The sequence below is a fragment of the Dactylosporangium sp. NPDC049140 genome (assembly GCF_040648435.1).
Map to the genome: position 1 here is coordinate 1 of NZ_JBEZDS010000004.1, position 110,511 is coordinate 110,511.

Here is a 110,511-nt window from a genome sequence, read left to right on the forward strand (position 1 = left end):
CGCCCTTGCACGCCGCGGGCCCAGCACGGCACCCTCGCCGCCGCGCGCCCTTGCACGCCGCGGGCCCAGCACGGCACCCTCGCCGCCGCATGCCCTTGCACACCGCCAGCCTTGCCGCGGGCCCGCCACGGCACCCTCGCCGCCGCGCATCCCTGCACGCCGTCGGCCTTGCCGCGGGCCCATCACCGCACCGTCGCCACGCCCCCGGCGGTGCGGTGATGCTCGACGTCCGCCGGCTTCGCCTCCTGCGTGACCTGGCCCAGCACGGCACCATCGCAGCGGTCGCCGCCGCGCACACGTACACACCCTCAGCCGTGTCCCAGCAGCTCGCGGCCCTGGAGCGGGAGGCCGGCGTGGCCCTGCTGGAGCGCACCGGCCGCCGGGTCGCGCTCACGTCGGCCGGCCGCACGCTGGTAGCGCACGCGGAGGAGGTCCTGGCGGCCCTGGAGCGAGCGACCGCCGCCCTGGCCGCCGGCCGCAGCGGCCTGTCGGGCCCCCTGCGCATCGGCGCGTTCCCGACCGCAATGCGCACCCTGCTGCCGCCGGCCCTGGTAGCGCTGGGCGAGGCCCATCCGGCGCTGGAGCTCAGCGTCCAGGAGCTGGACCCGGCCGCGGTACCGCACCATCTCCGCGACGGCACCCTGGACGTGGCCCTGGTCCACGACTACGACCTGGTGCCGATCGAGCCCGACCCGGCGCTGCGGACCCTGCCGCTGCTGGACGAGACGATCTTCGTAGCGGCCCGCGACGAGCGAACCCTGGCCGGGTGCCGCGACGAGCCGTGGATCCTCGCCAGTCGGGGCACCCTCTGCCACACGATGACCGTCCGGGCGTGCGAGGCGGCGGGCTTCACCCCGCGCGTTCGCCACCACGCCGACGACTTCGTCACCGTCCTCACGTTCGTGGCCGCGGGCCAGGGCGTGGCGTTGGTGCCGGAGCTGGCGGCAACGGGCGTCCCGGCGGAGGTGGTCCTGACGCCCTTGAGCACCCGCCGCCGCACGCGTGTGGCCTTCCGCGCCGGCGCGGCCCGTCACCCGGCGGTAACCGCGTTCGCGACCGCCCTGGGAATCCGCACCGCCCCGGCAACGTCCGCCGGCTGACCGCGGGACGGACCAAGCGCGCGGAGGCGGCTGACCCGGGACCTACTTGACGGTGCGGCACGAAAATCTCGAAGGCGACGCGTCAGGCGATGTAGTCACACAGGTCCAACCGGGGTGGCCCGTTCCGTCTATCTAACCCTACACCACGCCACCTAACCGATCACGCCCGTCAATCCGCAGCGTAGTCGGCCGATGACGTCAGTCGTTCTCCTTCGTCTCGCGCCGGCGCAGCTCCTCCTCGCGGCGGCGCAGGTCGGCCTCCCACTTGGAGAACATCTCCTCGTCCGCGCGGCGGTTCTTCGCCAGGTCGCGCAGGAACGCGGGGTCGTCGTCCGGGGCCATCTGGCGCGCCCGCGGGCGGTCGTTCTCCGGGAAGCCGCTGCCTGGCCGCCACTGGGAGCCCGCGCCCGCGCGTGCCGCCGGCTGCGGGCGTCCCGCCACGAGCCAGGCGATCCAGCCCACCGGCGAGAACAGCAGGATGATGAACACCCAGGCGATCTTCGGCAGGTTGCGCACGAGGTACTCGTCCGTCGACAGGCAGTCGATCACCGCCCACACGAGCATGACGAGGTCGATCAGGAAGAGAAGTCCATAGAGGCGAACCACGCCGGACATCGTGCCGGACCGCGATCCCGGTGTCCGCCCCGTGACCGAATCGCAATGGTCCTGGGTCAGTCCAAAAGGACGACGCGGAAGTAGCCGAGGTCGAGCTCGCCCCCGCGCATGCGCGCCACGGCGGAAACCGGCAGCAGCAGGGCGTGGCGCGCCGTGTCCGCCGCGCGCTTCGGGCGTGAAGACGGCGGCGGTACCGCGGCCCGCGCGGCGTGCCGTTCGAGGCGGCCCGGGCCCAGGCGGGCGCGCACGTCGGACCAGCGGGAGGCCGGGAAGCGCAGCGCCTCCTCGGCGAGGACGAGGTCGAACGGGATGCCGCGCTCGTCGCGCAGCGGGAACGCGACGAGCGTCCGGTCGCTTACGAGCTCGGCCAGGGCCAGCATGCGCAGCGCGTCGCGGCGGGTGGTGCGCAGGGTGGGCGGCGAGCCGGCGTGCAGCACCGCGGTGCGCAGCGGGCGGGCGGGGCGCAGCACGCGGTACGCGTACGACCCCACCTGCACATCGTCGCGCCTCGTCAGGCGAAAATGGGGACCATGGTGCGCATCGAACGGCTGGTCACGTCGGGCACGTTCTCGCTCGATGGTGAGACCTTTGACGTCGACAACAACGTCTGGATCGTCGGCGACGACGAGGAGGCGCTGGTCATCGACGCCGCGCACGACGCCGGGGCGATCTTCGACGCGCTCGGCGGTCGTCGCGCCGTTGCGATCGTGTGCACCCATGGTCATGACGACCACATCGATGCCGCGCCCGAGGTCGCGCTGCGCACCGGCGCGCCGATCCTGCTGCATCCGGACGATCTGCCCCTGTGGCACATGAAGCACCCCGCTCTCGAGCCGAACACGCACCTTACCGACGGCCAGCCGATCGTGGTGGCCGGAGCTTCGCTGACGGTACTGCACACGCCCGGTCACACCCCCGGCGCCGTCTGCCTGCACCTGCCCGAGCAGGGCGTGCTCTTCTCCGGCGACACGCTGTTCGAGGGCGGCCCGGGCGCGACCGGCCGGTCGTTCTCCGACAAGCCGACGATCCTGCGCTCGATCACCGAGCGCCTGCTCACGCTGCCGCCGGAGACGGTCGTGCACACCGGTCACGGGCCCGACACCACCATCGGGGCCGAGCGGGACAACGTGCACTAGTCGGCGAGCCGCTCCAGGATCGCGGCCGCGTACAGGAGGGCGTCGCGCTCGGCGGCGCTCAGCGTCGCCATGGCCGAGGCCAGCCACTCGTCGCGCGTGCGCATGTCCTCGCGCAGGGCGGCCCGCCCGGCGTCGGTGATCGAGAAGACCCGCTGCCGCTTGTCGGCGAGGTTCTGCAGCCGTTCGATGTGCCCGTCGGCCTCGAGCTCCGCGAGTACCCGCGTCACCGACTGCGGCTGCAGCCGGTCGGCCGTGGCCAGGGCGCCGGCGGTCATCGGGCCCTTGCGCGCCAGGTGCCCCAGCATGCTGATCTTCGTCAGGCTCAGCCCGTCGGCGGCCCGCTGCAGCTGCAGCCGGCGCGAGAGCCGCTGGGTCGCCCGCCGCACGGCGCGCGCGGTACTGAGATCGGGGTCCGGGTCGTTCATGGTTGCGCTCACGCTACCGTGCTGCGATATTCAGCAGGTGCGTAATATCCGGCAGGCCCTCGCCGGCTTCGCCCCCGTGCCGGCCACCGTCCTCACCCTCGTCGCGATCCACCAGAGCCTGGGCATCGTCGTGCTCGGCGCCGCCGTCGCCCTGATGGCGGGCCGATCCGCCCAGCCCCACAGTCCCTGGCGCCTTCTGCTGGTACCGGTGGGAGCCCTCGTCATCGCCACGTTCGCGGTCCTGTTCCACGCCGCCCACGCCTACGGCGACGCGTTCTTCGTCGTCACCGTGGCCGCCGCGACCGCCGCCCGCGCGTTCGGCCCGGCCGCCGGGCACCTCGGCCGGGCCCTGGTACTGCCGCTCATCGGCATGCTGATCGCCCCGGTGAACCCCGGCGGCCACCCGCTGCGCACGCTGGCGTGGGCCACGCTCGCGGTGTTCATCGCCGAGGCGTTCGTGCTGCTCGCCCGGCTTGCGTGGGGTACCGCCGCCGAAGCGGAACTGCCGAGCACGGCCGCCGCGCGGGTGCACGTCTGGCGGGGCGTGCAGTCCGCGCTCGCCCTGACGCTGGCGTTCACGATCGGACAGGTCGTGTTCGGCGAGCACTGGCCGTGGACGGTGATCAGCGCGTACACCGTGGGCGCGGCCGCCCGTTCCCGCGGCGACGCCCTGCTCAAGGGCGTGCACCGCACCCTCGGCGCGCTCGGCGGCACGCTGGTCGCGACCGTCCTGGCCTTCGCCGTCGGCGGCCACAAGCCCGTCGCCGTCGCGTTGCTTCTGGTGGTACTCGCCGCAGGCTCCTACCTGCGCCAGTTCGGCTACGCCTGGTGGGCCGCGAGCGTGACGGCCGCCCTGGCGCTGCTCTACTCGCTGGTCGGCGTCGCCGGTACCGCCGCGCTGCCCCTGCTCGGCACCCGCCTGATCGCCGTCGTCGCCGGCGCCCTGTGCGCCGTCCTGCCCGCCGTACTCGTGGCGCCCATACGCACCGGCGCGGTGCTGCGCAAACGGACCGCGGAGTGCCTGCGCAGCATCAGCGCGGGCGAGTACGCGACCGCCCTGCGCCGGCTCGCCGCCCTGCGCGAGTCGGCCGCGCCGCTACTGGCCGTCCGCCGCTTCCACGACCGCCGCGAACTGCGCTGGGTCGACGCGCTGGGCGCCCTGGAGCCGGACCTGCGCACGCTCGCGGCGGCCGAGGACCCGGCCGCCCTGAGGCGGGTACGCAAGGCCCTGGGCCCGGTGGTAGACGACCTCCGGGCCGCGGTAGCCGCGCATAAGTCGCCGGTCAGGGTATAAATCCGACATGTCGCGGCGCGGAGCGCCCGACATGTCGGCCCGTGCGGCTGTGCGGGCCGCAGCGGACGGCATGTCGGCGCGGCGCCGGGTTACGCCTCGGCCTCCGCGCGCTCCAGCAAGGCGTCCCGCTCCGCCGGGCTGTGGGCGATCGCCGCCGCCTCGCGGAACAGGGCCGCCGCGCGGTCGTGGTCGCCCGCGCGGGAGCGCATGTCCGCCTCCGCCGCCACCGCGTGCGGGTAGCCGTCCAGGGCGCCGCCCGCCCGGGCCTCGGCCAGCAGGGTCAGGCCCGCCGCGGGGCCGTGGGCGAAGCCGTGCGCTACCGCGCGGTTGAGGGCGATCACCGCGGTCGGCTGCCCGGCCCACAAGCGGTCGTAGCAGCGGGCGATCTCGGGCCAGTCCGTCGGGCCGTCGGTGGCGTGGGCCGCGGCGATGCGGGCCTGCAGCGCGTACGGGCCGTCGCCCAGGGCGTCGAGCAGCGTGCGGGCCTCGGCGATCGCGTTGTGGTCCCACAGCGTGCGGTCCTGCTGGTCCAGGGTGAGCAGGCGGCCGTCGGGGGAGCGGCGGGCGGCCCGGCGGGAGTGCTGGAACAGGAACAACGCGAGGAGGGCGGCGACCTCCGAGGACAGCTCCGGGGCCGGGTTCACCGCGGGCAGCAGCGCGCGCAGGAGCCGGGCCAGGCGGATCGCCTCGTCGGCGAAGGCGGGGGCGCCGTCGGGGTTGTAGCCGTTGGTGAACAGCACGTACAGCACGCCGAGGACGCCCGGGAGGCGTTCGGCCAGGGCGGGGCCCTGCGGCACGCGGTACGGGATGCCGGCCTGCGCGATCTTCGTCTTGGCGCGGGTCAGCCGGCGGGTCATCGTCGCCTCGGTGACGAGGAAGGCGCGGGCGATGTCCGCGGTCGGCACGCCGCAGATCGTGCGCAGGGTCAGGGCGACGCGGGCCTCCAGCGGCAGCGCCGGGTGGCAGCAGGTGAAGACGAGCCGGAGGCGGTCGTCGGGGAAGCCGTCCGGGGCGTCGGCGGTGTCGTTGCCCGACAGCACCGCCAGGTCCTGCAGCTTCGTGCGTTCGACGGCGGTGCGGCGCAGCACGTCGATGGCCCGGTTGCGGGCCGTGGTCATCAGCCAGGCGCCCGGGTTGTCGGGCACGCCCGACGACGGCCACCGCTGCAGCGCGGCGGCGAGCGCTTCCTGTGCGCAGTCCTCGGCCAAGTCCCAGTCTCCCGTCATGCGGATCAGCGCCCCGACGATGCGCGGGTACGCCTCGGCCGCCCCCGTTACGACGGCCGAGGCTGCATCCACGTAGGGACGTGTCACTGCTCGAAATCGGCGAACGGGCGGATCTCGATGCGGCCGCCGCGGGCCATCGGGTGCGCGCGGGCCACCGCGATCGCCTCGTCGAGGTCGGCGCACTCCAGCAGGTCGAAGCCGAAGATGACCTCCTTCGTCTCCGTGAACGGGCCGTCGGTCACGAGCAGCTCCTTGTTGCGCACGCGGACCGTCGTCGCCGCCGTCGGCGGGGCCAGGACCGCCCCCTGCCGCCGCCGGCCGGCCTCGTCGTTCTCGCGGACCCACTCGTTGATGTCGGGCTCGGCGGACGGGTCGGTGTCGGGCTCGGCGTCGCTGCAGACGAACATCATGTACTTCATCAGGGATTTTCCTCCAAATGACGATCGAGACACCCGAGTGACGAACGGGAACCGGCCAACCGGACACCTACTGGAGGGGAAATTTTCCATTGCGGAAGAGATCCACGAAAATCTGGTGGTCGCGGCGCGCCACGTCGCCGTACTCGTGCGCGAACTCGACAAGCGCGGCGGTGAACCCGGCCTCGTCGCGGTCGACGGCGGCGACGATCGCGTCCTCGGTGGAGAAGTCGACGAGGTCGTGCGCGGACTCGTCGTCGGCGACCGAGTGCATGCGGGCGGTCGCGCGGCCCAGGTACGCGATGACGCTGCGCAGCTGGGCGAGCTCGTTCACGTCGCTCCAGTCGAGGTCGGTCGCGTAGGGCGACACCTCGGCGACCATCTGCCCGACGCCGCGCAGCACCGTGTGCCCGGCCCACGCGTCGGCGTGCGCCTGCAGGGCCCGCTGCGACTCGCTGGTGCGGTGGCCCTGGTGGCGGAAGTACTCCCGCACCCGCGGGTCGGGGATGAAGCGCGACACGGCCGGCGTCTGGCCCTGCTTCATGTACAGGATCACGTCGTTCTCCAGCGCCTGCGTGTGCCCCTCGAGCAGCAGGTTGTAGCTGGGCAGGCCGGCCGAGCCGATGCCGACGCCCTTGCGCAGCACCACATCCTTGATGGTGTACTGCTCCGGCCGCGACGCGTCCCACGACGGCATCGTCGGCAGGTACTCGGCGAACGCGGCCAGCACCTCCTCGCGCAGGGCGTCCTCGACGGCGTACACCCCGTCGGCCATCATGAAGCGCCGGTCGTACTCCTCGACGACCGTCTGCGTGTCCAGCAGCGCCACGCGGGTACGCAGCCGGGCCCGCTGCAGGACGTCGTGGAGCACCCCGTCGGTCGTGTCGAGAGTCAGGGAGCCGATCGCGCCGCCGCCGGCGATCCCGCGCAGCTCCGTCACGTAGGCCGCCGCGTAGCCGGCCACGAGCTCGCCGATGACCGTGTCGGAGAGCGCCTTCTCGTACCCGATGAGCGCCACGCTCGCCGCGAAGCGCTTGAGGTCCCAGGTGAAGGGTCCCACGTACGCCTCGTCGAAGTCGTTGACGTTGAACACGAGCACGCCCGCGGCGTTCATGTACGTGCCGAAGTTCTCCGCGTGCAGGTCCCCGTGGATCCAGACCCGCGAGGTGCGCGCGTCGAGGAAGTCGTCGCGGATGCCGTGCACGTCGGCGTAGAACACGCACGCGCTGCCGCGGTAGAAGGCGAACGGCGAGGCGGCCATCTTGCGGAACTTGCGGCGGAAGGCGGCCGGGTCCAGGGACATGAGCTCCCCGAACTCGGCGACGAACACGTCGGTGAGGGCTTCGGCGCGATCCATCGTCCGACGATATAGAGCCCGCGCACGGTCCTACACGCAGTTCAGCGCCGCGCCGAGCCTTCGTGCGGCCTCGGCCAGGTCCGCGGGGGGCAGCATCGAGTACGACAGCCGGACGTGCCCGGCCCCGCCGGCGCCGTCGCAGTGGAACTGCGGGCCGGGCACGAACGAGACGCCGTGGCGCTCGGCCACCGGCAGCAGCGCGTCCGCGGTCAGCCCGGCCGGCAGCCCGGCCCACAGGAACCAGCCGCCGTGCGGGACAGCCACGTCGAGGGCGGGGGCCGCGGCCCGCAGCGCCCCGGCGAGGGCGTCGCGCTGGCGGCGGTACTCGCGGCGCAGGTGCCCGGTGTGCCGCGCGTACGCCCCGGAGCGCCCGAACGCGGCCATGGCCAGGGCGTTGGTGTGGTTCACGCCGCCGCCGCTGTTGACCCAGCCCCGCGCCGCGACCGCCGCCACCGTGGCGCGGTCGGCGGTGAGCCAGCCGAGGCGTACCCCGGGCGCGACCGTCTTGGCGAACGAGCCGAGCCGCACGACGCCCTTGCCGCCGCCGCGGCTCCACAGCGACGCGGGCGCGGCGCCGTCGTAGGCGAGCTCCCGGTAGGTGTCGTCCTCGATGACGGTGACGGCGGCGCGCCGGGCCGCGGCGAGCAGGTCGTCGCGGCGCCGGGCGGGCAGGCTGCGGCCGGTCGGGTTGCCGAAGGTCGGCACGAGGTACAGCGCGGACACCCGCCGCCCGGCGCGCCGCAGCCGCCCGGCCAGCGCCGCGGTCGCCTCCGGGTCGGGGCCCTCGGCGTCGGCGGGCACGCTCACCAGGGTCGCGCCGAGGTCGCGCAGGACGGCGAAGGCGAGGTGGTACGTGGGCGCGTCGACGAGCACGACGTCGCCCGGCCGGATCAGGACCGCGCCGGCCAGCGCCAGGGCCTGGGACGCGCCGCCGGTGACGAAGAGCTCGTCCTCCCGGCACGGCCCGTCGACGGTGGCGAGGTGCCCGGCGAGCCATTCGAGCAGCGGCCCGGGGCCGGGGGAGGCGCCGTAGGTCAGCGCCCGCCAGCCGTGCTCGGCCAGGGCGGCGCGGGTCGCGTCCAGCCACGCCTCGACCGGGAGCAGGTCCGGGCGCGGGTGGCCCCAGCCGAGGTCGAGCACGCCCGGGCGGGGGACGTACTGGGTGACGGGGTACACCGGGCTCACGCCCCGGCGCGGAGGCCGTCGACGAGCACCTGCAGGCCGCGGCCCTTGGACGCCTCCGGCAGGCGCTGCTCCATGACCACCGCGCCGGCGATGATCGCGTGCAGCTCGGCCGTGGTCACGTCCGCGCGCACGGCCCCGGACTCCTGGGCCCGGCGCAGCAGGACCGCGATCGCCGCCTCCAGGTCGCGGCCCGCGTCCATGATCACCTCGCCCGGGTCGGTCAGGGCGGCCGACAGGGCCAGGTTCTGCGCGGCCTCGGCGGCCAGGCGGCGGAAGAACCCGGCGAAGGCCAGGCCCGGGTCGGGCGCGCCGGCCAGGCCCGCGCCGACCTCGGCGAGCTCCGCGAGCCGGTCCGCGATCACCGCCGCGAACAGGGCGTCCTTCGTCGGGAAGTGGCGGTGCACGGTGCCCGCGCCGACCCCGGCGCGGCGGGCGACGTCGTCGAGGCTCACGCCCGGCCCCTCCTCGGCGAACGCGGCCCGCGCGGCGGACAGGACGCGCTGGCGGTTGCGTACGGCGTCGGCACGAGGCATCGCGGTACCACCCCTTGAAACGGGGCGATCGCCCCGCTATCGTCTCCGGCATAAGCGGGGCGGCTGCCCCGGTTCTCGTCTTCCCCTCCGGGAGGGAACCCCATGATTATCGTGACCGGTGCCAACGGGCCCTTCGGCCGCCTCGTCGCCGAGCGGCTGCTCGACCTCGTGCCGGCCGGCGAGGTCGCCGTGAGCGTGCGCGCGCCCGACGCGGCCGGCGCGCTGCGCGAGCGCGGGGTCGCGGTGCGCCACGGCGACTTCGGCCGGCCCGGGACCCTGCCCGGCGCCTTCCGGGACGCGGCCACCGTGCTCGTCAACGGCACCTACTACGGCGCCGCCCCCGAGGTGCGGGGCCCGCAGCTGCAGGGGGCGGTCGCGGCCGCCGTCGCCGCGGGGGCCCGGCGGGTCGTGGTCACCAGCTGGCCCGACGCCGGGCGCAGCACCCTGGCCGCCACCGCCGACTTCGCCGGGACCGAGCGGGCGGTGCGCGCGCTGCCGGTCGCGTGGACCATCGTGCGGGCCGGCCACGGCCTGCCCGCCGCGCTCGCCCGCGACGTGCTCGCCGCCCGCCGCGACGGGGTGCTCACCGCGCCGGCCGGCCGGGCGCGCCTGGCCGTGGCCCGGACCGCCGACCTGGCCGAGGCGACCGCGCGCGTCCTGGCCGGCGGCGACGGGCACGGCGGGCGCACGTACGAGCTGACCGGCCCCGACGCGATCGGCTGGGACGAACTCGCCGAGCTGGCCGGGCCGGGGATCGCCTACCGGCCCGAGGCCGAGGACGAGTTCCGCGCGCGGTGGGTGGCCGCCGGATGGCCGCCGCCGGTCGCTGAGCAGCTGCTCGCCCTCTACGCCTGCATCCGCACCGGCTGGGCGGGCACGCCGACGCACGACCTGGAGACGCTGCTGGGCCGCCGCCCGGCCGGGGCGCGGGCCGCCGTGGCCGAGGCCGCCGGAGGCTGAACGCGGCAAGGCCCTGGAGGCGAACCCGGCAGGTCGCCGGCGGGTGAGCGCTGGGTGAGCGCCGCACTGCGGCGAGTGGATCCGGGGGTGAAATGCGGAGGTCAGCGCGGTGAATCCGAGCCGAACAGCCGGGTGGTTCGGCCGATCCGGGGCACCCACCCGGCGACCGCGGCGACTAGGCTGCGGACCTTGTGCCGATGGTTTGCGTGACGTGTGGTGCCCCCGGGCACGACACCAACGGTCGATACCTCTGCATCCGGCACGGCGGCGTGCCGTCCGCGGAGTTCGTGGCCGCCCTCGTCGGCGAGGGCGACGGCGCCGCCCGCTGGCCCGACCGGCTGTCCGGGCGGGTCGAGCCCACGGCCCGGATCCCCGAGCAGTCGCGGGACGAGCCGGACCTCTCCGACCTGCCCGGCCTGCCCGACCCGTTCCCGCCCCTGGAAGAGCGCTTCGAGCCCGACGACCGCGACGAGGACGACGAGGTCATCGACGACCACCCGCCGGTGGCCCTGCGGGCGTTCACCTGGATCTTCCTCGCCGTCACCGCCGTGCACATCGTGCTGCTCGTCGTCGACGTGCTCGTCCTGCGCCGCGAGGACGCGGTCCTGCGGCGGTACGCCTTCGACGAGCACTCCCTGCGCGACCCCGGCGCCCAGGCCGTGTTCGCGCTCGTCGACCGGGTCGGGTCGGCGGTCGGCATCGCGCTGTGGGTGACGCTGCTGCTGTTCGCGGTGTGGTTCGGCGTCGTCGGGCGGGTCGCCGACCGGCTCGGGCGGGACCGGCGCAGCGTGCTGCGGCACTGGACCTACCTGGGCTGGCGCCTGGCCCTCGTCCCGCTGGTCGTGTACCTCTTCGCCGAGGCCGCCCGCACCGAGGCGCGCCCGGCCGAGCGGCTCGCGTTCGTGGAGGACGCCCTGGCCGTCAACCACACCGCGATCATGTTCGTGTCGCTGCGCGTGGTGATGCTCGCGCTGCTGGCCGGGTTCGTGCTCGTGGTGTGGCGCCGGCTGAACCCGCCCGCCCGCGACGAGCTGCTGCCGTTCTGAGCGGTTACGTCTGCTCCATCCACCACTCGGTGAACTCGCGGCACCGGCCCACGGTGTCCAGGCGGATGAGCCAGAGGTTGCTGTACGTCACCGTCGCGTACGCCGTCACGCCCTGCACGACGCTCAGGTCCGGCCCCACCGTCACCGGGAACCAGGTGAACGACCAGTCGCCGGGCGCGTCCTGGTGCGCCAGCCACTCGGCCACGATCGCGTCCCGGCCCCGCCACGGCTCGGCGAACGGCGCCGTGTAGTACGCCGCGTCCTCGGCGAAGAGCTCGCCGATCCCGGCCGGGTCGTTGCCGGTCCACGCCCGCACGTAGCCCTCGACCCAGCCGGTCACGGCCTCCAGATCCGTCATGCGCTATTCCTACACGTAGGCTGGAGCCGTGGCGAGGTACTTCGACGTGCACCCGGACAACCCGCAGCCGCGGCTGCTCCAGCAGATCGTGGCGCTGCTGCGCGGCGACGGGCTGCTCGCCTACCCGACCGACTCCTGCTACGCGCTGGGCTGCCAGCTCGGCAGCCGCCCCGGCCTGACCCGTATCCGGGAGGTCCGCCGGCTCGACGACCGGCACCACTTCACGCTCATGTGCCGCGACTTCGCCCAGCTGGGCCAGTTCGTGCAGATCCCCAACTCGGTGTTCCGGCTGGTCAAGGCGGTCACCCCGGGCAGCTACACGTTCATCCTGCCGGCCAGCCCCGAGGTGCCCCGCCGGCTGCTGCACCCCAAGAAGCGCACCGTCGGCGTGCGCATCCCGCAGCACACGGTCACCCAGGCGCTGCTGGCCGAGCTCGGCGAGCCGCTGGTCTCCAGCACGCTGCTGCTGCCCGGCGAGACCGAGCCGATGACCCAGGGCTGGGAGATCAAGGAGGCCCTCGACCACCAGGTCGACGCGGTCGTCGACGGCGAGTGCGGCACCGAGCCGACCACGGTCGTGGACCTCTCCGAGGACGAGCCGCAGATCCTGCGCGTGGGCGCCGGCGACCCCGCGCGTTTCGAGTGAAGAACGCGGTGTCTTCCGGCATGCTCAGGGCATGACTGACGAACCGCCGGTGATCTCGGTGATGCTGATCGTCCCGGACGCGGACGGTGCGGTCTCCTGGTACAGGACCGCACTGGGCGCGACCGAGCTCTGGAACCTCGGCGGCGTCGCCGGCCTCGACATCGGCGGCGCCGCCTTCTTCCTCCACCAGGCCGATCCTGGGAACCCGGTCGGCGTCTCGAGTACCCGGGTCGAGGTGTTCACCGACGATCCCGACCAGTTCGTCGAGCGCGCCGTGGCCGCGGGCGCCGTCGCCGGACCGCCGATCGAGGACCGCCGCGTGCCCTGGGGGACCCACCGCCAGGGCGGCTTCACGGACCCGTACGGCCACAAATGGTCCGTGGGCGACCGCTCGCCGCTGCGCCGGTGGTCTTGAGCTCAACCTAGGTTGAGGTTTTACGGTCCACGGGTGTCCCCGGAGCCGCAAGACCTGCTCACCGTCCGCGAGGTCACCGCCCGCACCGGCGTGGCCCCGTCCGCCCTGCGCTTCTACGAGGCGGAGGGGCTCATCACGGCCGAGCGCAACGGCGGCAACCAGCGGCTGTACCGGCGGCACATGCTGCGCCGCATCTCCCTCATCCTCGCGGCCCGGCGGCTCGGCATCCCCCTGGCCGGCGTGGCGGAGATCTTCACCACCTTGCCGGCCGACGAACCACCGAGCCACCGCGACTGGGTGCGGGTGTCGAGAATCTGGAAGCAGGAACTGGAAAACCGGCGGCGGTACATCATGAACCTCGAACGCCAGCTCATAGCGTGCATCGGCTGCGGCTGCCTGTCGATGCGCTCCTGCGACCTGCTCAACCCCGACGATCGCCTTCGAACGCGGGGGCAGGGCCCGGTACGCCTGCAGGATTCGGCTCTTTGAAGAACGCGGCGTTGACGGCGATGTATTCGCGGAACTCCGCGGGAAGGTCATCCTCGTAGAAGATGGCTTCGACGGGACAGACCGGCTCACAGGCGCCGCAGTCGGTGCACTCGTCGGGGTGGATGTAGAGCATCCGGTCGCCCTCGTAGATGCAGTCGATCGGGCACTCGTCGAGACAGGCCTTGTCCAACACGTCCACACAGGGCGCCGCGATCACAAAGGTCATGCCGCGAAGCTAGAAGCTCAACCACACTTGAGCGCAAGCCCGCCCGTGCCGCCGGTTCGCTACACGGCGATCAGGGTCTCGGGTTCCATGTCGTAGGAGGCCTGGAGCTGCCTGGGGCGGGTACCCAGGCCGTCCTTGGTGTTCCGATCCCACGGCACCTGCTGCAGGCTCCTGGTCTCGTCGATCATCGACGCCGGCTCCAGGTTGCGGTAGGTGTCCACCTCGCCGGCCGCGACGGCGGTCATCGTGGCGTACACCGGCTCGGGGTCGAACTGTGCGCGGGGGAAGGCCAGTTTCGAGTAGTCGAAGAGCCGCTCGGAGGGGTCGTCCTCCCAGCTCTGCCAGGTCTGGAACATCCGGTCGTTGAAGCCGGTCAGGAACGGCCCGGGGTTGACCGTGGCGACCTCGACGCCGAACTCCTGCAACTCCATCGCCATGGTCTCGGCGATGGCCTCCACCGCGTGCTTGGACGCCGCATAGATGCCGGTGAAGGGATTGACGTTGAGCCCTTCCCGGGAGGAGACCCACACGATACGTCCCTTTCTGCGCTTGACCATCTGCTTGGCGATGCCCTGGGTCAGCAGCAGCGGCCCGGTGACGTTCACCTCGAACTCCCGGCGGATGTTCGCGGCCGGGATGTCGAGCGTCGAGCCGCCCTCACCGACGCCGGCGTTGTTGACCAGTACCTCGACGCCCCACGCCAAGGCCTTCCGGCGATCCGCGTCATCGGTGACGTCGAGCTTCTCCACCTGCAGGTTCACTCCGCGCTGCGCGGCCTGCCGCTTCAAGGTCTGCACCTGGGCCCAGATCTCCACGGAGGCGATGACGTCGAAGCCTTTCTCCGCCAGCCGCATCGCCACCTCATGGCCGAAACCGGTGCCGCATCCCGTGATCAGTACCTTTGTCATCTCAGTCCCCCAGTCTGCTGTTCAGCGCCGCTGCCATCACGTTCGACCGCCGCGTTACCCTGCCCCGATCCCGTTATCCGGCCGGACCCCGAACCACCCCCGGCGACCTCATTCGCACCGGGTCGCCCGGCGCTTCGCGGCGGGCCGCCTCGCCGACGGCTTCCGGGGTCGCGAGGAGCGCGAACCGCCGGTGTCGCGCCGCCCTCCGGGGAATGACCAACGACCGCACACGCGGACCCGATCGGCTCCCGTGCTGACCGGCTCGAGTCGGGTTGCACGATTTGTCGTGCATGATTTATCGTGTACACATGCCAGACGCGGCCGGATCGGAACTCGCCACGCTTGCCACCGCCAAGGCCCTGGCCAACCCGGTGCGTCAGAGGATCCTGCGCGAGCTGGAGATCCTCGGTGAGGCCACGTCGACGCTGCTTGCCCCGCGGTTGGGTGTCACCACCGGCGGCGCCAGCTACAACCTGCGAGTGCTGGCCGAGCATGGGTTCGTCGAGGAGATTCCCGAACGGGCCCGCGGCAAGGAGCGCTGGTGGCGGCTGACCCGCAAGCACGTGCACTTTCCCCGGCAGAGCGAGCAGAGCCCGCAGTTGCAGGCGGCGATCGAAGAACTGAACCAGCTCTGGCTGGCGGAGGATCTAGCGACCTTCGCCCGCTTTCAGGGCAAGCGGCCACAGATGGGTCCGTGGTCGGATGCGCTGCCGTACTCGCGCGGCTCGATCCGGGTCAGTCTGGCGGAACTGTCCAGCTTCTTCGAGGAGTACCTGGAGCTGCTCAAACGGTACCAGCGACCGGCGGATGACACTCCGGCCGGCGCGCGTACCGTGCTGACCCGTTTCGTCGCCTTTCCCGACCCGGAGGAGGACCACGACACCGACTGAGCCCGGACACGAATCCTGGGTCGCCGAGCTGCAACTCAGCGACCCAGGCAACGGAAGACGCTCCATCTTCGCCCGCGGGCGATGCCGTGACGTACACGCACTTCCGACCCCAGGAAAGCACTCCATGCTGCCAAAACGCAAGCACGCCAAGTCGGCCCGACTCGCCGCCGCGTTGCTCATCGCCCTTTCCCCGCTGGTCTGGCTGGCCGGGCCGGCCCAGCCGGCCGCGGCGGAGACCGCCGACCTCACCAACACCGACGTGCAGTTCCAGAGCGGCGCCCTGACCTTGTACGGCACCGTCGTCGCACCCACCGCCGCGGGAACCGGCCGCGCCGGCCTGGTGCTCGTGCCCGGCGCCGGCGCCCGGACCCGCGACGCCTACCGGCCCGAGGCCGAGGCGTTCGCCCGGGCCGGCGTCGTCGTGCTCATCTACGACAAGCGATCCGACTACTCGCGGGCCACCAGTTCCTTCACCAGACTGGCCGACGACGCCATCGCCGGAGTACACCTGCTGCGATCCCGCGCCGACGTCGAACCATCACGCGTCGGCATCTGGGGACACAGCGAGGGCGGCTGGGTCGCACCACTCGCGGCATCCAGGTCCACCGACATCGGTTTCGTCATCCCGGTCGGCGCGAGCGCGCTGCACACCGACCGCACCCAGCTGTGGAGCAACCGCACCTACCTGTCACACGCCGGCGTGTCAGCCTCACTGTGGGACCCGATCGGCGTAAACCTCAGCCGCATGCTGGTAGCGGCCAACCTGTTCGGCGACGTCGGCTACGACCCGATCGCCACACTCCAGAAGGTCCACCAACCGCTCCTGGCGGTCTTCGGCCAGTACGACCGCTCAACCGTCCCGGCCGAAAGCCTCCGCCTGTACCGCGACGCGCTCGACCGTGCCGGCAACACCCACTACACGCTCCGCGTCATCCCCGACGCCAACCACAACATGCGCCGCAGCACCACCGGCTTCGACAACGCCCACGCAAGCCGGTTCGCGCCCGGCTACACCGACCTGATCACCTCCTGGATCAACGACCTCGGCCACACCCTGCCCGAGGCCAGCGCCGACCCACCACCCGGCCAGAACCTGCCGAGCACGCCCGTGAAACCGCTCGCCTGGTTCGAGAACGTCGCGCTCCAACTCGGCCTGCTCGCCGTCATGCTGATCGGCTTCCTGGCCTACCCGGTCGGTGCGGTGCTCCGCCGGCTACGCCGACACCGTCCGCCGGCCCGGGTGCGGTGGGCGGCCCGGCTCCTCGCCGCCAGCGGGATGATCACCGTGCTCGGCACATCAACGTATCTGTTCACCATCGTGGCGACCGGAGCGACAAACACCACCACGACCCTCCTCGGCCGCCCGCCCGAATGGCTCACCCTGCAACTCGGTGCGCTCGGCGTCCTCGCCACGACGGCCTTCACCATCATCGGCTGCCGCCGCCACGGCGGCAGCCCACGAGTCGGCCTGCTACTCACCGGTGGCGTCGTGTTCATCCCCTGGGCGGCCTACTGGGGCCTGCTCACCCCCTGACGAACGCGGCACAACCCAACGGGTGGGGCGTCCGTACGCACACGCGAGCGCCCCACGGGCGGGACCGTCCCGAGAACGGTGGCACGCCGTGAGCCGCTGGTTTGAGGTGCCTCCGGTTACCGGCTGAGCGGGACGAAGACCGGCTCGTCCACGCCCTGGCGCAAGGTGATGAGCTCCTCGCCGTCCGGCCGGATGTTCACCGAGTCGAAGCGGCCGCTCGCCAACCGGATCGGCGTGTCGCAGGTCGTGACGCGGCATTGGTACAGCCCGGCCGCGTCGCCCTGCCCGGCGCTGATCACGAGTACCCCCTCGTCGGTCAGCGCCGTGTCCAGGGGCCATCGGAACTGTGCGTCGGACACGGTGACCGTTCCGTTGACCCGGTCCTGCACCACGACCCGCCAGATGTCGTCGACGGCGACCGGTTTCGACCACGCATCGGGCATCGGGGCATTGCACGGCGTTGCACAGACATGCACGAAGAACCCGAGGTACCGTCCGTGCGGCGACAGGGACGGCGCCCGGGCCAGCGCGCGGGCCGTGCAACCCGCTCCGCCGACCTCCGGCAGGGCGTCCGCGAGGTGTATGGGGCCGCCGGGCAGCGCGATTTCGACGTCCAGCGGGTGTACCGTCGCGCCGGTCAATGTCCCCACGCCTGCGCAGCCCAGCGTGGTGTACCCGAGGAAGGCGGAATGATCAGGCTCGGACCAGATACCTCCACCGTAAGCCGACAGCAGCGGCAGGTCGACGCTCGGCACCGCCGCGAGGGGCTGGGCCTGCCCGGTGGCCGGGTCGAAGGACACGAATGCGAGGCGCGGGTCGTTCCCGCCGCAGGACGCGGCGAGCCCTATCTTCGGCGCGGCCAGCGCGAAGACGGACATCACCGTCAAGCCGTAGCACACGCCGCCGAGCGACGCCGAGCGCAGACGGCCGCCGCGATGCCCGGTCCACAACACGGCCGCCTCCTCGCGCACCAGCACCACATCGCCGTCCGACGTCCAACCGGCCGCCGTCACCGGGCCCTGGTCGCTGTGTCCGCACCCGGCGAGCAACATCAGCGTCGACGCGATGACGGCGGCCCCAGCGGCACAGCGTGCACCCATTGCGGGCACGCTACGCGACGGCTGCGACGCGGATGTGGAAGCGCCGGGTCGGACCTGTGCAGATTCGGTGAGCGAGCGTCCGCTGCAGGTCGGACCGCAGCGCGCGGTGGCCTTCGTTGCCCGGCTGCGGGAATCACATCTCGGGCCGGGGCCTTGGAGTCGCCCGGAGTACGGTCGGGGCTACCCGCGGTGCCTCGAACCGCGTGACCGGAGGAGTCGGTGCTGGGATGACACGGGACGACGTGCTCGGGTACTTCGACACGCTGTCGAACTGGGGCCGGTGGGGCGACGACGACGAGCGCGGGACGCTGAACCACATCACCGACGGCGTCCGGCTGGCGGCGGCGCGGGCCGTGCGCCACGGCCGGAGCGTGTCGTGCGCGTGGGAGGTCGCCGTGCCGGACGAGCTGGAGCGGTCGACGACGACGTGCCCGTGCGCCGCCGACATGCCGGGGGCCGAGAACATGCCGGCGGCCGGGTTCCGCAACGACCGCAGCTGGGGCTTTTCGACGGAACGGCTCGGCATCACGTTCCACGGCAACACGATCACCCACGTCGACTCGCCGTGCCACATCTTCTGGAACGGCCTGATGTACAACGGGCGGTCACACTCGCTTGTCGACGCGGCGACGGGATCGGCGTGGGGGGCCGTCACGGCGGCGGCGAACGGGATCGTCACGCGCGGTGTCCTGCTGGACGTCGCGAGGGTCCGTGATGTGCCGTGGCTGGAGCCGGGTGAGGGTGTGTTTCCCGACGATCTCGAGGCGGCCGAGCGTCGTCAGGGGGTGCGGGTGGGGCCCGGTGATGCGGTACTGCTGCGGACCGGCAACGGCCGCGCCCGGCACGAGTCCGGTCCGGCCGGCGGCTTCACGCAGGCCGGCTGGCACGCGTCCTGCCTGCCGTGGCTGCATGAGCGGCAGGTCGCGCTGATCGGCGCCGACACGCCCCAGGACGTGCAGCCGTCCGGGTACGAGGACGTGCTGATGCCGGTTCATGCCGTGGGCCTCGTCGCGATGGGCCTGTGGCTGCTCGACAACTGCGACCTGGAGGCGTGCGCGACGACGGCGGCCGAGCTCGGGCAATGGGACTTCCAGCTCGCGGTCGCCCCGGTTCGTTTCGCCGGTACCTCGGGCAGCCCGGTCAATCCGATCGCCACATTCTGACCGCGCCTCGCGAGCTATACACCGTCGTCGCCGTCGCGCAGGGACTGGATCATGCTGCGCAGGATCCGGAACGCGTCCGACCGCTCGGTCTCGCTCATCCCGGCCAGCATCCTGACCTCGACGGACCGGACCGCCACGGTCGCCTTCTCGAGGCTCCGCCGGCCGCGGGGCGTGAGCCGCGTGGGAAGCACCTTCCCGACGGGCGCCTCCGCCGGCCTGGTCACGTAGCCGTCTCGTTCCAGGGCCTGGAGCAGCACGTTCATCGACTGCCGGGTCACGAACGCACCCCGCGCGAGCTCGGAGTTCGACAAGCCCGGCCGCTGGGCCAGCAGCTCGAGGCAGGCGTAGTGCGTCACGCTCATCCCGAGCGGCCGCAGCACCTCCTCCATGGCCGCGCGCAGGACGCTCGACGCCTCCTTCAGCAGGTAGCCCAGCGATTTCTCCAGGTCGACGCCAGCACCCTCTAGACTCATGTCAGCATTCTGACATACAGTGGTTCGTGTCAGGAAGCTGACACGAACCGAAGGAGCATCACCATGCCCGCCACCGGCCCCGACTTCATCTCGCTCCAGGCGCGCGACCTCGACGCCTCGCAGGCGTTCTACGAGCGGTACCTCGGCCTCGTCCGCTCGCCGGCCGGACCTCCGCACGCCGTCGTCTTCGAGACGAAGCCGATCGCGTTCGCACTCCGCGACGTCGTTCCCGGCACCGACCTCGCATCCGTTGCCCAACCCGGCATCGGCGCCGCGATCTGGCTCCACGCCACCGACGTCCAGGCCATCCACGACGCGCTCGCCGCCGACGGTCACACCATCGTCTCCGCGCCGATCGACGGCCCCTTCGGCCGGACGTTCACCTTCGCCGACCCCGACGGCTACCGGATCACGCTCCACGACCGCGCCTGACAGGCCGGCGCCACCGGACGATCGTCCGCATCGATGATCGCCGCGGTGGCGGGGCGCGCGTAGGTTGGTGGTGTGTCGTGCCCGGTCTCCGGCAGGAGCAGGATGGGCAGGACCGGGCGGCAGCTCATGCGGTGCCGGCCGACCCGCGACCGGCGGACGTCACCGCCGAGGCGACGGCGACGGCGACGGCCTCGGACGGCGAGCGTCTCACCGGCGAATGGCTCGAGCAACTCGCCCGCCTCAAGCTCGGCGGCAAGCGGCGGATCTCGCTGCCGCGGTCCTGGACCGATCGCGGTCCGCAGGCCCTGCCGCACCGGCTGGCCGTGGATGGGCTCACCCCAGCCCGAGAGCTTGTCGACGCCCTCGTATTCCGGTTGCACGCGGCTACGGGTGGTGCGGAATGATCATGTCCGTTGTGGACAGTGCGGGAGTATTAGGCCGGACGGCGCGGACGGAGATGAGGCGCGGGCGCCGGCTGGGACCAGGTCGAGGCCGTGCTGAAAGCCGCCGACCTGCGCACCGGCCGCGGCCACCACTGGTGTCGCCCGAGTCCGCGCCTCCTACACCATCCGCGGACCTCGCACCCTCGCCGTCCAAGTCGGCGAGGTCAGCGTCAAGCAAGCTGCCGCTGAACTCGGTATCCCCGCCGACGCGGTCTATAACTGGCTCGCTCACGGCCAGGTCCCCGCCCGGCGAGGTCCGAGCGAACGCTGGTGCATCCCGTGGGATCCCGACGCCCAGGCGATCTACCGACGCAAGGTCGCCGCCTCGTTTCGGCTGAAACCGGCCCAGACGGCTGGGCAACAGTGAAGTGGAAGGATGCCGCGATGACGCTCCGGATCGCCACCACTCAGCCAGCGGGAAGCGCCGATGCCAGGGACAACGGCAGGAAGGCTCGCGCATTGATGCAGCAAGCCGCCGCTGAGCATGCCAGGCTGATCCAGTTCCCGGAGGGTTTCCTGTCCGGCTATGCCAAGGAACAGATCGCCGACTGGGGCGACGTCGACTGGGCCGCCGTCGGCGACGAACTCGGCAAGGTCGCCGCCCTCGCAGCGGAGCTGCAGATGTGGGTCGTGCTCGGATCGGCACACCCATTGACGGCACCACACCGGCCGCATAACAGCCTCTACGTGATCTCCGACCAGGGTCAGATCATCACCCGCTACGACAAGCGCTTCTGCTCGAACACCGAGATCACCCGCTTCTACAGCCCGGGCTTCGAGCCGGCGGTGTTCGACGTTGACGGCTACCGGTTCGGCTGCGCGATCTGCATCGAGGTCAACTTTCCCCAGCTGTTCGCCGAGTACGACCGTCTCGGGGTGGACTGCCTGTTGCTGTCGGCCTGGCCCGTCGATTCGATCTTCTTCCTCAAGGCGCAGGCGCATGCCGCGATCAATAACTACTGGCTCAGCCTGTCGGTCCCCGCGCAGAGCGCCAACCTGATGCCCTCGGCGATCATCGGACCGGACGGCAGCCGTTTGACCGCCGTCGACGGGGATGCCGAGCTGGCCGTCGTCGCCTTGGACCGCAACGCTCCCGAGTTCCACATCGCGCTCGATCTCGCCCGACCGTGGCGCGCCGAGGCGAACCGAGGAGACATCTACCGGACTCGTCGCGTCGACGATCCCCGAAGCCTGGATCGAACCTGCACCTAGCCAAGACCCAGCTCGACCTGTCGGAGAACCGGCTCGCCGAGCTGCCGGAACAGGTCGGCCGGCTCACCGCCCTGGTCAGCCTGAACCTGCGCGACGACCAGCTTACCGAGCTGGCGGCGTCGCTGCGCGACCTCACCGCCCTGACCTGGCTCGATGTGTCGGGCAACCCGCTGGCCGGGCCGCCGCCGGACTTTCCGAGGTGGACACCGGCGGTGCGCTGAGCCCGCCGGGCCCGGCTACTGAAGCGGCTAACCACAGCATAGGTCTTCTTGACTGCCATCTGCTCTGATCGTATCGTCGGCTCTGGTTAACCGCTTAATCGCGCGGCCCCTCGTTGAAAGTTTCGGGGTGATCCCCCGGCTGAACAGCGGGGCGGTCGCGGGCTCGTTGACGCATGCACGGTGCTGACTACGTTGCACGGCGTGGGCGCCCGCCCTCCCCCACGGAAAGGTTGGCCACCGATGTACACCAGAGTGCTCGCGAGGGCCCTGACCGCCCTCACCGCGGTCGCGCTCGTCGCCGCCGCGGGAACCGCATCCGCGGCGGAGCAAGCCACGGGAACCGCATCCGCGGCGGAGCAGACGGACAAGAGCGGCAGCGGGTTCGTCACGCGGCAAGGGGACGACCTGCGGCTCGACGGCAAGACGTTCCGCTTCGCCGGGTCGAACAACTACTACCTGCACTACAACTCGCACGCGATGGTCGACGACGTGCTCGGCGACGCCGCCGGCGCCGGGTTCAACGTCCTGCGCACCTGGGGCTTCATGGAGTCGGGGCAGAACGGCGTGTCGTTCCTGTCCTTCGACGGCACCAAGCCGGTCGCCAACGACGGGCCCGACGGGCTCGGCCGGCTCGACTACGTGCTCAAGGCCGCCCACGACAAGGGCATCCGCCTGGTCATCCCGCTCACGAACAACTGGAGCGACTTCGGCGGCATGGACCAGTACGTCAAGTGGCACGGCGGGCAGTACCACGACGACTTCTACACCGACCCGGTGATCCGCGGCTGGTACGCCGACTGGGTCACGCACGTGCTCAACCGCACGAACGCGCTCACCGGCGTCAAGTACAAGGACGACCCCACCGTCATGGCGTGGGAGCTGGCCAACGAGCCCCGCTGCGGTGGCTCCGGGCAGCTGCCCCGCTCGGCGAACTGCACCGACCGGACGCTCGTGACCTGGGCCGACGAGATGACGCGGCTCATCCACGGCGTCGACTCGCACCACCTGGTCGGCGTCGGCGACGAGGGCTTCCTGTGCACCGACCGCACCAGCAGCGACTGGACCGTCAACTGCGCCGACGGCGTCGACTCGGCCGCGCTCGCTGCGCTGCCCGGCGTCGACCTGGCCTCCTTCCACCTGTACCCGGACGGCTGGGGCAAGGACGCCGCCTGGGGCACCCAGTGGATCCGCACCCACGTGCAGGTCGCCCAGCGGGTGCACAAGCCGGTGATGCTCGGCGAGTTCGGCTTCAAGGACAAGGCCACGCGCAACACCGTCTACAAGGCGTGGACCGACGAGGCCGTGCGCGACGGCATCGACGGGTTCCTCTACTGGATCCTTTCGGGCGTGCAGGACGACGGCACGAACTACCCCGATTACGACGGTTTCACGGTGTACTGCCCGAGCCCCGTCTGCACCACGATCGCCAACGCCGGCGACGAGCTGCGCCATGGCTACCGCTCCCGCCCGCCCGTCGCCGACGACGATGCCGTCCAGACGCTGCGGGACGAGACGGTGACCCTGCAGCCGGCGGCGAACGACATCGCCTACCGCACGCGCGTCAAGCCGAACACCATCCAGCTCGCGGCGACCACCACCGCCGGAGGAACCTTCAGCGTGAACGCCGGCGTGGTCACCTTCGTGCCCGCACCGGGGTTCCAGGGCAAGGCGTCGACCACCTACACGATCCGCGACGAGGCCGGCCGCACCTCCAACGCGGCCCGCATCGAGGTCACCGTCCGGCCCCGCCCGGGCGACCCGCTGCTCATCGCCGGCTTCGAGGACGGTACCGACGGCTTCGCGCCCGGCAGCTGGCAGACCAACGCGGGCACCGTCGCCCAGACCGGCGACTTCCACCCCCAGGGCGCGTCCGGACTGCGGGTGACCGTGGCCGACGGTGGCTGGTTCGGCATCGCCCCGCTGCCGGCGCCGCTCGACCTGTCCGGCAAGGCGGCGCTGAAGTACGACATCCGCACTTCGAGCGCCGGCACCTCGACCAGCATCGCGGTGCAGACGGGCGACGCGTGGACCTGGTGCCAGTCCAGCTTCGGCTGGGTGAACCCGGACACGACCACCACGGTCGCGATCGACCTCACGACCGCCATGTCGTGCGACGCGACGGCGCTGGCCGACGTGCGCGTGATCTACGTGTGGATCAGCGGCGGCGGGACCTACGACATCGACAATCTCCGCGCCGAATAGGAGTCGCGATGAACCGATCACTCACTGCATTCGTGGCGTTGGGTCTCGCGCTGGGCGGCCTCGCGGCCTGCGGCGACGACAAGGCCGCCGACTCGGGCAAGATCGCCGGCGAGATCACGGTGCTGACCCAGCGCACCGACATCGTCAACACGGTGTTCCAGGACTACAAGAAGAAGTTCGAGGCGAAGTACCCGGGCACGACGGTCAAGTTCGAGGCCATCACGGACTACGAGGGCGAAGTCCGGGTCCGGATGAACACCAAGAACTACGGCGACGTGCTGCTCATCCCCAACTCCGTCAACGCCGACCAGCTCAAGTCGTTCTTCGAGCCGCTCGGCACGGTCGACGAGCTGCAGAACAAGTACCGCTTCGTGCGCACCAAGAACAACTTCGACGGCAAGTCGTACGGGCTGGCGATCACCGGCAACGCCCAGGGGTACGTGCTCAACAAGAAGATCTGGGCCCAGGCCGGCATCACCGAGCCGCCGAAGACGTCCGAGGAGTTCCTGGCCGCGCTCAAGGCCATCAAGGAGAAGACCCAGGCGATCCCGCTGTACACCAACTACAAGGACGGCTGGCCGCTCGGGCAGTGGGAGGGCGCGCGCGGCGCCATCAGCGGCGACGCGGACGCGGCGACCAAGCTCGGCGACGACGACGCGCCGTGGGCCGCCGGCAAGGAGCACTACATCCTCGACTCGCTGCTCTACGACGCGGTCAAGGGCGGGTACACCGAGCCCGACCCGACCACCACGAACTGGGAGCAGTCCAAGGGCCTGCTCGGCACCGGCAAGATCGCCACGATGATGCTCGGCTCCTGGGCGATCGTGCAGATGCAGCAGGCCGCGACGAGCAAGGACGACATCGGGTACTGGCCGTTCCCGCACCAGACGAACGGCAAGTTCTACTCGGTGATCGGCCCCGACTACATGAACGCCATCAACGTCAACTCGAAGAACAAGGCGACCGCGCGGGCGTGGGTCGACTGGTTCGCCGACGAGTCGAACTACGCCACCGACCAGGGCGGCGTCGCCCCGCTGAAGAGCGCGGAGATGCCCTCGACGCTGGCCGACCTGACCGCGGCCAGGACCGAGATGATCGAGCTCAACCCGGCGCCGGCGGGCAAGGAGGGCCTCGCCGACAAGATCGGCAACTCGGCCGAGGTCGCGCTGTACGACGGCAAGTACCGCCAGGTCATCGTCGACGCCGCCCGCGGGGCGAAGAACGAGTCGAAGGACCAGATCTTCGCCGACCTGAACAAGAAGTGGTCCCAGGCCCGGGCCAAGCTCAAATGAGACGTGCCACCCCGTACGCGTTCCTGGCGGTGCCGCTGCTCTTCCTGATCGTGTTCACCTACATCCCGGTGGTGAACATGTTCTGGTACAGCGTCACCGACTGGGACGGGCTCAGCCCCACGAAGGAGTTCGTGGGGCTGGGCAACTACGTCGAGATCTTCACCCGCCCGGAGCTGTTCGGCGTGCTGAAGGTGAGCCTGTACTACATCGGCGCGTCAGTGGTGCAGATCGTGCTGGCGTTGTACTTCGCGGTCGTGCTCAGCTTCAGCACCCTGTTCCGCAACGTCTACAAGGGATTCATCTTCTTCCCGTACCTCATCAACGGCGTCGCCATCGGCATGATCTTCCTGTTCTTCTTCCAGCCGGGCGGCACGCTGGACTCGGCGCTGGGCTCGGTCGGCCTCGGCGATCTGCGCCAGCAGTGGCTGGGCGACCCCGGCGTGGTGAACTACTCCCTCGCCGGCACGTCGGTCTGGCGGTACCTCGGGCTGAACTTCGTGCTGTTCCTGGGCGCCATCCAGTCGATACCGCCGCAGCTGTACGAGGCCGCGGAGCTCGACGGGGCCGGGCGGTGGGCGCAGTTCCGGTACATCATCCTGCCCGGCATCCGCCCCGTCGTCGGGCTGTCGTTCATCCTGGCGATCTCGGGCTCGCTGTCCGTCTTCGAGATTCCCTTCATCATGACCGGCGGCGCGAACGAGAGCGAGACATTCGTCATCCAGACCGTCAACATGGCGTTCAAGTACTACAAGTTCGGGCTGGCCTCGGCGATGGCGGTCGTGCTGCTGGTCATCATTCTGCTCGTGACGTGGTTGCAGCGACGTGTCGCCCCGGAGGAGAAGGTCACGCTGTCATGAGGCTGCTCAAACACCTCTCGCTGGTGGGGGCCTCGCTGGTGGTACTGCTGCCGCCTCTCGTGCTGGTGCTGGCCTCCCTGAAGACCCATCAGGAGTTCGCCACCACCGGCCCGTTCGACCCGCCGCACAACTGGTTCAACCTGCACAACTACGCGGTCGCGTTCAACGACGGCCACATGCTGCGCGGCTTCGTCAACACCTCGATCATCCTCGTGGTGTCGCTGGCCGGCACGGTGCTCATCGGGTCGATGGCCGCCTACGCCATCGACCGGTTCGAGTTCCGGCTGCGCCCGCTGGTCATCGCGCTGTTCCTGCTGGCGACCCTGGTGCCGGGCGTGACGACGCAGGTGGCGACGTTCAAGGTGGTCGACACCCTGCAGCTGTACGACACCCGCTGGTCGGCGATCGCGCTGTTCCTGGGCACCGACATCATCTCCATCTACATCTTCCAGCAGTTCCTGCGGGGCGTGCCGACCGAGCTGGACGAGGCCGCGGCGCTGGAGGGCGCGGGCCCGTTCACCATCTACCGGCGCATCATCCTGCCGCTGCTCAAGCCCGCGATCGCCACCGTGGTCATCATCAAGGGCATCGCCATCTACAACGAGTTCTACATCCCGTTCCTGTACATGCCCTCGCAGGACCTCGGCGTCATCTCCACGTCGCTGTTCCGCTTCAAGGGCCCGTTCGGCGCCCAGTGGGAGGTCATCTCGGCCGGTGTCATCCTCGTCATCATCCCCACGCTCGTCGTCTTCCTCGCGCTGCAGCGGTTCATCTACAACGGCTTCACCGCCGGAGCGACGAAGTGAACGTGTAGGGTGCCGAAACGATGACAGCATCCGGTGAGCAGCAGGGACGGGTCACGATCCGGCAGGTCGCGGTGCACGCCGGCGTGTCCGAGGCGGCCGTGTCCTACGCGCTCAACGGCCGCCCCGGGGTCTCCGAGCAGACCCGCGCCCGCGTGCTGGCCGCCGCCCGCGAGCTCGGCTGGGCGCCGAACATCGCGGCCCGCTCGCTGGGCACCGCCCGGGCCAACGCCGTCGGCATGGTGCTGGTCCGCCCGCCCCGGGTGATGGTGGTCGACTCGTTCTTCACCCAGATGCTCAGCGGCGTCGAGGCCGAGCTCAACCGCAACGACGTGGCGCTGGTACTGCACCTGGTCGACGACTTCGCCGAGACGATCGACGTGTACCGCCGCTGGTACGCGGGCCGCCACGTCGACGGCGTCATCATGACCGACCTGCGCCACGGCGACCCGCGCCCGGCCGCCCTGCGCGACATCGGGCTGCCGGCCGCGGTCATCGGCGGCGGCGACTCCGACCTCGACGGCTTCGACCTGGCCGGGCTGAGCTCCGTCGACGCCGACACCGCCGGCACCGCCCTGGGTATCGTCAACTACCTGCGGGCGCTGCGGCACCGCACGATCTTCCGCGTCGCCGGCCCCCGCGAGCTGCTGCACACCGTCCAGCGCGACGCCGCCTACTCGGCCGCCGCGGCGACGGCCGGCGACATCGAGTACCGGGCCGTGTACACCAACTACGGCGCCGCCGACGGCATGCGCGCGACCCGCGAGCTGCTGAGCCTCGCCGAGCCGCCGACCGCGCTGGTCTTCGACAACGACGTCATGGCCGCGGCCTCGCTGAAGGTCGCACACGAGATGGGCCTGTCCGTGCCGGGCGACTTCTCGGTCGTCGCCTGGGACGACTCCGACCTGTGCCAGATCACCGTGCCCGAGATCACCGCGGTGGTGCAGGTGCCCGCGCTGCAGGCCGAGCTGACCGCGCGCGCCCTGCTGACCGCGATCGGCGGCGGCGGCGAGACCCGGCTCACGTTACCCCCCGGCACACTCACCGCCCGGCAGTCCACCCGGCCGCCCCGCGCACGCTAACCGCTTCAGTTGACACTGCTCAGAAAGCCCACTTAGGGTTCAGAAACCAGAACTTATACGGTTCAGTCGGGAGTCTGTCATGTCCGTCCTGCGTCCGCTGCACACCGGCTGGACGGTCCGTGCCGCCACCGGGGCGCCCGCCGGGGGCCCGTTCCCCGCGACGGTGCCCGGCTGCGTGCACACCGACCTGCTCGCGGCGGGCGCGATCCCCGACCCGTTCCTCGACGACAACGAGGAGCGGTTGCACTGGATCGGGCGTACCGCGTGGGAGTACTCCACCGTGTTCGCCGGCATCGCGGGCGACCGGGTCGACCTGGTCGCCGAGGGGCTCGACACCGTCGCCACCGTGACCCTCAACGGGGTCGAGCTCGGGCGGACCGCGAACCAGCACCGGGGCTACCGCTTCGACGTCACCGGCGTGCTCCGGCCCGACGGCAACGAGCTCACCGTGCGGTTCGACTCCGCCTACGACTACGCCGAGCGCGTCCGCGACACGCTCGGGGCCCGGCCGAACGCCTACCCGGAACCGTTTCAGTACATCCGCAAGATGGCCTGCAACTTCGGCTGGGACTGGGGCCCGACAGTCGTCACCGCCGGCATCTGGCAGCCGATCGGCCTGTACGCCTGGTCCACCGCCCGCCTCGCCCGGGTCCGGCCCGTCGTCACCGTCGAGGGCACCACGGGCCGCGTCGAGGTCCTCGTCGACCTCGAGCGCACCGCCGGCGCACCCGTCCTGCTGCGGGCCGCGGTCGGCGGGGTCGAGGCGGCCGTCGAGGTGCCCGCGGGCGCGACCGAGGCCTCCGTCGTGCTCGAGGTGCCGGACGCCGAGCTGTGGTGGCCGCGCGGGTACGGCCCGGCCCGGCTGTACGACCTGCGCGTCGAGCTGGGCGACGAGGTCTGGTCCCGGCGGATCGGCTTCCGTACGGTCGAGCTCGACACCGCCGCCGACGCCGACGGCTCCCAGTTCGTGCTGCGCGTCAACGGCGAGCCGGTGTTCGTGCGCGGCGTCAACTGGATCCCCGACGACGCGTTCGTCACCCGGATCGGCCGCGAGCGCTACGCCGAGCGCATCGACCAGGCCGTCGCCGCGGGCGTGAACTACCTGCGGGTGTGGGGCGGCGGGCGGTACGAGAGCGAGGACTTCTACGAGGTGGCCGACGAGCGCGGGCTGCTGGTCGGGCAGGACTTCCCGTTCGCGTGCTCCGCGTACCCGGAGGAGGAGCCGCTCGCGAGCGAGGTCGCGGCCGAGGCGCGCGAGCAGGTCGTCCGGCTCATGCCGCACCCGAGCCTGGTCATGTGGGTCGGCAACAACGAGAACATCTGGGGCTTCCACGACTGGGGCTGGCCGGCCGAGCTCGAGGGCCGCACCTGGGGCGAGGGCTACTACCTGCGCGTGCTGCCGGCCATCGTGCACGAGCTCGACCCGACCCGGCCGTACTGGCCCGGCAGCCCCTACTCCGGCGACGCCTCCATCCACCCGAACGACCCCGCGCACGGCACCATGCACATCTGGGACGTCTGGAACACGCACGACTACCGCCACTACGCCGACTACCGGCCGCGGTTCGTCGCCGAGTTCGGCTTCCAGGCCCCGCCCGCCTTCGCGACCCTGCGCCGCGCGGTCTCCGACGAGCCGCTCACCCCGCAGTCGCCCGGCGTCGCCCACCACCAGAAGGCCATCGGCGGCAACGAGAAGCTGGCCCGCGGCCTCGAAGGCCACTTCCCGGCGCCCGCGACGTTCGACGGCTGGCACTGGGCGACCCAGCTCAACCAGGCCCGCGCGATCGCGTTCGGCATCGAGCACTTCCGCTCGCTCAAGCCGCTGTGCACCGGCGCGATCGTGTGGCAGCTCAACGACAACTGGCCGGTCACGTCGTGGTCGGCGATCGACGGCGACGGCCGCCGCAAGCCGCTCTGGTTCGCCCTTCGGCGGGTGTACTCCGAGCGCCTGGTCACCATCCAGCCCCGCGACGGCGCCCCGGCGATCGTCGCCGTGAACGACACCCCGCACCCGTGGCGCACGACGGTGGAGGTGCGCCGGCTCGCCTTCGACGGATCCCCGCGCGCGAAGCTCACGCTGGCCGTGGACGTGCCGGGCGGAGGCGCGGCGACGGTACCGCTGCCGCCGGAGCTCACCACGCCGGAGTCCCCGGCCTCGGAGCTGCTGGTCGCCGACGCCGACGGCGAGCGCGCCCTGTGGTTCTTCGCGGAGGACGTGGACCTGGCCTACCCGCGCGCGGCGCTGGACGTGCAGGTGGCCGCTTCCCCGGACGGCGTCGACGTCCGCGTGACGGCGCACGCGCTGGCCCGCGACGTGACCCTGTTCCCGGACCGCGTCGATCCGGCCGCCACGGTCGACCGGGCGCTGCTGACCCTGCTCCCGGGCGAGTCCGCGACCTTCCACGTGCGCGGCACCGCGGTCGCGGACCCCGCGGTGTGGTCGGCCGCGCCGGTCCTGCGCACCGCGAACGACCTCGTGGCGTAGCGCGCCGGGCTCAGGGGACCGGCGGGAGCCTCAGGTGCGCGCGGGTGCGGCCCATCGCGGCGAGGATCCGCGCGCGCCGCGCCGCCGGGTCCAGGCGCAGCAGCGCGGCGGCCTCCACGGCCAGGTCGTGCGACCGTCCGGCGCCGGGATCCAGGGCCACCACCCGGTTCAGGAGACGCTCCGCGGTGGCCGTCCGGCCGGTCAGGGCGGCGGCCGCGCCCGCGTGGAACTCCGGCGCCGCCACCGGCCGGGCCGGGCGGGACACCGGGTCCGGGCTGCCATTGTCGTCAGTCGTCCGGCGCGGCCCGGCCCCGCGCCGGGCGCACGCGCCGCACCAGCCCGGCGATGCGCCCGAGGGCGGGCACGACGATCCAGCACACGTACGCGTAGTGGGTGACGAACGCGAGCGGAATCGACACCAGGAACCCGGCGGAGATCGACAGCCCGTTGAGGTACGCGTGCCCGAAGATCGACCGGGGCATGCCCGGCCGGTGCAGCCCGTGCCGCCGGACCTCGCGCACCATCACCGCGAACAGCACGCCGGTGAGCGCCTGCACCGAGGCGTAGAACACGAACCGCGTCTCGAACGCCCCCTCGCCGTTGAGGACCCGGGTCGCGTACGGCGTCACGACGAGCAGCAGCAGCCAGCGCAGCGTGAGCGAGACCAGCCGCCCGCCGAGCGTCTCGACCCAGCGGAACACCCGGTGGTGGCCGCTCCAGTGCGCCCCGATGACGGCGAAGCTGATGAGGAAGGCCACGTACTCGTCCCGGTGCTCGGCCGCGGCGTGCAGCAGCGCCCGGTTCGTGGTGCCCTCGGGCAGCGGCAACTCGAGCGCGAGCAGCGTGATGGCGATCGCGATCACGGCATCGGCGAAGAACGTCAGCCGCTCCGCCGCGACCGCCCGCGCCACGACCCCGGCCGCCTCGCCGGCCACGTCCTCGCCGGCCGGCGCCGCGGTATCTGTTGACGTCATGCGCAGAGCGTCCCACACGATGATCGCGACCGTGCCGCGGCGGGCGCATCGATGATCGGGCACACTCGACCGCATGAGTGAGGCGGGGGCGTCACAGGTCGACGACGAGAAGCGGGTCAGCTGGGCCGAGTTGTTCTTCGATCTCGTCTTCGTCGTGGCCGTGACGAAGGTGGCGGCACTTGTCGCGTCGGACCACGACTGGCCCGGGCTGCTGCGCGCGGCCGTGGCGTTCGTGCCGATCTACTGGACCTGGGTCGGCGCCGCCATCGTCACGAACCTCGACGACGTGTCGAGACCGGCGATGCGGCTGCGCGTCTTCGGCGTCGCGCTGGCCGGGATCTTCATGGCGCTCGCGCTGAACAGCGCGTACGGCGACCGCGGCCTGCTCTTCGCGGCGGCGTACTGGGCCGGGCGCATCGTGCTGGGCTGGCGAGGCGTGAGCCGCCTGCGCGACGGGGTGCCGCTCAACCCGTACACGGTGAGCATCCTCGCGACCGGTCCGCTGCTGGTGCTCGGGGCCCTGCTGCCGGGTGACTGGCGCACCCTCGTGTGGGCGGTCGCGGCGCTGCTCGACCTCGCGAGCCCCAGCCTGCTGCGCCGGCGGCTGCTGGGCCTGCACCTCGACGCCGGGCACCTCGCGGAGCGGTTCGGACTCTTCGTGCTGATCGCCCTGGGCGAGTCGGTCGTGGCGATCGTCGCGTCGGTGCCCGACGACGTCACCGTCCTCGACGGCGTGACGGTCGCCCTGGCGTTCGCGGTCTCGGCCGGACTGTGGTGGGTGTACTTCCACTTCGCCGCCGACGCCGTACGGCACGCGCTCGCGACCGCCGCCGTACAGCTGGACATCGCCCGGATCGTGCTGTCCTACGGGCATCTGCTGTTCATCGGGGCCGTCATCACCGTCTCCGTGGGCCTGCACGAGGCCGTCGCCGACCCGCGCCACCACCTGTCCTGGCCCGCGACCGGCCTGCTGTACGGCGGCGCGGCGCTGTACCTGGCGACCTTCGGCCTGACGCGCTGGGCGATGTTCCGCCTGGTCTCGATCACGCGCCTGACCGCGGCCGCGGCGGTCCTCGCCGCGCTGCCACTCGTGCCGCACCTGCCGTCCATCGCGTCGGTGGCGCTGCTGGCCCTGATCATCGCGGCCCTGAACGCCGTCGAACTGTCGCGCAACGACCGCATCGGCTGGCGGACCCTGCTGGCCCACCGAGCGCTATGAAACCGGTCAGATGTGGCGCCGGTAGTGGATGACGACGTCGGAGATCACCACCTCGCTGCCCTTGTTCCGGTCGGCGTCGTCGTCGGCACGGGCGCTGACGACGAGCACGTTGTCCTGCTCGTGCAGGATGCCGGCGTCGACGATCTCCTGCCAGGACCGGTGGATGTCGGTGTTGAACAGCTGCTCGGCGACGGTCTCGCCGTTGAGGACGAAGGTCACGGTGATCGCCTTGACGAACGGCCGGGCCGCCCGCGGCGTTCACCACCGTCGCGCCGCTGTCGGTGAGACGACATCGGCCCGCAGGCTCAGCCTTCGGTCTCCTGCTGGCCCAGCACGCCGTCGCGCAGGTACGCCGTCCAGTGGTGCGACTTGTCGAGCCAGGTCGGGTTCGCCTGCTCGGCGCCGGCCAGCCATGCGCAGGCGCGGTGAAGGCCGCTGCCGGTCGTGAGCGCGGCCCGGGCCTCGGCGCGGACCTCGCTGGGAACGGCGTAGAGCGTCAGGACGCGGCGTGGACGGCTGGGTGTTCCCCGGGGCAGGTGGTAGGTGCTGCCGAGTTCCGAGTATCTGGCCGCCCGCAGTAACACCGTGACGGCCCGATCACCCCCGCCTCGGGAGAAGTCCAGCGTGAGGAGGACTACACCGGCGGCCCGGAGCGACGCCTCGACGATCGACCGCTCGACCGGGTACGACCAGCCGCGCGGGAGCCGGTCGCGCCGGTAGCTCTGCCACGGTTCGCCGGACATCTACGCGACTGTACGGGCGACGCCGGAGATCCCGTCGCGACGGCCGCCGGTCGGTGCCGGTCACGTCGTCCCGGGATTCGCGGAGGGGATCGAGAACGAGAACGGCTCGCCGGCGTTCAGTACAGCTCGTCGGCCGCCATCAGGGCGCGCGCGGCCAGGCGCGTGCGCGTCTCCGGGCGGTCCGCGAGGTCGTCGACCACGCACGCCAGGCCCAGCCACGTCGCGCCGATCTCGTGCACCATCTCCTGGATCGCCAGGGCCTGCGCGCCGCTCTCCACCCAGTCGTCCACGCACAGCACGCGGTCGGACGGGCGGACCAGGGCGCGCCGGAAGCTCAGCACCGCGCCGCCGCCGTGGTACGTGTCCGGCAGCCGCCGGTGGGTGTAGAACTCGGAGTGCAGGGCGACCCGGTCGTTCTTGCGTACCTCGACGAGCCCGACGCCCAGGGATGCCGCGACGAGCGCGCCCAGCAGCGTGCCGCGCGACGCCGGGCCGAGGACCACGGTGGGGGAGCCGGGCACGAGGGCGGCCACGGCCGGTGGGAGGTCGCGCAGCACCACCGGGTCGCGCCACCACTCGGTGATGTCCGCGAACGCCACGTCCGGGCCGCCGCGCCAGTGGAAGCCGATGCGGAGGCGCTCGCGGAGCTCAGGCACCCAGGGCCGGGGCCGGCTGCCAGCGCCAGCGCGGGTCGCAGTCGGGGTCGTTCGCGGCCAGGACGGCGCGCAGGACGCCGTCGGGGTCGCAGCTGTACAGGCCGGAGCTCCAGACGTTGTTGACCTCGAGCACCGCGAACTGGCCGGACTCGGTGCGGCCGACGTCGATGACCGCGGTCGGGGGCACGTTCTGGGCCGGCAGGTCGGCGAGCATGAGGGCGACGAACGCGGCCGCCTCGTCGTGCCACGACGCGCGGTGCATGCGCAGCGCCGGGCTCCACTCCTCGCCCTCGACCACGTACGGCGACCAGGCCACCGGCAGGCGTCCGATGGTGAAGACGCGGTACTCCGAGGCCAGGTCGAGCCAGTGGTCCATGATGATCAGTGTGCTGTCGGCCGGGAGGCGGGCCGTGCGCAGGCGGTTGCGCAGGTCGTCGGCGTTGCGGACCCAGGCCGCGGAGAACGCCGGGTGCTTCTCGTCGGCCAGCTTGGCCACGGCCGGGCGCGGGCCCACGAAGTCGGGGGCCTCGCCGACGCTGACCAGGCGGATGTCGCGGCCCGTGACGTCCTTGGGCAGGGCGGCGAACCAGGACGGGGACGCGCCCGAGAGGCACACGTCGGCGCCGCCGGCGATGAGGGTGGTCAGGTAGCCGCCCGCGGCCCGCCAGGCCACGCCGTCGGCGGAGTGCAGCCCGTCGACCTCGGCCGGGTCGCCCGGCAGCTGCGCCACCGGCAGCCCGATGCGCTCGGCGGCATGCGTCAGGGCCGCGCTCGCCTCGGGCGAGCGCACCCGCATTGCCAGGGTCCGGAACTGACGCACCCCCATATCCTGCCAGCGAGGCTCGTCAGTGTCGTTGCCGGATTCCACAGACGGCACAACCTCGGCCCACGCGCGCTCACCCAGGGCATCCGATGTGACACTTTCGGGGACATCGAGCTCGACTTTTGGTAAAGAAACCGACAAATCGGGCACGGTATTCATATGGCTACCGAGCTCCGGACGCGGCCCGTGGTACCGCCGCTGGTCCGTCGTCGCCGCGCCGTGCGGCGCCGGCGCCTGGTGATCGCCGTCACGCTCCTCGTCGCCGCACCCGGTCTCACGGCGCTGCGCACCTACGCCCATGACGTCGACCGCGGGGTCCGCGTGCTCGGCATCGACCTCGGCGGCCGCTCCCGCGAGGGCGCCCGCCGGGCCCTCGAGGCCGGGGTCGCGGCCCGCCTGCGCCGGCCGGTCGCGGTCAAGGTCGGCACCGAGCCCGCCGTCCTCGACCCGGCGGTCGTCGGCCTGACCCTCGACGTCGCGGCGACGGTCGACCGCGCGGCCGCCGTGACGACCGTGCCCTTCGGCGGCACCGACGTCGAGCCGGTCGTGCACGTCGACGCGGGCCGCCTCTTCGCCTCGCTGATGGACCACCTCGGCGCCCAGGGCGACGCGCCGGTCCTGCCCGCCGTGCGCTTCGACGGCCTGCGCCCGCTGCCGGTGTACCCCGAGCAGGGCCGCGGCCTCGACCGCCTCGGCGCCGCCCGGCTGGCCGAGGCCGGCCGGCTGCGCCGGGACGCGCTCGAGTTCCCGGTCGTGGACCTGGTGCCGCACGACACCCGCGCCGACGTGGACCGGCTGGTGCGCGACCTCGCCACCCCGGCCGTCGCCGCGCCGCTGGTGCTGGCCACGCCGCGCGGCGACGTGACGGTGACGACGTCCGGCATCGCGGCCGCCCTGCGCCTCGAGTCCGACCCGGACGGGCGGATCGCGCCGGCCGCCTCCGAGGGGTGGACGACGGCGGTGAGCCCGGCGTTGAACCTGGACGCCGGCGCCTGCTCCCGGTGTCGTCGTTCTTCCCCGCGCACCCGCCGAGGAGCTGGACGAGAACATCCAGACCGACACGCAACGTACGGATGATGTCACCCAACGTAGTCGCGAGCGGCCCGCTCCGCCCACCGGTCCGGATCGCCCGGGCGGCGCAGCAGCAGCGCCTCGAAGTACACGGGCGCGGTCGCGGCCACGAGCAGCTCCCGGTGGTCGACGGGTTCGCGCAGCTCGCCCCGCTCGACCGCCCGCCGCACGAGCACCGCGCACCGCTCGAACCGGCCGTCCCAGAACGACCGCAGCGCCTCGGCCGCCGCCGGCGACCGGAACGAGGCGGCGATGAGCGCGGTGGTGATCGGCGACTCCCCCGTGAGGGCCGCCTGCACCTCCAGGTTGACCGCTCGCAGGTCCCCGCGCAGCGACCCGGTGTCGGGCGGGTGCCAGTCGTCGCCGGCCGCCGCGGCCAGCACGTCGGCGAGCAGCCCCCCGACGTCGGCCCAGCGCCGGTACACCGTCGCGCGGTGCACGGACGACCGCTCGGCCACGGCGTCGACGGTCACCGAGTCGTACCCGCCCTCGACGAGCAGCTCCGACACGGCCGCGAGCACGCGCCGCCGCACGTCGGCGCTGCGCCCGCCGGGCCGGCTTGCCGTCCGGGGGCTGATCCATGCCAGGATCGTATCGCGACATTTGTCGCATTAACAGACCGGGAGGCGGGCATGCGGGAGTTCGAGCTCGGCGCGGCGGGCGGCGGCCCCTACGGCATCACGACCGGCCCCGACGGCGCCCTCTGGTGCACCCTGGTCCACGCGGGCGGGATCGCCCGGCTGGCCACGGACGGCGAGGCGACCGTGTTCCCCCTGGCCAACCCGGCGGCGGCCCCGTCGATCATCGTCCGCGGCGCGGACGACGCCCTGTGGTTCACCTGCTTCCAGGACGGCACGATCGGGCGCATCACGACCGGCGGCGAGCTGTCCTCCCGGCCGGTGCCGTCCCCATTCGGCCTGGCGGCGGCGCCGGACGGCACGCTGTGGAGCACGGAGCTGAACGCGGACCGCGTCTGGCGCCTCGACCCCGACGGCACGACGGCCCCGATCGACCTGCCCACCGCCGGTGCCATGCCGTCCATGCTGGCCATCGGGCCCGGCGGCGCCGTGTGGTGCACGCTCAACCAGGGCAACGCGATCGCCCGGATCGACACCGGCGCGATCCACGAGCTGCCGACCGCGGGCGCGGCCCCGGTCGGCATCACCACCACGCCCGACGGCGCCGCCTGGTTCGCCGAGATCGGCGCCGGGCAGATCGGGCGGATCACGCCGGACGGCCGGATCGACGAGTACCCGCTGCCGGACCGCGCCACCCGCCCGCACGCCATCGTGGCCGACCCGGCCGGCGGCTGCTGGTACACCGAGTGGGCCGGCAACCGCCTCGGCCACATCAGCGCCGACGGCGCCCGGATCACCACCTACCCGCTGCCGACGCCGGGCTCCGAGCCGCACGGGCTCGCCGTGGGGCCGGACGGCGCCGTCTGGGTGGCGCTGGAGATCGGCCGGGTCGCGCGCTTCGCCGCCTGATCCGCGAGCGCCGCGACGCCGCCGAGCAGGATCAGCGACGCGGCGCTGACCAGCAGCGTCCGCTCGGGGCCGACCGCCGTGACCAGGGGGCCGCCGACCGCGGTGCCCACCGGCACCGCGATCACCGTGATCGAGCCGAACGCGGCCAGGACCGCCGACAGCCGGTCCGGCGGGGTGGTGCGCTGGAAGACGGCCATCACGATCGGCATGTACGGCGCCCAGCACAGCCCGGCCAGCGCGAACGCGGGCAGCGACAGCGCCGGCGGGGCGCCCAGGCCGAGCGGGAGGACCGCCACGCCGAACGCGAGGACCACAGGCCAGACCGGCAGGCGGCGCAGGTACGCGGTGGCCAGGCCGCCCGCGGCCGCGCCGATGCCGAAGACGGTGTAGTACAGGCCGAGCAGGGTCGCGCTCGCGTGCAGGTCGTCGGCGACGTGCAGCGGCAGCGCGACGTAGAACGGTCCGAAGAGCAGGAAGAACACGAACGACAGCGCGAGCAGGGCGAGCTGGGCGCGGCCGAAGCGCACCGGCGTCCGCCCGGCCGGGGCGGCGGCCGGGGTCGTGGGCACGAGCCGGTACGTCAGGGCCAGCACGGCGAAGCTCGCCGCGTCGATCGCCAGGACCACGGCGGCGTTGGTCCAGCCGATGAGCAGCCCGGCCAGGGGCGGGCCGGCGATCGCGGCGGCCTCCGCGAGTGTGCCCAGGGCGCCGTTGGCGGCCAGATGGTGCTCCGGCGGGAGAATCTCCGCGATCAGGGTGTACCGCCCCGCCGAGCCCCAGGCCGCGAGCAGCGACGACACCGCCAGCAGCCCGATGTACAGCGCCGGGGGCAGCGCGCCGGCCGCGAACAGCAGCACGATCGCGGCCAGGGCACTCGCGCGCAGGATCGCGTTCCAGCCCGCGAGCTGGGCGCCGGAGCGGTGGCGCAGGTACCGCCCCAGCACCGCGCCGCCGAGGGCGCTCGGCAGCGAGTACGCCGCGACCGCGGCCGCCACCCAGGGCCCGCGCTGGCCCGCCGGGGCGAGCTGCAGGGCCAGCCAGCTGACGGCGACCAGCGACATGCCGTCGCCGAGCGCGGAGATCGCGATGCCCGGCAGGACGCGGCGCAGCACGGGATGGGTGAGGACCGGCCGGTACGGGCTGGAGCGGGGGCGCATGCGGCCCAGCCGATCTCATGCGGTACGGCCGGGCAAGGGATATCGCGATGGGCGCAATTGGCGCCATTGGGTTATCTTGCTGGCCATGCGTGGGTGGCCTTTCGGTCTCGCCTTGTGGCTGCTGGTCTTGGCGGCCGCGCAGGCGGCCGGTTTCGTTGCGGTCTGGCGGTTCTTCGTGCACAGCGAACACGGCCAGCTGCTGGACTTCGTGGCGCTCACGGGCAACAGCATCGGCCAGGCCCGCGTCGCCGGCCTGGTGCACGACACGCTCAGCACCATCTCCGTCGTGTCCGTCGCCGCGGCCACGATCGCTATCGGCTTCATCGCCGTGGCCCGCCGGCGGGTGGCCCTGGGCGTCGGCGCGGTGCTGCTCATCGCCGGGTCCAACGCCACCACGCAGTACTTCAAGGAGCTGATCTACCGCCCGCACCTCGGCATCGACGTGGACCGGGTCGCGGCCGGCAACAGCCTGCCGAGCGGGCACACGACGGTCGCCGCGTCGGTGGTGGTGGCGTTGGTACTCGTCGTGCCGCCCCGCACCCGCGGGCTCGTCGCGCTCGGCGGCGCGGTGATCGCCTCCCTCGTCGGCGTGGCGACGCTCTCGGCGGGCTGGCACCGGCCCAGCGACGCGGTCGCCGCCCTGCTCGTGGTCGGCGCGTGGGCCGCGGCGGCGAGCCTGTTCATCCTGATCGCCCAGCGCCGCCACGGCGGGGTGCGGTACGGGGCGGCGAACACGTACACGACGGTCTTCCTGGCCCTGGTCTCGATCGGGCTGCTGCTCGGGGCGGTGGTCGCGCTGCGGCTGACCGACGGGGTGATCGAGCAGGCGGTGGACGACCTGAGCCGCCGGCGGCTGTTCGTCGCCTACGCGGGCGGGGCGCTCGGCATCGCCGGCACCGCGGGCCTGGTCGTCTCGGCCGTCCTGGCCACCGCGCACCGGGTCGTGCCGCTCTGGGTGCCGGACTATGCGGACGAAGATCCGGAGCCGGAGCCGGACCCGTCCGACGAGACGACCCTGCGGCTGCCGGCGTCGGCCGACGACACGACGGTGCCGCTACAAGGCGGCGGGCTCGGGCTCGGCCAGTGACGCGTTCGTCCAGCTGAGCGCGGCCAGCAGCTCCGCGTGCAGCTCGCCGTCGGCCTCCAGCCGGGGCGCGCCGCGCTGGTAGGAGCGCACGTCGCGGAGCACCTCGCCGAGCGCCTCGAGGGCGTGCGGACCGTCGCGGAACAGCAGCTCGTAGGCGGCGACGTGGCCCCGTGCACGTCGCCGGACCGCGAGAAGATCGGCTGCGGCCCACGTGCACGGCGCCGGAACGGGGGAACGTACCGCGCTCATCGACTCGCCCGGCGCGGATCTGCGGATTTCCAGTCCAGCCGTTACGCGGCGCCGGCCAGGGCGAGGATGCGCCAGCCCTCGTCGGGGAAGCCGGACGCGTCGGCGACGTGGGCGCTGGCCGTGTTCTCAGGGTCGTGCAGGTAGATCGCGACCGCGCCGGTGGCGACGATCCGGCGCGCGGCCCGGGACACGAGCCGGCGGGCCAGCCCCCGGCCGCGGGCCCGCTCGTCCGTGCCGACCGAGATCTCGACCCCGGACGGCCCGTGCGGCTTGAGCCCGACCCCGGCCAGGTACTCCCCGGTGCCCGGCTCCCGCGCGATGAGCACCTGGCCGGGGAAGGGCCGCAGCCAGTCGGGGATCCCGGGCGCGTCGGCGGGCTCCCACTCCCCCGCGCTGTCCATCGCCGCCGGCATCTCCGACCACCGGAACACGCCGGTGAAGAAGCGCTGCTCGGGCCGGCCGACCAGGGACGGGAGCCGCTCGGCGAGGGCCGCGTCGAGCGCGCCGGGCGGGGTCGCGGCGACGAGCCGGGCGACGGCGTCGCGGGCGCCGGGCGGCACGGAGAGCACGCCGTTGCCGTCGCCGTCGGTCACGCCGAGGGCCCGCTGCTCGCCCCCGTCCCAGCGGGGCTTCTCCCGTAACGGGGTACCGACGACGACGAGGCCCCCGGGGGACGGCCAGCTTCCGAGCCACGTGCGCAGGAAGGGATCGAGCACATGAGCATCTTAGGGGCTGTGGCGAAGGTGATGGCCGGGCCGCGGCGGCCTCGCTCCGGCCCCTGCTTCGACACAGCCCTAGGGTTGCGCGCGGTACTGCGCGCTCATCACGTCGGCCACGCGCTTGGTCCAGTCGGCCGGTCCGTCCACGGTCCAGTTCTCGCCGAGCGCCATGAACAGGGGCCCGCGCCCGGCCTCGGCGGCCCACTGGGCCTCGGCCTCGTCGTGCCCCGCGTACACGCCGACGCCGACCTGGCGCCCGCCGGCCGTGCAGCGCCCGCGCTCGCCGGCCTTGACGACCACGGCGGCGGCCTCGACGGCCTCGTACCCGGTGCACGGCAGCCCGCGCCGGTCGAGGTAGTCGACGAGCGCCCGCGGCGAGGAGAACGTCTGCGGCGCCACGTCCTCGGCGACGGACGGGTGCCGGTCGATCCGCCCGATGAGCACGACGAGCACGGCCCCGACGACGAGGACCCCGGCGGCGAGCGTGGCGATCATCGCGGTCGGCGGCCGGTGTACCGGGTGCTCCCTGGGCGGGGGCGGCGGCAACGGCTGCGTGGCGTCGTCGACGTCGGCCCCGAGCTCGGCGAGGACCTCCTCGTCGGGCCGTGCGCCGAAGCCGGCCGCGATGGCCCGGCGCGCGACGACGTCGACGTCGGCGTCGGCGTCGGCCTCTGTCTCACCCTGGATGACGGCGTCCCGGGCGGCGACGGCCTGAACGGCCTCCCGGGCGGCGAGCTGGGCGGCGGTGCGTTCCGCGGCGGCGGCCGCGACCTCGGCCGGGGACGGCAGCGGCTGGGTGGTCTCGACGTCGGCGTCGAGCCGGGCCAGGATCAGGTTGTCCGGCGACGCGCCCAGGTCGGCCGCGGTGACCTGGCGCATGACGAAGCCCACGGACACCGCGACCGGGACGTCGGCGACCGGCGCGACGGCCCCGCGAACCGCGGCGGCGATGTCCGCGGGCGCGGCGGAAACGGCCCCGGCGCGCGGCACGGCAACGGCTTGCTGCGGGGCGACAACGGCCTGCGGGACGACAACGGCCTGCGGGGCTCTCGGCACGGCGGCTCGGAGGGCGGCGGCGATCTCGGCGGCGGACGGCAGTGGCTGGGTGGCCCGCGCGGCCTCGATCTCGGCCGGGGACGGCAGTGGCTGGGTGGCGGCGTGGTCGAGGGGCTGCAAGGGCTGCACCTTCACGCGAGAACGCTACCGTGGCCCGTTGGCGGACTCAGCACTCCGAACGTACAGATCTGCTGATGGACTTCTGGCCATCCGACAACGGCCGCCCAATTGATGCCGATATTTCGGACACGCCCCGCCGCAATATATCCACATTTATGGCCTGACGGGCGAAAAGTCCGATAGGCGCGACGATACCGTACGTGTCGAATTCACCCTACCGCCGGCGCCATGTGTCGATTTCTTGCCTGCCCGCGGGGTCGCCGCGGCGCTACCGCGGGTTCACCCGGGCAGCGAGACGGCGATCTCCTCGCCCAGCGCCGCCCCGTGCTGCAGCTCGAGGTCGTCGCCGCTCCAGAACTTGCCCGGGTCGTACCAGTTGGCGCGCCGCCCCTTCGCGAGCAGGCCCATCTCCTCGTAGGTCACGGCGACGACCTCGGCGCAGTACGCGGTCTCGAGGCTGCCGCTCGTCGGCTCGCGCAGGTGGGGCAGGCGGCCCTTGAACCAGCGCCCGGCCAGCCGGGCCGTCGACGGGAACGGGGTGCCGTCCAGGCGGGCGACGGTGCGCAGCACGGCGTCCTCCATGGCCGGACCGACCTCCGGGAACAGCTGGCGCAGCCAGGCGCGCTGGCCGTAGCGGCGGCCCCAGACGAGCACCGCTTCGCGCAGGTCGTGCAGCTGCACCCCGCGCTGGCGCGTGCCAGTCCACAGGTCCGGCAGCGACCGGCCCAGCTCCGCGTGCCACATGAGCGGCGGCATGTCGTCGAGCACGACCGCCATGCCGACGTGGTTGACCGGGCTGTTGGTAAGCGTCTGGATGGCACGGTCGGCGGTCGTACGGCCACGGAACACCCAGAGGTCACCCGTGCGGGTCATTCGCACGGCCTCGTCGAGATCGACCATCACCGGGACTACCCTAGGGCCTCATGCGCATCAAGTGGTGGAAGGTGGTCGGCCTCGCCGGTGTCGTCGGCGTGGCGGCGACGGGAGTCCTGGTGGCACGGGCCGAGCGGCAGCGGCGCGCGTACACGCCGGAGGAGATCAGGGACAAGCTGCGTACACGGCACGCGGTCGCACAGGACGGGACGAGTCGCGGCTCACGTACCAGTGGCAACTGAGGTCACCTAGGGTAGGAGTGTGCTGCCACTGACATCCCAGGCCGACCCCGTGCGGGTCCTGTTCCTCGAAAACATCCACCCGATCGCGGTCGAGCGGATGCGCTCCGAGGGCTACGAGGTCGAGACCGTCGGGCGCGGGCTCGACGAGGAGGAGCTGATCGCGAAGCTCGACGGGGTACACCTGCTCGGCATCCGATCGAAGACCCAGGTCACCGCCAACGTCCTGGCCTCCGCCCCGCACCTGCGCGCCATCGGGGCCTTCTGCATCGGCACCGACCAGATCGACCTGCGCTGCGCCGCCGAGTCCGGCATCGCGGTCTTCAACGCGCCGTTCTCCAACACCCGCAGCGTGGTGGAGCTGGCGATCGCCGAGATCATCTCGCTGACCCGGCGGCTGACCGAGAAGAACGCCGACATGCACAACGGCGTGTGGAACAAGGACGCCGCGGGCTCGCACGAGGTCCGCGGGCGCTCCATCGGCATCGTCGGCTACGGCAACATCGGCACGCAGCTGTCGGTCCTGTCCGAGAATCTCGGGCTGCGGGTGTACTTCTACGACACCTCCGAGCGGCTCACCCTCGGCAACGCCGTGCGCTGCAACTCCCTCGACGAGCTGCTCGAGGTCGCCGACATCGTGACCCTGCACGTCGACGGCCGCCCGGGCAACAGCGGCTTCTTCGGCGAGGAGCAGTTCGCGAAGATGCGCCCCCGCAGCATCTTCCTGAACCTCAGCCGCGGGTTCGTCATCGACCACGACGCGCTGCGCCGGCACCTCGACAACGGCCACCTCGCCGGGGCCGCGGTCGACGTGTTCCCGCAGGAGCCCAAGGCCAAGGGCGACGAGTTCGTCTCCGCCCTGCGCGGCCTGCCCAACGTGATCCTCACGCCGCACATCGGCGGCTCGACCGAGGAGGCGCAGTCCGACATCGGTGCGTTCGTGGCCGAGAAGCTGCACAAGTACGTCGCCGAGGGCTCGACCACGCTGAGCGTCAACCTGCCGTCGCTCAACCTGCAGCAGCTGCCGGACACGCACCGCATCGCCCTGCTGCACCACAACGTTCCGGGTGTACTCGCCGAGGTGAACAGCATCTTCGCCGGTCACAAGGTCAACGTGGAGGGGCAGATCCTGGCCACCCGCGGCGAGTACGGCTACCTGCTCACCGACGTCGCGGCCCAGTACCCTCAGGAGATCCTGGCCCAGCTGACCGGCATGGCCACGACGGTCCAGCTGCGCGTCCTGTCCTAAATATCGAGAACCTTCGATTAAACGACACATCTGATACTGGTCTCGTTCACGACCGGGCGAAAGCGTGCTCCCAACGCATCCGAAGGGAGCACGCATGCTCAGGGTTGTCCGTACGGCCGCCGTGGTCGCCCTCGCCGGCGCCGGCACAGTCGCCGCGCTCGCCGGCCCGGCCGGGGCCACCCCGCCCGGGATCCCGTCCAAGGCCACGGCGCAGACGCAGCTCAACGCGCTGACCGTGGCGAGCGAGGGGTCGATGAGCGGGTACAGCCGGGACCAGTTCCCACACTGGATCACCATCAGCGGTTCGTGCGACACGCGCGAGACCGTGCTCAAGCGCGATGGCACGTCGGTGGTCACGAGCAGCGCCTGCGCGGCCACGTCGGGCCGCTGGTACAGCCCGTACGACGGCGCGACCTGGACCGCGTCCGGCGACGTCGACATCGACCACGTGGTGCCACTGGCCGAGGCCTGGCGCTCCGGCGCGAGCGCGTGGACCACGGCCCGCCGCCAGAGCTTCGCCAACGACCTCACGCACCCGCAGCTCATCGCCGTGACCGACAACGTCAACCAGTCCAAGGGCGACCAGGACCCGTCGACCTGGCAGCCGCCGCTGACCTCCTACCGCTGCACCTACGCGCGGATGTGGATCAGCGTGAAGTACACCTACGGCCTGAAGCTGCAGTCGGCCGAGAAGACGGCCCTGCAGTCGATGCTCAACGCCTGCTGAGGCCGAGCCGCCCGCGGGCGCAGGCGGCGCACTCCGCTTCGACGGGTGCGCCGCCGTGGCGACCGGGCACGGCTCCGGTCAGGCCAGTGGCGGGTAGTCGGTGTAGCCACGGTGGTCGCCGCCGAAGAACCCGGTCCGGTCCGGGGTGTTGAACGGGCCGCCGCCGGCCAGCCGAGCGGGCAGGTCCGGGTTGGCCAGGAACAGCGCGCCGTAGGAGATCAGGTCGGCGGTGCCGTCCTCGATGAGGGCCAGGGCGTCGGGGCCGGTCGGGGCCGGGTGGGTGTCCGGGTTGAGGATCAGGGCACCGGGCCATTGGGCGCGCAGGCCGGCGGTGAGGGCACGCCGCCCGGGGGCCTCCACGATGTGCAGGTAGCTGAGGCTCAGCCCGGCGATGCCGGCCACGAGCGTTTTGTAGGCCTGTTCCAGGTCGTCCTCGGCGATGTCGTGCAGCGGGTTGCCGGGCGAGATGCGCAGCCCGACCCTGTCGCCGCCGATCGCGGCGGCCACGGCGGTGGTGACCTCGGTGGCGAACCGGACGCGGCCCTCGATGGTGCCGCCCCAGCCGTCGGTGCGCCGGTTGGCGTTGGACGACAGGAACTGGTGGATCAGATAGCCGTTGGCGCCGTGCAGTTCGACGCCGTCGAACCCGGCCGCGATGGCATTGCGGGCGGCCCGGGCGAAGTCGTCGACGGTCTGCGCGATGTCCGCCTCCGTCAGCGGCCGCGGCGTCGGGAACGGCTTGGGCCCCTCGTGGGTGTAGACCTGGCCCTGCGCGGCGACCGCGGACGGGCCGACCGGGACCAGGTCGCCCGGCAGGAAACCGGCGTCCCCGATCCGGCCGGCGTGCATGAGCTGCGCGAAGATCACGCCGCCGGCCCGGTGTACGGCGTCGGTGACCTTCCGCCAGGCGTCGACCTGCCCGGCCGAGTGCAGGCCGGGGGTGTCGGGGTAGCCCTGTCCGACGATCGAGGGCTGGGTGCCTTCGGTGACGATCAGGCCGGCGCTCGCGCGCTGGGCGTAGTAGTCGGCCATCAGGTCGGTCGGCGTCGCGTCGGGACCGTAGGCCCGGCCGCGGGTCATCGGGGCCATGACGATCCGGTTGGCCAGCTCCACGCTGCCCAGGCGGAACGGTTCGAAAGCGGTGGTCATGATCGTTCGCTCCTGTGGTCGAGTCCCGCGGCGCCGGACTTCCACGGTCCTATTGTTGACTCGGTCAATCATTGAGCAGGTCACGCATGTGCCACTGTAGCGCGATACGTGACTAGGTCAACCATTGAGTCGGTGCAGTATTGTGGAGCGCATGACAGCGCAGGAGGCCCGCTTCGCCGAGGCCGGCCGGCTGGCCGGGATGCTCGTCGAGATCGCCGAGCAGGCGAAGGCCGAGTTCGCCGACACGGTGGCCGAACTCGGCCTGCCCGTGTCGCTCGCGCGCGCGATCGTGCTGCTCACCACGCCGGCACCCATGCGGGACCTGGCCGAACACCTCGCGTGCGACCGCTCCTACGTCACGAATCTGGCCGACCAGCTGGAGCAGCGCGGGCTGCTGACCCGGGTGCCGGGCCAGGACCGCCGCGTCAAGCTGCTCGCGCTCACCGACGCCGGAATGGCGGTGCGCAACGAGATCTTCGCGGCGGTGGCCCAGCGCAACATGATTCTGCGACGCCTGACCGACGCCGAACGCAGGAGCCTCGCGCCGCTGCTCGAGCGCCTCCTCGACGACAGCGCCGACAACGGCCGGCCGACCCCGCGGACCACGCACCGGGACGCCACCTGCTGACGCGGTACCGTCGCCGGGATGGCGCCCCGCGAACCGGTCGAAGCCGGCACGGTACTGCAGAACGATCCGCACCGGGCCGTGGTGCGCATCGGCGCCACGGTCCGCCGGCCGGTCCAGCCCTGGAGCGCCTCCGTCCACGGGCTCCTGGCCCACCTGGAGGGCGCCGGCCTCCCCTGGGCGCCGCGGTTCCTGGGCATCGACGAGCAGGGCCGCGAGGTGCTCACCTACCTGGAGGGCGAGTCCGGCGGGGCCGGGTGGCGCCACGCCGCGCGGGAGGACGGGCTCGCGGCCATGGCGCGGCTGCTGCGGGAGTATCACGAGGCCGTGGCCGGGTTCCGGCCGGCCGGGCCCTGGGCCGGGCACGACGGGGCGTTCGGGGACGGGGAGATCCTTTGCCACGGGGACTTCGGGCCCTGGAACCTCGTCTGGCGCGACGGCCGGCCCGTCGGCATCCTCGACTGGGACTACGCCTGGCCGCAGCCGCCGGTGCACGACGTCGCCTACGCGCTGGAGTACGTGGCCCCGTTCCGGCCCGACGACGAGGCCGTCCGCAGCTACGCGCACCCCGGGCCGCCCGACCGGCGGCGACGCATCGAGGTGTTCGCGCGGGCGTACGGGATCGCCGCCGACGGGCTCATCGCGCAGGTCGTCGCGGCGCAGGAGCTGGTGCTCGCCCGGGTCCGGGCGCTCGCCGCGCAGGGGTTGCAGCCGCAGGCGGACTGGGCGGCCGCGGGCGTCATCGGCGAAACCGAGGCGCGGATCGCGTGGAGCCGGCGGTACAGTCGCGGCGATGTCGCCCCGTGAACTCGTCGTGCTCGGCACGGCCAGCCAGGTCCCGACCCGCCTGCGCAACCACAACGGATACTTCCTGAGCTGGGACGGCGAGGGGTTCCTCTTCGACCCCGGCGACGGCACCCAGCGGCAGATGGCCCACGCCGGCGTCGCCGCGAGCGACATCACCCGGATCTGCCTCACGCACATGCACGGCGACCACTGCCTCGGCCTGCCCGGGGTCGTCCAGCGCATCTCGCTGGACGGCTCACGCCACGACGTGCAGGCCTATTTCCCGGGCTCCGGCGAGGTGTACTTCGACCGCCTCCGCCACGCCACCCCGTTCCACGACACCGCCCGGATCGCGAAGCGCCCGATCGCCGGCGAGGGGCTGCTGACCCTGGCCGCGACGGAGCGCTGGACCCTGCAGGCGCACCGGCTCGACCACGGCATCGAGGCCTTCGGCTACCGGCTGGTCGAGGCCGACGGGCGGCGGATGATCCCCGAGCGGCTGCGCGAGCACGGCATCGCCGGGCCGGACGTCGGCGCGCTCCAGCGGGCGGGTGAGCTGCGCGGCGTACGGCTGGAGGACGTGAGCGAGCCCCGGCGCGGGCAGCGCTTCGCGTTCGTCATGGACACGCGGCTCTGCGTGGGCGCCCGGGCACTGGCCGAGGGGGCCGACGTGCTCGTGATCGAGTCGACGTACCTCGCCGAGGACGAGGGACTGGCCGTCGCGCACGGGCACCTCACCGCCGCCCAGGCGGCGCGGGTGGCCACGGATGCGGGGGTGCGCACGCTCGTGCTCACCCACTTCTCGCAGCGCTACGACGACCAGTCACGCCTCCGATATATGCGGGAGGCGCAAGCGGTGTTCGAAGGCGAGGTTGTCGTGGCCGAGGACCTGACCAGAGTCAAGATCCGCGGCTGAGCGACGGTTCCGGTCAGATCAGTCACATTCGGTGCAGATAGGCGCGCCGTTCTTCTCGCGGGACAGCTGGCTGCGGTGGTGCACGAGGAAGCAGCTCGAGCAGCGGAACTCGTCGACCCGCATGGGTACGACCGGAACCGTGAGCTCCTCGTCGGTCAGTTCGGCGCCGGGCAGCTCGAACCCGGCCTCGTTCTCGTCCACGTCGACGGACGCCGACTGGCCGTTCGCCCGGCGTGCGGTGAGCTCCTCGAGGCTGTCCTCGGCGAGATCCGCTCCGACCGGGTTGCGTGGCGCGTCGTAGTCGGTGCTGATGGCCATGGCGTTCACCCTCTCTTGGTGACTTGGTTGTGTAACGAACGCCGCCGGCCTCGGATGTGTTCCCGACCGACATGAATGAATCCAGGAGTGTTCCGGCTCACACCGGTTCACCCCCGTTCCGGCGCGATTTGGTCCACTGTGGACATATCAACAGCGGCAGCGCCCACGAGGCTACCTCGCCGCGTCGCCTGTGCGGGGACTTTTGGGATTCTCGGCGCGAATGTTGCCGCGCCGCCCAGAGAACCGCAGGTCGGGACGTCGGACTGGCCGAATGGAGGAACGCGGCAGAGGGGCCACTACAGTTTCGGCATGAACCTTCCGCAGCGTGCCCACGTGGTCGTAGTGGGCGGTGGTGTCATCGGGACATCCGTGGCGTATCACCTGGCCAAGGCCGGCGTCCGCGATGTGCTGCTGCTCGAGCGCGACCGCCTCACCGCCGGGACCACCTGGCACGCCGCCGGGCTCATCGTCACGTTCGGGTCGCTGTCGGAGACCTCGACCCGGATGCGACAGTACACCCGCGACCTCTATGCGCATCTCGAGGACGAGACCGGGCTGTCGACGGGCCTGCGGCAATGCGGGTTCATCGAGGTCGCCGCGGACGCGGGGCGGCTCGAGGAGTACCGCCGCGTCGCCGCCTTCAACCGGCACCTCGGCGTGGACGTCCACGAGATCTCCCCGGCCGAGGTCCGCGGGCTCTTCCCGCTCGCGCGCACCGACGACATCCTGGCCGGGTTCTACGTCCCCGACGACGGCCGCGCCAACCCGGTCGACGTCACGATGTCGCTCGCCAAGGGCGCGCGCCTGCTCGGGGCGACGATCCGGGAAGGTGTACCGGTCACCGGCACCCTGCGCCGCCGGGGCACGGTCACCGGCGTGCGCACCCCCTTCGGCGACGTCGAGGCCGAGTTCGTGGTGAACTGCGCCGGCATGTGGGCCCGCCAGTTCGGCGAGGAGGCCGGGGTGAGCGTGCCGCTGCAGGCGGCCGAGCACTACTACCTCATCACCGAGCCCATCGACGGCGTCACCGCCGACCTGCCGGTGCTGGAGGACCCCGGCTCCTTCGGGTACTTCCGGGAGGAGACCGGCGGCCTGATGGTCGGGCTGTTCGAGGGCGCGGCCGCGCCGTGGAGCGTCGACCGGGTGCCCGACGGGTTCTCGTTCGGCACGCTGCCCCCCGACTGGGACCGGATGGCGCCCTACCTGGAGCGGGCGATGGCCCGGATCCCGGTGACCGCGACCGCCGGGGTGCGGACCTTCTTCTGCGGCCCGGAGAGCTTCACCCCCGATCTCGCCCCGGTCTTCGGGGAGTCGCCGGAGCTGCGCAACTACTTCGTCGCGGCCGGGCTCAACTCGATCGGCATCCTCACCGGCGGCGGCATCGGCCGGGCGATGGCGGCCTGGATCACCGAGGGCCGTCCCGACGTCGACGTGACCGGCATGCACATCGACCGGCTCCAGCCCTACCAGCGCAACCGGGAGTACCGGGCCGTCCGGACCGTCGAGGCGCTCGGGCAGGTGTACGCGACGCACTACCCGAACAAGGCGCTCACCTCGGGCCGCGACGCCCGCCGCTCGCCGCTGCACGACCGCGTCGAGCCGCTGCAGCCGTACCGCCGGGACGTCTCCGGCTGGGAGATGCCCGACGTGTACGGCTTCGAAGGCAAGCCCACGCCGTCCTGGGGGCGCCCGGACTGGTTCCCGCAGTGGGCCGCCGAGCACCGCGCCGCCCGCGAGGACGCGGTCCTCATGGACATGTCGTTCATGGCGAAGTTCCTGGTCGAAGGCCGCGACGCCGCCGCCGCGCTGGAGGAGCTCTCGGCGAACCGGGTCGCCGATCCGGATCAGGGCGCCCGGGTCACTTACACCCAGTGGCTCAACGAGGGCGGCACCATCGAGGCCGACCTGACCGTCACGCGGCTCGACGAGGACCGGTTCTGGGTCGTCGCCTCCGACACCGCCCACCGCCACGCGTTCGCCCGCCTGCGCCGCCACCTCGACGGCCGGCTGGCCTTCGCCGCCGACGTCACCTCGGGCTGGGCGCAGCTCAACGTCCAGGGTCCCCGCTCCCGGGAGATCCTCGCCGCGGCCGCCGCGGCCGACGTCACGCTGCCGTTCCGCGGGGCGGCCGAGCTCGAGATCGGCTTCGCGCGGGTGCTGTGCCTGCGCATCACGTACGTCGGGGAGCTCGGCTACGAGCTCTACATCCCCGCCGAGCAGGCGGTGCACGTCCACGACCGCCTGGTGGCCGCCGGGGCCGGGCGCGGGCTGCGCCACGCCGGGCTCAAGGCGCTCGCGAGCCTGCGCCTGGAGAAGGGGTACCGCGACTACGGCCACGACATCGACAACACCGACGACGTGCTGGAGGCCGGGCTGGGCTTCGCCGTGGCGCTGGACAAGGAGCACTTCATCGGCCGCGACGCCGTCCTGGCCCGCAAGGCCCGCGGCCCGCTGACCCGCCGGCTCGTGCAGGTGCTCGTCACCGACCCCAAGGCCCTGCTGCACCACGCGGAGGTCGTCCGGCGGGACGGGCGCGACGTGGGCTACGTCCGTGCGGCCTCCTACGGGCACACGCTCGGCGGCGCGGTCGGGCTGGCGATGCTCGACGCCGGGTCCGAGCCGCTCGACCAGGCCTGGCTGGACGCGGCCCCGCTGACGGTGGAGATCGCCGGCGTGACGTACCCGGCGCGCGCCTCGCTGCGGCCCCTGTACGACCCCGCGAGCGAGCGCGTGCGGGGTAAAGGCTAGTAGCACGTCGAGCGCAACATGTTACCCAGCGTGGCCAACTGTGCACATGCTGTGTGGTGGGCGGGCACGCGGCGGCCGCCCACCACGGGCCGCGCTGGGTGGCCCGTACGCGCGCGCAATGCCGCCCACGCCGACACGGGGGAGCTGGACGGACATGCGGATCAGAAGACCTGGCCTGACGGCGGTCGCGCTGGGGCTGCCGGTCGCGATGACCACCGGCGGGCCGGCCTCGGCGTCGGGCACGTACTCGTTCGCGGGCGTGGCGGACTGGACAACGACGGCCACACCGCCGACGCCGACGCCGGGCAGGGCGGCGTGCAGTCCGCGAGCCAGGCCAAGGTGCTGCTCGACCCGCAGCTCAAGCGCAACGCCGACCAGCCGACGACCGGGTTCGTGCAGTACGCGGCGATGAGCACGAAGGTGGCGCCGTTCGACAACGTGCACTGCCGGCGCGCGGTGCAGTACGCGGTGGACAAGAGCGCGGTGCAGACCGCGCGCGGCGCCGGGCAGATCGCCGGGGGCATGCTGCCGCCGGGCATCCCGGGCTACGACGAGGGGCTCGACCCGTACCGGACCAGGTCCGGTAAGCCGCAGGTCGACAAGGCCCGCGACGAGCTGCGCCAGTGCGGGAAGCCGGACGGGTTCGCCACGGTCATCGCCGGCACCGACACCCCGCGCTCGCTCAAGACCGCCGAGGCCGTGCCGGCCGCCCTGGCCCGGGCCGGGATCACCGCGCGGATCGAGCCGGCGGACCCGTCGCTCTACGCCCGCGTTTCGGGCTGACAGGTTTGGCCGCCGCGGGGCCGGGATATCGGGGTCGTATGTCTAGCACCGAGCGTCACGGAGTACCCCGGGTCGACGACGCCATCGACCTCGACACCATTCGCGACGAGGCCGAGGAGATCGCCGTGCCGGCGTTCGACTACATCGGCCAGCCCGTGGACGCGATCGTCAGCGGCCTGACCGGCCACGCCCACGACGCCGACCGCGAGGACACGCAGGTCCCCGAGGAGGAGTGACGGGTCACGGGCAGGCCCACGGCTCGGCGGTCAGCAACTGCCGCAGGTGTACCGCGGGCCCGTCCGCGAAGCGCGTCGCGGGATCGGCCGCGATCGCGCGTTGCCACGTCAGCGCCCGGATCACGTTGCCGGCGATCCGGGCCCGCCGCAGGTCCTCGAGCAGCTCCGCGCGCGGGGCGAGGTCGGTGAAGGCCTCGAGGTAGGCGTCCCGCGCCCGGTCGTCCGGGCCGAGCGCGACGAGCATGGACCCGAACGGGTGCCCGACCACGCTGTCGCCCCAGTCGTAGCAGCGCCCGCCGTCGGCGAACACGTTGCCGGGGTGCAGGTCGGCGTGGTCGATGCTCGCCGGCACCCGGGACTCGGCCAGCGCCGCGGCGATGTCGGCGAACCAGGCCCGGCGGCCGCGGACCTCGGGCACGGTGCCGACGGCGTCGAGTATCTCGTCGAACCGCTGCGGCAGCCGCTCCGGGCGCATGTCCGTCATGCCGATGGCCAGCATGTCGTCGACGGCGGGGGCCAGGGCGCGCTGCAGCTCGGCGTAGCGGGGCAGGGCGGCCGCGAACTCCGCCGGCCGGTCGCGCAGGGTCGGGCCGCCGTCGGGCAGCAGCAGCCGGCCGAGCGCCGGGTCGGCGGCGAGGGGCTCGAGGACGTGGACCGGGGCCAGCCGGTGCAGCAGCGGGTACAGGGCCACCTCGAACGCGGTGCTGGCGGCCGGGAGCTTGAGCCAGACCGCGCCGCCGTCGGTCTCCGCGCGCATGACCGTGCCCCAGGGCCGAACGCGGGGCACGGTGAGCGCGCCGGTGCGGCGCCGCCCCGCCTCGGCGAGCCGGTCGTCGAGCCATGCGGCCTCGTCGCTCACGCGGCCGGCAGCGGGTGGGCGCCCTCGGGACGCAGGCCGTCGAAGAGGATCGCCAGGTAGCGCCGCCACAGGTCCGGCGGGGCGCCCGGCACCTGCTCGGCGACGTGGTTCGGCGCGCACATCAGCAGGAACACGTCGGTGCCGGTCACGTCGGCGCGGATCGCGCCGTGCCCGCGGGCCCGCCCGACGAGCGCGTCGACGGTCTCCACCAGGCGGCCGTGGACGCGGGCCACCTCGGCGTTGCCCTCGTTGGCCGCGTGCAGGAAGCTCAGGTCGCGCTGCTGGCGCTGCTCGGCCGCGACGGTCATGAACTCCAGCAGCGCCGCCCCCGCGTCGGCCGCGTCCGCCAGCCGCCGCCCGGCCGCGATGAGCCCCTCGACCCGGTCCAGCACGATCGCCGCGATCAGGTCCTCCTTGGTCGCGAAGTGCCGGAACACCGTGCCCTTGCCGATCCCGGCCCGCCGGGCGATGTCCGCGATCGAGGCGTCGAGCCCGCGCTCGGCGAACTCGTCGGCGGCCGCCGCGAGCAGCAGGCGGCGGTTGCGCGCGGCGTCGGCGCGCAGCGGTCGGGTCACCGCACCAAGTTAGCAAGCGGCGATGTTGACCGGGCGGTCCGCTTTCCCTAAGGTGACCGCATGGTCCGTTTGAGCATGCAAGCCGTCGTCGCCCGCCGGTACGGCCCGCCCGAGGAGCACGCGATCGAGGAGGTCCCGGCGCCCGAGCCCGGGCCCGGGCAGCTGCAGGTGCGCATCGCCGCCGTCTCCCTCAACCCCGCCGACGTACGCCTGCCCGCCGGCGACTTCCGCGACGCCGTCGACCTGCCCTTCCCGCACATCCCCGGCAACGACTTCGCCGGCACCGTCACCGCGCTCGGCGCGGGCGTGACGCGGTTCGCGCCCGGCGACGAGATCTTCGGCTTCGCCACCCCGCGGGCCCTGCGGCACATGGGCAGCTCGTCGCTGAGCACGGGCGCCCTGGCCGAGTACGCGGTGTTCGAGGCCGACACCCCGTTCCTGGCACACCGGCCGGACGCCGTCGGCATCGCGCAGGCGGCCGCCCTGCCCACCGTGGGGCTCACCGCCCGCGCGCTGCTGGCCACGGCCGCGATCGCGCCGGGGGAGCGGGTCCTCGTGGTGGGCGCCACCGGCGGCGTCGGCACCGCCGTGCTGCCCCTGCTGGCCGCGGCCGGCGCGCACGTGGTCGCCACCGCCCGGCCCGGGGAGGCGGACCTGGTCCGGTCCCTGGGCGCGGCCGGGACCGCGGGCTACGACGAGTACCCGTCCGGCGTCGACGCCGCCCTCAACCTGGTCCTGCCCGGCGACCGCCTCGGGCCCGTCGCCGCCGCGGTGCGGCCCGGCGGGCGGCTGCTGACCATCACGTTCCCGCCGCCGCCCGCGTTCGCCGGCATCGACGTGCGGCTCGTGCTTGACATGGAGGGCCGGTACGGCGGGATGGCCGACGTCGCGGCCGACGCGGCGGCGGGGCGGCTGCGGGCCCGGATCGACCGCGAGTACGCCTTCCCCGACGCCATAACGGCCCTCGCCGACTTCGCGCGGCGGCACAAGACCGGCAAGCTCGTGGTGCGGGTACGCTCGCGGGCGTGAAGATCGCCGCCGACGTCCTCGTCGCAGTCGTCGCCCTCCTGCACCTGTACTTCCTCGTGCTGGAGATGTTCCTGTGGACCGCCCCGCGGACCCGGGCCGCGTTCGGCACGACCGAGGAGTTCGCGGTCGCGAGCAAGGCCCTGGCCGCGAACCAGGGCCTGTACAACGGCTTCCTCGTCGCCGGCCTCGCCTACGGGCTGATCGCGGACCGCCTCGCGTTCCAGGTCTTCTTCCTGATCTGCGTGATCGTCGCCGGCCTGTACGGCGCCGCGACCGCGAACCGCCGCATCCTGCTGGTCCAGGCGCTGCCCGGCGCCCTCGCCCTGGCGGCGGTACTCCTCGCCCGCTGAGGTCGTGCGGCGGCCTAACGAAGGTCGACCGACCGCCAGGCGCCGCCCTCGCTCCACCAGACCACGCCCGCCTTCGCGGCCGACACGCCCGCGTCCGCGGTCAGGGTCAGCAGCGCCGAGGTCTGCAGGTCGTACGCCACCAGCGCGACCCGCTCGGCGCGGTACTCGGTGAAGAGCTCGTAGCGGCCCGCCACCGCCGTGTCGACGCTGATCGCAATCAGGTTCCCCGGGATGCGGCGGCGGTCCGTGCCGTCCGGGCGGCGGGCCTCGAACAGGTACCGGTCGCCGGCCGCCGTCACCATCGAGCGGCACCACGCCGGCGTGCACACGACCGACTCCGCGGCCGCCTTCGTCACCACCCGCCGCTCGCCGGTCAGCGGGTCGGCGAGGGTCAGCGGGGCCTGGTCGTCGACGGAGAGCAGCCACGGCCACGCCGTGTGCCGGAACCGGCCCTCGAACGGCGTCGTGGTCACCGGGCCGCCGGTCACGGCGACGCTGCGCAGCTCGGTGCGGGCCGCGTCGCCGGGCGCGGCCGCCACCCAGTGCAGCCGGCCGTCGGCGACGACGAGGTCGTACTCCGAGTCGAAGAACACCACGGCCCCGGTGTCCGTGGTCAGCGACGCCGGAGCCGCCGAGCCGTCGAGCGGGGCGCGCCACAGCCGGGTCTCGTAGTCGCCCTCGGGCCGGGCGGAGCTCTCGGCCCAGTACAGGTTGCCGCCGGCCGCGGTGAAGCCGAGGAACTGCGCGAACCGGGCCTTGTCGCGCCGGGCCAGCTCGAGGTCGCCCGACGGGGACCGCAGCAGCAGCCGGTCGGCGGTGCCGTCGGGCGCCGGGGCCGTACCGGCGGAGACCTCGGCCGTCGCGTAGAACAGCGGGGTGTAGTCCGCGCCGTCGGGGAGTTTCGCGGTGATCGACGCCGGCCGGCGCTCCATGGCCGGGGCGGCCGGCGCCGGGGCCGGCACCGGCGGCGGCGTCGAGGACCGGTTGACCGTCGCCAGCAGCGCGCCGCCCGCCACCAGGGCCACGGCGAGCGCGATCAGGGGGCGGCGGCCGGTCACAAGAGCAACGTAGCAACCCCGTGAGAGTTTCATACTGTCGAAGCGCTTGACCTGCCCCCGACCAGGGGCGCGTTGACCCGGGAGTGTGGCGGCTCACACGATCCGCGCATGCGAAACAGATCGAAGAGGCTCGGCGCCGCGGCCGTGGCGGCCGTGGCGGTCGCGGCCATCGGCGTCGCCGTCCAGACCGCCGTGCGGCCCGCTGACGCCGCTGCCGCCGACCCGTACGCGTTCAAGAACGTGCAGATCGAGGGGGGTGGCTTCGTCCCGGGCATCATCTTCAACCAGTCGCAACAGGGGCTGGTCTACGCCCGCACCGACATCGGCGGGGCGTACCGCCTCGACACCGCCACGAACCGCTGGGTCCCCCTGCTCGACTGGGTGGGGCAGGACAACTGGGGCTACAACGGCGTCGCGAGCCTGGCCACCGACTCCGTCGACCCGAACAAGGTGTACGTGGCCGCCGGCATGTACACCAACTCGTGGGACCCCAACAACGGCGCGATCCTGCGCTCCTCGGACAAGGGCGCCACCTGGCAGACCACGCCCCTGCCGTTCAAGCTCGGCGGCAACATGCCCGGCCGCGGCATGGGTGAGCGCCTGGCCATCGACCCGAACAAGAACTCGGTCCTGTACTTCGGCGCGCCCAGCGGCAACGGCCTGTGGCGCAGCACCGACTCCGGCGTCACCTGGTCCAAGGTCACCGCGTTCCCGAACCCCGGCAACTACGCGCAGGACCCGTCCGACCCCAACGGGTACCTGACCGACAACCAGGGCGTCATCTGGGTGACGTTCGACAAGCGCACCGGCACCGCCGGCAACACCACGCAGACCATCTACGTCGGCGTGGCCGACAAGGACAACACGGTGTACCGCAGCACCGACGGCGGCGCCACGTGGTCCCGGATCGCCGGGCAGCCGACCGGGTACATCGCCCACAAGGGCGTGCTCGACACGTCCGGCGGCTTCCTGTACCTGGCCACCAGCGACACCGGCGGCCCGTACGACGGCGGCAAGGGCGACGTGTGGAAGTACAACACCGCCACCGGCGCCTGGACGCAGATCAGCCCCATCCCGTCCAGCAGCTCCGACGACTACTTCGGCTACAGCGGCCTGACCATCGACCGCCAGCACCCGAACACGCTCATGGTCGCCACCCAGGTGTCGTGGTGGCCGGACGCCATCTTCTTCCGCAGCACCGACGGCGGCGCGACCTGGACCCGGATCTGGGACTGGACGAGCTACCCGAACCGCAGCTTCCGGTACAAGATGGATATCTCCCGGTCGCCCTGGCTCGACTTCGGCACCAACCCGCAGCCGCCCGAGGTCACGCCGAAGCTCGGCTGGATGAACGAGGCCGTCGAGATCGACCCGTTCAACTCCAGCCGGTTCATGTACGGCACCGGCGCCACGATCTACGGCAGCACCGACCTGAACCTGTGGGACTCCGGCGGCCAGATCACCATCAAGCCCATGGCCCCAGGCCTGGAGGAGACCGCCGTCCTCGACCTGATCAGCCCGCCGACCGGCGCCCCGCTGATCTCCGCGCTCGGCGACATCGGCGGCTTCCGCCACACCAGCCTCGACGCGGTGCCGGCGGCGATGTTCAAGCAGCCGACGTTCACCTCGACGACCAGCCTCGACTACGCCGAGCTCAACCCGAGCGTCATGGTGCGCGCGGGCAACTTCACCGACTCGGACCGGCCCAACGACAGCCACGCGGCGTTCTCCACCGACGGCGGCGCGAACTGGTTCCAGGGCAGCGAGCCGGGCGGCATCAACGAGGGCGGCACCATCGCGGCCAACGCCGACGGCTCCCGGTTCCTGTGGGCGCCGAAGAACAGTGCCGTGGTGTACTCCGTCGGCTACGGCAACACCTGGACGCAGTCCACCGGCATCCCGCAGAACGCGATAGTCGAGTCCGACCGGGTCGACCCGAACACGTTCTACGGCTACTCCGGCGGCTCGTTCTACGTCAGCCACAACGGCGGCGCCAGCTTCACGACCGCCGCGACCGGCCTGCCCACGACCGCCAAGTTCAAGGCCGTGGCCGGCGCGACCGGCGAGGTCTGGCTGGCCGGCGACACCGGCCTGTACCGCTCGACCGACGGCGGCACCTCGTTCACGAAGCTCACCACGGCGACCGCCGCCGTGAACGTCGGCTTCGGCAAGGCCGCGCCCGGGCGCACCAACCCGGCGGTGTTCATCGTCGGCACGGTCGACGGCAAGAAGGGCGTGTTCCGCTCCGACGACGCCGGCGCCAGCTGGCTGCGGGTGAACGACGACCAGCACCAGTACGGCAACATCGGCGAGGCGATCACCGGTGACCCGCGGATCTTCGGCCGCGTCTACATCGGCACCAACGGCCGCGGCATCATCTACGGCGACCGCACCGGCCCGCAGCCGTCGTACTCGGTCTCGCCCTCGGCGTCCGGGTCGCGCTCGGCGTCGCCGTCGGTGTCGGCCTCCGCGTCGCGCTCCACCTCCCCGTCGGCGTCCACCTCGCCGTCGCGCTCCGCGTCGTCAAGCGTCCCGGCCGGGGCGTGCAACGTCGCGTACAGCGTGACCGGCCAGTGGGGCGGCGGCTTCCAGGCCGCGGTGAAGATCACCAACAACAGCTCCGCCGCCGTCAACGGCTGGACGCTGAAGTGGACCTTCGCCAACGGCCAGACGATCACCCAGATCTGGGGCGGCGTGAACGCCCAGTCCGGGGCGAACGTGACAATCACCAATGCCGACTACACGAAGACCATCGCCGCGAGCGGCGGATCGGTGGACTTCGGGTTCCTCGGCAGCTGGAACAACTCCACGAACGCCAAGCCCACGGCGTTCACGCTCAACGGCACCGGCTGCTCGGTGAGCTAGCCCGGCCGACTCGCCGGTCCCCGCGACGCCAACCGCGGGGACCGGCGCTGCCGTTTCGCATAAGGTGCTCACGTGACCGTGCGCCGCCGTGCCGTGACCGTCCTTACCGCCACCGCCCTCCTGCTCGCCGGGTGCTCCGCGAAGACCATCACCTTCACCCGGGGCGCGGGGCGCCCGCTGTCCGGCTCGTCGCAGGCCGCGACCGGCGCCGGGGGCGCGGCCAGGTGCACGTACACGCCGGACGCGACCGGGAGCACGACTGAGGTCGGCACCCCGCCGGCGAGCCCGAAGGCCGCGCCGGCCACCATGCACATCACCACCAACCTCGGGCCGATCGAGATCTCCCTCGACGGGCTGAAGGCGCCCTGCGCGACGGGCAGCTTCGCCTACCTGGCCGGCAAGCACTTCTTCGACAACACCAAGTGCCACCGCCTCACCGTCGAGGGCATCTGGGTGCTGCAGTGCGGCGACCCGTCCGGCACCGGCAGCGGCGGCCCCGCCTACCGCTACCAGAACGAGAACACCGGCGCGCCGTACGCCCGCGGCACCGTGGCCGTGGCCAACGCCGGGCCGGCCACGAACGGCAGCCAGTTCTTCTTCGACTACAAGGACAACCCGGCCATCCCGGCGGACTACACGATGCTGGGCCGGGTCACGAAGGGCATGGACATCGTCGACCGCGTGGCGGCGGGCGGCCTGGCCGCGGAGGACCCCACGGGCACCGGCGGCTTCCCGAAGCTCGAGATCGTCCTGCAGGCGGTGACCGTCACCTACCCTTAGCGGCTATGCGCCCGCACCGGCCCGACTGCCGCAACGTCCGCGACCTCGAGGCGTACCTGCACGCCGACGGCATCGCCGAGGACCGGTTCGCGGCCGTCCGCGCCCGGCTGGCCGGCTGATGCGCGCGGTCGTCCTCGACTTCTTCGGCACGCTCACCGACCCGGGCGTCGAGGCCGGCCGGCGCGACGCGGCCGCCGTCACCGCCGCCGCGCTCGGGGTGCCGGCCGAGGCGTTCTGGACCGCGATGGGGACCTCGTTCACCGAGCGCATCACCGGGCGCCTCGGCGGCACCCGGGCCGTCCTGGCCGAGATGGCCCGTCGCTGCGGGGCGGAGCCGGGCCCGGCGAGCCTCGACGCGGCCGTCGCGGCCCATCGCACGGGTGCGGTACCGCTGTGGCGCCCCCGCCCCGCGGCGCTGGACGTGCTCAAGACCCTGCGCGGGCGGGGCCTGCGCCTCGCGGTGCTCAGCGACTGCGGGGCCGAGCTGTGCCAGGGGTGGGCCGGGACCGCGTACGCGCCGCTCGTCGACGCCACCGTGTTCTCGTGGGAGGAGGGCGCACGCAAGCCCGATCCGCGGCTGTACGCCACCGCCGCGCGCCGGCTCGGGGTGGCGCCCGGCGAGTGCTGGTACGTCGGCGACGGCGGCAGCCGCGAGCACCAGGGCGCGCGGGCGGCCGGGATGCGCCCGGTCCTGGTGACCAACGCGGGCTACCCGGGGGCGGGCGCGCACCGCGACGACCCCGACTCCTACGTGCCCGCGGACACCGTCGACGACCTGGCCGACCTGCCCCTACTGCTGGAGGCTCACGGCTAGCTCCGCGGCCCGGTCCGCGAAGTCGCGCCACGCGTCCGGGGTCTCGGCCAGGTACCGCTTCGCCCGCTCCGGCGTCGACGGGCGCTGGGTCCACTCGTCGAGGCGCCCCGCCCGCACCCGGAACAGCACCAGCAGCCCGCCGGCCCAGCCGGCCGCGCGCAGCTCCTGCGGCTCCAGCGTGGCGATGCGCTGCGGGCTGACGATCCAGTCGAGCGCGGCCAGCTCCTCGTGGATCTCGGCGGCCAGCTCGAACGAGAGGTTCGCCGACGCCTTCTCCCGCAGCGCGACCAGGTCGGTGCGGGCCCGGTCCAGCTCGGCCGGCTCGCGGCGCAGGATCGCCCGGATCGAGGCGGCCAGCGCGTCACGGTCGCCGGGCGTCACGCCGCGGGCCGTGGCCATGTCGCGCTCGGCGCCGGTCAGCCGCGCCCCGGTGTAGGCCAGCGGCCGGATGCGGTGCAGCCCCGAGACGGCGTTGCGGCCCCGCGCGCCGCCCAGGTACGGGCCGAAGCAGCCGGGCTTCGGGACGTACAATATCCGGAGGCCGGGCGTGTGCGGACCGTCGTCGAGTCCGATATGGACGGTGGACTCCTGCCCGTCGCGGGCGCGGTTCCAGCGCGGTTTGCGCCGGCCCAGCAGGTTGCGCTCCAGCCACGCCGCCTCGTGCACGGAGTCGCAGACCACCGCCTCGACGGCCGCGACGAGCGGGACCATCCGGCGCAGGCGGGGCCGGTCGCGCAGGTCCGACCAGTAGGACGCCACCCGCGCCCGCAGCTGCGACGCCCGGCCGATGTAGAGCACCTTGCCGGCGGCGTCGCGGAACCGGTACACGCCGGGCGCGTACGGCAGCCTTCGAACCCCGTCGAGCATCTCGGTAGTATGGGCGAGATGCTGCTGCGCCGATACTTCCGGGGCCCGTACGTGAGCTGGGCCCAGGCGGTGCACCCGGTCTCCGACGACGAGCGCGGCCTGCTGGTCTGGCTCCCGGCCGGCGCCGGCTTCGCGTACCGCCTCTACCCCGGGGGCGCGCCGGCCATCGAGGAGTACGCCGCCGCCCCCTTGCAGCGCCGCACCTGGGTCGACCGCGACGTGCTGATCCTGCACCCGCCGGGCGCGGCCCACTCGGTGTGGTGGTTCTTCCGCGAAGGCGCGTTCCTGGGTTGGTACGTCAACCTGGAGGCCGTCCTCGCCCGGCATCCAGGCGGCATCGACGTCGTCGACCACCACCTCGACATCGTGGTGGACCCGGACCGAACCTGGCGCTGGAAGGACGAGGCGGACTTCGAGGCGTGCATCGACCGCCCCGGCTTCTGGACCACGGCCGAGGCGGCCCAGATCCGCGCGGAGGGTTCGCGGGTCGCGGCCCGCGCCGAGGCGGGCGTCTTCCCGTTCGACGGCACCTGGCGCGACTTCCGCCCCGACCCGGCCTGGCCCCTGCCGCAGTTGCCGCCCTTATAACTGTCGTTTCGACCATCTTCGAGCCATGTTCAGGTTAGCTTGGTGGTCTCTGCACCATTGGTATGGCACGGGGCAAGGTCAATGACGCTCAAAAAGACTCTGCAGTACGCCGTCGTAATCTTCCTCATCTGGTTCGTGGCGTTCCGCCCGGACGCGGCCGCGAAGGTGGCGCGCGGCATCGGCGCGCTGATCGCCCAGCTGGGCACCGGCTTCGGCGACTTCTTCACGCGCGTGATCAGTTAACGTCCGTCAAGCCCTCCCGATTTGTACGAGAAGCTCCGCCCACATAAAGCCCAGCGCGGCGCCCGGCCCCACGAGATGAGCCCGGGCGCCGGCGGGTGTCTTCAGGAATAGCCGCCGAGCCGGCGCACGACGGCGACCGCACAGCCGTAGCCCACGGCGAGGCGCCGAGACCGCCCTCGGCACTTCGGTGCGGCCCACCTGCTCGCCGGTCGCGGGTCCCAGAACCGGATCGTGCGGTCGGTGCCGCCGGAGGCGACCGGCGCCCGCCCGTCCGGCAATCGCACCGCCGCCACCGCCTGGACCGGGCCCGTGGGGCCGATCATCGAAGGCGACCCACAACAATTCGAGAAATGCCACGTTGCTGTTGCGCACCGCCGAGCGGCTCAACAGTCATGCCTGAGCGGACCCAACCGACCGCAACGTACGAGCACGCCGTCACGGACGGCGTGCTCGGTGTTCAGTGCACAGAAATAACCTGCGAGGCGATTTCCCTTCCCGGTTTGCCCGGGTCAGGTGTACGGGATCGCCGTCCGACCTTTCAGCCGTTCAGCTTTTCAGCTCGACTGGAGCTACCAGTTCCGCTCTCCCGCTCGTCTCGCAGGCAAGTACTACGTTACGCCGGAACGCGGCCGGCGCGGGGTGAGAAGCCGGGGGAGTCTCCCTCATTTACTCCCAGCGCCTGCGCTGAACGGCATAAGCACTGTGGCGCGTGGCGCGTGGCGGTTGGTCGGGCGGCGCCCGCGGTCGTGAGGCGTCGCTCAGCGTGGTTGACGCCTGCAAGTTCACTGTCCAGGAGCCACGGCCACGGCTGCCGCATTGCTGGCATTCCTACCTGGAACAGCGAACTCGGCGACGCCGGTGACGGTGGCGACGCTGCTGGTGCCTGCGATTTCGCACTGCCGGGCCTTGACCGTAAGACGCGTGACCTGCATGGCTCGCGGTAGCGGGTGATTCGGCCGGCACGCCGCGTTAGGCTGGGCGGAGATGTAAGGATGGCGCGAGTTGCCATGGTTTTGATACTGATCGTCGTGTTGATGGTGGCGGTGGCGGGGTTGCTCGCCAGCGTTCGGATCGTCCGGCAGTATGAACGCGGTCTGGTCTTCCGGTTCGGGCGTCTGCGAGAGATAACACGTGGTCCAGGCCTGACTCCGATCGTGCCGATTCTGGACCGGATGGAGAAGGTGAACCTGCAGATCATCACCATGCCGGTACCAGCACAGGACGGCATAACCCGCGACAACGTGACCGTCAAGGTAGACGCGGTGGTGTACTTCCGGGTCATCGACTCGGTCCGGGCCGTCGTCAATGTGCAGGACTACATGTTCGCGGTCCTCCAGGTGGCGCAGACGTCGCTGCGTTCGATCATCGGTAAGAGCGACCTCGATGAGCTGCTGACCAACCGGGAGCGGCTCAACCAGGGCCTGGAGGTCATGATCGACAGCCCGGCGATCGATTGGGGCGTCCACATCGACCGAGTGGAGATCAAGGACGTCTCGCTGCCGGAGTCGATGAAACGGTCAATGTCCCGACAGGCTGAAGCGGAGCGGGAGCGGCGCGCCAGGGTCATCACTGCGGACGGTGAGCTGCAGGCGTCGCGCAAGCTCGCTGACGCTGCGGCCACGATGGCGCGGACACCGACCGCGCTGCAACTGCGGCTGTTGGAGACGGTGGTCGAGGTGGCGGCCGAGAAGAACTCGACGGTGGTCCTGCCGTTCCCGGTCGAGCTGCTGCGTTTCCTGGAGCGGTCGGCATCGACACAGGCCACCGCCGAGCCGCCGCAGAGCGAGTACACCCCGGACCTGTCCCGGGTGCACACCGCGCGGTAGCCACCACAGGGCGCCGAGTCGGTCGGCGGCGAGCCGGGTTGGCCCGGAGGGTTGCGTGCATCGGTCGGATCGCCTCGAACCTGGCCCGCTGACCTGCAACTTCGCGGTGGGCGATGCTGGGATCGAACCAGTGACCTCTTCGGTGTGAACGCCATGATGGCCGCGCCTCACGCGCCGAAACCCGTTGCGGCGTAACGGTTTTACGTGTGCGGGAGGCTACCGGTCATCGCTTGTGGCACGCGGCGTCGGGAACGCTGTTGGCGACCCAGTGCTCGCCGGCCGTGTTAGCTTCCAGCGTTGTGGTTCCCTGTATGCGCCATGATCGAGCCGCGCGCCCGGCGCCGGCCCGGCTGGTGCTGGCGGCCGTCGCGCACGCCGGCCTGGCCGGTTGCGGCGACAGCGAGCCGGTGCTGGGCACGAGCAACGTCTGCACGTTGTTCGATACGAGCCTGATCGACGCCGCTGTTCCGGGCGGTACCGTCACCTGACACCGGCCCAGGCCGACCACAATTGTCAGGTGACGCGTGTGGCGAACAGCGCGCTGTCCCAGGTGCCCTGACCGGGCCTACCGGGGGGCGCGACCGGCTCGATCGACGGGTGCGCCCGGTCCTGACCTGGGGCGCGGAGGTGTTACGTGGGCGCTCGCCGGGTGGGGCAATGGCGAGACCGCCTGAACGGGTCGAGGGCCGTTTCCGGTGATCGGAAACGGCCCTTGAGCTGCGGTGGGCGATGCTGGGATCGAAGAGGGCGTCAGACCAGTTTGCGGATGTCGCCGAGGGCGCGGTAGAAGCCGCCGCGGGCGGATTCGCGGACTGAGGACACCACGTAGCGGGCGCCCGGCTCGCGGATGCCCTTCGGGAACTGGACCTGCCAGTCGCGGTGGTAGCCCTCGCTCACGACGCGGATTCGCAGGCGCGCGCCCTCCTGGACGCACTCGACCACGATGCCGTCGGCCGGGTCGTGGGCGATCTCGACCGTCGTCGACGGGGCTACGCTCGTCATGGCCGACGGGGCCTTCACGTCGACGAAGTCGGGCACGACGCCCTGCTCGGCCGCGCGCACCGCCGACTCGCTCGCGTCGATGCAGGCCAGGGAGCCGTCGGTGGTGACGATGTAGAGCTTCTCGTCGTGGTACTGCATCGAGTATGCGCTGCCGCAGCCCGTGCCCAGCTTCCACAGGCGCGTGCCGTCGGCGGCGAAGCAGTACACCGAGGAGCGGTAGTCGCCGGCGAAGACGTAGCGGCCGTCGGGCGCGGTGGCGTTGGAGAAGATCGTGTCGTCGCAGCGGTAGGTGACGCCGGCGCGGCCGTTCTTGTGGAACTGCAGGACCGAGTTGGAGGACATGCCGGCGTAGACGGAGTTCTGCTCCTGCCAGCCGAAGAGCACGGCGCCCTTCGTCTCCTGGTGCCACAGCTCGTCGCCGGTGCGCCAGTCGTAGCTCGTCACGCCGCGGCTGTGGCCGTGGTGCACGGCGGTCGCGTCGCAGCGGACCATCCAGCCGGCCGCGCCCCGGCCCTGGCGGCGCCACAGGAACTCGTCCTCGTGGTCGATGCTGCACACGCCGCCCTTGGCGTCGGAGACGCCGAGGATGCCGTCGTGGATGTCGAGCCAGTAGATGTCGATGTCGGGGGCGATCGCGTAGGCCAGCCGCGGCACCTTCCCGGACAGGTCGTAGACGTTGCCGTCGTCGCACCCGGCGTAGATCCAGGCGTCGTCGGCGACGATGCACTTCACGCCGTCGGGCAGCTGGAACTGCCGCTCGACCGTGGCGTCGTGGCGCAGCACGGTGATCGCGCCCCGCTCGTTGCCGACCATGCACACGTCGTCGTCGATGAAGATGCCGAAGGCGGGGGCGCCCGAGCGGTACTTCCACAGCACCGGCGCCGTCTTCGCGGTCGAACGCTGCGACACGATCTGGCGCCGGGTCACCGACCGCGCCGCGCGCTGGCCCTGGACCGCCGGCGCGTAGCCCTTGCGCACCTTCTCGCCGATCTTCTTCGTGGCGTCGGCCTGGGCCTTGGCCGCGTCGGCGTAGGTGGTGGTCTTGGACTGCCCGGCGTCGCCGATGCGCCCGTAGCGGACCGTCATCTGGTTGTCGTCCAGCGTGACCTCGTAGAACTTGTGCGCGCTCCCGGTGTCCTCGGACAGCTCCAGATACGTCGTCTGCGCCATCGACCCGAACCTCTCTCACGTCCAGTAGTTGGCGACAAAATACCAAGGGGGTACGACAAAAAATTGGTACAGTCCGCGGCGACAGGTCATCGACGGAGTGAGGAGCCAGGCATGCGCGCACGTGTCACGTCCCGGCCGCAGCCCACCTCGCCCGTGAAGGACCTGACACGTCTTGAGCATCCTCAACCTCGGCATCGTCGCGCACGTCGACGCCGGTAAGACCAGCCTCACCGAGCGCCTCCTGTTCGACGCCGGCGTGATCGACCGCCTCGGCCGCGTCGACGCCGGCAGCACCCAGACCGACTCGCTCGAGCAGGAGCGCCGCCGCGGCATCACCATCAAGTCCGCCGTCGCCACGTTCGGCATCGGCGGGCTCACCGTGAACCTCATCGACACGCCCGGCCACCCCGACTTCATCGCCGAGGTGGAGCGGGCCCTGCGCGTGCTCGACGGCGCGGTGCTCGTCGTCTCGGCGGTCGAGGGGGTGCAGGCCCAGACCCGGGTGCTGCTGCGCACCCTGCGCCGCCTGCGCGTGCCGACGCTCGTCTTCGTCAACAAGACCGACCGCACCGGCGCCGACCCCGACCGCGTGATCGGGCAGATCGCCGACGCGATCCCCATGTGGCGAGACTGCGCGGAGGCGCTCGCCGAACACGACGAGGAAGCGCTGGCGGCTTACGTGACAGGCCAGCAGATACCGCAAAAGTTGATCGATAAAATGACCGCCGAGGCAACCATCCTCCCGGCGTACAAGGGCTCGGCGATCACCGGCGAGGGCATCGACGAACTGAGGCAGGCGCTGGCAACACACCTGCCAAGGGCCGAAAGCCGGGAGCTCGCGCCCCTGAGGGCGGCCGTGTTCAAGATCGACCGGGACCGGGTGGCCTACGTCCGGGTGTTCGAAGGCGTGCTGCGGACCCGCGACCGGGTCGGCGACGAGAAGGTCACCGCCATCGACGACGGCCGCCGCGAGCGCATCGGTCCGGGCGAGATCGGCCGGGTCCAGGGCCTGCGCCACGTCAGGCTCGGCGACACCATAGGAACCGGCGAGGCGGCCCGCGAGGCGGCCGCGGAAGCCGTCTTCGCCCCGCCGACCCTCGAGGCCACGATCGAGCCGGACGACCCCGCCCGCCGCCGCGACCTGCACCGCGCCCTGCAACGCCTGGCCGAGCAGGACCCGCTCATCGACCTGGGCCTCGACGAGGAGACCGGCGAGCTGCGCATCAAGTTGTACGGCGAGATCCAGCGCGAGGTCATCCGCGACACGCTCGCCGAGGAGTACGGCCTCGCGGTCACCTTCGGCGAGACCGTCACCCTGCACCGGGAGCGCCCCGCCGGCCGGGCCCGCGCCGGAGCGGTCCGCGGCCGCGACGGCAACCCGCACCAGGCGACCCTCGAGCTGCTGGTGGAGCCGGGGGAGGGCATCCAGGTCGAGCTGGCCGTGCCGGTCGAGCACGTGCCCATGTACGTGTACAAAACCCTCGCGCACTTCCGGGAGGCGATCGAGCGCTACGTCCGCGACGCCTTCGCCCGCGGCGGCCTGCACGGCTGGGACGTCGGGGACGCCCGGGTGACGGTGACGCAGTGCGGGTACCAGTCCCCGGTCTCCACCGCCGCCGACTTCCGCCGGCTGGTCCCCGAGCTGCTCGCCCGCGCCCTGGCCGCGGCCGGGACGGTGGTGTGCGAGCCCGTGCACCGCTTCGCGGTCGAGGGGCCCGCGGACGCGCTCACGGCCACCCTCGGCGCCCTGCCGCGGTTCGGGGCGGTGCCGGACGCGCCCGGGGCCGGCCCGGGGCGGTTCACGGTGGGCGGCACGATCGCGGCGGCGCGGCTCGCGGAGCTGGAGCGGGCGCTGCCCGGCCTTACGCGGGGAGAGGGGACGGTGGAGTCGTGCTTCGCCGGGTACCGTCCCGTGTAGCGTGGCGCCGTGCTGCACCTGCGAGTGATCAGTCCGCCCGGGGACACCGAGCGGGTCGTCGGGCTGCTCACGGCCGAGGCCGGGGCCACGAACGTGGTCGTGCTCGCCGGGGCCGCCCGCGAGCCGGCCGGCGACCTCGTGCTCGCCGACGTGGTGCGCGAGGCCGCCAGCCCGGTCCTCACCGCGCTGCGCAAGCTCGGCATCGACGAGCACGGGTCGATCGCGGTCGAGACCGTCGACGTCGCCCTGTCCCGCAACGCGCGGCGGGCCGCCGACGCCGCCCCCGGGCTGTCCGGCGACGCCGTGGTGTGGGACGAGATCGAGCAGAAGACCGGCGAGGAGACCGAGCTGTCGGGCACGTTCCTGGCGATGCTCGCGATCGCGACCATCATCGCCGGCATCGGGGTGCTGCTCGACCAGCCGATCCTCATCGTCGGGGCGATGGTCGTCGGGCCCGAGTTCGGCCCGCTGGCCTCGCTGTGCGTGGGGATCGTGCGCCGCCGCGGCCGCTCGGTGCGCCGCGCCCTGCTCGCGCTCGCGGTCGGCTTCCCGGTGGGCATCCTGGTGACGGTCCTGACCACGTGGGGCCTCGACGCGGTGGGCCTGGTCGACAAGGGGATGCTGCTGCGGGAACGGCCGCTGACCGACTTCATCTGGCGGCCCGACGCGCTGTCGTGGGTCGTCGGGTTCTTCGCCGGGATCGCCGGGATGCTGTCGCTGACCTCGGCGAAGGCCGGCCCGATGATCGGGGTGCTCATCTCGGTCACGACGGTGCCCGCGGCGGCGAACATCGCGGTGGCGCTGGCCTACGGGGTGCCGCACGAGGCCGGCGGCTCCGCCCTGCAGCTGCTGATCAACCTGGCCGCGATCGTCGCCGCCGGGGTGGCGACGCTGCTGGTCCTGCGGCTGCTGTGGCGCCGTGCCTGAGCTTCGCGACGCGCTCGACGCGCTGCTGCAGGAGGTCCCGCCGGCCCGGCTGACCGAGTCGGTACGGCGGCTCATCGAGGACTACCGCAGCGGCCGGCCCGCGGACGAGCCCCTGATCCGCAACATGGTCGACGCGACCGCGTACGCCGCCTACCGCATGCCGGCCACGCACGCCGCGGTGAGCGCCGCGCTGGCCCAGCTGCCGCCGATCGCGCCGCGCAGCCACGTGGACCTCGGCGGCGGTACCGGCGCGGCCGCCTGGGCGGTCCGGGGCGCCTACGGCCCCGTCCCGGCGACGGTGCTGGACCAGGTGCCGGAGACGCTGAAGCTCGGCGCCCGCATCGCGAAGGACCTGGACTTCACGTGGCAGGAGTGGCGGCTGGGCGATCCGGTGCCCGGCGCCGACCTGGTCACCGCCTCCTACGTGCTCACCGAGCTGGACGAGGAGGCCCAGCGGGCGCTCGTGGCGCAGGCGGCCGCGGCGGCGACGGCGGCGGTGGTGCTGATCGAGCCGGGGACTCCGCCGGGGTACCGCCGGATGCTCGCCGCCCGCGACCAGCTGATCGGGGCCGGCTGGCACGTCGCCGCCCCGTGCCCGCACCAGCTGGAGTGCGGGATGCGGGGCGGCGACTGGTGCCACTTCGCGGCGAGGGTCAACCGCTCGGCGCTGCACCGGCGGCTCAAGGACGCCAGCCTCGGGTACGAGGACGAGAAGTACAGCTTCGTGGCGGCGCTCAAGGCCCCTGCGCAATCACCCGGCCGGATCGTCCGGCACCCGGTGTTCCGCAAGGGCCTCGTCACGCTCCAGGTATGCCGGCCCGACACGAGTGTCGGGCCGGTCCTGGTGTCGAAGCGGGAGGGTCCGCGCTACAAGGCGGCCCGCGACGCCGAGTGGGGCGACGCCTGGATCTAGGCCTGGTCGGCCACGAACGTCGAGACCCAGGCCAGCGACGCGTTCCAGTTGATGGTCAGCTCGTTGGTCGACCACGACTTGATGTCGTCCATGTAGCACAGCTGCGGCTTGCAGCCGCGCAGCGCGGCGCCCGCGACCTCGTCCTGCAGCTGCGAGTTCGGGCCGCCGGCGAGGGTGCCGCGCGGCGGGTTCGGCAGCTTCGGGTCGAGCTGGTGGGCGTACCAGCGGCTGTGCTGGTTCTTCGACGCCTTCTCGCCGTAGCCGGTGACGTAGGACTGGTTGAGCGCGTTGCGGCCCAGGATGTAGTCCATGCCGGAGAGCACGCCGGTGCGGTACTTCGCCTGGCCGGTCAGGTCGAACGCGGTGGCGACGACGGTGAGGTTGTTGAGGATCTGGCTGTTCGAGCCCCAGTCGTAGCCGCCGTTGGGCGCGTACGGCTGGCCGTAGGCCTGCCCGTCCATGGTCTTGAGGTACCGGTCGGCCCCGTCGACCACGCTCTGGCGCACCCGCGCGCGGTCGGCGAGCTTGTTGTCGACCGTGGCGAGGTCGAGCCGGCCCAGGGCGGCGGTCGCGCGCCAGTCGAACGGCGCAGCGAACACGTCGGACTTGTGCAGCGGCGAGGACGTCACCGCGGAGGCGTACTGCTTGTCGCCGGTGCTGATGTACAGCTCGGCCGCGGCCCAGTAGAACTCGTCGCTGACGTCGGAGTCGCCGTAGGCGCCGCCGCCGGTCGAGTCGGAGTCCGGGGCGAACATCTTCGGGTGCTCCAGCGCCGCGGCGTACGCGGTCTTCGCCACCTTCAGCAGGTTCTCGGCGTACGCCCGGTCGTAGGGCTCGAAGACCCGGGCACCCTGCGCGGCCGCGGCGGCGAGGTTCAGGGTCGCGGCGGTCGACGGGGCGTGCAGCTGCCGCTGCTGGGTGTCGGCGGCCGGGTCGGTCGGCAGCCCCGTCCAGCCGGCGTCGGTCACCTTGTGGTGGGCCATGCCCGCCAGGGGGTCCCCGGCCGGCACCTGCATCTTGGTGAGGAAGTCGAGCTCCCAGCGGGCCTCGTCGAGCACGTCCGGCGTCTTGCCGCCGTGCTCGGGCAGGCGCAGCGAGCGGGCCTCGGCGGCCTTCGGGGAGCGCTCGTAGGAGCTCATGAGCTGGGCGACCGAGATGCCGCCGTTGACGACGTACTTGCCCTGGTCGCCGGCGTCGTACCAGCCGCCGGTGACGTCGAGGGTGTCGGTGCAGGCGCCCGGCTGGCACGGCACCTTGGTGTCGCCGCCGCCCGGGGTGTCCGCGGTGTGCCCGGCCTTGCGGCCGTAGCCCGGCGCGATGGCGTCGTCGATGGCGATGCCGCTGCGCTGCGGATAGAAGAACGACAGCGCGTCGATGCCGAGCTGGCGGTACGCCTTCGGGTCCAGGTCGAACGGGAGGCTGGCCTTGCCGTCGACCTCGAGCGTGTACGTGTGGCCGGAGCCGCGGTACGAGCTGAAGTCCACGACGTGCGTCTGCTGCCCGGAGCTGGCGTCCATGCCGCGGGGCTCCGACTCGCCGGAGGCGACGACCTTGCCGGCGTTGTCCTTGAGCTGCCAGGCCAGCGGCTTGGCGGAGTCGGAGATGACGGTGGCCCGCTTCGGGCCGTCGGGCAGGTACCCGACCTGGTTCACGCGGACCGGCGTGTCCGGGATCTGGTCCGGGGTGGCCGGGAACGCGTAGGCGCTGTCGGCGCTGGTTCCGGGCAGGCCGCCGTCGCGGTTCGAGAAGACGATGGGCAGCGCGACGGCGGGGACGGCGACGATCGCGGCCACGGCGGCCAGGCGGGCACGGCGGGACTGCATAAGGGCGGGCAGGCGCACGGGACTCCTTCCGGTCTTGGGCAAAGGGGTGCATTACCGGGTGATTACGGCGATGCCAGCGAACCTAGCCATCGAAAAGCCGCGTGAATCGGACAAAACCGTCCCGGTGTGACCCCGGCCACAGCCGGACCCCTCCGTTGGCACAAACGCTCGTCCCGTTGTGTCGTACGTTTGCGCGTCGTGCCTGCTCAGAACGCTCTACGCGCCAGGTATACACAGCATGTATACATGTCGTGTAGAGTCCCGGGCATGTCCATCGGTCAAGCGTTTCTGGGGCTCCTCGAGGCCCGGCCCCGCCACGGCTACGACCTCAAGCGGGCCTACGACGAGCGCTTCGGCGCCGACCGCCCCCTCGCCTACGGGCAGGTCTACGCGACCCTGTCCCGCCTCCTCAAGCACGGCCTCGTCAGCGTCGACAGCGTCGAGTCGGGCGAGGGCCCCGACCGCAAGCGCTACGCGATCACCGACGCCGGGGTCGCCGACGTCGAGCACTGGCTCGCCCACCCCGAGAAGCCCGAGCCCTACCTGCAGAGCACCCTGTACATGAAGGTCGTGCTCGCCCTGTTCACCGGCCGCCCGGCCGCGGAGGTGCTCGACACGCAGCGCGCCGAGCACCTGCGGCTGATGCGCGAGCTGACCCGCCGCAAGGCCGCCGGCGACCTGTCCGACCAGCTGATCTGCGACCACGCGCTGTTCCACCTCGAGGCCGACCTGCGCTGGCTGGAGCTGACCACCGCGCGCCTCGACGAGCTTGCGAAGGATGTACGGCGATGACCGCATTGCTTTCGGCCGAGGACCTGCACCGGTCGTTCGGGTCCACGGCGGCCCTGGACGGGGCGTCGATGTCGGTCGCGGCCGGTGAGATCGTCGCCGTGATGGGGCCCTCGGGCTCGGGCAAGTCCACGCTGCTGCACTGCCTCGCCGGGATCATCCGGCCCGACTCGGGGCGCGTGATGTACCGCGACCAGGAGCTCTCCGCCCTCTCCGACACGCGCCGCAGCGCCCTGCGCCGGGGCGAGTTCGGGTTCGTGTTCCAGTTCGGCCAGCTGGTGCCGGAGCTGACCTGCGTGGAGAACGTCGCGCTGCCGCTGCGCCTCGACGGGGTACGCCGCCGCGCCGCCGAGCAGCGCGCCCGCGAATGGCTCGACCGCCTGGAGATCGGCGACGTGGCCAAGAAGCGCCCCGGCGAGGTCTCCGGCGGCGAGGGCCAGCGGGTCGCGGTCGCCCGCGCGCTGGTCACCGGCGCCCGCGTGGTCTTCGCCGACGAGCCGACCGGCGCCCTGGACTCCCTCAACGGCGAGCGGGTCATGCGCCTGTTCACCGCGGCCGCCCGCGACAGCGGCGCCGCCGTCGTGCTCGTCACGCACGAGCCGCGGGTCGCGGCCTACTCCGACCGCGAGATCGTCGTCCGCGACGGCCGCGCCCTGGACCTGGAGCGGGCCCGATGAGCTCACCGCGGCGCTGGGGCTCCGAGGTGGGGCTCGGGGCCCGGCTCGCGCTCAGCGGCGGCCGCGAGGGCCTGGTCCGCACCGTGCTCACCGCCCTCGGGGTCGGGCTCGGCGTGGCGGTACTGCTGCTGTCCGTCTCGATCCCCGGCATCCTCGACGGCCGCCACCACCGCACCGACGGCCGCGACGACATGCACTACAGCGAGGAGACGCCGGCCCGCAGCGACACGTCGGTGCTCATGCTGCCGGTCGACAACGCCTACCGCGACCGCTCGGTCACCGGCCGGTTCCTCAAGCCCGAGGGCGCGCACCCGATCGTCCCGCCGGGCGTGACCGCGCTGCCGCCCGACGGCTCGATCGTCGTCTCCCCGGCCCTGCGCGACCTGTTCGAGACGCCCGAGGGCGCCCTGCTGCGCCAGCGTTTCCCGCAGCCGGTGGCCGGCGTGATCGCCAAGCAAGGACTTTCGGGCCCGAACGAGTTGTACTTCTACGGCACCCGCGGCAGCCTGAGCGAGGACGATCCCGACGTCCGCCGGCTCACGCACTACGGCTCGCCGAGCGCCCCCGGCGACCCGCTCTCGCCCATCCTGCTGCTGCTCGTCGTGGTCATCTTCGTCGTCCTGCTCATGCCCGTGGCGATGTTCGTCGCCGCCGCCACCCGCTTCGGCGGCGAGCAGCGCGACCGGCGGCTGGCCGCGGTCCGGCTCGTCGGCGCCGACACGTGGATGACGCGCCGGGTCGCCGCCGGCGAGGCGGTGGTCAGCGCCGCGCTCGGGGTCGTTCTCGGCGCCGGGTTCTTCTACGCCGGGCGGCAGTTCGCCGAGCGCTTCCAGCTCGCGTCGATCAGCGTGTACGCCTCCGACATCCACCCGTCGCCGCTGCTGTTCCTGGCGATCGTGGTCGCGGTACCGCTGGCGGCTCTGCTCATGACGCTGCTCGCCCTGCGCCGGGTCGTCGTCGAGCCGCTCGGCGTGGTCCGCCGGGCGACCGCGCGCGCCCGGCGGCGGATCTGGTGGCGCCTGCTGCCGTGGGCCGGCGGCCTCGCGCTCGTGCTGCCGCTCATCGGCGCGAAGGCGCACCGCTTCAACGTCTGGCAGGCCGCCATCGGCATCATCCTGCTGCTGCTCGGCGTGGCCACGATGCTGCCCTGGATCTTCGACCGGCTCGTCGCCCGGCTCGGCTCCGGCGGCCCGGTCTCCTGGCAGATCGCCATACGCCGGCTGCAGCTGTCGCACGACAGCGCGCTGCGGGCCGTCAACGCCGTCGCGGTCGCCGCGGCCGGCACGATCGCGCTGCAGATGCTCTTCTCGGCCGCCGAGGCCGAGAACACCCGGGACAGCGCCCAGAACGTCGCCGCGGCCCAGGCCGTCACGATGGTCAAGCCGAGCGTGTCGGTGCCCGTGCACGACGCGGCGCAGGCCGAGGCCGAGCTGCGTAAGAGCCCCGGGGTGACGAGCCTGCACACGTACCGCCAAATGGTCGTCTCGATGCCCGGCGACCCGAAGATCTTCGAGGTCGCGGTGGCCGACTGCGACACCCTGCGCATCCTCGCCGACCTGCCGGGCTGCGCGGACGGCGACGTGTTCGTCGTCGACCCGGCGTCGTTCTCCCAGCCGGGCATGAGCGACGACGCCACCGTCGCCAAGGGCCAGGACGTGCTCGTCGGGGGCCGCGAGGACGACACGGCCAAGCCCACCTGGCACGTGCCGGCGCAGCTCAAGACGGCCAAGGAGCGGCGCGACCCGTACGCCTCCTACCACGACGGCCTGCTCGTGACCACGGGCGCGGCCCCCGCGGCGCTGACCGAGACCCTGGACGCGCGGTACTACACCTTCATCGGCCTCGACTTCGCCACCCCGGACGCGGTCGAGCACCTGCGCAACGCGGCGATGCGCATCGGCCCGACGGCGGACGTCACGATCCTGTCGCCCCGGGACGTCGACACGACGTTCGCGAGCATCCGCCGCGGCCTGTTCGCGGGCGCGACAGTGGTGCTGGTCCTGGTCGGTTTGAGCCTGCTCGTCGGTACCGTGGAGCAGCTGCGCGAGCGCCGGCGAACCCTCGCCGCCCTGGTCGCCTTCGGCACCCGCCGCGGCACCATGGCGTGGTCGATCCTGTGGCAGACCGCGGTGCCGGTCGCGCTCGGCCTGGTCGTCGCGTCCGTGCTCGGCCTGGGGCTGGGCGCCGTGCTGCTGCGCATCGTCGCGGTCAAGGTACGCCTCGACTGGCCGGACGTGGGCGCGGTGAGCGGCATCGCGGCCGGCGTGGTACTGCTGGTGACCCTGGCCAGCCTGCCCCCGCTGTTCCGGCTCATGCGGCCGGAGGGCCTGCGCTTCGAGTGATGCCCCGAACCCAGGCGACGAGACGACGGGCCGACTCCTCGGGCGGCCCGTCGTCGGTCCGCACCGCGGTCTCCACGGTGGCGCGCAGATGGGCGGCGAAGGCGACGTGCCGCTCGACCGCCCGCTCGCGCCACCGCGGCCGCGCCTCGAGCCGAGCCCGGCGCACGTCGTCGGCGCAGTCGAGCACCGCGAAGTGGACCTCGGCGACCCACCGCCGCCCCGCGAGCTCGTCGAGCTGCTCACGCGTGAAGGGCGCCAGCAGTACCGTGTGCCGCCCGCTCTGCGCCGCCCCGTGCGCGACACTGAGCCACGCGTCGCGCAGCGCGGGCCAGTCGACCTCGCCGAACTCGCAGGCCCGCTCGAACGGCCCGATGAGCCAGTCCCCGTCGAACACCAGGCACTCGGGCAGCCCCTGCACCAGATGCGGCAGCACCGTGGTCTTGCCCGACCCGGACGCCCCGGTGACGACGAACAGGGGCAGGCGCCGCGCGGGCTCACTGTGCCCGCAGTCGGGACAGACCACGAGCTCCCCGCGGGGCATCATGACGATGGGCTCGTCACACCGCTGGCAGTAGTGCACGGGTTCAGCCTTTCGCCTTCTGCCGCAGATACGCCTCGGCCAGCTCGCGAAGGCGGGCCCGGTCGAAGCTGGGCCCGTGGCCGGGATGGACGACGGACACGTCGAGGCCGGCGAGGAGCTCCATGCTGCGCCGGTAGGCGGCCACGTCGGAGTTCGGCAGGTCGTCGATCAGGCCACCGTCGTAGACGACGTCGCCGGAGTACAGGGTCCCGGTCCGCTCCTCCAGCAGGGCGATGCTGCCCGGCGTGTGGCCGGGAAGGTGCAGCACGGTCAGTACCCGTCCACCCAGGTCGATACGGTCACCGTCGTCGAGCGTGCGGTGCAGGGTTATGGGTTCGACGCGGTAGGCGGCCGGGTCGTAGCCGGGATCGGGCAGGACGTCGATCATGAGCTCCGGGACGGGTTCGCCGGCCGCGTCGATGCCCAGCTTGTCGTAAAGTTCGGCGCCGTACAGGCTCGCCGGCACACCCGCCGCCAGAATCCCGGCCTCGGCGGTGTGGGCGGCCCGGTCCCCGAACTCGGATGCCCCGCCGACGTGATCCAGGTGCGCGTGAGTGAGCACGACCATCGGATCGCGCTCGAACAGGCCCGGAATCGCTTCCCGCAGGGCAACGACACCGAGCCCGGCGTCGACCACGATGTCGCGATCGCTGCCGCGCAGCCACCAGAAGTTCGCCGACACCAGCTCGTTGACGTGCGGTTCGCAGATCCGGACGATGGCGCCACCCACCTCGGCCTGCGTGTACCAGTCGACCATGCGAGCAAGTCTGCCAGCGGCGATGCCGTTGCGGCCGTCACGCCCTACCAGCCCGGTTCGAGGTCCATGCGCTCAAGCTCCCGCCGCACGTTGCCGAGCGCGGCCTCGAGCCCTTCCGGGTGGTACGGCATCGGCATCGGGAACCCGTAGGCCCAGGTGACCGGATCGGCGTCGACGCCCGGACCCCGGGCGTGACCCGCGAAGCGGCCGCTACAGCTGTCCCAGGATCTTCGCCTTCGCCTCGTCGTACTCGGCGGGCGTCAGCGCGTTGGCGTCGCGCAGCGCCCGCAGCCGCTCGAGCCGGGCCAGCGGGTCCTGATCTGCCGTCGGGGTGCCGTCCGGCATCCTCACGACGGTGGCGTTCTGCCAGTTGATCCCGGCCGGTGGCCACGGCAGCGACGCCGGCCAGGCCGCCGGGCGGTCGCCGCCGGCCGTGAACATCTGCGCGTCGAGCGTCGGCGCACCCCGGGGGCCGGTCATCGTCGGTGTCGGCTCGGCCCGGCCGACTTTGAGGTAGCCGATACCCAGGAACAGCAGGCCGCCGACGATGCCGGCCGGGAGCTCGAAGGCCCACCAGCCGGTCCCGGGCGGGCACTGCCGGGTCGAGACGTAGTTGCCACCGGACGCGCAGCTGCCGCCCTGTACCAAGCGGAACAAGGCGTACAGGGCCATGCCGAAACAGGCAATGGCGAGCAGGGTGCCCAGCACCTTGCGGACCCGGTCCACTATGCGCATCGTGTGATCACCAGCGGACCGTATCTGCCGCCGGCCGCCACCCGCCGCCAACGTCAGCTATCCGCCATTCAAGGCGATGACCGGCAGCACCGCGCGGGCATCAGGAGACCTGGGCGCCCAGGTAGGCCAGGACGGCGCGCACGCGGCGGTGGGCGTCGTCCGCCGGCGGCAGGGACAGCTTCGCGAAGATGTTCGTGATGTGCTTCTCCACCGACACCGGGGCCAGGACCAGGGCGGCGCAGATCGCCGAGTTCGACAGGCCCTGCGCCATCAGGGCCAGCACCTCCCGCTCCCGCGGGGTCAGCGCGCCCACGCCCGCGTTGCGGTCGTTGCGCGTGAACAGCTGCCGTACGACCTCCGGGTCCATCGCGGTGCCGCCCGACGCCACGCGTTCGATCGCGTCGAGGAAGTCGTCCAGGGCGGTGACGCGGTCCTTCAGCAGGTAGCCGACGCCGCCGCGGCCGTCGGCGAGCAGGTCGGCGGCGTAGGCGCGCTCGACGTACTGCGACAGGATCAGCACCCGGGCCTGCGGGTCGGCGGCGCGGATTTCCAGCGCGGCGCGCAGGCCCTCGTCGCGGAAGCCCGGCGGCAGGCGTACGTCCACGATTGACAGGTCCGGGGCGTGCCCGGCCACGGCGGCGAGCAGCGAGGGGGCGTCGCCGACGGCGGCCAGCACCTCGTGGCCGGTGTCGGTGAGCAGGCGCACGAGGCCGTCGCGCAGGAGGAGCAGGTCCTCGGCGATCACGATGCGCATGGCAGCTCCGCTCGCAGCAGGGTCGGACCGCCCGGCGGGCTGTCCACGGTGAGGATGCCGTCCAGCGCCTCGACCCGCCGCCGCAGGCCGTCCAGGCCCGCGCCGGCCGGGTCGGCGCCCCCGCGGCCGTCGTCCTCGACGATGATGCAGACCCCGGCGGCGGTACGGCGGAGCTCGAGCACGCATGCCCCGGCGTCCGAGTGCTTGGCCGCGTTGGCGAGGCCCTCGGCGGCGACGAAGTACGCCGCCGACTCGACCGCGGCCGGGAACCGCAGCGCCGGGTCGCCGCGCACGACGACCGGCAGGGGGCTGTCCCCGGCCAGCGCGGCCAGGGCGGCGTGCAGGCCGCGGTCGGTGAGGATCGGCGGGTGGATGCCGCGCACGAGGCGGCGCAGCTCGGCGAGGGCCTCGTCGAGCTGCCGGCGCGCGGTGTCGACGTCGCTCAGGGCGACCGACGACGAGTCCACGCCGCGCAGCTTGCGCGCGGCCAGCGCCAGCGTCATCCCCGCCGCCACGATCCGGGCCTGCGCGCCGTCGTGCAGGTCGCGCTCGATGCGTCGCAGCTCGGCCGCCTGCGCGTCCACCACCCGGGCGCGGGTGCGGGCCAGCCGCTCGGTCTCCTCGACCAGGCGGCGGTGCTCTCCGGGGGCCAGCAGCGCCCGGGCGACCGAGACCTCCAGCCGGGCCAGCCGGCGCACCAGCCAGGCGGCCAGTGGCAGCAGGGCCAGCCCCAGCGGTACCAGCAGCAGCCGCCCGCCGCCCGTGGTCATCAGCGGCTTCACCGGGAAGGGCGCGCGCGGGTTCGGTACCGCCCACGCCCACGCCGGCGCGGTGGCCATCCCCACGGTGACCGCGGTGACGACGATCCCGGCCACCCCCAGGCCGATGCCGAGCGGGAAGAGCAGCACCAGCCAGGCCAGGTCGCGCCAGGTGGCCGGCTGGGCCCCGACCGCGGCGACCCGGCGGCGGAGCGTGCCGGCGGGCGCGGGCAGGTACGGCGGGTCGATCGGCCGGCCCAGCACCCACGCCGCCCGGTGCCGCTCAGCCCAGGCCAGCCGCCGGGTGACCCAGGCCGCGCCGAGGAACGCGGGGCCGCCGAGCTGGGTGACGCCGAGCACCGCCACGGCGGCGACGGCGGCGATGCTCCACAGCAGCCCGGCCGGGCCGGCGGCGACCCCGGCGGCCAGGTACCCGAGCGCCGCCCCCGTCCGTCTCACGAAGGTCAGCGTACGCATCGGACGGCGGCCGCCGCGCCCGCCAGCAGGCCGAGCCCCGCGGTGCCGCCCAGCAGGCCCGCGTAGGTGGCCGGGTCGACGAGGACCCGGAGGGTACCGTCCTGGGCCAGGCTGAACGCGCCGACGACCACCGCCGTCACCGCCGCGCCGAGCAGCGCCCCGACCGTCACCGCGATCGCCGCCTCGCCGGTCACCAGCCGCCGCACCTGGGTGACGGTGGCGCCGGCCAGGCGCAGGCTCGCGTACTCCGGCCGCCGCCCGGCGGTGGCGATCGCGAACGTGTTGACGACGGCGATCGCGGTGAAGCCCAGCGACACGGCGACCATCAGCTCCCAGGCGCCCTGCTGCTCGGGCGCGTCCGGGGCCGCCGGCGGCAGCGCCGAGCCGGCGAACCGGCCGGGGTCGCTCGTGCGCAGCGCCAGCGCGGCGACCAGGCCCCGCGGGTCGTGCGCGCCGACCAGGGCGGCCGGGAGCACCAGGTCGCCGAAGCCGTGGGAGCGCTCGTAGGTCGCGGTCAGCGGCAGCTCGGTGCGGAAGCCGTCGGCCAGCCACACCGGCACCCGGTCGCCGACGCGCAGGCCCTCCTGCCGGGCCAGGAACGTGCTCACGGCCAGGCCGTCGGCGGTGAGCGCGCCCGAGCGGACGCCGAGGTCCAGGGCGGGCGCCCCGGTGGCCAGCAGGCCCTGCGCCGCGTAGTCCTCGGGCTTGCCGGCGCTCACGAGCACGGCCCGCGTGGGGATGGTCGCGGCCGCACCGGAGACGTCCGCGGCGGTGACGAGCTTTGCGGCGGTACCGAGGGGAAGCCCCGCCCCCACGTCGAGCCGGACGTCGGCCGGGGCCGTGCGGGCCGCCTGCTCCGCCGCCGCCAGGTCGCCGAGCAGGGCGCTGTTGAGCAGCATCGTGGCGTTGACGGCGAACATCAGCACGAGGGGCACGGCGACGGCGGCGATCCGGCGGTGCTCGGCCCGGGCGATCAGCCCGGCCAGCCGGCCCATGGCCCCGGGCGCCAGCCGGCCGACGACGGCGGTCAGGCCGCGCACCAGCGGCGGCCCGCTCGCGGCCACCGCGCACAGCAGCAGCGCGCACGACACGAAGCTCATGCCCATGCCGAGGGGCCCGTCCAGGGGCACGACCGCGAGCACGGTGACGGCCCCGGCCGCGGTGAGCACGGACAGCACCACCCGCAGCGCGCCGGCGCCGCGCGGCGCCACCGCCGTCTCCGCGAGGGCCTGCGTCGGGGCGATCCGCACCGCGCGGCGGGCGGCGATGCGCGCGGCCAGCACGGTGAGCAGGACCCCGGCGGCCGCCGCGGCCAGCGCCACGCCGACGTTGGCGCGGACCTCGAACTGCGCGGGCACCACCCGCAGGTCCCGGAAGCGGCGGGCGATGAGGCCCGCGACGGCGACCCCGAGCGGCACCCCCGGCACCGCCGCCACCGCGGCCAGGGCGGCCGCCTCGGCGCCGAGCAGCCGGCGCAGCGCGCGCGGGGTGGCCCCGATCGTGCGCAGCAGCGCGAGCTCGCGCAGCCGCTGCCGCACGCCGAGCGCGACGGTGCCGACGAGCACGAACACGGCGGCGAAGCCGGTGATGCCGATGACGAAGCCGAAGATCGAGATCGGCGCGACGTAGTCGGGCAGCGCGCCGGGCAGGTCGGCGCGGACCCGGTCGGCGCCGGTGCGCACGGCGGCGCCGGTGAGCGGGGCGGCCGCGCGGGCGAAGGCGGCCGGGTCGGCGGTGTGCACCGCGATCGCCGTCGGGCCCGCCAGGCCGGAGAGGGCGGCCACGTCGGCGTCGGCGACGAAGAGGGCGCCCTGGGCGGGCAGCACCTCCCGGGTCACGCCGGAGATGTGCAGGGTCCGGGTGCCGGTGCGGGTGGTGACCTCGACGGCGCCGCCGGGGGCGAGGTGGGCCCGCTCGGCGAGGTCGGCGTCGACGACGGCCAGCCCGGGGCCGGGCGGCGAACCGGACCGCAGCGTGAACGGGGTCAGCGCGGCCGAGCCCCAGCCGTGCCCGACGACTGGCGCGTGGTCCGCCCCGCGGACCGACCGGCCGCCGGCGGTGAGCTCCACCGCGAAGGCGTAGTCGGCGACCGCCCCGTCCACGCCCGGCAGCGCGGCCAGCCGCGCGGTCAGCTCGGGCGGCAGCGTGCCGGCCCCGGTGAGCCGCTCGCTCTTCGTCTTCGTCTTGGTCTTGCCCTTCTTCTTGTCGGTCACGGTGGTCGCGGTGACCTCCCGCGCCCCGGCGACGACCGCGTCGGCCGCGGCGAAGCGGTCGGCCGGCGGCCGCGCGGTCAGCACCGAGAACAGCAGCAGCCCGCCGGCGGCGAGGAGCGCGACCGCGAGCACCGCGGCCAGGAACGTGCCGGCGTAGGCGCCGCGGTGGCGGCGCAGGCCGGCGAGGGCCAGGCGCATCATCGGGCGCTCACCGCCGTCATGCGGCTCGCGACGGCCTCGGCGGTCGGCGCGGTGAGCTCGTCGACGACGCGCCCGTCGGCCAGGAAGACGACCCGGTCGGCCCACGCGGCCGCGGCCGGGTCGTGGGTGACCATGACGACGGCCGTACCGGTGCGGTCGACCGCCTCGCGCAGCAGCCCGAGCACCTCGCGGCCGGTGGCGATGTCCAGCGCCCCGGTCGGCTCGTCGGCGAAGATCACCTCGGGCCGCCCGGCGAGCGCCCGCGCCAGCGCGACCCGCTGCCGCTGCCCGCCGGACAGCTGGGCGGGCCGGTCGTGCTCCCGCCCGCCCAGGCCGACCCGCCGGATCACCTCGCGGGCCCGGTCCCGGTCGGGCCGGACCTTGGCGAGCCGCTGCGGCAGCAGCACGTTGTGCCACACCGAGAGCGAGTCGATGAGGTTGTACGTCTGGAAGACGAACCCGACCCGCCGGCGCCGCGCCTCCGTCAGCCGCGGCTCCCGCAGCCGCGCGATGTCGTCCCCGGCGAGGCGGACCCGCCCCGAGTCGGCCCGGTCGAGCCCGGCCGCGCAGTGCAGCAGCGTGGTCTTGCCCGACCCGGACGGGCCCATCACGGCGCAGAAGCCGCCCCGGGCGAAGCTGACGGAAACGTCGTCCAGCGCCCGCACCCCAGCGCCCGGATAGGTCTTGACGAGGTTGTGCACCTCGACGACCGGTGTGTTCTCCATGCGGTACAGCCTCGGAAAATCCGGCGCCCGGCAACACATGGCGCCCCTGGATCTTCGAGGTAGGGCCAGCCCTACTCCGGCGTGTAGAGCAGCTCGTAGGTGCGTTCGGCGAAGCACCAGCCTTCCCCGGTGCGCTCGTAGCGGTCGTGGAACACGCCGTAGTTGATGTGCAGCGTGCCGTCGCGGAAGCGGCCGATCTCGTGGACGTACGCCCGGCCCGTGGCCCGGTCCCCGTCCAGCGCGATGGTGCCGGGGTGGGTGGTCTGGATCAGGAAGTCCCACGCGGTGCGCAGGCGCTGCAGGCCCTCCACGATCTCGGTGCGGCTGGTGAACTCGATGTTGGCGGCCGGGATGCGCCAGGCGGCGTCCGCGGTGAACAGGGCGCCCACGCGGTCGTACTCGCCCTGCATGGCGGCGTCGGCGAACTCGCCGCGCAGGGACTCGATCTCGAAACGGTCGGTCACGGCGATCTCCTCAGAAACGGGCCACGGCGACGAACGCCGCCACGGCGAGGTACGCGACGGTGGCCGCCACGGCGCGGGACTCGCCGCGGCGCTGGTGCACGACGGCGGCGCCGGCCATGAGCAGGGCCAGGCCGGTCGCGGCGAGCGGGGTCAGGACCTCGGCGACGTGCAGCAGCCGGGGCAGGACCAGCCCGGCGGCGGCCAGGACCTCGGCGACGCCGATGGCCTTCACCGCGGCCGGGGAGAACGACTCGGCCCAGGCGTTGCCCTTGGCCACGAGTTTCGACTTGGGCCACGCGAGCTTGACCAGGCCGCTGGCCAGGAAGGCGGCGGCGAGCAGGGAAGCGACGATCCACAGCGCTACGTTCATGCCGCGTCCGACGATGCAGGGGACGGAAATGTCAGGCTGACATTCCGGGGCTGTGTTTCGTCGAATGCGGTGGAGGTGGGTTGGGATGCAGGAACGGCGGCAGCTGTTGAACATCGCGTACCGGCTCCTCGGGTCGCTGGCCGACGCCGAGGACGTGGTGCAGGAGGCGTACGCGCGCTGGTACGCGCTCCCGCCGGGGCAGCGCGCCGAGGTTGCGGCCCCCGCGGCCTGGCTCACGACGGTCACCAGCCGGATCTGCCTCGACCTGCTCGGGTCGGCCCGGGTGCGGCGCGAGCGCTACGTGGGGGAGTGGATCCCCGAGCCGCTGCCGCAGGCGGCCGACGGGGGCGGCAGCGTCGCCGATCCCGCCGACCGCGTCACCCTCGACGAGTCGGTCGGCATGGCGTTCCTCGTGGTGCTGGAGAACATGACGCCGGCCGAGCGGGTCGCGTTCGTGCTGCACGACGTCTTCCGCTACTCCTTCGCCGAGGTCGGCGAGATCGTCGGGCGCTCACCCGGCGCCTGCCGGCAGCTGGCCTCCTCGGCCCGCAAGCGCATCCGGAAGGCGCGGGTCGAGCGCGGCGCGGCGCGGCGGCAGGCCGAGGTGGTGCGGGCGTTCGCGCGGGCCTGGGCGGCCAAGGACATCGAGGCGCTCATCGGCGTGCTCGACCCAGACGCCACCGCGGTCTCCGACGGCGGCGGCCTCGTCCCGGCCACGCTCGAGCCGATCGCCGGCGCGGAGCAGATCGCGCAGGGGCTCGTGCGCATCATGGCCCTGGCGCCGGACGGCATGGTGGTGCTGGAGCGGATGGTCAACGGGCAGCCGGGCGTCGTCACCGAGGTCGACGGGGTCACGTCCACGGTCATGGCGTTCGAGGTCACCGGGGACCGGATCACCCGGATGTGGGCGGTGCGCAACCCCGAGAAGCTGCGGACCTGGACGAACGGCTGATCCGGGCCGGTTGCGCCGGGATGTTGTACTGGGCGCCATGACGTGGGCCCGGCCGACCGGCATCGGCTTCCTGGCGGTCGCGGCGCTGTTCGGCATCGGCGTGCGGGTCGAGATCGGCCACGAGCCGACCAGCTGGCTGCTGGTGACCGTCTACGCGGTGCTCGGCGCCGTCGCGGCCCTCGCCGGCGCCGGGCTCATGGTGCTGGGGAACCGGCGCTGACGAACGGGGACCCGGACGCGGCCGTGCGCCGCAGCGCGCCCGCCGGGTCGAGGTAGGCGGCGGCGACGAGGGCGATCCACTGGTACACGGCGTCCTCGTTGTCGGCGAGGGGCCCGGGCACGTAGTGCGGCGAGGACAGCCCGCGCTGCACCGACTCGCAGGCGGCCCAGTCCTGCCGGTTGGTGAGGTCCCAGAAGTCGACCGCGTACGCCGGGTCGTCGATGCCGTCCGGGAAGTACCAGCTGCACTCGATCTCGGTGTGCCCGGGCGCGAGCGGCGTGAGCCGGTGCGTCATCACGTAGTCGGGATGCGCGGAGATCAGCAGGTTGGGGAAGAGCGCGACGTAGAGGATGGTCCGCCGGGGCGCGCCCTCGATCCACACGCCGGCGCCGCGGCCGTCGAAGGACATGGTCTCGGCGTGCTCGCGCAGGTCCATACTGCCGCCGACCCACGCGCCCGGGAGCGTCCAGTTGTCGCCCGACGTGGGCGGGGAGACGCGGCACAGCTCCGGGTGGATGAGCGGGCAGTGGTAGCACTCCTGGTAGTTCTCGACGATCGCCTTCCAGTTCGCGGCGACCGGGTAGATGTGCCGGGCGCCCAGCCGCAGCGTCTCCATCCGGTACGGCGCGAGCAGCCCGTCCAGCGCGCCGGTGTACTCGTCCACCGGCGGCGCCGAGGTGCCCGCGTTCACCAGCAGCCAGCCGTGCCAGACGGCGACGGGCAGCTCGACCAGGCCCAGCGCGGCCGCGTCGAAGGACGCGACGCCGGCCATGTGCGGGGCGGTGGCGAGCGAGCCGTCGAGGCGGTACGCCCAGCCGTGGTACGGGCACACCGCCGACGCCCGGCCGGCCGTCTCGCCGTCGCCGAGCAGCTCGTGGCCGCGGTGCCGGCACACGTTCGCGAACGCCCGCGGTTGCGGGCCGAACGTCAGCAGCACCCCCACGTCGCCCGCGGTCACGGCGCGCTGGTTGCACCCCTCGGACAGCTCGTCGAGGCGGCCCAGGCACGTCCACGCGCCGGCGAACAGGTGCCGGCGCTCCCAGGCGAGCACGGCCGGGTCGGTGTACGCGGCGGCCGGCAGGGTCCGGGACGATCCGAACGGGCGCAGCGCCGGCTCGATCCCGGCCGGGTCGAGCGGCGCCGCGGGCAGTTCCGTCATACGCTAAGCCTCGCTCAGCGCCACCCTCGTGTAAATGCGGCGGAGGGGGCCGGGGGAGTACCAGTTGAGCCGCCCGAGCGCCCGCAGGATCGCCGGGACCAGGATGCCGCGGATCAGCGTCGCGTCCACGATGATCGCCAGGCCGCAGCCGATGCCGAACATCTGCAGGAAGCTCACGGTGCTGGTGCCGAAGGCGAAGAAGCTGACCGCCAGCAGCGCGGCCGCGGCCGACACGATCCGCCCGGTGCGCGCCAGCCCCGCGCGCACCGCGTCCGGCGTCGACCGGCCGCGAGCGTGCAGCTCGGCGATGCGGCCGATGAGGAACACCTCGTAGTCCATCGACAGGCCGAAGACGATGCAGAACATGAGCACCGTCATCGCGGTGTCCATGGGCCGGGGCGTGAAGTCCAGCCACGACGCCAGGTGCCCGTCCTGGAAGATCCAGGTGAGCACGCCCATCGTCGCCGACAGGCCGAGGACGTTGAGCACGAGCGCGCGCAGCGGCTGCACGACGCTGCCGGTGAACAGGAACAGCAGCGCGAACGTGGCCAGCACGACGACCGCGATGCCCAGTGGCAGCCGGGCGCCGATCGCGTGCGTGGTGTCGATGAGCCGGGCGTCGGTGCCGCCGACGTACGCGGTGACCGGCGCCGGCGCGTCCCGCACCGCGCGCACGAGGGCCCCGGCGTCGCCGGACTTGGCGGCCAGCCTGGTGTCGAGCACCAGCCGCTCCCCGTCGCCCCGGCTCAGCGCCGGGTTGCCGTCGCCGACCCGGGCCCCGCCCGTGAACGTGCCCGCGCTGCTCGTCACCCGCCCGGCGTGCGCCAGCGCGGACAGCCGGGCCGCGTAGCCGGCCACCGCGTCGCGCGGGACGGCCCCGTCGAGCACCACGTCGACGCTCGCCTGCTGGTTGCTGGCGAACCCGGTGGCGAGCCGGTCGGCGACCAGCCGCCCGTCGCTGCCGGGGCGCAGCACGCCCTCGTCGGGGGTGCCGAAGGAGACGTGCAGCAGCGGGCTCGCGGCGACGAGCAGGCCCAGGACGACCGGGAGGGCGGCGAGGGCGGGGCGGCGCATCACCGTATCGGCGAGCCGGCCCCAGAACCGGGAGTCGGCGGTACCCGTACCGCGCCGCCGGCTCTTCAGCCGGGGGCCGAGCACGGCCAGGAGCGCGGGCAGGACCACGAGGGCGCCGACGGCGGCGATGGCGACGACGCCGATCCCCGCGTAGGCGAAGGAGCGCAGGAAGTACAACGGAAACACCAGCAGCGCGGTGAGGGCGGTGGCGACCGTGGCCGCGGCGAAGAGAATGGTCCGTCCGGCCGTCGCGACCGTCCTGGCCAGCGCCTCCGCGACGGGGGTGGCGCCGTCCAGCTGTTCGCGGAACCGGCTCACCATGAGCAGGGCGTAGTCGATGCCGAGCCCGAGCCCGAGCGCGGTGGTGAGGTTGACGGCGAAGACCGACACGTCGGTGACGGCGGACAGGGCGGACAGCTCGGCGAAGGTGCCGACGATGGCGACGCCGCCCACGGCCAGGGGCAGCAGGGCGGAGACCACGGAGCCGAAGACGAGGATGAGCAGCAGGAGCGTCAGCGGTACCGCGATCGCCTCGGCGATCGCCAGGCTGCGCGCGACCTGGGCGTTGACGTCCACGTTCACCGCGGCCTCGCCGCCGGCCCGCACCGAGCCGCCGGCCGCGTACCGGTCGATGAGTGTCCGGGTCCGCTCGCGCCGCTCGTTCTCGTCGCCGTCGACGTGCGCGAGGACCATCGCGTCGGTGCCGTCGGCGGAGCGCAGCTCGGGGGCGCCGGTCGTCCAGTAGGAGACCACGTCGCGCACGCCCGGCTCGCGGCTCAGGCGGTCGGTGAGCTCCCGGCCGGCCCGCTCGTCGGCGGTGGGCGCGAGCAGCACGAGGTTGGGCCGCCCGCCGAACTTCTCGTCGATGATCCGCTGGGCCTTCGACGAGTCCGAGGCCGGGTCGTCGAAGCCGCCGCCCTGCAGCCGCCCGAACGCGCCGGCCCCGGCCACCCCGGCGGCGACCAGCAGCAACAGCGAGACGACGAGGACGATCCGCGCGCGGCGATGGATAAAAGTGGCGTACCGGTGCAACATCTGCTCTCCCCCAAGGGATGTTGACGGCGTAAACTTAACGGTGTCAACATTGCACATGGTGTTAACGGTGTCAACATCCGGCAGGATGAAGGGGTGCCCACCAGCAGAGTCAGTCGCCACTCGTACCACCACGGCGACCTCGCGAACGCGCTGACCAGCGCGGCGCTGGACCTCGCCCGCACGGGCGGCCCGGAGGCCGTGGTGCTGCGCGAGGCGGCCCGCCAGATCGGCGTGTCCGCCACCGCCGCCTACCGGCACTTCAGCTCGCGCGAGGCCCTGATGCACGCGGTGAAGGACTGCGCGCTGGGCGAGATGGTCGAGCGGATGGAGCAGGAGCTGGAGCGCGTGCCGGCCGGCGGCGACCCGGCGACGCGCCTGCGGGCCCGGCTGCGCGCGCTCGGGGCGGGCTACATCGGCTTCGCGCTGGAGAAGCCCGGGCTGTTCCGCACCGCGTTCCAGCGCAACACCCCGATCACCGGCCAGCACGGCGCCGACCCGATGGAGACGGCGCCGTTCAAGATGGTGATCGCGATCCTCGACGACCTGGTCGAGCTGGGCCTGATCGAGCCCGACAAGCGGCCGTTCCTGGGGATGGCCGCGTGGGCGACCGTGCACGGGATGGCGGACCTGATCCTCGACGGCCCGATGCGGCACATGACGCCGGAGATCCAGCAGACCGCGGTCGACCGCGCGCTGGACATGGTGGTGGACGGCATCACCGTGCGGTGAAGGTGGCTCAGGGGCTGTATCGAACTGGATGGCCGGGCTCCGACCCCCACTCCGATACAGCCCCTAGTCGCTCAGCGGGCGGCGGCCGGCGAAGCCGAGGTCGACGCGGTGGTACCACGTCAGGCCCGGGTCCCCTTCCAGCCAGCACAGCAGCACGTCGGCGCCGTCGAGCTGGGCCGGGAAGTCCAGCAGCAGCGGGGCCAGGCCCTTCAGGTGCGCCCCGGTCTCCTGCACGGCCGCGATCAGCTCGTCGAGCAGCGCCTCGGCCGCCTTGAGCTCCGCCATGCCGCCCAGCGGCGTCGGCGAACCGCCCGGGGCGAACGCCGCGGCGAGCTCGGTGGCGTCGGCCCGGACGGCGACGAGCTGGTCGAGCGCCGGGCGGATCCGCTCCAGCTCCGCGCGGGCCTCGGCGACGGTGAACAGCACCATGGCCCACACCCTCCCACCACGGTCGCGCGGGGCAGTCACCGGGGCGGTCGGGTGCGGCGCGGTCGGCGGCCGGACGGGGCCCCCGCGCCCGGGGTAGCCTCCGATCGTGGAGCTGATCGCGGCCTGGGAGGCGGGCACCGGCGCGGAACGCGAGCGCCTCGCCCCGGCCCTGGAGGCGGCGCTCGAAACCGCCGATCCGGCCGGTCGGTACGCGCTGGCCGAGCGGCTCGCCGAGCTCGACGACCACCGCCACGCGGCCGCCACCCACCTCGCCGCCGTCCTCGCCGGGCAGCGGCGCGCCCTGCCCGCCGAGCACCCCGACGTGCTCGAGACCCGCGCCGCCCTCGCCCACGCCGAGCGCGACCCGGCCGCGGCGGAGGCGGTGGCGACCGACGCCCTGCGCGCGGCCGGGCCCCGGCACGCCGCGACCGCCCACGCCCGGCTGCGCCTCGCCCAGGCGCACGAGCGGCGCGGGGACTTCGCGGCCGCCCGGCACCTGCTGCGCCGCGCGATCCCCGACGCGGTACGCGGGATCGGCCCCGACCACCGGCGCACCGCCGGGCTGCGGCTGACCCTGGCCGAGGTCTACGAGCGGGACACCGTCCGGTACGCGAGCCTGCACCGCGGCGCGCTGCGGGCGTACCGGAGCCTGCTGGGGGCGCAGCGGCAGTACCACCGCACGATCGAGAGCCTCGAGCGCGTCCACGGGCCGGGCGCGCCGATCGTGCTGGCCACGCTCGAGCGCCTGGCCGACCTCTACGAGCGCACCGGCACGCTCGGGGTGGCGACCGCGCAGTACGAGGCCTCGCTGCAGTGGCACGAGATGCGGCACGGGCCGGACGCGCCGGAGACGCGCGCGGCGCGGGACACGCTCGCCCGGGTGTACCTGCGGGGGCGGCACCCCGAGCGCGCGGTGCCGCTGTACGAGCCGGTCCACCACGAGCACGAGCCGGCCGAGAGCGAGCCCGACGAGGCCCTGGACGACCTCGCCGAGGCGCATCTGGCGGCCGGGGACGAGGCGGCGGCGCAGGAGGTGTACGAGCGGCTGTTCCTCCTCCTCGCCGAGCGCGACGGCCCCGACGCGCCCGAGACCGTGCGCTACCTGGCCGAGGTCGCGGAGGCCTTCGACGAGGCGGGCGCGCGGGCGGTCGCGGTCGGCTGGCACGAGCGGGTGGTCGCGGCCCTGACCCGCGCCGAGCCGCGCGACGAGGCGGCCCTGAGCGTGGCCCGCGGGCACCTCGCGGCGGCCCGGGACGGGGCGGGGCGGGGCTGACCGTCACCCGTTCGGGCGGGCCTGGAACGACCGCAACCGCAACGGGGTCCGGGGCCTTTCGGCGGCGGGCGCGATCCTTCCGGGCTAACGCGTCCGGGGCACACTTGTGGCATCCGCGGCGGTCGACGGCCGCCGCGGATGCCATGATGTTTGTGGACATTGGAGAAACCGGGCGAGGAGGGGGCCGCGATCGGATGGCGCGGTTCGAGGCAGTGACATCGGTCGAAGGCCGGAAGGCGGCGGTCGCGCTGTCCGGCGAATGCGACCTGTCGGCCCGCGAGGAGTGCACGACGGCCCTCATGACCGCGGTGGACGCGGCGCCGACGGTCGTGGTGGACCTCGGCGGGGTGACGTTCCTGGACTCCAGCGGCGTGCACGCGCTGGTGACCGCGTACCGGGCGGCGCAGGACCGCGGCGGCCGGCTCAGCGTGGTCGGGGCGGGCGGGATGGTCGCGCACGTGCTGGAGATCACCGGCGTCGGCGGTCTGCTCAGCCCGCAGGACGGGGGCCGTGATGGTTGAGCACCCGGCCGTCCCGGGCTCGTGGATCGGTTACCGCCTGGTCTCCGACCTGGCCGCGGTCCGCGCCTTCGTGACCGCCCGCGCGGTCGCGCTCGGCCTGTCCCGCGACCGGGCCGATCTGCTGACGCTGGCCGTGAACGAGCTGGCCACGAACACGCTGCAGTACACCGAGCAGGGCGGCGAGGTCCAGCTGTGGACCGAGTCCGGGCAGGTCATCTGCGACGTGCTCGACCAGGGCCCGGTGCTGCACTTCGGCGCGGCCATGCCCCCGGCCGACGCGGTCCGCGGCCGCGGCCTGGCCATCGTTGAGCTCGTGTGCGACCAGGTGGCGGCCTTCGCCGGCGCCCGCGGCTCGATCGTGCGCCTGCGGCTGGTCCTGGCCTGACCCACGGCCGGCCTACTTGCCCGGCCGTGACCGTTTCCACCCATAGGACCGGCGTTGCACGGGCCGTCAGGACTTCCCGCCGCCTTGCCCGATCGGCCGTTCCGGCGCGGCCCGGCCGCCCGGGACACTTGGCGGGGGGTGGTCGCGATGGAGCCGACGCCAGGACTGCGGCCCGGCTGGTACGCCGATCCGGCGGGTGGCCCGCAGCCTCGGTTCTGGGACGGCGCGCGGTGGATTCCGCCGCTCGCGCCGGCGCGAAGCCGCGGTGGGTGGATCTGGGTCGTGGGCGCGGTCGCCGCCATCGTGCTCGTCGTGTGCATCGCCCCGATCGTGGTCCTCTACGCGTCGGCGTCCGGCCCGAGCGTCGGGGACATGCGCAAGGCCGCCGACCAGCTGGTACTCCCGCCGGAGCTCGTGCTGGTCGGCGAGCACTCCGGCGGCAACCGGATCTGCCTCGACGTGTGTGTGTCGTTCTCGCGCGAGTACGCCGGCCCGGGCGCGAACCTGGCCACGTCCGAGATCTTCGCCGACGCGCTGGAGAAGGCCGGCTACCGGTGCGACACGTCGACCCGGGACACGGGGCCGCCCAACCGGTGCGGCCGCTCCGTGGAGACCCTCGGGTACATCTCCTACTGGCAGCGGGCGGGCCACCTGTCCCTGAGCTTCTCCATCATTCCCATACCGAGCACCATGGCATCCTCGTCCCTGGCGGGCCGCCGGGTCGATCCCGCGTGGCGGTCGTTCGCCATCCTGAGCGTGTCCCGTAAGTGAGGGCCGGTCAGAGCACCTGCACGGCCAGGGTGCACGTGTCGTCGTCCGGGGACGGGCGGCGCAGCAGCTTGCGCAGGCCCGGCAGCGGGTCGGTGATGTCCGGCTCGGTCGCCGCCGACAGGGCCGCCTTCACCCAGTCCAGGGCCGTGCCCACGTCCATCGCGCGCCGCTCCACGAGCCCGTCGGTGTAGAGCAGGACCACGTCGCCGGGGCGCAGCGCGGTCGTCTCGGCCGGGTACGCCGAGTCCGCCACCGCCCCGAGCAGCAGGCCCGGCGGCAGCGGCAGCTCCTCGGCGGCCCCGGCCCGGGCCAGCAGCGGCGGCAGGTGCCCGGCCCGGGCCCAGGTGAGGCGGCGGGCCGCGGGGTCGAAGGTCCCGATGACCGCGGTGCCGGTGAGGCCGAGCTGCACGCACAGCCGGTTCATGTGGCCGAGCAGCGTTCCCGGGTCGTGAATGCCGATGGACAGCCACGCGATAAGTGCGAAACGCAGGTGGGCCATGCCGTTGGCGGCGTCGAGGCCGTGGCCGGCGACGTCGCCGACGGCGAGCACGACCGGGCCGTCGGGAAGGGTCTGCGCGTGGTACCAGTCCCCGCCCACCCGCAGCGCGCTCTCGGCCGGCAGGTAGCCGGCGGTCGCGCGCAGGCCGCTGAGCGGGAACGGCTCGCGCGGCACCGGCTGGATGACGCGCTGCAGCTGGGCGGCGAGGCGGTGCTCGGCGACGGCCGTCAGCTCGCGGGTGTGCAGCTGGTCGCTGAGCCGCTCGATGGCGCTGCGGGACAGCACCCGCGCGGTCACGTCCTGCACGACGGCGTAGACCTTCAGCGGCGCCCCGGCGGCGTCGCGGGCCAGGTCGGACAGGATGCGCAGGTGCTTGGTCTGCTCGCCGACCCGGAAGCGGACCGTCACGTCGGAGGTGGCGCCACCGCCCGAGCGCAGGCGGGTATCACTGTCCAAGGTCTGCCACGACAGCTCGGCGATCGGCGTGTCCTCCGGCACGACCGCCGCGGACTGCTCGGCGCGCGGCATCGGGCCCAGCGCCGGGTCGCGCTCGAAGATGCGGTACATCCCCGGCGACCAGTCGGAGCGGCCGGTGAGCAGGTCGTACTCCGCCCAGCCGAGGCTGCCCAGCGACTCCGTGCGGTCGAGGCGGCGGCGGGCCTCGTCGACCCGCTCCCACCACACGAGCAGGCCGTCCAGCACGCGGTGCACGTTGACGCCGAAGCTCGCGTCGGCGGCGAAGCCCGCCGCGTCCTGGAAGTAGTGGAAGTCGTCCAGGCTGGCCGGGGCGCCGGTGTGCAGGACCTGCTGGTAGAGCGCCCACAGCGGGCCGCCGGCGACCGTGGGGTACAGCTCGGTGAGCCGCCGGCCGACGCGCGACGGGCCGAGGCCGAGGAGGTCGGCCCCCTCGCCGCCGGTGGCCGCGACGATGAAGTCGGAGACCTCGCCCGTGGCCGCGCGGACCGGGCGCAACCATGTGCACCCGGCCGGCACGACGGCCAGGATCTCCCGCACGACCGCCGCGATCGCCTCGGCGTCGTCTGCCATGCCCCGAGCCTATCGGCACCGGGCGATCACGGCGGCCATGCGGTGGGTCAGGCGGCCGAGCAGGTGGGGGTCAGGGTGCCGGCGGTACCGGTGCCCTGAATCCCGAACTCGGTGAACTGACCCGCGTTCACGTGCCCGTTGTACGACACGTTGCTCCAGTTGTTACCGGACCTCGTGACGTTCCACGAGCTGGTGGCGGTCGCGCCGGACGGCAGCGTGAGCCCCACCGTCCAGCTGTTGATGGCGGCCGATCCGGCGGTGACGCGGACGGTGACCACGAACCCGCCCTGCCACTGGTTCACCGACACGGTCGCGGTGCAGGCGCCGGTGCCGCCGCCCGGGCCGGACGGCGACGGGGACGAGCTCGACGGCCGCGGCGACGCCGAGGACGACGACGGCCGCGGCGTGGGGCCCTGGGTGTTGAGGCCCATGAACTCGATCGCCATCGCGGCCTGGCCGGCCAGCGGCAGGGAGTGCCCGACGCCGCTGATGCTGATGCCCTCCACCGGCGGCGCGACGTTCGCGCTGCCGTAGCGGGTGCGGGTCCAGCCCGAACGCGGGGTGTCCGTCAGCGCCGGCGTCTGGCTGACGCCGAGCACGTTGGTCCACTGCTTGATCTCCTCGCCGAAGTTCGGGTAGGAGAGGGTCGTGTCGGTCGTGCCGTGCCACACCTGCATCCGCGGCCGCGGCCCGCTGTAGCCCGGGTAGGCGTTGCGGACCATGTCGCCCCACTGCTGCGGCGTGTAGATGCGCTGGCCGCTGGAGCACTGGCTGTTCCACGACGAGCCGTCGGTGGTGGCGAAGCAGCCGAACGGCACGCCCATGAACGCGGCGCCGGCCTTGAACACGTCCGGGTAGTCGCCGAGCAGGACGTTTGTCATCATCGCGCCCGACGAGGCGCCGGTGACGTACACCCGGCTCGGGTCGCCGTTGTAGTGCTGCTCGGTGTAGGTGACCATCGACATGATGCCGACCGGGTCGCTGCCGCCGTTGTGGGTCAGCGCCTGCGGCGACGAGACGTCGAAGCACTGGCCGCTGCGGGTGGCCGACGGGTAGACGACGATGAAGCCGTACTGCGCGGCCAGGGACGCGAACTCGGTGCCGGAGTAGAACGCCGGGCCCGAGCCGGTGCAGTAGTGCACGGCGACCAGGATCGGCGGCTTGGCCTGCACGTTGTCGGGCACGAAGATGTGCATCCGCAGCCCGGACGGGTTGTTGCCGAAGTTCGTCACCTCGGCCAGCGAGGCGGCCTGCGCGGGCTGGGCGACCACGAAGATCCCGGCCAGGGCCAGGGCGATGCCGGCGGCGACGGCGAGCAGACGGCGCATGTCAGCTCCCCGTGCAGGTCGGCGCGAGCGTGCCCGCGGTACCGGTGCCCTGGAAGCCGAACTCCGTGTACTGCCCGGCGTTCACGTGCCCGTTGTAGGACACGTTGCTCCAGTTGTTGCCCGAGCGCGTGACGTTCCACGAGTTGGTGACCGACGCGCCGGAGGGCAGCGCGAGCCCGACCGTCCAGGCGTTGAGGGCCGCCGAGCCGGCCGTGATGCGCACGGTCACGACGAAGCCGCCCTGCCACTGGTTGACCGAGGTGGTCGCCGTGCAGCCGGTACCGCCGCCGGGGCTCGACGGCGACGTGGACGGCGACGGCGAGGTGGACGACGACGGCGAGGTGGAGACCGGCGGGGGAGACGTCGTGGAGCTGCCGTTGAGGGCATCCAGCGTGGCGTTGTACGCGGCCTTCTTGTTGCCGTTGTTGTCGAACAGCAGCGGGTTGTCGCTGGCGCGCCACGAGTCGCTGTCCCGGATGCCCCACACCGTGATGCCGGTGCAGCGCGTCACGGCCAGGCACGCCTTCGTGACGCTGGCGTAGGCGTTGGCCTGCGCGGTGCCGGAGTAGGCGATGTCCAGCTCGGTGATCTGCACGTCGACGCCGAGGTCGGCGAAGCGCTGCAGGTTGGCCTGGTAGTCCGAGGTCAGCGGCGAGCCGGAGTTGATGTGCGACTGGAAGCCGACGCAGTCGATCGGCACGCCGCGGGCCTTGAAGTCCTTCACCATGTTGTAGACGGCGGTGCTCTTGGCGTTGACGCCGTCGGTGTTGTAGTCGTTGTAGCAGAGCTTGGCGCCCGGGTCGGCGGTGCGGGCGGTGCGGAAGGCGACCTCGATCCAGTCGTTGCCGGTCCGTTGCAGGTTCGAGTCGCGCCGCCCGCCCCCGCCGCCGTCGGCGAAGGCCTCGTTCACCACGTCCCAGGCGTAGATCTTGCCCTTGTAGTGTCCGGCGACGTTGGTGATGTGGTTGATCATCGCGTTGCGCAGCGACGAGCCCTCCATGCCCTGCGCCCAGCTCGGCTGCTGTGAGTACCAGGCCAGGGCGTGGCCGCGCATCCGCTGCCCGTGCGCGTTCGCGTGGGCGACGATCTGGTCGGCGTTGCCGTAGCTGAACTGGCCCTGGCTGGGCTCGGTCGCGTCCCACTTCATTTCGTTCTCGGGCGTGATCATGTTGAACTCACGGTCGAGAATGCCGCTGTAGGTGGCGTCGCTGAGTTTGTAGGCGGCGACGGCGGTACCGAAGTACCGGCCTTTGTCCGCGGCCGAAGCGCCCAGGGTCGAGGCGGCTTCGGCGCTACTCGCGAGGCCCACGACGACGGCGATCGCGGCCGCGCCGGCCACAGCGATCGCGCCCCGTGTCCTTGCTTTTCTCATGGCGGGAGACCTCCGAAATATTTCGACATCCGCTGATTCGCGGACCGCTTCCAGCATTCCTAGAAAATGGCTGGAAAGAAATGTTTCGGAGGCCTCCACCAGGTCGAAGGCGTTATCGATAAGGCAAATTCTGAAACTTACAAACGCCTATGTTTCAGCCTTTTACTGAACCCGTTAAGCCGCCCACGATCCGCCGCTCGGCGAAGACGAAGAAGCCGATCGCGGGGATCATCGAGGCCGCCGTGTAGGCCAGGATGCGCGCCGTGTCCTGGGAGTACTGCGTCTGGAACGCCGCCACCCCCAGCGGCAGGGTGAAGTCCGTCGGGTCCGACAGCACGAGCAGCGGCAGCAGGTACCCGTTCCAGCTCGTCACGAACGCGAGGATCGCGACGGTGGTCAGCGCCGGGCGGCTCAGCGGCAGCAGGATCCGCCAGAAGAACCCGAGCCGGCCGGCCCCGTCCATGGCCGCCGCGTCCTCGAGCTCGCCCGGGATCGCGTGCATGAACGGGCGCAGGATCACGATGGTGATCGGCAGCGAGAACGCCGCCTCCGGCAGGGCCACGCCGAGCGCGTGCTCGAGCAGGCCGAGCTGGCGCAGCAGCAGGTACAGCGGCAGCGCCGCGGCCGTCACCGGGAACAGCAGGCCGATGGTGAACAGCGTGTACAGGCCCTCGCGGCCCTTGAACTGGTACCGCGAAAGGGCGAAGGCCGCCATCGCCCCCGTGGCGACGGCGAGGCCCGTGGCGACCACGGCGATGAACGCGCTGTTGGCCATCGCCCGCCAGAACACCGAGGAGGACAGGACCTCGGTGAAGTTGGACATCACCCAGGGGTGCGGCCAGCCGGCGGGAGAGGTGTTGATCTGTGCGTTGGTGCGGAAGCCGCCCAGGATCGTGAACAGCAGCGGGACGATGGTGATCCCGACGACGAGCACGGCCGCCAGATATCTGAACGGCGTGCCCAGGGTCATGGCCTTCGGTGAGTTCACGGCGTTCGGCGAGGCCATGGCGTCACTCCACGATCCGGGTCAGGGCGCCCTGGGTGTCACGGCGCAAGGCGAAGCGCTGGTAGATCAGCGCGAAGATGAAGCAGACGACGAACAGCACGATGGAGACCGCGCTGCCGTAGCCGAACTCGTAGCGGCTGAAGCCGCGGTCGAGCAGGTAGGTGGCCATGGTGCTGGAGGCGTTCGCGGGACCGCCCAGCGTCATGATCCAGACCAGGTCGAACAGCTGCAGCGAGCCGATGATGGACAGGAAGATCCAGATCCGGATCGTCGGGCCGAGCAGCGGCAGCACGATGCTGCGGGTCGTCTGCCACGAGGTGGCGCCGTCGGTGGCGGCCGCCTCGCGCAGCTCCGGCGGGATGCTCTGCAGCCCGGCCAGCAGCAGGATGATGCCGAAGCCCAGGTACTTCCACGTGATCACGATGAACAGCGTGTAGAGCACCAGGTTGCCGTCGGCGAGCCAGTCCTGGATCAGGCCGCCGAGCCCGAAGGCCCGGAACATCTGGTCGACGAAGCCGTCCGGCTGCAGCATGAGCAGCCAGACCACGGCGGTGATGGCCTCGGAGAGCACGTACGGTGCGAAGACGATGAGCCGCAGCGCGGCCCGGCCCTTGATGCGCCCGTTGAGCAGCAGTGCGATGCCGACGGACAGCGGGAGCTGGATGAGCACCGACAGCACCGCGATGATGATGTTGTGCAGCAGGGAGTGCAGGAAGACCTCGTCCTGCAGCACCCGGGAGTAGTTGCCCAGCCCGAACCAGGTGCGAGGGCTGAAGCCGGTCCACTTGTAGAAGCTGTAGTAGACGGCCGCCGCGATGGGCAGCAGCACGAATCCGATGAACAGCACCAGCGCCGGGGTCAGCAGCAGCGTGAGCTCGAGCCGCTTGGCCCGGCGCCCGCCCGGCCGTCGGGCCGGTCGCGACGCCGCGCGACCGGCCCGGGCCGATGGTGCCGCCGCCACGGCGATACCACCCGATTGCGTCATGCCTAACTCTCGTTTCAGAGGGTGCGGTCCGGGGTGCGACCGCGACCAGAGTGTTTCATTAGGTGCGGTCCCTGGGACCGGAACCGAGGTTGCAGAGTTTCAGTGGTGCGGTCCGTGGAGGCCGGGACCATCGAGGCCCCGGCCCCTTTCCGTCCACCGCGACCCGAGTGTGTCAGGGGGTGCGGGTGGGCGGAGCCCCCGATGGGGAGCGACCGGAGGGAGCGCGAAACACGGTCTTACTTGTTGGCGACGGCCTTGGTGAACGCGTCCACGATGCCCTGCGGCGAGCCCTTGCCGGCGAAGAAGTCCGCGACCGCGTCGTTCAACGCCTGACCCACGCTCGTCGGCAGCGCCTGGTCGAAGTACACCTGGATGTAGGGCGCCCCGTTGAGGTACTCCTGGACCGTCTTGAGCGACTGGTCCTGGATCGCCGAGATCGCCTTCGGGTTCGCCGGCAGCGTCGCGGTGTTTGTCGACACCAGCTTGGCCTGCACGTCGTTGCTGGCGACGTACTTCAGGAAGTCCGCGCACGCCGGCCCGGCCTTGACCGCGCAGGAGAACCCGTCGCCGCCGCCGAGCGCCGTGCCCGGCGTGCCCTTCCCGCCGTCGATGCTCGGGAACGGGAACCAGCTGAGCTTCGAGGCGAACTGCTTGTCCTCGGTCAGCGGGATCATCGTCGGCAGTTCCCAGTCGCCCTGCAGCTCCATCGCGGCCTTGCCGTTGGCGACGAGACCGGCCGAGCTGCCCGCGCCCTGCTGGGCCGGGGTGCCCAGGAACGCGTTCTGGAACGGGTTGGTGGCCAGGAACGTCTTGAGGTCCTCGCCCGCCTTGACCCAGCACGGGTCGTCCATCTTGAGGTTCTTCACCGTGTTCTTGACGGTGTCGGTGGAGCACTCCCGGATGGCGAAGTACGACCACCAGAACGCGTCCGGCCACTTGTCCTTGCTGCCGATCGAGATCGGCGTGATGTTCTTGGCCTTGAGCTTGGCGACCGCGTCGTTGAGCTCGGTCATGGTCTTCGGAGCCGCGGTGATGCCGGCCTGCTCGAAGAGGTCCTTGCGGTACCAGAAGCCGACCACGTGCAGGTCGTAGGGGATGCCGTACTGCTTGCCCTCGACCTGCCAGCCGGTCGCGGCCTGTCCGAGGTCACCGATCCACGGCTTGACCTGGTCGGTCATGTCCATGATCTTGCCGGACTGGACCTGCGTGGCCAGTGCGCCGCCGCCCCACTGCTGGAAGATGCTGGGCGGGTTCGGCGACTGCAGCGCCACCGAGATCTTGGTCTTCAGCGCCTCGTTCTGCGCCGGTTCGACCTTGAAGTTCACATTCGGGTGGTCCTTGTGGTACTGGTCGGCAATCGACTGCCAGACACCCAGAGCGGGGTCCTGGTTGCCGTTGTGCCACCAGGTAAGGGTGACCGGTGCGTTCGCATCGGCCGGTGTGTCACTGCTGTCGTTTCCGCAAGCGGTCAGGGAGGGGATCACCATCGACATTCCGATGGCGATCGCGGCCAGCCTCCGTGGGGTGCTCAGGCGGACGTTCAAATTGATCATCTCCTGACGGGGGCGTGGGCGAGCCGCACGGCTCGGCCCTCGATGACCGCAGAGTCTGCGCCTTTGTTACGAGCGTTGTCAATCGTTGTCGATAACGTTATCGGACGTTATTGTGCCCTCGTGAAACCCAGTTCCCGAGTCACGATCCGAGACGTGGCGGCCACCGCCGGCGTCTCGGTCGCGACGGTGTCCAAGGTCCTCAACGCCCGTTACGGCGTGTCCGCGGCGACCAGCGCGCACGTGCAGGCGGTGATCCGCGAGCTGGGCTACGAGGCGAGCCTGGTGGCGCAGAGTCTGCGCAACCACAAGACCAACGTGATCGGCATCCTGGTGGCCGACCTCGAGCCGTTCTCGACGGAGCTGCTCAAGGGCGCCGCCAAAGCGATCAAGGGCACCGGGTACGAACTGGTCGTCTACTCCGCCGGCGGCCGCACCGGCGACCAGGCCGGCTGGGAGCAGCGCTACCTGTCCCGCCTTTCCGGCACCCTCGTCGACGGCGCCATCCTCGTCACCCCGACCGTCGTCGAGGTCGAGTTCGGGCAGGCCGTCGTCGCGGTCGACCCGCACGCCGGCCCGACCGGGCTGCCGACCGTTGACTCCGACAACCTCGCCGGGGCCCGCCTGGCCGTACGTCACCTGCTCGACCTGGGCCACCGGCGCATCGCGCTCATCGGCGGCCGCGGGGACCTCGAGTCGGCGAAGCTGCGCGAGCAGGGCTACCGCGAGGAGCTGGCCGGCGCCGGCATCGAGCCCGACCCCGCGCTCATCCAGCCGGGCAACTACGACGCCGACGACTCCACGGCCGCGGCCCGGCGGCTGCTGGAGCGGGCCGACCGGCCGACCGCGCTGTTCGCCGCGAACGACACCTCGGCCATCGCGGCCATCGAGGTCGCCCTCGCGATGGGCCTGCGCGTGCCCGGGGACCTCTCCGTTGTCGGCTTCGACAACGTGCCCGAGGCCGCCCTGGCCAACCCTTCCCTGACCACCGTGGAACAGCCCATCAACGAGATGGGCCACCGTGCGATCGACCTGCTCATCCAGCTGATGAACGGCGAGCCGGTCGACAACACCCACGTTCGGCTGGCCACGCGACTCGTGGTGCGCCAGTCGACCGCTGCCTTGGAGACGGACCTTTGAGCGTGACAGAAGCGTGGCGGGACGCCACACAGCCCGCCGCAGAGCGCGTCGCCGACCTCATGGCGAGGATGTCGCTGCGCGAGAAGGTGGCCCAGATGTACGCCGCCTGGCTCAACGTCGGCGACACCGCCGGTGAGGTCGCCCCGCACCAGAACGACCAGGCCCCCGACCCGATCGACTGGCCCGAGCTGGTCCGGCACGGGCTGGGCCAGGTGACCCGCGTCTACGGCTCCGCCCCGGTCGAGCCCGAGGCCGGCGCGCGCCGCGTGGCCGACCTGCAGCGCCAGATCATCGCGGCCGGCCGGTTCGGGATCCCCGCGATCGTGCACGAGGAGTGCCTGACGGGCCTCGCGGCCTGGCGGGCACCGATCTTCCCGACGCCGCTGGCCTGGGGCGCGAGCTTCGACCCGCGGCTCGTCGAGGCGATGGGCGCCCACATCGGGGCCACCATGCGCCGGCTCGGCATCCACCAGGGCCTCGCGCCCGTGCTCGACGTGACCCGCGACCTGCGCTGGGGCCGCACCGAGGAGACCATCGGCGAGGACCCGCACCTGGTCGGCACGATCGGCTCGGCCTACGTGCGGGGCCTGCAGTCGACCGGGGTCGTCGCCACCCTCAAGCACTTCGTCGGCTACTCGGCCTCCCGCGCCGGGCGCAACCTCGCGCCGGTGTCGATCGGCCCCCGCGAGGTCGCCGACGTGCTGCTGCCCCCGTTCGAGATGGCGCTGCGGGCCGGGGCCCGCTCGGTGATGAACAACTACACCGACATCGACGGCGTGCCGGTGGCCGCCGACGCGACGCTGCTCACCGGGCTGCTCCGGGAGCGTCTGGGCTTCGACGGTACCGTCGTGTCGGACTACTTCGCGATCGCGTTCCTCGAGTCGCTGCACGGCGTCGCGGCCGACCGGGCCGAGGCCGCCGCGATCGCGCTGCGGGCCGGCATCGACGTCGAGCTGCCCGGCGTGAACTGCTACGGCGGCCCGCTGCTCAAGGCCCTGGAGGCCGGCGACGTCGACGAGGGCCTCATCGACCGCGCGGTCGAGCGGATCCTGCGGCAGAAGTGTGAGCTCGGCCTGCTCGACGCCGGATTCGCGGCCGAGCCGGCGTACCTCGCCGCGCCGTCCCCGCTGGACGACGCCGAGGCCCGCGACATCGCCCGGCGCCTCGCCGAGCGCTCGATCGTGCTGCTGCGCAACGAGTCGGCGCTGCCGCTGCGGCCCGGCGCGCGCCTGGCCGTCGTCGGCCCCGGCGCGCACCGCCCGGACGCCCTCTTCGGCTGCTACAGCTTCCCGCGCCACGTGGGGATCCACCACGAGGGCCTGGAGCTCGGCGTCGAGACACCGTCCATCGTGGACGCCCTCGGGTCCGACTTCCCGGTGTCGTACGCCCTGGGCTGCCCCGTCCTCGGCGGCACCGACGAGGACATCGCGGCCGCCGTCGCCGTCGCCGCCGAGGCCGACGTGTGCGTGGCCGTGCTCGGCGACCTCGCCGGCCTGTTCGGCACCGGCACCTCGGGCGAGGGCTGCGACGCCGTCGACCTGCGGCTGCCCGGCCGCCAGGAGGAGCTGCTGGAGGCGCTGCTGGCCACCGGTACCCCGGTCGTGCTGGTCGTGCTGGCCGGGCGCCCGTACGAGCTGTCCCGCCAGGTCGAGCGGCTCGCCGCCGCGGTGTGCACGTTCTTCCCGGGCGAGGAGGGCGCCGGTGCGCTCGCCGGGATCCTCAGCGGACGCGTGAACCCGTCGGGCCGGCTGCCGGTCGGCTTCCCGGGCCCCGGCGCGTCGCAGCCGAGCACCTACCTCGCCGCCCCGCTCGGGCAGCGCAGCGAGGTGTCCACTGTGGACCCCAGCCAGCTCTTCCCGTTCGGCCACGGCCTGTCCTACGCCGACGCGGAGTGGGGCGCGGTGTCGCTGCACTCGCCGGACGGATGGGCCACCGACGGGGAGATCGAGCTGACGGTACCGCTGCACAACTCCTCGGACCGCGAGGTCAGCACCGTCGTGCAGATCTACGTCCACGACCCGGTGGCGCAGGTCGCCCGGCCGGTGCGCCAGCTGCTCGCGGCCCCGCGCGTGGACCTCGAGCCGGGCGCCTCGCGCACCCTGGTCGTGACCCTGCACGCGGACCTGCTGTCCTACACCGGCCGCGACGGCCGGCGGATCGTCGAGCCCGGCGACATCGAGCTGCTCGTGGCCCGCTCCAGCGCCGACGTGCACACCTGCGTGCGCGTCCCGGTGGTCGGCGCGGCCCGCGAGGTGGGCGCGTCCCGGCGCCTGCACCCGGAGTCCACGCTCCTGCCGTAACCGCCCGCTCACTCGCGCCGGGTGAGTGGAGGGCGGGCCGAGGGGCCGACCATCGGGTGAGGAGGTGCGTGATGTGCCGGTGGCTAGCGTACTCGGGCTCGCCCATCCTGCTGGAGGAGTTGCTGTACAAACCGGAGCACTCGCTGATCGACCAGAGCATGCACGCGCGGCTCGGCGTCGGCACGACAAACGGTGACGGGTTCGGCGTGGGCTGGTACTCGCCGGACGGGCCGGACGAGCCGACGCTGTTCCGCGGTACCGGACCGGCCTGGGGCGACGAGAACCTGCGCGAGCTGGCCCATTCGGTGCGCTCCGGGCTGTTCCTGGCCCACATCCGGGCCAGCACGGGCACGCCGGTGCAGCAGACCAACTGCCACCCGTTCCGCTACGGACGGTGGCTGTGGCTGCACAACGGGCGGATCCGGGGCTACCCCGAGCTCAAGCGCGCGCTCATGCTCGCCGTCGACCCGATGCTGTTTCCGCGCATCGGCGGCTCCACCGACTCCGAGCTGATGTTCTACCTGGCGCTCACGTTCGGCCTCGAGCGTGACCCGGTCGGGGCCGTCGAGCGCATGGTCGGCTGGGTCGAGCAGACGGGGCAGCGCTTCGGCATCGACCACCCGGTGCAGATGACGATCGCGACCTCCGACGGTGACCGGCTCTGGGCGTTCCGTTACTCCAGCGAGCACAACAGCCGCTCGCTGTACTGCAGCACGGCCGTCGACACGCTGCGCACCATGTACCCGGAAAACCCGGTGCTGCAGCAGGTGTCCGACGCCACCCGGATCGTGGTCTCGGAGCCGCTCGGCGGCCTGGTCGGGGCCTGGCAGCCGGTCGCGGAGTCCAGCTACGAGCTCGTGACGCCGGGCCTGGACGTGGTCGGGCCGTTCGAGCCCGACCACGCCCAGCCCTGCGACGTGTAGACCGCCGCGTTCAGATCGCCCGGGCGACCGCGATCGTCGCCTGCAGCCGCGGGCCGGCCTCGTAGAACATGTACTCGACACCGCCGTCGGTGCCGAAGGACGGCGCGGCGCTGCGGCCGTTGTCCGGGGCGCCGGTCAGGGCGTGGTGGAACGCGCCCAGGTGCACCTCGCGGTCGAAGGCGTTGCCGACCTCGGTGAGGTACATGTCGCCGCCGTTGCCGTGGTACACGACGTAGGCCGTCCCGTTGCGCTTGAGCAGGTGCGCGCCCGAGATGTCGGTCTGGCCGTCGGGGGTGGGGTACACCAGCGGCGTCGGATCGAACTGCCAGCTCTTGGCGTCGGAGGACCAGCCCCAGAAAATCTTGCGGGTACCGCTCGTGACGCCCATGAACAGCATGACGTACTTGTTGCCCAGGCCCGTGACCGTGTGCTCGAAGACGCGGGCGTAGGAGGTCTCGGTCGTGCCGGGCACCATCGACGTGCTCAGCACCACGCCGAAGTACGTGTAGTTGATGCCGTCGGTCGACCAGGCCATCCGGGTCGTGTTGTTCTCGCCGTGGAAGTAGCAGTAGAACTTGTTGTTCGACGCGCTCCACAGCACGTACGGCGACGACACGTGGCTCACCGAGTAGTACGGCGACCAGGTGTTGCTGATGATCGGGTTGGCCGCGTACTCGGTGAACGGGCCGCCGAGCGAGTTGCCGTAGGCCAGGCAGATGCCGCCCGGCTTCTCGTGCGGGGCGTAGTACAGGTAGTAGCGGCCGAGGCCACCGCTGATCTTGTCGTACACCCCCCGGATGCACGGGAAGATGAGCTCGTTCGTGGGGTTGTAGCGCAGTGCCGCCTTGTCGAACGGCACGCCGATGTACTGGTAGGTCGGGAATCCGGCCGGCGCGGCGGACGCCGGTGAGGGGAGCTGAAGGGCGCCGATGGCGGCGGCGCCCGTACCCAGAGCCGCTCCCTTGAGTAGTTGGCGGCGATTCATGGATGGGAGTGTGTGGCGCGTCCGGGGCGCCGGTCAAGGTGCTAATACGAATTATCAGCCGAGGCCGGGGACTTGACGAATCGGCGCCGATGGGTTCAGGATGGCTGCCCAGCGAGTGATAATGCGCATTAGCACGGAACGGACGGCCACGTGACCGGAACTCCCAGGCGCCTGACCCAGCGGGACATCGCCCGCATGACCGGCGTCAGCCAGGCGACCGTGTCGCTCGTGCTCAACGGGCGCTCGGACGGCGACGTGCGCATCGCCCCGGACACCCGCGAGCGGGTGCTGCAGGCGATCCGCGACAGCGGGTACGTCGCCGACCCCATCGCCCGCCGGCTCGCCGCGCGGGACAACCGGATCATCGGCGTGTTCACCTACGAGCCGGTGTTCCCGGCCGGCAACAGCGACTTCTACCACCCGTTCCTGGTCGGCATCGAGGAGCAGGCCGAGGCCCTGGGCAGCGACCTGCTCCTGCTGACCAGCGCCCCGGTGGTGGACGGGCGGCGGCGCATCTTCCACGAGGGCAACCGGCTGCGGCTGGCCGACGGCTGCATCCTGCTGGGCCGTTCGCTCGACCGCGACGAGCTGGCCCGGCTGGTCGCGGACGGGTTCCCGTTCGTGTCGGTCGGCCGGCGCGACGACGCCGGGGGGCCGGTGCCGTACGTCGGGGCCGACTACGCCGGCGCGACCGAGGCGCTCGTCCGGCGGGCGGTCGGGCTCGGGCACACGCGCCTGGCGTACATGGGCCAGGGGGAGGGGCCGGAGTCGCACGCCGATCGCAAGGCGGGCTTCGACCGGGGCGTGGCCGCGGCCGGCGTCGACAGCGTGCACCTGCCGGCCGACGACCTCGGCGCGGTGCTGTCCAGCGGCGCGACTGTCGTGTTCGCCGAGGAGCACAGCGACGGCGTGGCCCTGGCCGGTGAGATCCGAGCGTCCGACGTTTCGATCATCACCCTGGGCCAGCCCACCCGGCACGTCACCGACCCGACCGGCACGCAGTTCACCGGCTTCGCCATACCCCGGCGCGAGATGGGCGCCCAGGCCCTGGAGGTGCTCACCGCCCTGATCGACGGTACCAAGACGCGCCGGCAGCGGCTGCTGCCCTGCGAGCTCATTCCCGGCACCACCCTGGAAGAAAGATGGAAATGAACACTGATGTCCTGGTCGTCGGGGGCGGGCTCGGCGGCGTGGCCGCGGCGCTCGCGGCACTGCGGGCGGGCCGGCGGGTCGTGCTCACCGAGGAGTACGACTGGATCGGCGGTCAGCTCACCAGTCAGGCGGTGCCGCCCGACGAGCACTCCTGGGTGGAGCGGTTCGGCGTCACGGCGAGCTACCGCGCGCTGCGCGACGGGATCCGCGACTACTACCGGCGGCACTACCCGCTGACGGCGGCGGCGCGCGCGTGGCGCGACCTGAACCCGGGCGCGGGCCACGTGAGCCGGCTCTGCCACGAGCCCCGGGTCGCGGTGGCCGTGCTGGAGGCGATGCTGGCGCCGTACCGCAGCAAGGGAACCCTGACCGTCCTGCAGCCGTTCGTGCCGGCGGCCGCGACCACCGACGGCGACCGGGTCACCTCCGTGACCCTGCGCCACCGCGACTCCGGCGCGACGGTGCACGTCAGCGCCCCCTACGTGCTCGACGCCACCGAGACCGGCGAGCTGCTGCCGCTGACCGGCACCGAGTACGTCACCGGCTTCGAGTCCCAGGCCGACACCGGCGAGCCGAGCGCCCCCGCCACCGCGCAGCCGGCCAACATGCAGGCGGTCTCGGTGTGCTTCGCGGTCGACCACGTCGACGGCGACCACACCATCGACCGCCCGGCCCGCTACGACTTCTGGCGCGACTACACCCCGCCGTTCTGGGGCGGCCCGCTGCTGTCGTTCCGCGCGCCGAGCCCCCGCACGCTGCTGCCGACCGAGCGGGTGTTCGACCCCAACCCCGGCGACGACCCGCTCGCCGTCGACGCCGACCAGCGCCGCAACCCCGGCGACCACAACCTGTGGACGTTCCGGCGCATCGCCGCCCGCGGGCTCTTCGCCCCGGACGCCTACGACAGCGACATCTGCCTGGTGAACTGGCCGATGCTCGACTACTTCGAGCACCCGGTCATCGACGTGCCCGATGCCGCCGAGCACCTGGCCGCGGCCCGGGAGCAGGCGTTCTCGGTGCTGTACTGGCTGCAGACCGAGGCCCCGCGCCCCGACGGCGGCACCGGCTTCCCCGGGCTGCGGCTGCGCGGCGACGTCACCGGCGGCGCCGACGGGCTCGCCCAGGCCCCGTACATCCGCGAGTCCCGGCGCATCCTCGCCGAGACCACGGTCGTCGAGCAGGACCTGGCCCTCGCCGTGCGCGGCGACAAGGGCGCCGTGGACTACCACGACTCGGTCGGCGTCGGGATGTACCGCATCGACCTGCACCCCTCCACCGGCGGCGACCACTACGTCGACGTCGGCTGCTGCCCCTTCCAGATCCCGCTCGGCGCGCTCATCCCGCGCCGGATGGACAACCTGCTGCCCGCCGGCAAGAACATCGGCACCACCCACATCACCAACGGTGCCTACCGCCTGCATCCCGTCGAGTGGAACGCGGGCGAGGTCGCCGGCGCCCTGGCCGCGTTCTGCCTGGACCGCGCGTGCACCCCGCGCGCGGTGCGCAACACCCCCAACCTGCTGGCCGAGTTCCAGGCCCGCCTGGACCGCGACGGCGTCGAGCGGCACTGGCCCGACGTCGCCGGATACTGACACCCCCGAGGAGTTTCGATGCGATTCCGTGTTGCGATAGCCGCCCTGTCGCTGCTCGCGCTGGCCGCGTGCGGCGACGGCAAGAGCGCCAGCACCCCCGCCGCCGCCGAGACCGGCCCGGTCGAGCTGCGCATGACCATCTGGTCGGCCAACGAGGCCCACCTCAAGCTGTTCAACGACATCGCCGCCGAGTACAAAACGGCGCACCCGAACGTCAGCGTCAAGTTCGACCCGCTGCCGTTCGAGTCGTACTCGACCACGCTCACCACCCAGATCGCCGGCGGCAACGGGCCGGACCTGGCCTGGATCCTCGAGGACTCGGCGCCGGACTTCGTCGGCTCCGGGGCGCTGGTCCCGCTGGACAAGATCGAGCAGCCGGACGACCTCGCCCCGGCGGCCACGAAGCTGTGGCAGAACGGCGGAAAGCTGTACGCGTACCCGTTCTCGACCTCCCCGTTCGGCATGTTCGTCAACACCGACCTGCTCAAGCAGGCGGGCCAGGACAACCCGGCCGACCTCGTCACCGCCGGCACCTGGACCTGGGACAAGGCGTTCGCCGAGGGAGCCGCGGTCAACGCGAAGAACGGCACCGCCGGCATCGTGGTGCGCGACTTCGACTACAAGACCTGGAGCAACCTCTCGACCGTCTGGACCGGGTGGGGCGCGCAGGCCTGGAGCGCCGACGGCAAGACGTGCGGGTTCAACGCCCCGGAGATGGTCGACGCGATGACCGCCCTGCACAAGGCGGTCTTCACCGACAAGGCGATGCCCGGCCCGGGCGTGGCCGCCGACTTCTTCGCCGGGCAGTCGGCGATGACCATCACCCAGATCTCGCGGGCGTCGCTGCTCAAGGACGCGAAGTTCGGCTGGGACCTGGTGCCGCTGCCGGCCGGGCCGAAGGGCAAGTACTCCGTGGTCGGCCAGGCCGGGCTCGGGGTTCTGAAGAAGAGCAAGCACGCCGGCACCGCCGCGGACTTCCTGACCTTCTTCACCAACGCGGCCAACAGCGCCAAGCTCGCGCAGTACTTCCCGCCGGCCCGCAAGAGCCAGCTCAACGCCGAGACCATGGCCAAGACCAACCCGCTGCTCAAGCCCGCGCAGCTGCAGTCGGTCGTCGTCGACGGCATCGCCGGCGGCGTGGTCAAGCCCAGCCACACCGGCTCGGCCGAGATCGCCCAGAACGTCCGGGCCTCGCTCGACCCGCTGTGGAAGCCCGACGCGAACGTGAAGAGCGTGCTGGACAACGTCTGCTCGCACCTGTTGCCCCTGCTGGCCAAGTAAAGATGAAATTCTGGACCACGCGCCGGCGCGACCACCTGGCCGGCTACCTGTTCATCGCGCCGCAGCTGGTGGGCACGATCCTGTTCGTGCTCGTCCCGCTGGTGCTCGTCGCGTGGTACAGCCTGCACGAGTGGAACGTCCTCGCCGACGAGTTCAACTTCGTCGGCGGGGACAACTACCGGCAGCTGGCCGACGACCCCAACCTGCCGAAGGTGCTCGCCGCCACCGGCCTGTTCTCGGCCGGGCTGCTCGTGCTCAACCTGAGCCTCGCCCTGCTCCTGGCCGTGCTGCTCAACCAGCGGCTGCGCGGCACGGTCTTCTTCCGCACGCTGTTCTTCTCGCCGGTCGTCGTGTCGATGGTGGCGTGGACGATCGTGTGGGGGTTCCTGCTGCAGGACAACGGCGGCATCAACGGCATCCTCGACTCCGTCGGGGTGCACGGGCCGAACTGGCTGCGCGGTGACGTCACCGCGATGATCTCGGTCATCGTCGTGCAGGTGGTCAAGAACGTCGGGCTCAACATGGTGCTGTTCCTGGCCGCGCTGCAGGGCGTGCCGTCCGGGCTTTACGAGGCCGCCCGGCTGGACGGGGCGAGCGCCTGGCGGGCCTTCCGCAGCATCACCGTGCCGATGATCAGCCCGACCATCATGCTCACCTCGATCATCACGGTGGTCGGCTCGCTGCAGGTGTTCGCCCAGATCGCGGTGCTCACCCAGGGCGGGCCCGGCACCTCGACCACGGTGCTCGTCTACTACCTCTACCAGCAGGCCTTCCAGTTCCACCACTTCGGCTACGGCGCCACGCTCTCGCTGGTGCTGTT

At 72.6% G+C, this 110,511-nt stretch carries 116 protein-coding genes and 1 pseudogene (1 of these 117 only partly in view); 64 read left to right on the forward strand and 53 right to left on the reverse strand.

The annotated features are described in order from the left end of the window. Window positions 1-218 precede the first annotated feature (218 nt). Window positions 219-1,100, forward strand: coding sequence for a LysR family transcriptional regulator (locus tag AB0B76_RS08780; protein WP_360371698.1), 882 nt, complete (start codon window positions 219-221; stop codon window positions 1,098-1,100). A 198-nt stretch (window positions 1,101-1,298) separates the two neighbouring features. On the opposite strand, the gene AB0B76_RS08785 is transcribed toward AB0B76_RS08780, so the two are convergent. Together AB0B76_RS08785 and AB0B76_RS08790 are read right to left on the reverse strand one after the other, a co-directional pair. Continuing rightward, window positions 1,299-1,706: a PLD nuclease N-terminal domain-containing protein gene (locus AB0B76_RS08785; RefSeq protein WP_360371701.1), complete on the reverse strand. Its 408-nt coding sequence runs from the start codon at window positions 1,704-1,706 to the stop codon at window positions 1,299-1,301. Between the two features lie 65 nt (window positions 1,707-1,771). Then, a complete protein-coding gene (locus tag AB0B76_RS08790) occupies window positions 1,772-2,206 on the reverse strand; it encodes a hypothetical protein (protein ID WP_360371704.1) in 435 nt (144 codons plus the stop codon). A gap of 39 nt (window positions 2,207-2,245) precedes the next feature. Here AB0B76_RS08790 and AB0B76_RS08795 point away from each other — a divergent pair, with 39 nt between their 5' ends. Then, window positions 2,246-2,851 carry an MBL fold metallo-hydrolase gene (locus AB0B76_RS08795; RefSeq protein ID WP_360371707.1) on the forward strand — a complete coding sequence of 202 codons (606 nt, stop codon included), beginning with the start codon at window positions 2,246-2,248 and terminating at the stop codon, window positions 2,849-2,851. On the opposite strand, the gene AB0B76_RS08800 is transcribed toward AB0B76_RS08795, so the two are convergent. Beyond that, a complete protein-coding gene (locus tag AB0B76_RS08800; protein ID WP_360371710.1) occupies window positions 2,848-3,288 on the reverse strand; it encodes a MarR family transcriptional regulator in 441 nt (146 codons plus the stop codon). The two genes, AB0B76_RS08795 and AB0B76_RS08800, sit on opposite strands and share 4 nt — an antisense overlap. A gap of 25 nt (window positions 3,289-3,313) precedes the next feature. On the opposite strand from AB0B76_RS08800, the gene AB0B76_RS08805 reads away from it, so the two are divergent. After that, window positions 3,314-4,570 (forward strand): FUSC family protein, encoded by a 1,257-nt coding sequence (locus AB0B76_RS08805; RefSeq protein WP_360371713.1) that lies wholly within the window; start codon window positions 3,314-3,316, stop codon window positions 4,568-4,570. An 89-nt stretch (window positions 4,571-4,659) separates the two neighbouring features. Here the strand turns inward: AB0B76_RS08805 and AB0B76_RS08810 are convergent, their stop codons facing one another. From AB0B76_RS08810 to AB0B76_RS08830, 5 genes are all read right to left on the reverse strand, one after another. Then, entirely contained in the window at window positions 4,660-5,868 is a 1,209-nt protein-coding gene (locus AB0B76_RS08810) for a sigma-70 family RNA polymerase sigma factor (RefSeq protein ID WP_360371716.1), read from the reverse strand. Window positions 5,869-5,879: 11 nt separating this feature from the next. Beyond that, window positions 5,880-6,215 (reverse strand): YciI family protein, encoded by a 336-nt coding sequence (locus AB0B76_RS08815; protein ID WP_360371719.1) that lies wholly within the window; start codon window positions 6,213-6,215, stop codon window positions 5,880-5,882. Window positions 6,216-6,282: 67 nt separating this feature from the next. After that, window positions 6,283-7,569 carry a DUF2252 domain-containing protein gene (locus AB0B76_RS08820; protein WP_360371722.1) on the reverse strand — a complete coding sequence of 429 codons (1,287 nt, stop codon included), beginning with the start codon at window positions 7,567-7,569 and terminating at the stop codon, window positions 6,283-6,285. A gap of 30 nt (window positions 7,570-7,599) precedes the next feature. Then, window positions 7,600-8,745 carry a PLP-dependent aminotransferase family protein gene (locus tag AB0B76_RS08825; RefSeq protein WP_360371725.1) on the reverse strand — a complete coding sequence of 382 codons (1,146 nt, stop codon included), beginning with the start codon at window positions 8,743-8,745 and terminating at the stop codon, window positions 7,600-7,602. A 5-nt stretch (window positions 8,746-8,750) separates the two neighbouring features. Next, window positions 8,751-9,287, reverse strand: coding sequence for a helix-turn-helix domain-containing protein (locus AB0B76_RS08830; RefSeq protein ID WP_360371728.1), 537 nt, complete (start codon window positions 9,285-9,287; stop codon window positions 8,751-8,753). A 102-nt stretch (window positions 9,288-9,389) separates the two neighbouring features. Here AB0B76_RS08830 and AB0B76_RS08835 point away from each other — a divergent pair, with 102 nt between their 5' ends. Continuing rightward, window positions 9,390-10,247, forward strand: a complete 858-nt coding sequence (locus tag AB0B76_RS08835; RefSeq protein ID WP_360371731.1) for an NAD(P)H-binding protein — start codon at window positions 9,390-9,392, stop codon at window positions 10,245-10,247. Window positions 10,248-10,453: 206 nt separating this feature from the next. Further along, entirely contained in the window at window positions 10,454-11,293 is an 840-nt protein-coding gene (locus AB0B76_RS08840; protein WP_360371734.1) for a hypothetical protein, read from the forward strand. Between the two features lie 4 nt (window positions 11,294-11,297). Here the strand turns inward: AB0B76_RS08840 and AB0B76_RS08845 are convergent, their stop codons facing one another. Then, window positions 11,298-11,651: a nuclear transport factor 2 family protein gene (locus tag AB0B76_RS08845; protein WP_360371736.1), complete on the reverse strand. Its 354-nt coding sequence runs from the start codon at window positions 11,649-11,651 to the stop codon at window positions 11,298-11,300. Between the two features lie 28 nt (window positions 11,652-11,679). Between AB0B76_RS08845 and AB0B76_RS08850 the strand changes: the two genes are divergently transcribed. Genes AB0B76_RS08850 through soxR form a run of 3 tightly spaced genes read left to right on the forward strand, consistent with a single transcriptional unit; the run spans window position 11,680 to window position 13,201 of the window. Then, entirely contained in the window at window positions 11,680-12,297 is a 618-nt protein-coding gene (locus tag AB0B76_RS08850) for an L-threonylcarbamoyladenylate synthase (RefSeq protein ID WP_360371739.1), read from the forward strand. A 31-nt stretch (window positions 12,298-12,328) separates the two neighbouring features. Then, on the forward strand, window positions 12,329-12,712 hold the full coding sequence (locus tag AB0B76_RS08855) for a VOC family protein (RefSeq protein ID WP_360371742.1): 384 nt from the start codon (window positions 12,329-12,331) through the stop codon (window positions 12,710-12,712). A gap of 33 nt (window positions 12,713-12,745) precedes the next feature. Next, on the forward strand, window positions 12,746-13,201 hold the full coding sequence (gene soxR, locus AB0B76_RS08860; protein ID WP_360371745.1) for a redox-sensitive transcriptional activator SoxR: 456 nt from the start codon (window positions 12,746-12,748) through the stop codon (window positions 13,199-13,201). 31 nt (window positions 13,202-13,232) lie between these two features. Here soxR and fdxA read toward each other — a convergent pair. Both fdxA and AB0B76_RS08870 read right to left on the reverse strand, forming a co-directional pair. Continuing rightward, a pseudogene (fdxA, locus tag AB0B76_RS08865) lies at window positions 13,233-13,427 on the reverse strand (ferredoxin); the annotation flags it as partial. A gap of 59 nt (window positions 13,428-13,486) precedes the next feature. Then, window positions 13,487-14,335, reverse strand: a complete 849-nt coding sequence (locus AB0B76_RS08870; RefSeq protein WP_360371748.1) for an SDR family oxidoreductase — start codon at window positions 14,333-14,335, stop codon at window positions 13,487-13,489. Between the two features lie 308 nt (window positions 14,336-14,643). Between AB0B76_RS08870 and AB0B76_RS08875 the strand changes: the two genes are divergently transcribed. Both AB0B76_RS08875 and AB0B76_RS08880 read left to right on the forward strand, forming a co-directional pair. Next, entirely contained in the window at window positions 14,644-15,225 is a 582-nt protein-coding gene (locus tag AB0B76_RS08875) for a helix-turn-helix domain-containing protein (protein ID WP_360371752.1), read from the forward strand. Window positions 15,226-15,349: 124 nt separating this feature from the next. Next, window positions 15,350-16,759 (forward strand): prolyl oligopeptidase family serine peptidase, encoded by a 1,410-nt coding sequence (locus tag AB0B76_RS08880; RefSeq protein ID WP_360371755.1) that lies wholly within the window; start codon window positions 15,350-15,352, stop codon window positions 16,757-16,759. A 116-nt stretch (window positions 16,760-16,875) separates the two neighbouring features. On the opposite strand, the gene AB0B76_RS08885 is transcribed toward AB0B76_RS08880, so the two are convergent. Then, the gene (locus tag AB0B76_RS08885; RefSeq protein ID WP_360371758.1) at window positions 16,876-17,859 is read right to left on the reverse strand and encodes a hypothetical protein; all 984 of its coding nucleotides are present in this window, start codon (window positions 17,857-17,859) and stop codon (window positions 16,876-16,878) included. A gap of 227 nt (window positions 17,860-18,086) precedes the next feature. Between AB0B76_RS08885 and AB0B76_RS08890 the strand changes: the two genes are divergently transcribed. Continuing rightward, window positions 18,087-19,022: a cyclase family protein gene (locus tag AB0B76_RS08890; protein ID WP_360371761.1), complete on the forward strand. Its 936-nt coding sequence runs from the start codon at window positions 18,087-18,089 to the stop codon at window positions 19,020-19,022. 14 nt (window positions 19,023-19,036) lie between these two features. Here the strand turns inward: AB0B76_RS08890 and AB0B76_RS08895 are convergent, their stop codons facing one another. Further along, a complete protein-coding gene (locus tag AB0B76_RS08895) occupies window positions 19,037-19,495 on the reverse strand; it encodes a MarR family transcriptional regulator (protein ID WP_360371764.1) in 459 nt (152 codons plus the stop codon). 63 nt (window positions 19,496-19,558) lie between these two features. Between AB0B76_RS08895 and AB0B76_RS08900 the strand changes: the two genes are divergently transcribed. From AB0B76_RS08900 to AB0B76_RS08945, 10 genes are all read left to right on the forward strand, one after another. Then, window positions 19,559-19,927: a VOC family protein gene (locus tag AB0B76_RS08900; protein ID WP_360371767.1), complete on the forward strand. Its 369-nt coding sequence runs from the start codon at window positions 19,559-19,561 to the stop codon at window positions 19,925-19,927. A 77-nt stretch (window positions 19,928-20,004) separates the two neighbouring features. Continuing rightward, on the forward strand, window positions 20,005-20,331 hold the full coding sequence (locus tag AB0B76_RS08905) for a hypothetical protein (RefSeq protein ID WP_360371770.1): 327 nt from the start codon (window positions 20,005-20,007) through the stop codon (window positions 20,329-20,331). A 423-nt stretch (window positions 20,332-20,754) separates the two neighbouring features. Then, window positions 20,755-21,582: a carbon-nitrogen hydrolase family protein gene (locus AB0B76_RS08910; RefSeq protein ID WP_360371772.1), complete on the forward strand. Its 828-nt coding sequence runs from the start codon at window positions 20,755-20,757 to the stop codon at window positions 21,580-21,582. Continuing rightward, window positions 21,498-21,803 (forward strand): hypothetical protein, encoded by a 306-nt coding sequence (locus AB0B76_RS08915; RefSeq protein WP_360371775.1) that lies wholly within the window; start codon window positions 21,498-21,500, stop codon window positions 21,801-21,803. Before AB0B76_RS08910 ends, AB0B76_RS08915 begins: the two co-directional genes overlap by 85 nt. A 240-nt stretch (window positions 21,804-22,043) precedes the next feature. Further along, window positions 22,044-24,005, forward strand: a complete 1,962-nt coding sequence (locus AB0B76_RS08920; RefSeq protein WP_360371778.1) for a cellulase family glycosylhydrolase — start codon at window positions 22,044-22,046, stop codon at window positions 24,003-24,005. A gap of 8 nt (window positions 24,006-24,013) precedes the next feature. Further along, a complete protein-coding gene (locus AB0B76_RS08925; protein ID WP_360371781.1) occupies window positions 24,014-25,297 on the forward strand; it encodes an ABC transporter substrate-binding protein in 1,284 nt (427 codons plus the stop codon). Next, a complete protein-coding gene (locus AB0B76_RS08930) occupies window positions 25,294-26,154 on the forward strand; it encodes a sugar ABC transporter permease (protein ID WP_360371784.1) in 861 nt (286 codons plus the stop codon). Before AB0B76_RS08925 ends, AB0B76_RS08930 begins: the two co-directional genes overlap by 4 nt. Next, window positions 26,151-26,960, forward strand: coding sequence for a carbohydrate ABC transporter permease (locus tag AB0B76_RS08935; RefSeq protein ID WP_360371787.1), 810 nt, complete (start codon window positions 26,151-26,153; stop codon window positions 26,958-26,960). Before AB0B76_RS08930 ends, AB0B76_RS08935 begins: the two co-directional genes overlap by 4 nt. A gap of 20 nt (window positions 26,961-26,980) precedes the next feature. Beyond that, window positions 26,981-28,039, forward strand: a complete 1,059-nt coding sequence (locus AB0B76_RS08940; RefSeq protein WP_360371790.1) for a LacI family DNA-binding transcriptional regulator — start codon at window positions 26,981-26,983, stop codon at window positions 28,037-28,039. Between the two features lie 79 nt (window positions 28,040-28,118). Next, window positions 28,119-30,524 carry a glycoside hydrolase family 2 protein gene (locus AB0B76_RS08945; protein ID WP_360371793.1) on the forward strand — a complete coding sequence of 802 codons (2,406 nt, stop codon included), beginning with the start codon at window positions 28,119-28,121 and terminating at the stop codon, window positions 30,522-30,524. A 10-nt stretch (window positions 30,525-30,534) separates the two neighbouring features. Here the strand turns inward: AB0B76_RS08945 and AB0B76_RS08950 are convergent, their stop codons facing one another. Together AB0B76_RS08950 and AB0B76_RS08955 are read right to left on the reverse strand one after the other, a co-directional pair. Beyond that, a complete protein-coding gene (locus tag AB0B76_RS08950) occupies window positions 30,535-30,789 on the reverse strand; it encodes a hypothetical protein (RefSeq protein WP_360371796.1) in 255 nt (84 codons plus the stop codon). Window positions 30,790-30,811: 22 nt separating this feature from the next. After that, window positions 30,812-31,498, reverse strand: coding sequence for a TMEM175 family protein (locus tag AB0B76_RS08955; protein WP_360371799.1), 687 nt, complete (start codon window positions 31,496-31,498; stop codon window positions 30,812-30,814). Window positions 31,499-31,571: 73 nt separating this feature from the next. Here AB0B76_RS08955 and AB0B76_RS08960 point away from each other — a divergent pair, with 73 nt between their 5' ends. Further along, window positions 31,572-32,717: a low temperature requirement protein A gene (locus AB0B76_RS08960; protein ID WP_360371802.1), complete on the forward strand. Its 1,146-nt coding sequence runs from the start codon at window positions 31,572-31,574 to the stop codon at window positions 32,715-32,717. A gap of 6 nt (window positions 32,718-32,723) precedes the next feature. Here AB0B76_RS08960 and AB0B76_RS08965 read toward each other — a convergent pair whose 3' ends face one another. The 4 genes from AB0B76_RS08965 to AB0B76_RS08980 form a co-directional block, all read right to left on the reverse strand. Beyond that, window positions 32,724-32,936, reverse strand: a complete 213-nt coding sequence (locus AB0B76_RS08965; RefSeq protein ID WP_360371805.1) for a hypothetical protein — start codon at window positions 32,934-32,936, stop codon at window positions 32,724-32,726. An 86-nt stretch (window positions 32,937-33,022) separates the two neighbouring features. After that, window positions 33,023-33,460 carry a hypothetical protein gene (locus AB0B76_RS08970; RefSeq protein ID WP_360371807.1) on the reverse strand — a complete coding sequence of 146 codons (438 nt, stop codon included), beginning with the start codon at window positions 33,458-33,460 and terminating at the stop codon, window positions 33,023-33,025. A 116-nt stretch (window positions 33,461-33,576) separates the two neighbouring features. After that, entirely contained in the window at window positions 33,577-34,116 is a 540-nt protein-coding gene (locus AB0B76_RS08975) for a phosphoribosyltransferase family protein (RefSeq protein WP_360371810.1), read from the reverse strand. Then, entirely contained in the window at window positions 34,109-34,936 is an 828-nt protein-coding gene (locus tag AB0B76_RS08980) for an ATP-grasp domain-containing protein (RefSeq protein ID WP_360371813.1), read from the reverse strand. Before AB0B76_RS08980 ends, AB0B76_RS08975 begins: the two co-directional genes overlap by 8 nt. 162 nt (window positions 34,937-35,098) lie before the next feature. Between AB0B76_RS08980 and AB0B76_RS08985 the strand changes: the two genes are divergently transcribed. Continuing rightward, complete coding sequence (locus AB0B76_RS08985) at window positions 35,099-36,016, forward strand: hypothetical protein (RefSeq protein WP_360371816.1); 918 nt, start codon at window positions 35,099-35,101, stop codon at window positions 36,014-36,016. A gap of 2 nt (window positions 36,017-36,018) precedes the next feature. Here the strand turns inward: AB0B76_RS08985 and AB0B76_RS08990 are convergent, their stop codons facing one another. Continuing rightward, window positions 36,019-36,531 (reverse strand): TetR/AcrR family transcriptional regulator, encoded by a 513-nt coding sequence (locus AB0B76_RS08990; protein ID WP_360372711.1) that lies wholly within the window; start codon window positions 36,529-36,531, stop codon window positions 36,019-36,021. Between the two features lie 111 nt (window positions 36,532-36,642). Here AB0B76_RS08990 and AB0B76_RS08995 point away from each other — a divergent pair, with 111 nt between their 5' ends. Beyond that, window positions 36,643-37,497, forward strand: a complete 855-nt coding sequence (locus AB0B76_RS08995) for a virginiamycin B lyase (protein WP_360371819.1) — start codon at window positions 36,643-36,645, stop codon at window positions 37,495-37,497. Here AB0B76_RS08995 and AB0B76_RS09000 read toward each other — a convergent pair. After that, complete coding sequence (locus AB0B76_RS09000) at window positions 37,389-38,654, reverse strand: MFS transporter (protein ID WP_360371822.1); 1,266 nt, start codon at window positions 38,652-38,654, stop codon at window positions 37,389-37,391. The genes AB0B76_RS08995 and AB0B76_RS09000 overlap by 109 nt on opposite strands. An 85-nt stretch (window positions 38,655-38,739) precedes the next feature. On the opposite strand from AB0B76_RS09000, the gene AB0B76_RS09005 reads away from it, so the two are divergent. After that, window positions 38,740-39,741, forward strand: coding sequence for a phosphatase PAP2 family protein (locus AB0B76_RS09005; protein WP_360371825.1), 1,002 nt, complete (start codon window positions 38,740-38,742; stop codon window positions 39,739-39,741). Here the strand turns inward: AB0B76_RS09005 and AB0B76_RS09010 are convergent. From AB0B76_RS09010 to AB0B76_RS09025, 4 genes are all read right to left on the reverse strand, one after another. After that, on the reverse strand, window positions 39,709-39,990 hold the full coding sequence (locus AB0B76_RS09010; protein ID WP_360371828.1) for a hypothetical protein: 282 nt from the start codon (window positions 39,988-39,990) through the stop codon (window positions 39,709-39,711). The two genes, AB0B76_RS09005 and AB0B76_RS09010, sit on opposite strands and share 33 nt — an antisense overlap. A gap of 41 nt (window positions 39,991-40,031) precedes the next feature. Continuing rightward, window positions 40,032-40,706, reverse strand: a complete 675-nt coding sequence (locus AB0B76_RS09015; protein WP_360371831.1) for a GNAT family N-acetyltransferase — start codon at window positions 40,704-40,706, stop codon at window positions 40,032-40,034. A 78-nt stretch (window positions 40,707-40,784) separates the two neighbouring features. Continuing rightward, window positions 40,785-41,900: a hypothetical protein gene (locus tag AB0B76_RS09020; RefSeq protein WP_360371834.1), complete on the reverse strand. Its 1,116-nt coding sequence runs from the start codon at window positions 41,898-41,900 to the stop codon at window positions 40,785-40,787. Between the two features lie 264 nt (window positions 41,901-42,164). Continuing rightward, window positions 42,165-42,788, reverse strand: coding sequence for a hypothetical protein (locus tag AB0B76_RS09025; protein ID WP_360371837.1), 624 nt, complete (start codon window positions 42,786-42,788; stop codon window positions 42,165-42,167). A 26-nt stretch (window positions 42,789-42,814) separates the two neighbouring features. Here AB0B76_RS09025 and AB0B76_RS09030 point away from each other — a divergent pair, with 26 nt between their 5' ends. The 3 genes from AB0B76_RS09030 (at window position 42,815) to AB0B76_RS09040 (ending at window position 44,973) form a co-directional block, all read left to right on the forward strand. Continuing rightward, on the forward strand, window positions 42,815-43,000 hold the full coding sequence (locus AB0B76_RS09030; protein WP_360372714.1) for a hypothetical protein: 186 nt from the start codon (window positions 42,815-42,817) through the stop codon (window positions 42,998-43,000). Between the two features lie 19 nt (window positions 43,001-43,019). After that, entirely contained in the window at window positions 43,020-44,246 is a 1,227-nt protein-coding gene (gene serA, locus AB0B76_RS09035; protein WP_360371840.1) for a phosphoglycerate dehydrogenase, read from the forward strand. Window positions 44,247-44,340: 94 nt separating this feature from the next. Then, window positions 44,341-44,973, forward strand: coding sequence for an HNH endonuclease family protein (locus AB0B76_RS09040; RefSeq protein WP_360371843.1), 633 nt, complete (start codon window positions 44,341-44,343; stop codon window positions 44,971-44,973). Window positions 44,974-45,051: 78 nt separating this feature from the next. On the opposite strand, the gene AB0B76_RS09045 is transcribed toward AB0B76_RS09040, so the two are convergent. Continuing rightward, the gene (locus AB0B76_RS09045) at window positions 45,052-46,122 is read right to left on the reverse strand and encodes an alkene reductase (protein ID WP_360371846.1); all 1,071 of its coding nucleotides are present in this window, start codon (window positions 46,120-46,122) and stop codon (window positions 45,052-45,054) included. Between the two features lie 151 nt (window positions 46,123-46,273). Here AB0B76_RS09045 and AB0B76_RS09050 point away from each other — a divergent pair, with 151 nt between their 5' ends. Genes AB0B76_RS09050 through AB0B76_RS09060 form a run of 3 tightly spaced genes read left to right on the forward strand, consistent with a single transcriptional unit; the run spans window position 46,274 to window position 48,449 of the window. Next, window positions 46,274-46,750, forward strand: a complete 477-nt coding sequence (locus tag AB0B76_RS09050) for a MarR family transcriptional regulator (RefSeq protein WP_360371849.1) — start codon at window positions 46,274-46,276, stop codon at window positions 46,748-46,750. An 18-nt stretch (window positions 46,751-46,768) separates the two neighbouring features. After that, window positions 46,769-47,554, forward strand: coding sequence for an aminoglycoside phosphotransferase family protein (locus tag AB0B76_RS09055; RefSeq protein WP_360371852.1), 786 nt, complete (start codon window positions 46,769-46,771; stop codon window positions 47,552-47,554). Next, entirely contained in the window at window positions 47,541-48,449 is a 909-nt protein-coding gene (locus AB0B76_RS09060; RefSeq protein WP_360371855.1) for a ribonuclease Z, read from the forward strand. Before AB0B76_RS09055 ends, AB0B76_RS09060 begins: the two co-directional genes overlap by 14 nt. Before the next feature lie 18 nt (window positions 48,450-48,467). On the opposite strand, the gene AB0B76_RS09065 is transcribed toward AB0B76_RS09060, so the two are convergent. After that, entirely contained in the window at window positions 48,468-48,761 is a 294-nt protein-coding gene (locus tag AB0B76_RS09065; RefSeq protein ID WP_360372717.1) for a DUF4193 domain-containing protein, read from the reverse strand. 315 nt (window positions 48,762-49,076) lie between these two features. On the opposite strand from AB0B76_RS09065, the gene AB0B76_RS09070 reads away from it, so the two are divergent. From AB0B76_RS09070 to AB0B76_RS09080, 3 genes are all read left to right on the forward strand, one after another. Beyond that, window positions 49,077-51,515: an FAD-dependent oxidoreductase gene (locus AB0B76_RS09070; protein WP_360371858.1), complete on the forward strand. Its 2,439-nt coding sequence runs from the start codon at window positions 49,077-49,079 to the stop codon at window positions 51,513-51,515. A 315-nt stretch (window positions 51,516-51,830) separates the two neighbouring features. Further along, window positions 51,831-52,298 (forward strand): ABC transporter substrate-binding protein, encoded by a 468-nt coding sequence (locus AB0B76_RS09075; protein WP_360371861.1) that lies wholly within the window; start codon window positions 51,831-51,833, stop codon window positions 52,296-52,298. A gap of 38 nt (window positions 52,299-52,336) precedes the next feature. Then, window positions 52,337-52,534, forward strand: a complete 198-nt coding sequence (locus AB0B76_RS09080) for a hypothetical protein (protein ID WP_360371864.1) — start codon at window positions 52,337-52,339, stop codon at window positions 52,532-52,534. Window positions 52,535-52,538: 4 nt separating this feature from the next. Here the strand turns inward: AB0B76_RS09080 and AB0B76_RS09085 are convergent, their stop codons facing one another. Together AB0B76_RS09085 and AB0B76_RS09090 are read right to left on the reverse strand one after the other, a co-directional pair. Next, window positions 52,539-53,393 (reverse strand): phosphotransferase, encoded by an 855-nt coding sequence (locus tag AB0B76_RS09085; RefSeq protein WP_360371867.1) that lies wholly within the window; start codon window positions 53,391-53,393, stop codon window positions 52,539-52,541. Further along, window positions 53,390-53,968: a helix-turn-helix domain-containing protein gene (locus AB0B76_RS09090; protein ID WP_360371870.1), complete on the reverse strand. Its 579-nt coding sequence runs from the start codon at window positions 53,966-53,968 to the stop codon at window positions 53,390-53,392. The genes AB0B76_RS09085 and AB0B76_RS09090 overlap by 4 nt, the downstream gene beginning before the upstream one ends. 60 nt (window positions 53,969-54,028) lie before the next feature. Here AB0B76_RS09090 and AB0B76_RS09095 point away from each other — a divergent pair, with 60 nt between their 5' ends. Beyond that, the gene (locus AB0B76_RS09095) at window positions 54,029-54,997 is read left to right on the forward strand and encodes an NADP-dependent oxidoreductase (protein ID WP_360371873.1); all 969 of its coding nucleotides are present in this window, start codon (window positions 54,029-54,031) and stop codon (window positions 54,995-54,997) included. After that, on the forward strand, window positions 54,994-55,347 hold the full coding sequence (locus AB0B76_RS09100) for a DUF1304 domain-containing protein (RefSeq protein WP_360371876.1): 354 nt from the start codon (window positions 54,994-54,996) through the stop codon (window positions 55,345-55,347). Before AB0B76_RS09095 ends, AB0B76_RS09100 begins: the two co-directional genes overlap by 4 nt. A gap of 14 nt (window positions 55,348-55,361) precedes the next feature. On the opposite strand, the gene AB0B76_RS09105 is transcribed toward AB0B76_RS09100, so the two are convergent. After that, complete coding sequence (locus tag AB0B76_RS09105; RefSeq protein WP_360371879.1) at window positions 55,362-56,405, reverse strand: hypothetical protein; 1,044 nt, start codon at window positions 56,403-56,405, stop codon at window positions 55,362-55,364. 108 nt (window positions 56,406-56,513) lie between these two features. On the opposite strand from AB0B76_RS09105, the gene AB0B76_RS09110 reads away from it, so the two are divergent. The 3 genes from AB0B76_RS09110 (at window position 56,514) to AB0B76_RS09120 (ending at window position 60,864) form a co-directional block, all read left to right on the forward strand. Next, complete coding sequence (locus tag AB0B76_RS09110) at window positions 56,514-59,270, forward strand: cellulose binding domain-containing protein (RefSeq protein ID WP_360371882.1); 2,757 nt, start codon at window positions 56,514-56,516, stop codon at window positions 59,268-59,270. 72 nt (window positions 59,271-59,342) lie between these two features. Continuing rightward, entirely contained in the window at window positions 59,343-60,050 is a 708-nt protein-coding gene (locus tag AB0B76_RS09115; RefSeq protein ID WP_360371885.1) for a peptidylprolyl isomerase, read from the forward strand. 118 nt (window positions 60,051-60,168) lie between these two features. Next, on the forward strand, window positions 60,169-60,864 hold the full coding sequence (locus AB0B76_RS09120; RefSeq protein WP_360371888.1) for an HAD family hydrolase: 696 nt from the start codon (window positions 60,169-60,171) through the stop codon (window positions 60,862-60,864). Here AB0B76_RS09120 and AB0B76_RS09125 read toward each other — a convergent pair. Beyond that, the gene (locus tag AB0B76_RS09125) at window positions 60,841-61,731 is read right to left on the reverse strand and encodes a GIY-YIG nuclease family protein (protein ID WP_360371891.1); all 891 of its coding nucleotides are present in this window, start codon (window positions 61,729-61,731) and stop codon (window positions 60,841-60,843) included. The two genes, AB0B76_RS09120 and AB0B76_RS09125, sit on opposite strands and share 24 nt — an antisense overlap. 18 nt (window positions 61,732-61,749) lie before the next feature. Here AB0B76_RS09125 and AB0B76_RS09130 point away from each other — a divergent pair, with 18 nt between their 5' ends. Both AB0B76_RS09130 and AB0B76_RS09135 read left to right on the forward strand, forming a co-directional pair. Further along, a complete protein-coding gene (locus AB0B76_RS09130) occupies window positions 61,750-62,319 on the forward strand; it encodes a DUF402 domain-containing protein (protein WP_360371894.1) in 570 nt (189 codons plus the stop codon). 81 nt (window positions 62,320-62,400) lie between these two features. Then, complete coding sequence (locus AB0B76_RS09135) at window positions 62,401-62,562, forward strand: hypothetical protein (RefSeq protein WP_360371897.1); 162 nt, start codon at window positions 62,401-62,403, stop codon at window positions 62,560-62,562. 101 nt (window positions 62,563-62,663) lie between these two features. Here AB0B76_RS09135 and AB0B76_RS09140 read toward each other — a convergent pair whose 3' ends face one another. Beyond that, window positions 62,664-62,885: a hypothetical protein gene (locus AB0B76_RS09140; RefSeq protein ID WP_360371900.1), complete on the reverse strand. Its 222-nt coding sequence runs from the start codon at window positions 62,883-62,885 to the stop codon at window positions 62,664-62,666. 669 nt (window positions 62,886-63,554) lie between these two features. Here AB0B76_RS09140 and AB0B76_RS09145 point away from each other — a divergent pair. Further along, window positions 63,555-64,388, forward strand: coding sequence for a slipin family protein (locus AB0B76_RS09145; protein ID WP_360371902.1), 834 nt, complete (start codon window positions 63,555-63,557; stop codon window positions 64,386-64,388). A 311-nt stretch (window positions 64,389-64,699) separates the two neighbouring features. Next, a complete protein-coding gene (locus AB0B76_RS09150; RefSeq protein WP_360371905.1) occupies window positions 64,700-64,876 on the forward strand; it encodes a hypothetical protein in 177 nt (58 codons plus the stop codon). A 262-nt stretch (window positions 64,877-65,138) separates the two neighbouring features. Here the strand turns inward: AB0B76_RS09150 and AB0B76_RS09155 are convergent, their stop codons facing one another. Next, window positions 65,139-66,560, reverse strand: coding sequence for a WGR domain-containing protein (locus AB0B76_RS09155; RefSeq protein WP_360371908.1), 1,422 nt, complete (start codon window positions 66,558-66,560; stop codon window positions 65,139-65,141). Window positions 66,561-66,732: 172 nt separating this feature from the next. Here AB0B76_RS09155 and AB0B76_RS09160 point away from each other — a divergent pair, with 172 nt between their 5' ends. The 3 genes from AB0B76_RS09160 to AB0B76_RS09170 are packed head-to-tail and all read left to right on the forward strand — an operon-like array spanning window position 66,733 to window position 70,318. Next, a complete protein-coding gene (locus tag AB0B76_RS09160) occupies window positions 66,733-68,478 on the forward strand; it encodes a translation factor GTPase family protein (protein ID WP_360371911.1) in 1,746 nt (581 codons plus the stop codon). 9 nt (window positions 68,479-68,487) lie between these two features. After that, a complete protein-coding gene (locus AB0B76_RS09165) occupies window positions 68,488-69,405 on the forward strand; it encodes a DUF389 domain-containing protein (RefSeq protein ID WP_360371914.1) in 918 nt (305 codons plus the stop codon). Further along, the gene (locus AB0B76_RS09170; protein ID WP_360371917.1) at window positions 69,398-70,318 is read left to right on the forward strand and encodes a small ribosomal subunit Rsm22 family protein; all 921 of its coding nucleotides are present in this window, start codon (window positions 69,398-69,400) and stop codon (window positions 70,316-70,318) included. The genes AB0B76_RS09165 and AB0B76_RS09170 overlap by 8 nt, the downstream gene beginning before the upstream one ends. Here AB0B76_RS09170 and AB0B76_RS09175 read toward each other — a convergent pair. Continuing rightward, window positions 70,315-72,159 carry a glycoside hydrolase family 9 protein gene (locus AB0B76_RS09175; RefSeq protein WP_360371920.1) on the reverse strand — a complete coding sequence of 615 codons (1,845 nt, stop codon included), beginning with the start codon at window positions 72,157-72,159 and terminating at the stop codon, window positions 70,315-70,317. The two genes, AB0B76_RS09170 and AB0B76_RS09175, sit on opposite strands and share 4 nt — an antisense overlap. Window positions 72,160-72,408: 249 nt before the next feature. Between AB0B76_RS09175 and AB0B76_RS09180 the strand changes: the two genes are divergently transcribed. The 3 genes from AB0B76_RS09180 to AB0B76_RS09190 are packed head-to-tail and all read left to right on the forward strand — an operon-like array spanning window position 72,409 to window position 75,949. Next, a complete protein-coding gene (locus AB0B76_RS09180) occupies window positions 72,409-72,933 on the forward strand; it encodes a PadR family transcriptional regulator (RefSeq protein WP_360371923.1) in 525 nt (174 codons plus the stop codon). Next, a complete protein-coding gene (locus AB0B76_RS09185) occupies window positions 72,930-73,607 on the forward strand; it encodes an ABC transporter ATP-binding protein (protein WP_360371926.1) in 678 nt (225 codons plus the stop codon). The genes AB0B76_RS09180 and AB0B76_RS09185 overlap by 4 nt, the downstream gene beginning before the upstream one ends. Further along, the gene (locus AB0B76_RS09190; RefSeq protein ID WP_360371928.1) at window positions 73,604-75,949 is read left to right on the forward strand and encodes an FtsX-like permease family protein; all 2,346 of its coding nucleotides are present in this window, start codon (window positions 73,604-73,606) and stop codon (window positions 75,947-75,949) included. Before AB0B76_RS09185 ends, AB0B76_RS09190 begins: the two co-directional genes overlap by 4 nt. Here AB0B76_RS09190 and AB0B76_RS09195 read toward each other — a convergent pair. The 9 genes from AB0B76_RS09195 to AB0B76_RS09235 all read right to left on the reverse strand — a co-directional run bounded on the left by AB0B76_RS09195 (window position 75,918) and on the right by AB0B76_RS09235 (window position 83,983). Further along, window positions 75,918-76,529, reverse strand: a complete 612-nt coding sequence (locus AB0B76_RS09195; RefSeq protein WP_360371931.1) for an AAA family ATPase — start codon at window positions 76,527-76,529, stop codon at window positions 75,918-75,920. The two genes, AB0B76_RS09190 and AB0B76_RS09195, sit on opposite strands and share 32 nt — an antisense overlap. Window positions 76,530-76,533: 4 nt before the next feature. Then, window positions 76,534-77,286, reverse strand: a complete 753-nt coding sequence (locus tag AB0B76_RS09200) for an MBL fold metallo-hydrolase (RefSeq protein ID WP_360371934.1) — start codon at window positions 77,284-77,286, stop codon at window positions 76,534-76,536. A 210-nt stretch (window positions 77,287-77,496) separates the two neighbouring features. Beyond that, window positions 77,497-78,021 (reverse strand): SHOCT domain-containing protein, encoded by a 525-nt coding sequence (locus tag AB0B76_RS09205; protein ID WP_360371937.1) that lies wholly within the window; start codon window positions 78,019-78,021, stop codon window positions 77,497-77,499. A gap of 100 nt (window positions 78,022-78,121) precedes the next feature. Further along, window positions 78,122-78,775, reverse strand: coding sequence for a response regulator transcription factor (locus AB0B76_RS09210; RefSeq protein ID WP_360371940.1), 654 nt, complete (start codon window positions 78,773-78,775; stop codon window positions 78,122-78,124). Next, window positions 78,763-79,992 (reverse strand): sensor domain-containing protein, encoded by a 1,230-nt coding sequence (locus AB0B76_RS09215; RefSeq protein ID WP_360371943.1) that lies wholly within the window; start codon window positions 79,990-79,992, stop codon window positions 78,763-78,765. Before AB0B76_RS09215 ends, AB0B76_RS09210 begins: the two co-directional genes overlap by 13 nt. Before the next feature lie 5 nt (window positions 79,993-79,997). Then, window positions 79,998-82,424, reverse strand: coding sequence for an ABC transporter permease (locus tag AB0B76_RS09220; RefSeq protein WP_360371946.1), 2,427 nt, complete (start codon window positions 82,422-82,424; stop codon window positions 79,998-80,000). Continuing rightward, window positions 82,421-83,149: an ABC transporter ATP-binding protein gene (locus AB0B76_RS09225; RefSeq protein ID WP_360371949.1), complete on the reverse strand. Its 729-nt coding sequence runs from the start codon at window positions 83,147-83,149 to the stop codon at window positions 82,421-82,423. The genes AB0B76_RS09220 and AB0B76_RS09225 overlap by 4 nt, the downstream gene beginning before the upstream one ends. A gap of 71 nt (window positions 83,150-83,220) precedes the next feature. Beyond that, complete coding sequence (locus tag AB0B76_RS09230) at window positions 83,221-83,613, reverse strand: nuclear transport factor 2 family protein (RefSeq protein ID WP_360371952.1); 393 nt, start codon at window positions 83,611-83,613, stop codon at window positions 83,221-83,223. A 10-nt stretch (window positions 83,614-83,623) separates the two neighbouring features. After that, the gene (locus tag AB0B76_RS09235; RefSeq protein WP_360371955.1) at window positions 83,624-83,983 is read right to left on the reverse strand and encodes a DoxX family protein; all 360 of its coding nucleotides are present in this window, start codon (window positions 83,981-83,983) and stop codon (window positions 83,624-83,626) included. An 85-nt stretch (window positions 83,984-84,068) separates the two neighbouring features. On the opposite strand from AB0B76_RS09235, the gene sigJ reads away from it, so the two are divergent. Continuing rightward, window positions 84,069-84,935, forward strand: coding sequence for an RNA polymerase sigma factor SigJ (gene sigJ / locus AB0B76_RS09240; protein ID WP_360371958.1), 867 nt, complete (start codon window positions 84,069-84,071; stop codon window positions 84,933-84,935). A gap of 37 nt (window positions 84,936-84,972) precedes the next feature. Then, window positions 84,973-85,155, forward strand: a complete 183-nt coding sequence (locus tag AB0B76_RS09245) for a hypothetical protein (protein WP_360371961.1) — start codon at window positions 84,973-84,975, stop codon at window positions 85,153-85,155. Here the strand turns inward: AB0B76_RS09245 and AB0B76_RS09250 are convergent. Further along, window positions 85,130-86,314: an aromatic ring-hydroxylating dioxygenase subunit alpha gene (locus AB0B76_RS09250; protein WP_360371964.1), complete on the reverse strand. Its 1,185-nt coding sequence runs from the start codon at window positions 86,312-86,314 to the stop codon at window positions 85,130-85,132. The two genes, AB0B76_RS09245 and AB0B76_RS09250, sit on opposite strands and share 26 nt — an antisense overlap. A gap of 3 nt (window positions 86,315-86,317) precedes the next feature. Further along, a complete protein-coding gene (locus tag AB0B76_RS09255) occupies window positions 86,318-88,423 on the reverse strand; it encodes an MMPL family transporter (RefSeq protein ID WP_360371967.1) in 2,106 nt (701 codons plus the stop codon). Between the two features lie 93 nt (window positions 88,424-88,516). Between AB0B76_RS09255 and AB0B76_RS09260 the strand changes: the two genes are divergently transcribed. Then, entirely contained in the window at window positions 88,517-89,152 is a 636-nt protein-coding gene (locus AB0B76_RS09260) for a TetR/AcrR family transcriptional regulator (RefSeq protein WP_360371970.1), read from the forward strand. Window positions 89,153-89,215: 63 nt separating this feature from the next. Here the strand turns inward: AB0B76_RS09260 and AB0B76_RS09265 are convergent, their stop codons facing one another. After that, the gene (locus AB0B76_RS09265; protein WP_360371973.1) at window positions 89,216-89,581 is read right to left on the reverse strand and encodes a DUF2203 domain-containing protein; all 366 of its coding nucleotides are present in this window, start codon (window positions 89,579-89,581) and stop codon (window positions 89,216-89,218) included. A gap of 106 nt (window positions 89,582-89,687) precedes the next feature. Here AB0B76_RS09265 and AB0B76_RS09270 point away from each other — a divergent pair, with 106 nt between their 5' ends. The 4 genes from AB0B76_RS09270 to AB0B76_RS09285 all read left to right on the forward strand — a co-directional run bounded on the left by AB0B76_RS09270 (window position 89,688) and on the right by AB0B76_RS09285 (window position 92,531). Further along, complete coding sequence (locus AB0B76_RS09270) at window positions 89,688-90,854, forward strand: tetratricopeptide repeat protein (protein WP_360371976.1); 1,167 nt, start codon at window positions 89,688-89,690, stop codon at window positions 90,852-90,854. A 212-nt stretch (window positions 90,855-91,066) separates the two neighbouring features. Continuing rightward, a complete protein-coding gene (locus AB0B76_RS09275) occupies window positions 91,067-91,375 on the forward strand; it encodes an STAS domain-containing protein (RefSeq protein WP_360371979.1) in 309 nt (102 codons plus the stop codon). Further along, entirely contained in the window at window positions 91,368-91,760 is a 393-nt protein-coding gene (locus AB0B76_RS09280) for an ATP-binding protein (RefSeq protein ID WP_360371982.1), read from the forward strand. Before AB0B76_RS09275 ends, AB0B76_RS09280 begins: the two co-directional genes overlap by 8 nt. 147 nt (window positions 91,761-91,907) lie before the next feature. Beyond that, the gene (locus AB0B76_RS09285) at window positions 91,908-92,531 is read left to right on the forward strand and encodes a DUF2510 domain-containing protein (RefSeq protein ID WP_360371985.1); all 624 of its coding nucleotides are present in this window, start codon (window positions 91,908-91,910) and stop codon (window positions 92,529-92,531) included. A gap of 7 nt (window positions 92,532-92,538) precedes the next feature. Here the strand turns inward: AB0B76_RS09285 and AB0B76_RS09290 are convergent, their stop codons facing one another. From AB0B76_RS09290 to AB0B76_RS09315, 6 genes are all read right to left on the reverse strand, one after another. Next, window positions 92,539-94,077: a SpoIIE family protein phosphatase gene (locus AB0B76_RS09290; RefSeq protein WP_360371988.1), complete on the reverse strand. Its 1,539-nt coding sequence runs from the start codon at window positions 94,075-94,077 to the stop codon at window positions 92,539-92,541. Window positions 94,078-94,124: 47 nt separating this feature from the next. Beyond that, entirely contained in the window at window positions 94,125-95,405 is a 1,281-nt protein-coding gene (locus AB0B76_RS09295) for a PHB depolymerase family esterase (RefSeq protein ID WP_360371991.1), read from the reverse strand. Window position 95,406: 1 nt separating this feature from the next. Then, window positions 95,407-96,777, reverse strand: a complete 1,371-nt coding sequence (locus tag AB0B76_RS09300) for an endo-1,4-beta-xylanase (RefSeq protein WP_360371994.1) — start codon at window positions 96,775-96,777, stop codon at window positions 95,407-95,409. 154 nt (window positions 96,778-96,931) lie between these two features. Then, window positions 96,932-97,783: a carbohydrate ABC transporter permease gene (locus AB0B76_RS09305; protein ID WP_360371997.1), complete on the reverse strand. Its 852-nt coding sequence runs from the start codon at window positions 97,781-97,783 to the stop codon at window positions 96,932-96,934. A gap of 4 nt (window positions 97,784-97,787) precedes the next feature. Next, window positions 97,788-98,768, reverse strand: coding sequence for a sugar ABC transporter permease (locus tag AB0B76_RS09310; RefSeq protein ID WP_360372000.1), 981 nt, complete (start codon window positions 98,766-98,768; stop codon window positions 97,788-97,790). Window positions 98,769-99,004: 236 nt separating this feature from the next. Continuing rightward, complete coding sequence (locus tag AB0B76_RS09315) at window positions 99,005-100,252, reverse strand: extracellular solute-binding protein (RefSeq protein WP_360372720.1); 1,248 nt, start codon at window positions 100,250-100,252, stop codon at window positions 99,005-99,007. Between AB0B76_RS09315 and AB0B76_RS09320 the strand changes: the two genes are divergently transcribed. From AB0B76_RS09320 to AB0B76_RS09335, 4 genes are all read left to right on the forward strand, one after another. Continuing rightward, a complete protein-coding gene (locus AB0B76_RS09320; RefSeq protein WP_360372754.1) occupies window positions 100,182-100,328 on the forward strand; it encodes a hypothetical protein in 147 nt (48 codons plus the stop codon). The two genes, AB0B76_RS09315 and AB0B76_RS09320, sit on opposite strands and share 71 nt — an antisense overlap. 146 nt (window positions 100,329-100,474) lie before the next feature. Then, on the forward strand, window positions 100,475-101,458 hold the full coding sequence (locus AB0B76_RS09325) for a LacI family DNA-binding transcriptional regulator (RefSeq protein WP_360372003.1): 984 nt from the start codon (window positions 100,475-100,477) through the stop codon (window positions 101,456-101,458). A gap of 2 nt (window positions 101,459-101,460) precedes the next feature. Further along, a complete protein-coding gene (locus tag AB0B76_RS09330; RefSeq protein WP_360372007.1) occupies window positions 101,461-103,758 on the forward strand; it encodes a glycoside hydrolase family 3 N-terminal domain-containing protein in 2,298 nt (765 codons plus the stop codon). Window positions 103,759-103,829: 71 nt separating this feature from the next. Then, a complete protein-coding gene (locus AB0B76_RS09335) occupies window positions 103,830-104,681 on the forward strand; it encodes a class II glutamine amidotransferase (protein ID WP_360372010.1) in 852 nt (283 codons plus the stop codon). 10 nt (window positions 104,682-104,691) lie between these two features. On the opposite strand, the gene AB0B76_RS09340 is transcribed toward AB0B76_RS09335, so the two are convergent. Then, entirely contained in the window at window positions 104,692-105,666 is a 975-nt protein-coding gene (locus tag AB0B76_RS09340) for a twin-arginine translocation signal domain-containing protein (RefSeq protein ID WP_360372013.1), read from the reverse strand. Between the two features lie 150 nt (window positions 105,667-105,816). On the opposite strand from AB0B76_RS09340, the gene AB0B76_RS09345 reads away from it, so the two are divergent. The 4 genes in view from AB0B76_RS09345 to AB0B76_RS09360 are tightly spaced (at most 18 nt apart) and all read left to right on the forward strand, a layout consistent with a single transcriptional unit that may run on beyond the window. After that, complete coding sequence (locus AB0B76_RS09345) at window positions 105,817-106,818, forward strand: LacI family DNA-binding transcriptional regulator (protein WP_360372015.1); 1,002 nt, start codon at window positions 105,817-105,819, stop codon at window positions 106,816-106,818. After that, window positions 106,815-108,410 carry an FAD-dependent oxidoreductase gene (locus AB0B76_RS09350; RefSeq protein ID WP_360372018.1) on the forward strand — a complete coding sequence of 532 codons (1,596 nt, stop codon included), beginning with the start codon at window positions 106,815-106,817 and terminating at the stop codon, window positions 108,408-108,410. Before AB0B76_RS09345 ends, AB0B76_RS09350 begins: the two co-directional genes overlap by 4 nt. A gap of 18 nt (window positions 108,411-108,428) precedes the next feature. Next, window positions 108,429-109,691 (forward strand): sugar ABC transporter substrate-binding protein, encoded by a 1,263-nt coding sequence (locus tag AB0B76_RS09355; RefSeq protein WP_360372021.1) that lies wholly within the window; start codon window positions 108,429-108,431, stop codon window positions 109,689-109,691. Window positions 109,692-109,693: 2 nt separating this feature from the next. Then, window positions 109,694-110,511 carry the 5' portion of a sugar ABC transporter permease gene (locus AB0B76_RS09360; protein ID WP_360372024.1) on the forward strand. 70 nt of this gene lie beyond the right edge of the window, so only the first 818 of its 888 coding nucleotides appear in the window; it begins with the start codon at window positions 109,694-109,696; the stop codon falls past the right edge of the window.

Coding starts and splice junctions, on each gene's coding strand:
- AB0B76_RS08780 (WP_360371698.1), top strand. CDS start 219: ATGCTCGACGTCCGCCGGCTTCGCCTCCTGCGTGACCTGGCCCAGCAC.
- AB0B76_RS08795 (WP_360371707.1), top strand. CDS start 2,246: ATGGTGCGCATCGAACGGCTGGTCACGTCGGGCACGTTCTCGCTCGAT.
- AB0B76_RS08815 (WP_360371719.1), bottom strand. CDS start 6,215: ATGAAGTACATGATGTTCGTCTGCAGCGACGCCGAGCCCGACACCGAC.
- AB0B76_RS08820 (WP_360371722.1), bottom strand. CDS start 7,569: ATGGATCGCGCCGAAGCCCTCACCGACGTGTTCGTCGCCGAGTTCGGG.
- AB0B76_RS08830 (WP_360371728.1), bottom strand. CDS start 9,287: ATGCCTCGTGCCGACGCCGTACGCAACCGCCAGCGCGTCCTGTCCGCC.
- AB0B76_RS08835 (WP_360371731.1), top strand. CDS start 9,390: ATGATTATCGTGACCGGTGCCAACGGGCCCTTCGGCCGCCTCGTCGCC.
- AB0B76_RS08845 (WP_360371736.1), bottom strand. CDS start 11,651: ATGACGGATCTGGAGGCCGTGACCGGCTGGGTCGAGGGCTACGTGCGG.
- AB0B76_RS08855 (WP_360371742.1), top strand. CDS start 12,329: ATGACTGACGAACCGCCGGTGATCTCGGTGATGCTGATCGTCCCGGAC.
- AB0B76_RS08870 (WP_360371748.1), bottom strand. CDS start 14,335: ATGACAAAGGTACTGATCACGGGATGCGGCACCGGTTTCGGCCATGAG.
- AB0B76_RS08875 (WP_360371752.1), top strand. CDS start 14,644: ATGCCAGACGCGGCCGGATCGGAACTCGCCACGCTTGCCACCGCCAAG.
- AB0B76_RS08880 (WP_360371755.1), top strand. CDS start 15,350: ATGCTGCCAAAACGCAAGCACGCCAAGTCGGCCCGACTCGCCGCCGCG.
- AB0B76_RS08885 (WP_360371758.1), bottom strand. CDS start 17,859: ATGGGTGCACGCTGTGCCGCTGGGGCCGCCGTCATCGCGTCGACGCTG.
- AB0B76_RS08890 (WP_360371761.1), top strand. CDS start 18,087: ATGACACGGGACGACGTGCTCGGGTACTTCGACACGCTGTCGAACTGG.
- AB0B76_RS08895 (WP_360371764.1), bottom strand. CDS start 19,495: ATGAGTCTAGAGGGTGCTGGCGTCGACCTGGAGAAATCGCTGGGCTAC.
- AB0B76_RS08900 (WP_360371767.1), top strand. CDS start 19,559: ATGCCCGCCACCGGCCCCGACTTCATCTCGCTCCAGGCGCGCGACCTC.
- AB0B76_RS08910 (WP_360371772.1), top strand. CDS start 20,755: ATGACGCTCCGGATCGCCACCACTCAGCCAGCGGGAAGCGCCGATGCC.
- AB0B76_RS08920 (WP_360371778.1), top strand. CDS start 22,044: ATGTACACCAGAGTGCTCGCGAGGGCCCTGACCGCCCTCACCGCGGTC.
- AB0B76_RS08925 (WP_360371781.1), top strand. CDS start 24,014: ATGAACCGATCACTCACTGCATTCGTGGCGTTGGGTCTCGCGCTGGGC.
- AB0B76_RS08930 (WP_360371784.1), top strand. CDS start 25,294: ATGAGACGTGCCACCCCGTACGCGTTCCTGGCGGTGCCGCTGCTCTTC.
- AB0B76_RS08935 (WP_360371787.1), top strand. CDS start 26,151: ATGAGGCTGCTCAAACACCTCTCGCTGGTGGGGGCCTCGCTGGTGGTA.
- AB0B76_RS08940 (WP_360371790.1), top strand. CDS start 26,981: ATGACAGCATCCGGTGAGCAGCAGGGACGGGTCACGATCCGGCAGGTC.
- AB0B76_RS08945 (WP_360371793.1), top strand. CDS start 28,119: ATGTCCGTCCTGCGTCCGCTGCACACCGGCTGGACGGTCCGTGCCGCC.
- AB0B76_RS08955 (WP_360371799.1), bottom strand. CDS start 31,498: ATGACGTCAACAGATACCGCGGCGCCGGCCGGCGAGGACGTGGCCGGC.
- AB0B76_RS08960 (WP_360371802.1), top strand. CDS start 31,572: ATGAGTGAGGCGGGGGCGTCACAGGTCGACGACGAGAAGCGGGTCAGC.
- AB0B76_RS08970 (WP_360371807.1), bottom strand. CDS start 33,460: ATGTCCGGCGAACCGTGGCAGAGCTACCGGCGCGACCGGCTCCCGCGC.
- AB0B76_RS08985 (WP_360371816.1), top strand. CDS start 35,099: ATGGCTACCGAGCTCCGGACGCGGCCCGTGGTACCGCCGCTGGTCCGT.
- AB0B76_RS08995 (WP_360371819.1), top strand. CDS start 36,643: ATGCGGGAGTTCGAGCTCGGCGCGGCGGGCGGCGGCCCCTACGGCATC.
- AB0B76_RS09000 (WP_360371822.1), bottom strand. CDS start 38,654: ATGCGCCCCCGCTCCAGCCCGTACCGGCCGGTCCTCACCCATCCCGTG.
- AB0B76_RS09005 (WP_360371825.1), top strand. CDS start 38,740: ATGCGTGGGTGGCCTTTCGGTCTCGCCTTGTGGCTGCTGGTCTTGGCG.
- AB0B76_RS09010 (WP_360371828.1), bottom strand. CDS start 39,990: ATGAGCGCGGTACGTTCCCCCGTTCCGGCGCCGTGCACGTGGGCCGCA.
- AB0B76_RS09040 (WP_360371843.1), top strand. CDS start 44,341: ATGCTCAGGGTTGTCCGTACGGCCGCCGTGGTCGCCCTCGCCGGCGCC.
- AB0B76_RS09045 (WP_360371846.1), bottom strand. CDS start 46,122: ATGACCACCGCTTTCGAACCGTTCCGCCTGGGCAGCGTGGAGCTGGCC.
- AB0B76_RS09050 (WP_360371849.1), top strand. CDS start 46,274: ATGACAGCGCAGGAGGCCCGCTTCGCCGAGGCCGGCCGGCTGGCCGGG.
- AB0B76_RS09055 (WP_360371852.1), top strand. CDS start 46,769: ATGGCGCCCCGCGAACCGGTCGAAGCCGGCACGGTACTGCAGAACGAT.
- AB0B76_RS09060 (WP_360371855.1), top strand. CDS start 47,541: ATGTCGCCCCGTGAACTCGTCGTGCTCGGCACGGCCAGCCAGGTCCCG.
- AB0B76_RS09070 (WP_360371858.1), top strand. CDS start 49,077: ATGAACCTTCCGCAGCGTGCCCACGTGGTCGTAGTGGGCGGTGGTGTC.
- AB0B76_RS09080 (WP_360371864.1), top strand. CDS start 52,337: ATGTCTAGCACCGAGCGTCACGGAGTACCCCGGGTCGACGACGCCATC.
- AB0B76_RS09095 (WP_360371873.1), top strand. CDS start 54,029: ATGGTCCGTTTGAGCATGCAAGCCGTCGTCGCCCGCCGGTACGGCCCG.
- AB0B76_RS09110 (WP_360371882.1), top strand. CDS start 56,514: ATGCGAAACAGATCGAAGAGGCTCGGCGCCGCGGCCGTGGCGGCCGTG.
- AB0B76_RS09120 (WP_360371888.1), top strand. CDS start 60,169: ATGCGCGCGGTCGTCCTCGACTTCTTCGGCACGCTCACCGACCCGGGC.
- AB0B76_RS09125 (WP_360371891.1), bottom strand. CDS start 61,731: ATGCTCGACGGGGTTCGAAGGCTGCCGTACGCGCCCGGCGTGTACCGG.
- AB0B76_RS09130 (WP_360371894.1), top strand. CDS start 61,750: ATGCTGCTGCGCCGATACTTCCGGGGCCCGTACGTGAGCTGGGCCCAG.
- AB0B76_RS09135 (WP_360371897.1), top strand. CDS start 62,401: ATGACGCTCAAAAAGACTCTGCAGTACGCCGTCGTAATCTTCCTCATC.
- AB0B76_RS09140 (WP_360371900.1), bottom strand. CDS start 62,885: ATGATCGGCCCCACGGGCCCGGTCCAGGCGGTGGCGGCGGTGCGATTG.
- AB0B76_RS09145 (WP_360371902.1), top strand. CDS start 63,555: ATGGCGCGAGTTGCCATGGTTTTGATACTGATCGTCGTGTTGATGGTG.
- AB0B76_RS09150 (WP_360371905.1), top strand. CDS start 64,700: ATGCGCCATGATCGAGCCGCGCGCCCGGCGCCGGCCCGGCTGGTGCTG.
- AB0B76_RS09155 (WP_360371908.1), bottom strand. CDS start 66,560: ATGGCGCAGACGACGTATCTGGAGCTGTCCGAGGACACCGGGAGCGCG.
- AB0B76_RS09180 (WP_360371923.1), top strand. CDS start 72,409: ATGTCCATCGGTCAAGCGTTTCTGGGGCTCCTCGAGGCCCGGCCCCGC.
- AB0B76_RS09185 (WP_360371926.1), top strand. CDS start 72,930: ATGACCGCATTGCTTTCGGCCGAGGACCTGCACCGGTCGTTCGGGTCC.
- AB0B76_RS09190 (WP_360371928.1), top strand. CDS start 73,604: ATGAGCTCACCGCGGCGCTGGGGCTCCGAGGTGGGGCTCGGGGCCCGG.
- AB0B76_RS09200 (WP_360371934.1), bottom strand. CDS start 77,286: ATGGTCGACTGGTACACGCAGGCCGAGGTGGGTGGCGCCATCGTCCGG.
- AB0B76_RS09205 (WP_360371937.1), bottom strand. CDS start 78,021: ATGCGCATAGTGGACCGGGTCCGCAAGGTGCTGGGCACCCTGCTCGCC.
- AB0B76_RS09210 (WP_360371940.1), bottom strand. CDS start 78,775: ATGCGCATCGTGATCGCCGAGGACCTGCTCCTCCTGCGCGACGGCCTC.
- AB0B76_RS09220 (WP_360371946.1), bottom strand. CDS start 82,424: ATGATGCGCCTGGCCCTCGCCGGCCTGCGCCGCCACCGCGGCGCCTAC.
- AB0B76_RS09225 (WP_360371949.1), bottom strand. CDS start 83,149: ATGGAGAACACACCGGTCGTCGAGGTGCACAACCTCGTCAAGACCTAT.
- AB0B76_RS09235 (WP_360371955.1), bottom strand. CDS start 83,983: ATGAACGTAGCGCTGTGGATCGTCGCTTCCCTGCTCGCCGCCGCCTTC.
- sigJ (WP_360371958.1), top strand. CDS start 84,069: ATGCAGGAACGGCGGCAGCTGTTGAACATCGCGTACCGGCTCCTCGGG.
- AB0B76_RS09245 (WP_360371961.1), top strand. CDS start 84,973: ATGACGTGGGCCCGGCCGACCGGCATCGGCTTCCTGGCGGTCGCGGCG.
- AB0B76_RS09250 (WP_360371964.1), bottom strand. CDS start 86,314: ATGACGGAACTGCCCGCGGCGCCGCTCGACCCGGCCGGGATCGAGCCG.
- AB0B76_RS09255 (WP_360371967.1), bottom strand. CDS start 88,423: ATGTTGCACCGGTACGCCACTTTTATCCATCGCCGCGCGCGGATCGTC.
- AB0B76_RS09265 (WP_360371973.1), bottom strand. CDS start 89,581: ATGGTGCTGTTCACCGTCGCCGAGGCCCGCGCGGAGCTGGAGCGGATC.
- AB0B76_RS09280 (WP_360371982.1), top strand. CDS start 91,368: ATGGTTGAGCACCCGGCCGTCCCGGGCTCGTGGATCGGTTACCGCCTG.
- AB0B76_RS09285 (WP_360371985.1), top strand. CDS start 91,908: ATGGAGCCGACGCCAGGACTGCGGCCCGGCTGGTACGCCGATCCGGCG.
- AB0B76_RS09290 (WP_360371988.1), bottom strand. CDS start 94,077: ATGGCAGACGACGCCGAGGCGATCGCGGCGGTCGTGCGGGAGATCCTG.
- AB0B76_RS09295 (WP_360371991.1), bottom strand. CDS start 95,405: ATGCGCCGTCTGCTCGCCGTCGCCGCCGGCATCGCCCTGGCCCTGGCC.
- AB0B76_RS09300 (WP_360371994.1), bottom strand. CDS start 96,777: ATGAGAAAAGCAAGGACACGGGGCGCGATCGCTGTGGCCGGCGCGGCC.
- AB0B76_RS09305 (WP_360371997.1), bottom strand. CDS start 97,783: ATGGCCTCGCCGAACGCCGTGAACTCACCGAAGGCCATGACCCTGGGC.
- AB0B76_RS09310 (WP_360372000.1), bottom strand. CDS start 98,768: ATGACGCAATCGGGTGGTATCGCCGTGGCGGCGGCACCATCGGCCCGG.
- AB0B76_RS09335 (WP_360372010.1), top strand. CDS start 103,830: ATGTGCCGGTGGCTAGCGTACTCGGGCTCGCCCATCCTGCTGGAGGAG.
- AB0B76_RS09340 (WP_360372013.1), bottom strand. CDS start 105,666: ATGAATCGCCGCCAACTACTCAAGGGAGCGGCTCTGGGTACGGGCGCC.
- AB0B76_RS09350 (WP_360372018.1), top strand. CDS start 106,815: ATGAACACTGATGTCCTGGTCGTCGGGGGCGGGCTCGGCGGCGTGGCC.
- AB0B76_RS09355 (WP_360372021.1), top strand. CDS start 108,429: ATGCGATTCCGTGTTGCGATAGCCGCCCTGTCGCTGCTCGCGCTGGCC.